Annotated in this window: 107 protein-coding genes (2 of these 107 only partly in view); 68 read left to right on the top strand and 39 right to left on the bottom strand. The window is 69.4% G+C overall.

Annotated features, from left to right (window positions below):
- A protein-coding gene (locus HEP75_RS07015; RefSeq protein WP_145701832.1) for an SET domain-containing protein-lysine N-methyltransferase crosses the window boundary here: on the bottom strand, positions 1 to 251 show its 5' portion. The gene continues 217 nt to the left of window position 1, outside the view; only the first 251 of its 468 coding nucleotides appear in the window; its start codon is at positions 249 to 251; the stop codon falls past the left edge of the window.
- Between the two features lie 202 nt (positions 252 to 453).
- Here HEP75_RS07015 and HEP75_RS07010 point away from each other — a divergent pair, with 202 nt between their 5' ends.
- The 20 genes from HEP75_RS07010 to HEP75_RS06920 all read left to right on the top strand — a co-directional run bounded on the left by HEP75_RS07010 (position 454) and on the right by HEP75_RS06920 (position 18,993).
- Positions 454 to 912, top strand: coding sequence for an SUF system Fe-S cluster assembly regulator (locus tag HEP75_RS07010; protein WP_185825926.1), 459 nt, complete (start codon positions 454 to 456; stop codon positions 910 to 912).
- 16 nt (positions 913 to 928) lie between these two features.
- The gene (gene sufB, locus HEP75_RS07005) at positions 929 to 2,371 is read left to right on the top strand and encodes a Fe-S cluster assembly protein SufB (RefSeq protein ID WP_185815763.1); all 1,443 of its coding nucleotides are present in this window, start codon (positions 929 to 931) and stop codon (positions 2,369 to 2,371) included.
- A 168-nt stretch (positions 2,372 to 2,539) separates the two neighbouring features.
- On the top strand, positions 2,540 to 3,307 hold the full coding sequence (gene sufC, locus HEP75_RS07000; RefSeq protein WP_185825925.1) for a Fe-S cluster assembly ATPase SufC: 768 nt from the start codon (positions 2,540 to 2,542) through the stop codon (positions 3,305 to 3,307).
- Complete coding sequence (sufD, locus tag HEP75_RS06995; protein WP_185825924.1) at positions 3,304 to 4,566, top strand: Fe-S cluster assembly protein SufD; 1,263 nt, start codon at positions 3,304 to 3,306, stop codon at positions 4,564 to 4,566. The genes sufC and sufD overlap by 4 nt, the downstream gene beginning before the upstream one ends.
- Entirely contained in the window at positions 4,563 to 5,816 is a 1,254-nt protein-coding gene (locus HEP75_RS06990; RefSeq protein ID WP_185825923.1) for a cysteine desulfurase, read from the top strand. Before sufD ends, HEP75_RS06990 begins: the two co-directional genes overlap by 4 nt.
- Positions 5,817 to 5,925: 109 nt before the next feature.
- Positions 5,926 to 6,462, top strand: a complete 537-nt coding sequence (locus HEP75_RS06985) for a GNAT family N-acetyltransferase (protein ID WP_185825922.1) — start codon at positions 5,926 to 5,928, stop codon at positions 6,460 to 6,462.
- Positions 6,459 to 6,791, top strand: a complete 333-nt coding sequence (locus HEP75_RS06980; RefSeq protein WP_185825921.1) for a non-heme iron oxygenase ferredoxin subunit — start codon at positions 6,459 to 6,461, stop codon at positions 6,789 to 6,791. Before HEP75_RS06985 ends, HEP75_RS06980 begins: the two co-directional genes overlap by 4 nt.
- Positions 6,792 to 7,090: 299 nt before the next feature.
- Positions 7,091 to 9,397: a catecholate siderophore receptor Fiu gene (locus HEP75_RS06975; protein WP_185825920.1), complete on the top strand. Its 2,307-nt coding sequence runs from the start codon at positions 7,091 to 7,093 to the stop codon at positions 9,395 to 9,397.
- A 67-nt stretch (positions 9,398 to 9,464) separates the two neighbouring features.
- Positions 9,465 to 10,157, top strand: a complete 693-nt coding sequence (locus HEP75_RS06970) for a Fe2+-dependent dioxygenase (protein WP_185825919.1) — start codon at positions 9,465 to 9,467, stop codon at positions 10,155 to 10,157.
- A gap of 150 nt (positions 10,158 to 10,307) precedes the next feature.
- Complete coding sequence (locus HEP75_RS06965; RefSeq protein WP_185825918.1) at positions 10,308 to 10,949, top strand: PepSY-associated TM helix domain-containing protein; 642 nt, start codon at positions 10,308 to 10,310, stop codon at positions 10,947 to 10,949.
- 34 nt (positions 10,950 to 10,983) lie between these two features.
- Positions 10,984 to 11,499 (top strand): DUF2271 domain-containing protein, encoded by a 516-nt coding sequence (locus HEP75_RS06960; protein WP_185825917.1) that lies wholly within the window; start codon positions 10,984 to 10,986, stop codon positions 11,497 to 11,499.
- Between the two features lie 29 nt (positions 11,500 to 11,528).
- Positions 11,529 to 12,335 carry a DUF4198 domain-containing protein gene (locus tag HEP75_RS06955; RefSeq protein WP_185825916.1) on the top strand — a complete coding sequence of 269 codons (807 nt, stop codon included), beginning with the start codon at positions 11,529 to 11,531 and terminating at the stop codon, positions 12,333 to 12,335.
- Positions 12,336 to 12,378: 43 nt separating this feature from the next.
- Positions 12,379 to 13,374 carry an FAD:protein FMN transferase gene (locus HEP75_RS06950; RefSeq protein ID WP_185825915.1) on the top strand — a complete coding sequence of 332 codons (996 nt, stop codon included), beginning with the start codon at positions 12,379 to 12,381 and terminating at the stop codon, positions 13,372 to 13,374.
- Positions 13,371 to 15,002, top strand: coding sequence for a sulfite reductase flavoprotein subunit alpha (locus HEP75_RS06945; protein WP_185825914.1), 1,632 nt, complete (start codon positions 13,371 to 13,373; stop codon positions 15,000 to 15,002). The genes HEP75_RS06950 and HEP75_RS06945 overlap by 4 nt, the downstream gene beginning before the upstream one ends.
- 154 nt (positions 15,003 to 15,156) lie before the next feature.
- Positions 15,157 to 15,606, top strand: coding sequence for a MarR family transcriptional regulator (locus tag HEP75_RS06940; protein WP_185825913.1), 450 nt, complete (start codon positions 15,157 to 15,159; stop codon positions 15,604 to 15,606).
- A gap of 113 nt (positions 15,607 to 15,719) precedes the next feature.
- Positions 15,720 to 16,280, top strand: a complete 561-nt coding sequence (locus tag HEP75_RS06935; protein ID WP_185825912.1) for an isochorismatase family cysteine hydrolase — start codon at positions 15,720 to 15,722, stop codon at positions 16,278 to 16,280.
- A 2-nt stretch (positions 16,281 to 16,282) separates the two neighbouring features.
- Positions 16,283 to 16,429 carry a hypothetical protein gene (locus tag HEP75_RS22160; RefSeq protein WP_221899311.1) on the top strand — a complete coding sequence of 49 codons (147 nt, stop codon included), beginning with the start codon at positions 16,283 to 16,285 and terminating at the stop codon, positions 16,427 to 16,429.
- Positions 16,426 to 16,608, top strand: a complete 183-nt coding sequence (locus tag HEP75_RS22155) for a hypothetical protein (RefSeq protein ID WP_221899310.1) — start codon at positions 16,426 to 16,428, stop codon at positions 16,606 to 16,608. The genes HEP75_RS22160 and HEP75_RS22155 overlap by 4 nt, the downstream gene beginning before the upstream one ends.
- Positions 16,609 to 16,615: 7 nt before the next feature.
- The gene (locus tag HEP75_RS06925; protein ID WP_185825911.1) at positions 16,616 to 17,863 is read left to right on the top strand and encodes an MFS transporter; all 1,248 of its coding nucleotides are present in this window, start codon (positions 16,616 to 16,618) and stop codon (positions 17,861 to 17,863) included.
- A gap of 128 nt (positions 17,864 to 17,991) precedes the next feature.
- Entirely contained in the window at positions 17,992 to 18,993 is a 1,002-nt protein-coding gene (locus HEP75_RS06920; protein WP_185825910.1) for an aminoglycoside phosphotransferase family protein, read from the top strand.
- A 422-nt stretch (positions 18,994 to 19,415) separates the two neighbouring features.
- On the opposite strand, the gene HEP75_RS06915 is transcribed toward HEP75_RS06920, so the two are convergent.
- The 5 genes from HEP75_RS06915 to HEP75_RS06895 all read right to left on the bottom strand — a co-directional run bounded on the left by HEP75_RS06915 (position 19,416) and on the right by HEP75_RS06895 (position 23,128).
- The gene (locus tag HEP75_RS06915) at positions 19,416 to 20,123 is read right to left on the bottom strand and encodes an EF-hand domain-containing protein (RefSeq protein ID WP_185825909.1); all 708 of its coding nucleotides are present in this window, start codon (positions 20,121 to 20,123) and stop codon (positions 19,416 to 19,418) included.
- Between the two features lie 104 nt (positions 20,124 to 20,227).
- Positions 20,228 to 20,470: a hypothetical protein gene (locus HEP75_RS06910; protein WP_185825908.1), complete on the bottom strand. Its 243-nt coding sequence runs from the start codon at positions 20,468 to 20,470 to the stop codon at positions 20,228 to 20,230.
- 23 nt (positions 20,471 to 20,493) lie between these two features.
- The gene (locus HEP75_RS06905; protein WP_185825907.1) at positions 20,494 to 21,228 is read right to left on the bottom strand and encodes a response regulator transcription factor; all 735 of its coding nucleotides are present in this window, start codon (positions 21,226 to 21,228) and stop codon (positions 20,494 to 20,496) included.
- 97 nt (positions 21,229 to 21,325) lie between these two features.
- On the bottom strand, positions 21,326 to 21,937 hold the full coding sequence (locus tag HEP75_RS06900) for a HutD family protein (RefSeq protein ID WP_255424024.1): 612 nt from the start codon (positions 21,935 to 21,937) through the stop codon (positions 21,326 to 21,328).
- Positions 21,938 to 22,720: 783 nt separating this feature from the next.
- Positions 22,721 to 23,128 (bottom strand): ComEA family DNA-binding protein, encoded by a 408-nt coding sequence (locus HEP75_RS06895; RefSeq protein WP_185815746.1) that lies wholly within the window; start codon positions 23,126 to 23,128, stop codon positions 22,721 to 22,723.
- A gap of 133 nt (positions 23,129 to 23,261) precedes the next feature.
- On the opposite strand from HEP75_RS06895, the gene HEP75_RS06890 reads away from it, so the two are divergent.
- From HEP75_RS06890 to murU, 4 genes are all read left to right on the top strand, one after another.
- A complete protein-coding gene (locus tag HEP75_RS06890; RefSeq protein WP_185825906.1) occupies positions 23,262 to 24,752 on the top strand; it encodes a M20 family metallopeptidase in 1,491 nt (496 codons plus the stop codon).
- A 191-nt stretch (positions 24,753 to 24,943) separates the two neighbouring features.
- Entirely contained in the window at positions 24,944 to 25,213 is a 270-nt protein-coding gene (locus tag HEP75_RS06885; RefSeq protein ID WP_039956005.1) for a GlsB/YeaQ/YmgE family stress response membrane protein, read from the top strand.
- Between the two features lie 83 nt (positions 25,214 to 25,296).
- Positions 25,297 to 26,325, top strand: a complete 1,029-nt coding sequence (locus HEP75_RS06880; RefSeq protein ID WP_185822644.1) for a phosphotransferase — start codon at positions 25,297 to 25,299, stop codon at positions 26,323 to 26,325.
- A complete protein-coding gene (murU, locus tag HEP75_RS06875) occupies positions 26,322 to 27,065 on the top strand; it encodes an N-acetylmuramate alpha-1-phosphate uridylyltransferase MurU (RefSeq protein ID WP_185825905.1) in 744 nt (247 codons plus the stop codon). The genes HEP75_RS06880 and murU overlap by 4 nt, the downstream gene beginning before the upstream one ends.
- Positions 27,066 to 27,155: 90 nt before the next feature.
- Here the strand turns inward: murU and hda are convergent, their stop codons facing one another.
- Genes hda through HEP75_RS06860 form a run of 3 tightly spaced genes read right to left on the bottom strand, consistent with a single transcriptional unit; the run spans position 27,156 to position 30,156 of the window.
- Complete coding sequence (hda, locus tag HEP75_RS06870) at positions 27,156 to 27,875, bottom strand: DnaA regulatory inactivator Hda (protein ID WP_185822642.1); 720 nt, start codon at positions 27,873 to 27,875, stop codon at positions 27,156 to 27,158.
- The gene (locus HEP75_RS06865) at positions 27,872 to 29,041 is read right to left on the bottom strand and encodes an AI-2E family transporter (RefSeq protein ID WP_185825904.1); all 1,170 of its coding nucleotides are present in this window, start codon (positions 29,039 to 29,041) and stop codon (positions 27,872 to 27,874) included. Before HEP75_RS06865 ends, hda begins: the two co-directional genes overlap by 4 nt.
- Complete coding sequence (locus HEP75_RS06860) at positions 29,038 to 30,156, bottom strand: DUF2066 domain-containing protein (RefSeq protein WP_185815740.1); 1,119 nt, start codon at positions 30,154 to 30,156, stop codon at positions 29,038 to 29,040. The genes HEP75_RS06865 and HEP75_RS06860 overlap by 4 nt, the downstream gene beginning before the upstream one ends.
- Positions 30,157 to 30,284: 128 nt before the next feature.
- Here HEP75_RS06860 and purM point away from each other — a divergent pair, with 128 nt between their 5' ends.
- The 6 genes from purM to HEP75_RS06830 all read left to right on the top strand — a co-directional run bounded on the left by purM (position 30,285) and on the right by HEP75_RS06830 (position 34,649).
- Positions 30,285 to 31,310 (top strand): phosphoribosylformylglycinamidine cyclo-ligase, encoded by a 1,026-nt coding sequence (purM, locus tag HEP75_RS06855; protein ID WP_185826525.1) that lies wholly within the window; start codon positions 30,285 to 30,287, stop codon positions 31,308 to 31,310.
- A 5-nt stretch (positions 31,311 to 31,315) separates the two neighbouring features.
- Positions 31,316 to 31,942, top strand: a complete 627-nt coding sequence (locus HEP75_RS06850; protein ID WP_185825903.1) for a DUF2238 domain-containing protein — start codon at positions 31,316 to 31,318, stop codon at positions 31,940 to 31,942.
- A gap of 10 nt (positions 31,943 to 31,952) precedes the next feature.
- Positions 31,953 to 32,399, top strand: coding sequence for a hypothetical protein (locus HEP75_RS06845; RefSeq protein ID WP_185815738.1), 447 nt, complete (start codon positions 31,953 to 31,955; stop codon positions 32,397 to 32,399).
- The gene (purN, locus tag HEP75_RS06840; protein WP_185825902.1) at positions 32,396 to 33,049 is read left to right on the top strand and encodes a phosphoribosylglycinamide formyltransferase; all 654 of its coding nucleotides are present in this window, start codon (positions 32,396 to 32,398) and stop codon (positions 33,047 to 33,049) included. The genes HEP75_RS06845 and purN overlap by 4 nt, the downstream gene beginning before the upstream one ends.
- A 257-nt stretch (positions 33,050 to 33,306) precedes the next feature.
- Positions 33,307 to 33,963, top strand: a complete 657-nt coding sequence (locus tag HEP75_RS06835; protein WP_255424086.1) for a DUF3108 domain-containing protein — start codon at positions 33,307 to 33,309, stop codon at positions 33,961 to 33,963.
- 2 nt (positions 33,964 to 33,965) lie between these two features.
- Positions 33,966 to 34,649: a DUF3108 domain-containing protein gene (locus HEP75_RS06830; protein ID WP_185815735.1), complete on the top strand. Its 684-nt coding sequence runs from the start codon at positions 33,966 to 33,968 to the stop codon at positions 34,647 to 34,649.
- Between the two features lie 233 nt (positions 34,650 to 34,882).
- Here the strand turns inward: HEP75_RS06830 and HEP75_RS06825 are convergent, their stop codons facing one another.
- The 3 genes from HEP75_RS06825 to HEP75_RS06815 form a co-directional block, all read right to left on the bottom strand.
- Complete coding sequence (locus tag HEP75_RS06825) at positions 34,883 to 35,239, bottom strand: EF-hand domain-containing protein (protein WP_185825900.1); 357 nt, start codon at positions 35,237 to 35,239, stop codon at positions 34,883 to 34,885.
- A complete protein-coding gene (gene murA / locus HEP75_RS06820) occupies positions 35,236 to 36,510 on the bottom strand; it encodes a UDP-N-acetylglucosamine 1-carboxyvinyltransferase (RefSeq protein ID WP_185815733.1) in 1,275 nt (424 codons plus the stop codon). The genes HEP75_RS06825 and murA overlap by 4 nt, the downstream gene beginning before the upstream one ends.
- A gap of 66 nt (positions 36,511 to 36,576) precedes the next feature.
- Positions 36,577 to 36,807: a BolA/IbaG family iron-sulfur metabolism protein gene (locus tag HEP75_RS06815; protein WP_053840276.1), complete on the bottom strand. Its 231-nt coding sequence runs from the start codon at positions 36,805 to 36,807 to the stop codon at positions 36,577 to 36,579.
- A 52-nt stretch (positions 36,808 to 36,859) separates the two neighbouring features.
- Between HEP75_RS06815 and HEP75_RS06810 the strand changes: the two genes are divergently transcribed.
- From HEP75_RS06810 to HEP75_RS06730, 17 genes are all read left to right on the top strand, one after another.
- Positions 36,860 to 37,861, top strand: a complete 1,002-nt coding sequence (locus HEP75_RS06810) for a KpsF/GutQ family sugar-phosphate isomerase (RefSeq protein ID WP_185822630.1) — start codon at positions 36,860 to 36,862, stop codon at positions 37,859 to 37,861.
- Between the two features lie 92 nt (positions 37,862 to 37,953).
- Positions 37,954 to 38,502 (top strand): HAD hydrolase family protein, encoded by a 549-nt coding sequence (locus HEP75_RS06805; protein ID WP_184410662.1) that lies wholly within the window; start codon positions 37,954 to 37,956, stop codon positions 38,500 to 38,502.
- On the top strand, positions 38,499 to 39,065 hold the full coding sequence (lptC, locus tag HEP75_RS06800) for an LPS export ABC transporter periplasmic protein LptC (protein WP_185825899.1): 567 nt from the start codon (positions 38,499 to 38,501) through the stop codon (positions 39,063 to 39,065). The genes HEP75_RS06805 and lptC overlap by 4 nt, the downstream gene beginning before the upstream one ends.
- The gene (gene lptA, locus HEP75_RS06795; protein WP_185825898.1) at positions 39,043 to 39,642 is read left to right on the top strand and encodes a lipopolysaccharide transport periplasmic protein LptA; all 600 of its coding nucleotides are present in this window, start codon (positions 39,043 to 39,045) and stop codon (positions 39,640 to 39,642) included. Before lptC ends, lptA begins: the two co-directional genes overlap by 23 nt.
- Complete coding sequence (lptB, locus tag HEP75_RS06790; RefSeq protein ID WP_185815728.1) at positions 39,642 to 40,361, top strand: LPS export ABC transporter ATP-binding protein; 720 nt, start codon at positions 39,642 to 39,644, stop codon at positions 40,359 to 40,361. Before lptA ends, lptB begins: the two co-directional genes overlap by 1 nt.
- A 43-nt stretch (positions 40,362 to 40,404) precedes the next feature.
- Positions 40,405 to 41,853, top strand: coding sequence for an RNA polymerase factor sigma-54 (locus HEP75_RS06785; RefSeq protein ID WP_185825897.1), 1,449 nt, complete (start codon positions 40,405 to 40,407; stop codon positions 41,851 to 41,853).
- Between the two features lie 58 nt (positions 41,854 to 41,911).
- On the top strand, positions 41,912 to 42,229 hold the full coding sequence (raiA, locus tag HEP75_RS06780; protein ID WP_003478125.1) for a ribosome-associated translation inhibitor RaiA: 318 nt from the start codon (positions 41,912 to 41,914) through the stop codon (positions 42,227 to 42,229).
- A 22-nt stretch (positions 42,230 to 42,251) separates the two neighbouring features.
- Positions 42,252 to 42,707, top strand: a complete 456-nt coding sequence (locus tag HEP75_RS06775) for a PTS sugar transporter subunit IIA (protein ID WP_185822626.1) — start codon at positions 42,252 to 42,254, stop codon at positions 42,705 to 42,707.
- A 2-nt stretch (positions 42,708 to 42,709) separates the two neighbouring features.
- Positions 42,710 to 43,660: an HPr(Ser) kinase/phosphatase gene (gene hprK / locus HEP75_RS06770; protein WP_185816533.1), complete on the top strand. Its 951-nt coding sequence runs from the start codon at positions 42,710 to 42,712 to the stop codon at positions 43,658 to 43,660.
- The gene (gene rapZ, locus HEP75_RS06765) at positions 43,657 to 44,535 is read left to right on the top strand and encodes an RNase adapter RapZ (protein WP_185825896.1); all 879 of its coding nucleotides are present in this window, start codon (positions 43,657 to 43,659) and stop codon (positions 44,533 to 44,535) included. The genes hprK and rapZ overlap by 4 nt, the downstream gene beginning before the upstream one ends.
- Positions 44,536 to 44,675: 140 nt before the next feature.
- Complete coding sequence (locus tag HEP75_RS06760; protein WP_179566242.1) at positions 44,676 to 45,068, top strand: PTS fructose IIA subunit family protein; 393 nt, start codon at positions 44,676 to 44,678, stop codon at positions 45,066 to 45,068.
- Positions 45,061 to 45,330: an HPr family phosphocarrier protein gene (locus HEP75_RS06755; protein WP_009591660.1), complete on the top strand. Its 270-nt coding sequence runs from the start codon at positions 45,061 to 45,063 to the stop codon at positions 45,328 to 45,330. The genes HEP75_RS06760 and HEP75_RS06755 overlap by 8 nt, the downstream gene beginning before the upstream one ends.
- A gap of 58 nt (positions 45,331 to 45,388) precedes the next feature.
- Positions 45,389 to 47,095 carry a phosphoenolpyruvate--protein phosphotransferase gene (gene ptsP, locus HEP75_RS06750; RefSeq protein WP_185825895.1) on the top strand — a complete coding sequence of 569 codons (1,707 nt, stop codon included), beginning with the start codon at positions 45,389 to 45,391 and terminating at the stop codon, positions 47,093 to 47,095.
- Between the two features lie 465 nt (positions 47,096 to 47,560).
- Positions 47,561 to 48,919, top strand: a complete 1,359-nt coding sequence (gene mgtE, locus HEP75_RS06745; RefSeq protein WP_179566246.1) for a magnesium transporter — start codon at positions 47,561 to 47,563, stop codon at positions 48,917 to 48,919.
- A 225-nt stretch (positions 48,920 to 49,144) separates the two neighbouring features.
- Complete coding sequence (locus HEP75_RS06740; RefSeq protein ID WP_185825894.1) at positions 49,145 to 49,978, top strand: prolyl oligopeptidase family serine peptidase; 834 nt, start codon at positions 49,145 to 49,147, stop codon at positions 49,976 to 49,978.
- Between the two features lie 449 nt (positions 49,979 to 50,427).
- Positions 50,428 to 50,877, top strand: a complete 450-nt coding sequence (locus tag HEP75_RS06735) for a hypothetical protein (RefSeq protein WP_185822622.1) — start codon at positions 50,428 to 50,430, stop codon at positions 50,875 to 50,877.
- 432 nt (positions 50,878 to 51,309) lie between these two features.
- A complete protein-coding gene (locus tag HEP75_RS06730; protein ID WP_185822621.1) occupies positions 51,310 to 52,578 on the top strand; it encodes an arsenic transporter in 1,269 nt (422 codons plus the stop codon).
- Positions 52,579 to 52,734: 156 nt separating this feature from the next.
- On the opposite strand, the gene HEP75_RS06725 is transcribed toward HEP75_RS06730, so the two are convergent.
- Positions 52,735 to 54,129 (bottom strand): amino acid permease, encoded by a 1,395-nt coding sequence (locus HEP75_RS06725; RefSeq protein ID WP_185825893.1) that lies wholly within the window; start codon positions 54,127 to 54,129, stop codon positions 52,735 to 52,737.
- Between the two features lie 697 nt (positions 54,130 to 54,826).
- Here HEP75_RS06725 and HEP75_RS06720 point away from each other — a divergent pair.
- The gene (locus HEP75_RS06720; RefSeq protein ID WP_185815720.1) at positions 54,827 to 55,309 is read left to right on the top strand and encodes a hypothetical protein; all 483 of its coding nucleotides are present in this window, start codon (positions 54,827 to 54,829) and stop codon (positions 55,307 to 55,309) included.
- 221 nt (positions 55,310 to 55,530) lie between these two features.
- Here HEP75_RS06720 and HEP75_RS06715 read toward each other — a convergent pair whose 3' ends face one another.
- From HEP75_RS06715 to HEP75_RS06675, 9 genes are all read right to left on the bottom strand, one after another.
- Positions 55,531 to 56,406 (bottom strand): hypothetical protein, encoded by an 876-nt coding sequence (locus tag HEP75_RS06715; RefSeq protein ID WP_185825892.1) that lies wholly within the window; start codon positions 56,404 to 56,406, stop codon positions 55,531 to 55,533.
- A gap of 2 nt (positions 56,407 to 56,408) precedes the next feature.
- Positions 56,409 to 56,882 carry a hypothetical protein gene (locus HEP75_RS06710; RefSeq protein WP_255424023.1) on the bottom strand — a complete coding sequence of 158 codons (474 nt, stop codon included), beginning with the start codon at positions 56,880 to 56,882 and terminating at the stop codon, positions 56,409 to 56,411.
- 261 nt (positions 56,883 to 57,143) lie between these two features.
- On the bottom strand, positions 57,144 to 59,384 hold the full coding sequence (locus HEP75_RS06705; RefSeq protein WP_185825891.1) for a methyl-accepting chemotaxis protein: 2,241 nt from the start codon (positions 59,382 to 59,384) through the stop codon (positions 57,144 to 57,146).
- 515 nt (positions 59,385 to 59,899) lie between these two features.
- The gene (locus tag HEP75_RS06700) at positions 59,900 to 60,964 is read right to left on the bottom strand and encodes a polysaccharide lyase family 1 protein (RefSeq protein ID WP_185815718.1); all 1,065 of its coding nucleotides are present in this window, start codon (positions 60,962 to 60,964) and stop codon (positions 59,900 to 59,902) included.
- Between the two features lie 462 nt (positions 60,965 to 61,426).
- Entirely contained in the window at positions 61,427 to 62,257 is an 831-nt protein-coding gene (locus HEP75_RS06695; RefSeq protein WP_185825890.1) for a hypothetical protein, read from the bottom strand.
- Positions 62,258 to 62,461: 204 nt separating this feature from the next.
- A complete protein-coding gene (locus tag HEP75_RS06690) occupies positions 62,462 to 64,465 on the bottom strand; it encodes a M1 family metallopeptidase (protein ID WP_185825889.1) in 2,004 nt (667 codons plus the stop codon).
- A 273-nt stretch (positions 64,466 to 64,738) separates the two neighbouring features.
- Positions 64,739 to 65,686: an aspartate carbamoyltransferase catalytic subunit gene (locus tag HEP75_RS06685; RefSeq protein WP_185825888.1), complete on the bottom strand. Its 948-nt coding sequence runs from the start codon at positions 65,684 to 65,686 to the stop codon at positions 64,739 to 64,741.
- A gap of 19 nt (positions 65,687 to 65,705) precedes the next feature.
- The gene (ruvX, locus tag HEP75_RS06680; RefSeq protein ID WP_185815714.1) at positions 65,706 to 66,203 is read right to left on the bottom strand and encodes a Holliday junction resolvase RuvX; all 498 of its coding nucleotides are present in this window, start codon (positions 66,201 to 66,203) and stop codon (positions 65,706 to 65,708) included.
- Positions 66,196 to 66,762 (bottom strand): YqgE/AlgH family protein, encoded by a 567-nt coding sequence (locus tag HEP75_RS06675; protein ID WP_145701939.1) that lies wholly within the window; start codon positions 66,760 to 66,762, stop codon positions 66,196 to 66,198. The genes ruvX and HEP75_RS06675 overlap by 8 nt, the downstream gene beginning before the upstream one ends.
- A gap of 106 nt (positions 66,763 to 66,868) precedes the next feature.
- On the opposite strand from HEP75_RS06675, the gene HEP75_RS06670 reads away from it, so the two are divergent.
- From HEP75_RS06670 to HEP75_RS06655, 4 genes are all read left to right on the top strand, one after another.
- Positions 66,869 to 68,677: a DUF4153 domain-containing protein gene (locus HEP75_RS06670; protein WP_185825887.1), complete on the top strand. Its 1,809-nt coding sequence runs from the start codon at positions 66,869 to 66,871 to the stop codon at positions 68,675 to 68,677.
- 15 nt (positions 68,678 to 68,692) lie between these two features.
- On the top strand, positions 68,693 to 69,232 hold the full coding sequence (locus tag HEP75_RS06665) for a DNA-3-methyladenine glycosylase I (RefSeq protein ID WP_185825886.1): 540 nt from the start codon (positions 68,693 to 68,695) through the stop codon (positions 69,230 to 69,232).
- Complete coding sequence (locus HEP75_RS06660) at positions 69,214 to 70,458, top strand: hypothetical protein (protein ID WP_185825885.1); 1,245 nt, start codon at positions 69,214 to 69,216, stop codon at positions 70,456 to 70,458. The genes HEP75_RS06665 and HEP75_RS06660 overlap by 19 nt, the downstream gene beginning before the upstream one ends.
- Before the next feature lie 101 nt (positions 70,459 to 70,559).
- Complete coding sequence (locus tag HEP75_RS06655) at positions 70,560 to 71,480, top strand: DUF72 domain-containing protein (RefSeq protein WP_185825884.1); 921 nt, start codon at positions 70,560 to 70,562, stop codon at positions 71,478 to 71,480.
- A gap of 7 nt (positions 71,481 to 71,487) precedes the next feature.
- On the opposite strand, the gene HEP75_RS06650 is transcribed toward HEP75_RS06655, so the two are convergent.
- The 9 genes from HEP75_RS06650 to HEP75_RS06610 form a co-directional block, all read right to left on the bottom strand.
- Positions 71,488 to 72,630 (bottom strand): FAD-dependent monooxygenase, encoded by a 1,143-nt coding sequence (locus HEP75_RS06650; protein ID WP_255424022.1) that lies wholly within the window; start codon positions 72,628 to 72,630, stop codon positions 71,488 to 71,490.
- An 8-nt stretch (positions 72,631 to 72,638) separates the two neighbouring features.
- Positions 72,639 to 74,690: a LodA/GoxA family CTQ-dependent oxidase gene (locus tag HEP75_RS06645; protein ID WP_185825883.1), complete on the bottom strand. Its 2,052-nt coding sequence runs from the start codon at positions 74,688 to 74,690 to the stop codon at positions 72,639 to 72,641.
- Between the two features lie 36 nt (positions 74,691 to 74,726).
- Positions 74,727 to 76,019 carry a hypothetical protein gene (locus HEP75_RS06640; RefSeq protein ID WP_255424021.1) on the bottom strand — a complete coding sequence of 431 codons (1,293 nt, stop codon included), beginning with the start codon at positions 76,017 to 76,019 and terminating at the stop codon, positions 74,727 to 74,729.
- Between the two features lie 636 nt (positions 76,020 to 76,655).
- Entirely contained in the window at positions 76,656 to 77,372 is a 717-nt protein-coding gene (locus HEP75_RS06635; RefSeq protein WP_185825882.1) for a YitT family protein, read from the bottom strand.
- 125 nt (positions 77,373 to 77,497) lie between these two features.
- Positions 77,498 to 78,040: an MFS transporter permease gene (locus HEP75_RS06630; protein WP_255424020.1), complete on the bottom strand. Its 543-nt coding sequence runs from the start codon at positions 78,038 to 78,040 to the stop codon at positions 77,498 to 77,500.
- A gap of 110 nt (positions 78,041 to 78,150) precedes the next feature.
- Positions 78,151 to 79,647, bottom strand: a complete 1,497-nt coding sequence (locus tag HEP75_RS06625; RefSeq protein ID WP_185826521.1) for a diguanylate cyclase — start codon at positions 79,645 to 79,647, stop codon at positions 78,151 to 78,153.
- Positions 79,644 to 80,903 carry a PQQ-binding-like beta-propeller repeat protein gene (locus HEP75_RS06620; protein ID WP_255424085.1) on the bottom strand — a complete coding sequence of 420 codons (1,260 nt, stop codon included), beginning with the start codon at positions 80,901 to 80,903 and terminating at the stop codon, positions 79,644 to 79,646. Before HEP75_RS06620 ends, HEP75_RS06625 begins: the two co-directional genes overlap by 4 nt.
- A 166-nt stretch (positions 80,904 to 81,069) precedes the next feature.
- Positions 81,070 to 82,200: a PilT/PilU family type 4a pilus ATPase gene (locus HEP75_RS06615; protein ID WP_185815706.1), complete on the bottom strand. Its 1,131-nt coding sequence runs from the start codon at positions 82,198 to 82,200 to the stop codon at positions 81,070 to 81,072.
- Between the two features lie 99 nt (positions 82,201 to 82,299).
- Positions 82,300 to 83,337, bottom strand: a complete 1,038-nt coding sequence (locus tag HEP75_RS06610; RefSeq protein ID WP_185815705.1) for a type IV pilus twitching motility protein PilT — start codon at positions 83,335 to 83,337, stop codon at positions 82,300 to 82,302.
- Positions 83,338 to 83,425: 88 nt separating this feature from the next.
- Here HEP75_RS06610 and HEP75_RS06605 point away from each other — a divergent pair, with 88 nt between their 5' ends.
- From HEP75_RS06605 to HEP75_RS06590, 4 genes are all read left to right on the top strand, one after another.
- The gene (locus tag HEP75_RS06605; protein WP_185825879.1) at positions 83,426 to 84,112 is read left to right on the top strand and encodes a YggS family pyridoxal phosphate-dependent enzyme; all 687 of its coding nucleotides are present in this window, start codon (positions 83,426 to 83,428) and stop codon (positions 84,110 to 84,112) included.
- A gap of 297 nt (positions 84,113 to 84,409) precedes the next feature.
- Positions 84,410 to 85,438: a hypothetical protein gene (locus HEP75_RS06600; protein ID WP_185826520.1), complete on the top strand. Its 1,029-nt coding sequence runs from the start codon at positions 84,410 to 84,412 to the stop codon at positions 85,436 to 85,438.
- A 145-nt stretch (positions 85,439 to 85,583) separates the two neighbouring features.
- Positions 85,584 to 86,432: a pyrroline-5-carboxylate reductase gene (proC, locus tag HEP75_RS06595; RefSeq protein ID WP_185826519.1), complete on the top strand. Its 849-nt coding sequence runs from the start codon at positions 85,584 to 85,586 to the stop codon at positions 86,430 to 86,432.
- 16 nt (positions 86,433 to 86,448) lie between these two features.
- Positions 86,449 to 86,904 (top strand): DUF4426 domain-containing protein, encoded by a 456-nt coding sequence (locus HEP75_RS06590; protein WP_185825878.1) that lies wholly within the window; start codon positions 86,449 to 86,451, stop codon positions 86,902 to 86,904.
- On the opposite strand, the gene HEP75_RS22150 is transcribed toward HEP75_RS06590, so the two are convergent.
- Together HEP75_RS22150 and soxR are read right to left on the bottom strand one after the other, a co-directional pair.
- On the bottom strand, positions 86,888 to 87,214 hold the full coding sequence (locus tag HEP75_RS22150; RefSeq protein ID WP_221899309.1) for a hypothetical protein: 327 nt from the start codon (positions 87,212 to 87,214) through the stop codon (positions 86,888 to 86,890). The two genes, HEP75_RS06590 and HEP75_RS22150, sit on opposite strands and share 17 nt — an antisense overlap.
- 57 nt (positions 87,215 to 87,271) lie before the next feature.
- Positions 87,272 to 87,709 (bottom strand): redox-sensitive transcriptional activator SoxR, encoded by a 438-nt coding sequence (soxR, locus tag HEP75_RS06580; RefSeq protein WP_185815702.1) that lies wholly within the window; start codon positions 87,707 to 87,709, stop codon positions 87,272 to 87,274.
- A gap of 99 nt (positions 87,710 to 87,808) precedes the next feature.
- Between soxR and HEP75_RS06575 the strand changes: the two genes are divergently transcribed.
- A complete protein-coding gene (locus HEP75_RS06575; protein ID WP_185825877.1) occupies positions 87,809 to 89,233 on the top strand; it encodes an MFS transporter in 1,425 nt (474 codons plus the stop codon).
- A gap of 15 nt (positions 89,234 to 89,248) precedes the next feature.
- Here the strand turns inward: HEP75_RS06575 and HEP75_RS06570 are convergent, their stop codons facing one another.
- From HEP75_RS06570 to pdxH, 3 genes are read right to left on the bottom strand one after another with little or no spacing between them, the layout of a single operon-like run.
- Positions 89,249 to 90,040 carry a cobalamin-binding protein gene (locus HEP75_RS06570; protein ID WP_185825876.1) on the bottom strand — a complete coding sequence of 264 codons (792 nt, stop codon included), beginning with the start codon at positions 90,038 to 90,040 and terminating at the stop codon, positions 89,249 to 89,251.
- Position 90,041: 1 nt separating this feature from the next.
- Positions 90,042 to 90,494, bottom strand: coding sequence for an aminoglycoside 6'-N-acetyltransferase (aac(6'), locus tag HEP75_RS06565; RefSeq protein WP_255424018.1), 453 nt, complete (start codon positions 90,492 to 90,494; stop codon positions 90,042 to 90,044).
- Positions 90,491 to 91,090, bottom strand: a complete 600-nt coding sequence (pdxH, locus tag HEP75_RS06560) for a pyridoxamine 5'-phosphate oxidase (protein WP_185825875.1) — start codon at positions 91,088 to 91,090, stop codon at positions 90,491 to 90,493. The genes aac(6') and pdxH overlap by 4 nt, the downstream gene beginning before the upstream one ends.
- Positions 91,091 to 91,459: 369 nt before the next feature.
- On the opposite strand from pdxH, the gene HEP75_RS06555 reads away from it, so the two are divergent.
- The 5 genes from HEP75_RS06555 (at position 91,460) to mdtD (ending at position 97,121) form a co-directional block, all read left to right on the top strand.
- Positions 91,460 to 92,002 carry a shikimate kinase gene (locus tag HEP75_RS06555; RefSeq protein WP_185825874.1) on the top strand — a complete coding sequence of 181 codons (543 nt, stop codon included), beginning with the start codon at positions 91,460 to 91,462 and terminating at the stop codon, positions 92,000 to 92,002.
- Positions 91,999 to 93,141 (top strand): 3-dehydroquinate synthase, encoded by a 1,143-nt coding sequence (gene aroB / locus HEP75_RS06550; RefSeq protein ID WP_185825873.1) that lies wholly within the window; start codon positions 91,999 to 92,001, stop codon positions 93,139 to 93,141. Before HEP75_RS06555 ends, aroB begins: the two co-directional genes overlap by 4 nt.
- Before the next feature lie 388 nt (positions 93,142 to 93,529).
- A complete protein-coding gene (locus tag HEP75_RS06545; protein ID WP_185815696.1) occupies positions 93,530 to 93,784 on the top strand; it encodes a WGR domain-containing protein in 255 nt (84 codons plus the stop codon).
- Between the two features lie 10 nt (positions 93,785 to 93,794).
- A complete protein-coding gene (gene hemE / locus HEP75_RS06540; RefSeq protein WP_185825872.1) occupies positions 93,795 to 94,865 on the top strand; it encodes a uroporphyrinogen decarboxylase in 1,071 nt (356 codons plus the stop codon).
- Positions 94,866 to 95,690: 825 nt separating this feature from the next.
- Complete coding sequence (gene mdtD / locus HEP75_RS06535) at positions 95,691 to 97,121, top strand: multidrug transporter subunit MdtD (protein ID WP_185825871.1); 1,431 nt, start codon at positions 95,691 to 95,693, stop codon at positions 97,119 to 97,121.
- A gap of 120 nt (positions 97,122 to 97,241) precedes the next feature.
- Here the strand turns inward: mdtD and HEP75_RS06530 are convergent, their stop codons facing one another.
- Positions 97,242 to 100,757, bottom strand: a complete 3,516-nt coding sequence (locus HEP75_RS06530) for an ATP-binding protein (RefSeq protein ID WP_185825870.1) — start codon at positions 100,755 to 100,757, stop codon at positions 97,242 to 97,244.
- Positions 100,758 to 100,941: 184 nt separating this feature from the next.
- Entirely contained in the window at positions 100,942 to 104,544 is a 3,603-nt protein-coding gene (locus HEP75_RS06525; RefSeq protein ID WP_185826518.1) for an ATP-binding protein, read from the bottom strand.
- A gap of 238 nt (positions 104,545 to 104,782) precedes the next feature.
- Between HEP75_RS06525 and HEP75_RS06520 the strand changes: the two genes are divergently transcribed.
- The 3 genes from HEP75_RS06520 to HEP75_RS06510 are packed head-to-tail and all read left to right on the top strand — an operon-like array spanning position 104,783 to position 106,592.
- Positions 104,783 to 105,451: a YceI family protein gene (locus tag HEP75_RS06520; RefSeq protein ID WP_185825869.1), complete on the top strand. Its 669-nt coding sequence runs from the start codon at positions 104,783 to 104,785 to the stop codon at positions 105,449 to 105,451.
- Positions 105,448 to 106,014: a cytochrome b gene (locus HEP75_RS06515; RefSeq protein ID WP_185815690.1), complete on the top strand. Its 567-nt coding sequence runs from the start codon at positions 105,448 to 105,450 to the stop codon at positions 106,012 to 106,014. The genes HEP75_RS06520 and HEP75_RS06515 overlap by 4 nt, the downstream gene beginning before the upstream one ends.
- A gap of 11 nt (positions 106,015 to 106,025) precedes the next feature.
- A complete protein-coding gene (locus HEP75_RS06510) occupies positions 106,026 to 106,592 on the top strand; it encodes a YceI family protein (protein ID WP_185822593.1) in 567 nt (188 codons plus the stop codon).
- Between the two features lie 420 nt (positions 106,593 to 107,012).
- On the opposite strand, the gene HEP75_RS06505 is transcribed toward HEP75_RS06510, so the two are convergent.
- Positions 107,013 to 107,243: a glutaredoxin family protein gene (locus HEP75_RS06505; RefSeq protein ID WP_185825868.1), complete on the bottom strand. Its 231-nt coding sequence runs from the start codon at positions 107,241 to 107,243 to the stop codon at positions 107,013 to 107,015.
- Between the two features lie 90 nt (positions 107,244 to 107,333).
- On the opposite strand from HEP75_RS06505, the gene HEP75_RS06500 reads away from it, so the two are divergent.
- The 3 genes from HEP75_RS06500 to HEP75_RS06490 form a co-directional block, all read left to right on the top strand.
- Positions 107,334 to 108,716, top strand: a complete 1,383-nt coding sequence (locus HEP75_RS06500) for an L-serine ammonia-lyase (protein WP_185815687.1) — start codon at positions 107,334 to 107,336, stop codon at positions 108,714 to 108,716.
- Between the two features lie 360 nt (positions 108,717 to 109,076).
- The gene (locus tag HEP75_RS06495) at positions 109,077 to 112,064 is read left to right on the top strand and encodes a ligand-binding sensor domain-containing diguanylate cyclase (protein WP_255424017.1); all 2,988 of its coding nucleotides are present in this window, start codon (positions 109,077 to 109,079) and stop codon (positions 112,062 to 112,064) included.
- Positions 112,065 to 112,133: 69 nt separating this feature from the next.
- Positions 112,134 to 112,338, top strand: the 5' portion of a protein-coding gene (locus HEP75_RS06490; protein ID WP_185825866.1) for an alpha/beta hydrolase. It continues 830 nt past the right edge of the window; only the first 205 of its 1,035 coding nucleotides appear in the window; it begins with the start codon at positions 112,134 to 112,136; its stop codon lies off the right edge, out of view.

The following is a 112,338-nucleotide window of genomic DNA, read 5'->3' as shown; positions in this document are numbered from 1 at the left end:
GGCGCGCAGCTGTGGTTGATCCAGCGCGCGTCGTTGCCCTCGTAGTTGGCGTCGATCACGTAGTCGTCGCTGAGGGTGAACAGGAAGGTGTGTCCGGTCTCGACATCGCCGGCCTCGTCGCGGTCCACCTCGGCATGGGTGCGGCGGCGGCCCTTGTACTCGATGACCCGCTCGCCTTTCTTGAGCGGCAGCACGGCGAACACGCCATTGCCATGGATGCGGGACTTGCGGGCGGCGATCTTGCGGGGCATGCGGCAATCCGGAACGGGAAAGCGCTGATTCTGGCGCACATCGGCGGCGATCCCAAGCCCCTTCGGATCGCGCCGGGCAGCGGCACCGCGACCGTAGGCGGCGGCGATCGCAGTGATAGCGAAAAACATGAACGCGCGGCTTGGACGCCAGCGCCGCAAAAGCGTACAATTTCGGTCCGCATTGAATTCCGGCCGTTGTCCCATGCTCCGCGTCACCAAGTTGACCGATTACGCCACCGTCGTGCTGACCGTGCTCGCCGCACGTCCCGGCGAGGTACTGAGCGCGACCGAACTGGCCGAACAGTCCGGGCTGGAGCCGCCCACCGTCAGCAAGCTGCTCAAGCCGCTGGCCCAGGCCCGGCTGGTCGAAGGCCTGCGCGGCGTGCACGGCGGCTACCGGCTGGCGCGCCCGGCCGACGCCATCACCCTGATCCAGATCGTCGAGGCGATGGAAGGCCCGCTGGCGATCACCGAATGCAGCCACCAGGAAAGCCAGTGCAGCATCGCGCAGAAATGCGGCGTGCGTTCCAACTGGCGGCTGATCAACGACGTGGTCGCCGATGCCCTGCGCGGCGTGACCCTGGCGCAGATGCTGCACCCGCTTCCCTCTTCCGGCGAAACCAGACGGCGCCCGATCGCCGTGCGTTTCGCGACCACCTGACCTGTAGGCAGCCCCCATGGCCACCGAAAACGCTGAAATCCTGGAACGGCTGGGACGTCGCTACGACGCCGGCTTCATCACCGACATCGAATCCGATTCGTTCCTGCCCGGCTTGAACGAAGACGTCGTGCGCGCCCTGTCCGTCAAGAAAGACGAGCCGGAGTGGATGACCGAGTGGCGCCTGGCCGCCTACCGGCACTGGCTGAAGATGCCGATGCCGCACTGGGCCAAGCTCAACATCGCGCCGATCGATTTCCAGGCGCTGAGCTACTACTCCGCGCCGAAGGGTCCCAAGTACGCCTCGCTGGACGACGTGCCCAAGGAACTGCTGGACACCTACGACAAGCTCGGCGTGCCGCTGCACGAGCGCGCCAAGCTGGCCGGCGTGGCGGTGGACGCGGTGTTCGATTCGGTCTCGGTCGGCACCACCTTCCGCAAGGAGCTGGCCGAGAAGGGCGTGATCTTCTGCTCGATGTCCGAGGCGATCAAGGAGCATCCGGAGATCGTCAAGCAGTACCTGGGCAGCGTGGTGCCGGTCGGCGACAACTACTTCGCCGCGCTCAATTCGGCCGTGTTCTCCGACGGCAGCTTCGTGTTCATCCCCAAGGGCGTGCGCTGCCCGATGGAGTTGAGCACCTATTTCCGCATCAACGCCGGCCACACCGGCCAGTTCGAGCGCACCTTGATCGTGTGCGAGGACAAGGCCTACGTGTCCTACCTGGAAGGCTGCACCGCGCCGATGCGCGACGAAAACCAGCTGCATGCGGCGGTGGTCGAGCTGGTGGTGCTGGAAGACGCGGAGATCAAGTATTCGACCGTGCAGAACTGGTACCCGGGCGACGAGAACGGCGTCGGCGGCATCTACAACTTCGTGACCAAGCGCGGCGAATGCCGCGGTGCGCGCAGCAAGATCACCTGGACCCAGGTCGAGACCGGCTCGGCGATCACCTGGAAGTATCCCTCCTGCGTGCTGCTCGGCGACGACTCGGTCGGCGAGTTCCACTCGGTGGCGCTGACCCACCACCGCCAGCAAGCCGATACCGGCACCAAGATGATCCACATCGGCAAGCGCACCAAGAGCAAGATCGTCAGCAAGGGCATCAGCGCCGGCCGCGGCCAGAACACCTACCGCGGCCTGGTCAAGGTGGAGCGCAGCGCCGAGGGCGCGCGCAACTACACCCAGTGCGATTCGCTGCTGATCGGCAAGCAGTGCGGTGCGCACACCTTCCCGTACATCGAGGTCAAGCACCCCACCGCCACGGTCGAGCACGAGGCCACCACCTCCAAGATCAGCGACGACCAGCTGTTCTACTGCCGCGCCCGCGGCATCGACCAGGAAAACGCGGTGTCGATGATCGTCGACGGCTTCTGCAAGCAGGTGTTCCGCGAACTGCCGATGGAATTCGCGGTGGAAGCCAAGAAGCTGCTGGAAGTGTCGCTGGAAGGCTCGGTCGGCTGACGACAGCACCCTTCTCCCATCGGGAGAAGGTGGCGCGAAGCGCCGGATGAGGGTACGCGCGAAGCCTCGCGCCCCGAACTCCACGAGACGCTTCGCGCCGTACCCTCACCCCAACCCCTCTCCCGGTGGGAGAGGGGCTACAACAGAATTCTGACGGACCCATTTCCAATGCTCAACATCGAAAACCTCCACGCTTCCGTCGCCGGCAAGGACATCCTCAAGGGCCTGTCGCTGCAGGTGCAGCCCGGCCAGGTGCACGCCATCATGGGTCCCAACGGCGCCGGCAAATCCACGCTGGGCAACATCCTCGCCGGCCGCGACGGCTACGAGGTGACCCAGGGCAGCGTGCGCTTCGAAGACCGCGACCTGCTCGAGCTGGAACCGGAAGAGCGCGCCGCCGCCGGCCTGTTCCTGGCCTTCCAGTACCCGGTGGAAATCCCCGGGGTCAACAACACCTACTTCCTGCGCGCCGCGCTCAACGCGCAGCGCAAGGCGCGCGGCGAGGCCGAACTGGATTCGATGCAGTTCCTGAAACTGGTGCGGCAGAAGCTGGCCGTGCTGCATCTGAAGGACGAGTTGCTGCACCGCGGCGTCAACGAAGGTTTCTCCGGCGGCGAGAAGAAGCGCAACGAGATCTTCCAGCTGGCGGTGCTGGAGCCGAAGCTGGCGATCCTCGACGAGACCGACAGCGGCCTGGACATCGATGCGCTGAAGACCGTGGCCGAGGGCGTCAACGCGCTGCGCTCGCCCGAGCGTGCGTTCCTGGTCATCACCCACTATCAGCGCCTGCTCGACTACATCAAGCCGGACGTGGTGCACGTGCTGGCCGACGGCCGCATCGTGCAGAGCGGCGGCCCGGAACTGGCGCTGGAACTGGAAGCGCACGGCTACGCATGGTTGAAGGACCGTGTGGCGCCGGAGGCGGCAGTCCGATGAGCGCCCTGCTCGACTCCCTGGCCGCCGCCTTCCACGGCGACGGCGCGCGCCGCGCGCCGCTGGAACAGGCGCTGCGCGACGGCCTGCCCGGCCCGCGCAGCGAGGCATGGAAGTACACCTCGCTGCGGGCGCTGGAGCGGCGCAGCTTCAGCCCGGCGCCGAGCGCGGCGCCGGCCGTGGATGCGGCCATCGTCGACGGCATTCCCGCGCCGCGGCTGGTGTTCGTCAACGGCCGCGCCAGCGATGCGCTGTCGGACCTGGCCGGCTTGCCGGCCGGCGTCGAGCTGCAGCGCCTGTCCACGATCCTGCGCAGCGGCGACGACGCGATGCGCTTCCTCGGCCGCCGCTTCGAGCGCAGCGACGAAGTGTTCGCCCAGCTCAACGCCGCGCTGGCCGACGAAGGCAGCGTGTTGCGCGTGGATGCCGGCGTGCAGGTCGCGGTGCCGCTGCACCTGGTGTTCGTGTCCACCGCCGGCGCCGGCGACCATGCCTGGCACCACCGCCACCTGATCGAATTGCGCCAGGACGCGGCGCTGTCGCTGGTCGAGCATCACCTGCACCTGGGCGAGGCCACGCACCTGAGCAACACCCTGGCCCACGTGCACCTGGCCGCCGGCGCGCAACTGACCCACGCGCGGGTGCAGGCGAACGCGTCCGGCGTCACCGCGCTGCTGCGCACCGACGCGGTGCTGGCGCGCGACGCGCACTACCGGCGCATCGACCTGGAGCTGGGCGGCGCGCTGTCGCGGCACGAGCTCAACGTGCGCCTGGAAGGCGACAACGCGCGGCTGGTCGCCAACGGCGTGCTGCTCGGCAATGGCCGCCGCCAGATCGACACCCGCCTGGGCATCGAACACATCGCCCGCGACACCGCCTGCGAACTGCTGTGGCGCGGCGTGGCCGCGGCGCGCAGCCGGGTGGTGTTCCATGGCGGCATCCACATCCGCCAGGGCGCCGACGGCAGCGATGCCAACCTGTCGAACAAGAACCTGCTGCTGTCCGCCGACGCCGAGATCGACACCCAGCCGGTGCTGGTGATCGACGCCGACGAGGTCAAGGCCGCGCACGGCGCCACCGTCGGCCAGCTCGACGCCAATGCGCTGTTCTACCTGCGTTCGCGCGGGTTGCCGCGCGAGCGCGCGCAACAACTGCTGACCGCCGCGTTCTGCCGCGAACCGCTGCGCGTGCTGGATGCGGGGTTGAGCGATTTCCTGGTCGCACGTCTGGACCAGGCGCTCGCCGCCGCGGGCATGGCATGAGCAGCGCGGCCCCGCACGCCACGGCGCCGCAGCAGGCGCCGGACTGGGACAAGGTCCGCAGCGATTTCCCGCTGCTGATGCGGCAGGTGCACGGCAAGCCGCTGATCTATTTCGACAACGCCAACACCGGGCAGAAGCCGCTGCAGGTGATCGCGGCGCTGGACGAGTTCTACCGCCGCTACAACGCCAACGTCAGCCGTGCGGTGCATGCGCTCGGCACCGAGGCCACCGACGCCTACGAGGGCGCGCGCACCAAGCTGGCGCGCTTCCTCAACGTGCGCGCCGACGAACTGGTGCTGTGCAGCGGCACCACCTTCGCGATCAACCTGGTGGCCTATTCGTGGGCGCTGCCGCGGCTCAAGGCCGGCGACAGCATCCTGGTGTCGCGGATGGAGCACCACGCCAACATCGTGCCGTGGCAACTGGTCGCGCAGCGCACCGGCGCCACCATAAAGGTCGCCGAGATCACCGCCGACGGCGCGCTGGACCTGGACGCGCTGCGCAAGGCGATGACCCCCGACGTGAAGCTGCTGGCGCTGACCCACGTCTCCAACGTGCTGGGCACGGTCAACCCGGTGCGCGAGATCTGCCGCGAGGCGCGCAAGCGCGGCATCGTCAGCGTCATCGACGGCTCGCAGGCCGCACCGCACTGCGCCCTGGACGTGGCCGCGATCGGCTGCGACTTCTACGCCATCACCGGGCACAAGATGTGCGGCCCGACCGGCACCGGCGCGCTGTGGGCGCGGCGCGAGCATCTGCAGGCGATGCCGCCGTTCATCGGCGGCGGCGAGATGATCAAGGAAGTCAGCTTCGACGGCACCGTGTTCAACGATCCGCCGCACAAGTTCGAGGCCGGCACCCCGAACATCGCCGGCTTCGTCGGCCTGGGCGCGGCGGTGGATTACCTCAGCGCACTGGGCCTGCAGCACGTGGAAGCGCGCGAGACCGAACTGCTGGCGCATTTCACCGAGGAACTGCAGAAGATCGACGGGCTGCGCATCTTCGGCACCGCGCCGGGCAAGGCCGCGGTGGTGTCGTTCCTGGTCGAGGGCGCACACGCCCACGACCTGGCCACGCTGCTGGACCTGGAAGGCGTGGCGATCCGCTCCGGCCAGCACTGCGCGCATCCGCTGCTGCAGTTCTTCGGCGTCGCCGCGACCTGCCGCGCCTCGCTGGCGTTCTACAACACCCACGCCGAGATCGAGCGCTTCGTGGCAGCGTTGGTGAAGGTGCGCAAGCTGTTGGGATGATGTGAGCGGGGATTGGACATTCGGGATTGGGGATTCGTAAAAGCTTTCGCCTTTGCGAATCCCCAATCCCCACTCCCGAATCCCGGCCGACAGGCTTAAAATTCCCCCCATGCACACCCTCACCTTCCGCACCGCCACCGTCGCCGACATCGACGCCATCTCAGCCCTGGTCACCTCGGCCTATCGCGGCGACAGCAGCCGCGTCGGCTGGACCACCGAGGCCGACCTGCTCGACGGCAACCGCATCGACCGCGAGGTGTTGCGCGCCGACATCCTGCGTCCGCGCAGCCTGGTGCTGCTGGCCGAGCGCGACGGCGAGCTGATCGCCTGCGCGCACATCGCCGACGACGACGGCGCCGGCTATTTCGGCATGTTCTCGGTGCAGCCGCAGGCGCAGGGCGGCGGCCTGGGCAAGACCGTGCTGGCCGAGGCCGAGCGCATCGCCTGGCAGGAATGGCAGCTGCCGGTGATGCAGATGACGGTGATCGACGCGCGCGAGGAACTGATCGCGTTCTACGAGCGCCGCGGCTACCGCCGCACCGGAATCAAGAAGCCCTTCCCCTACGGCGACGCACGCTTCGGCGCGCCCAAGCGCGACGACCTGCGTTTCGAGCTGCTGGAGAAGCCGCTGGGCGACGCCGCATGAGCGAGACCTGGACCTTCGTCTGCGCCGACGGCGCACTGCTGCCGGGCGAGACCGCGACGGTGTGGGACGAAGTCACCGCCACCCCGATCGTGGTGTTCAACCTCGACGGCGCCTTCTACGCGCTGGAGGACCGCTGCAGCCACGAGGACTACGAGCTGTCTCCCGGCACCTTCGATGCCGCCGCGGGCAGCATCGAATGCCTGCTGCACGGTGCCCGTTTCGACATCCGCGACGGCCGCCCGTTGTGCGCACCGGCCTACAGCCCGGTGCCCAAGTTCCCGGTGAAGTCCGAACATGGCGGACTCTGGACCCGCGACGACCGCGACTGAGCGCCCTGCTGCGCTCGCCCCGAAAAGCTTTATTTTTCAAATATCTACTACAAAACAAGATGCCGGCACGGCGATCCCGGGGAACGGCGCCACGGGCCGCCATGTAACGCGATGTAACGAAAGCTATTGCAAATAATTCGCATTTGCGCGGAAATAGATGTGATGTCCGCGTTAAGCGGCCAGCGGCAGCCGGTCCATCCGGCCACCCTCCGACCTTCGCACCCGCGCCCCTGTCCTTGCGGACACGGCGACGGCGTGCGCGGCGGACCGCCCTTCCATCCTGCATAGCCGAACCCTCCATGACCTCCCCGATCAAGAGCCGCAAGCACGCCGTTTCCCGCCAGGTCTCCGCGCAGACCCTCACCGCCGCCGCACTGCTGAGCGGCCTGAGCCTGCTGTCCTCTCCGGCGCTCGCCGCCGATGCAGCGGCCGCCGACCAGCCCACCACCCTGGGCAAGGTCGACGTGGAAGCGCAGCGCGCCAAGCGCTACCTGGTGGAAGTGCCGGACTCGCCCAAGTTCACCCAGCCGCTGATCGACACCCCGCAGACCATCAACGTGATCAGCAAGGACCTGTTCAACGAGCAGGGCGCCACCACGCTGACCGAAGCGCTGCGCAACAGCCCCGGCGTGGGTACCTTCTATGTCGGCGAGAACGGCAACACCACCACTGGCGATGCGATCTACATGCGCGGCTTCGACAGCTCCAGCAGCATCTTCGTCGACGGCGTGCGCGACCTGGGCTCGATCTCGCGCGATGTGTTCAACATCGAGCAGATCGAGGTCGAGAAGGGTCCGGCCGGCACCGACAACGGCCGCAGCGCGCCGACCGGCGCGATCAACCTGGTGACCAAGCAGGCGAACCTGACCGATGCGGTCAGCGGCACGCTGTCCGGCGGCAGCGACAACCAGCGCCGCGTCACCGCGGACTGGAACCAGACGCTGGGCGCCAGCAGCGCGCTGCGGCTGAACGTGATGGGCCAGGACAGCGATGCGATCGGCCGCGACCACGTCAACAACAAGCGCTGGGGCCTGGCCTCGTCGCTGGTATTCGGCCTCGGCAGCGACACCCGCTACTACCTCGACCTGCTGTACGTGAAGCAGGACAACGTGCCCGACGGCGGCGTGCCGACCTTCGGCCTGCCCGGCTACACCTCGCCCGATCCCGCGCGTCCGTGGCTGACCAACGCCCCGCGCGTGGACAGCGAGAACTTCTACGGCACCCGCTACGACCACGACGACGTGACCGCGAAGATGGCGACCTTCCGCTTCGAGCACGACTTCTCCGACACGGTCAAGCTGACCAACACCGCGCGCTGGGGCCGCAACGAACAGGACTACCTGCTGTTCGCGTTCATGCCCAACACCGCCAACCTGCGCACGCCGAACCCCGCCGACACCTCGACCTGGACGGTGGCGCGCAGCCTGCCCACGTTCAAGGACCAGGAGTACACCATCCTCACCGACCAGCTGAACCTGCGCGTGGACTTCGCCACCGGCGCGGTGCAGCACAACCTCAGCACCGGCGTGGAAGCCGCGCGCGAGGAACTGCAGAGCTGGGGCCACAACATCGTCAACCGCGCCGCCTGGCTGGCCGCCAACCCGGCCAACGTCTACGCCCCGGACTGGAACACCACGCCGCTGTTCACCGCGCGCAACGGCGCGCACAGCAAGGGCACCACCACCACGTTCTCGGCCTACGCCTTCGACACGCTGAAGTTCGGCGACAGCTTCCTGGTCACCGCCGGCGTGCGCGCCGACCGCTACAAGACCGACTTCAACAGCCTGACCTGCACCACCGCCACCTCCACCGCCGTGCCCTGCACCACCGCGGTCGGCGTGGACGACGACGTGTCCGATACGCTGTTCAGCTGGAAGCTCGGCGCGGTCTACAAGGCGGCCGATAACATCAGCCTGTACGCCAACTACGCGATCTCGCAGCAGCCTCCCGGCGGCAGCGCGCTGGAACTGAGCGCGTCGGCCAACAACGCCAACAATCCCAGCTTCGACCCGCAGAAGGCCAAGACCGCCGAAGTCGGCACGAAGTGGAACTTCCTGGACGACAACCTGTTCGTGACCATGGCGCTGTTCCGCACCGACGTCAGCAACGAGATCGCGCAGGGCAGCGATGGGCTGTACTACCAGACCGGCGAGAAGCAGGTGCAGGGCGTGGAGCTGTCGGCGGTCGGCAAGCTCAGCGACAACTGGTCGATCTCCACCGGCTACACCAAGCTCGACGCGCAGGTGAAGCAAGGCGCCAAGGTGTCGCAGGACGGCAGCATGGACCTGGCCTACACCCCGGACAGCGCGTTCACCGCCTGGACCACCTATACCCTGCCGTTCGGCCTGACCGTCGGCGGCGGCGCCCGCTACTCAGGCGAGATGAAGCGCGGCACCGACGGCGCGGTGGGCACGCCGGCCTTGGTGAAGTCGTATACGGTATGGGACGCGATCGTGAGCTACCCGATCAACGACCACTTCAACCTGCGCCTGAACGTGTACAACGTGTTCGACAAGGACTACGTCGCGGCCATCAACAAGAGCGGCTTCCGCTACACGCCCGGCGCGCCGCGCTCGGCGATGCTGAGCGCCGAAATCAAGTTCTGACCGCCGCTTCGTCCATCCACACGCAGCGGTCGCCTTCAGCCGAAGGCGGCCGCTGCCGGAGCGCCCCATGCTGCTGCACATCCCCAACATCCTCAGCGCCGACGAAGTCGCGCGCTTCCGCCAGGCGCTAGCCGGCGCCGACTGGACCGACGGCCGCGAGACGGTCGGCGCCCAGGGCGCGCAGGTCAAACGCAACCTGCAGTTGCCCGACGCCTCGCCGCTGAAGCACGAGCTCGGCCAGGCGGTGCTCAACGCGCTGGCGCGCAGCCCGCTGTATTTCGCCGCCGCGCTGCCGTTGCGCACGATCCCGCCGCGCTTCAACCGCTACGAGGGCGGCGGCGAGTACGGCTTCCATGTCGATGGCGCGGTGATGACCCAGGCCGCCAGCGCCACGCAGCCGGCGCTGACCCTGCGCACCGATCTGTCCTGCACCCTGTTCCTGAGCGAACCGGAGGAGTACGACGGCGGCGAACTGGTCATCAGCGACACCTACGGCGAGCACGAAGTGAAGCTGCCGGCCGGCGACCTGATCCTGTATCCGTCCAGCAGCCTGCATCGGGTGCTGCCGGTCACCCGCGGCGCGCGCGTGGCCTCATTCTTCTGGGTGCAGAGCCTGGTACGCGACGCCAGCCGGCGGCAGTTGCTGTTCGAACTGGATACGGCGATCCAGGCGCTGACCACCACCAAGGCCGACGCCGCGGCGCTGCTGCGGCTGAGCAACGTCTACCACAACCTGTTGCGCGACTGGTCCGAGACCTGATCCGGGCGGTCAACGCCGACGGCGCCGCCGCGTTGAAGGTTGGGCTACAAGGTTTTTCGGGTCGCGCATGCGGCGGCAACACCGCCGCAATTGCGACTAATTCTCATTTATGTAGAATGCATTCCGCCCTACTTCGATTCGACCGCCGCGTTGTCCGACTCCTCCTCCCCCGATCTGGCCACGGCGCAGCAGCGCCGCGGCTTCTGGCTGCGCACGCTGCACCAGTGGCACTGGATCAGCTCGGCGCTGTGCCTGATCGGCATGCTGGTGTTCGCCGCCACCGGGCTGACCCTCAACCATGCCGCGCGCATCGAGGCCAAGCCGCAGGTGCTCAATCGCACCGCGCAGCTGCCGGCCGCGTTGCTGCAGCGGCTCGGCGGCCATGCCGATGGCGACGCGCCGCTGCCGCGACCGGTGGCGGCCTGGCTGGAACGCGAACTGGCGCTGAGCCTGGGCCGGCAAGCGGCCGAGTGGTCGGCCGACGAGGTGTACCTGGCGCTGCCCGGACCCGGCAGCGATGCCTGGCTGAGCATCGACCGCGGCAGCGGCGCGGTCGAGTACGAGCGCACCGACCGCGGCTGGATCTCCTACTTCAACGACCTGCACAAGGGCCGCAATGCCGGTCCGGCGTGGGGCTGGTTCATCGACCTGTTCGCGGTGGCCTGCCTGGTGTTCTGCGTCACCGGCCTGTTCCTGCTGCAGCTGCATGCGCGGCAGCGGCGCATGACCTGGCCGCTGGTCGGGCTGGGCCTGCTGATTCCGCTGCTGATCGCACTGCTGCTGATCCACTGATCCGCCCCACCTCGTTCACCCCATGGAGCCTCGCATGCGCGTCACCCTGACCATCGCCCTGAGCGGCCTGCTGACGACGATGCCCGCGTATGCGGCCACGTTGGAACTGGACGTGGAGATTCCCAAGCTCAACGTCGCCGAATACCACCGCCCCTATGTCGCGATCTGGGTGGAAGGCGCCGACCAGCAGGTCGCGCGCAACCTGGCGATCTGGTATCAGTCCAAGGACACCGCCGAAGGCCACGGCACCAAGTGGCTGCCGGACCTGCGCCAGTGGTGGCGGCGCAGCGGGCGCACGCTGCAGATGCCGGTGGACGGCGTCAGCGGCCCGACCCGCCCGGCCGGCAAGCACGCGCTGGCGTTCACCGACGCGCAGCAGCTCAAGGGCCTGGCGCCGGGCCAGTACACGCTGGTGGTCGAAGCCGCGCGCGAAGTCGGCGGCCGCGAGCTGCTGAAGATCCCGTTCGCGTGGCCGGCCAAGGCCGGCGCAATCGGCAGCGCACAAGGCAGCAGCGAACTGGGCGCGGTACGCCTGAGCGCCAAGCCGTGATTCCCTCTTTCCTCGCAAGGAGCAAGTCCATGAAGCGTTCTTTCGTGCTGGCATTGGCCATCGCCGCAGTGCTGCCGTTCTCCGCCCTCGCCCACAAGGCCTGGCTGCAACCCTCGCAAACCGTGCTCGCCGGCGAGAAGCCGTGGATCACCGTCGATGCGGCGGTGTCCAACGACCTGTTCTACTTCAACCACGTGCCGCTGCGCCTGGACAACCTGGTCATCACCGCGCCCGACGGCAGCGCCGTGCAGCCGCAGAACCCGGCCACCGGCAAGTACCGCAGCGTGTTCGACGTGGAACTGGCGCAGACCGGCACCTACCGCCTGGCCCTGGTCAACGACGGCCTGTTCGCCAACTGGAACGAGAACGGCCAGCGCAAGCGCTGGCGCGGCAACGCCGCCAGCTTCGCCAGCGAAGTGCCCAAGGACGCGAAGGACCTGCAGGTGTCGCAGTCGCTGGGCCGGGTGGAAACCTTCGTCACCAACGGCGCACCCAACCAGACCGCGCTCAAGCCCAGTGGCCGCGGCCTGGAACTGGTGCCGGTGACCCATCCCAACGACCTGTTCGCCGGCGAGAAGGCCACCTTCAAGCTGCACATCGACGGCAAGCCGGCGCCCGGGCTGGACGTGGAGATCGTGCGCGGCGGCACCCGCTACCGCAACGCGCAGGACGAACTGAAGCTCACCACCGACGCGCAGGGCAGCTTCAGCGTGACCTGGCCGGAAGCGGGCATGTATTGGCTGGAAACCACCAGCGAGGACAGCAAGACCTCGCTGCCGCAGGCCAAGCAGCGCCGGCTCAGCTACGTGGCGACGCTGGAAGTGCTGCCGCAGTGACAGCGACAGCGCACACACCCTGCGCATGGCGGCACGTGGCGGCATGAACGCGCCGCTCACGCCCCAGGCCGATGTCGATGCCGAGACCGAGATCGCCACGCTCGGCGGTCGCAGCATGGGCACGACCTGGAGCGCGAAGCTGGTGCTGCGCCGCCATCGCGACCTGCATCCGCTGCACGCCGCGATCCAGGCGCAGCTGGACCAGGTGGTCGCGCAGATGAGCACCTGGGAAGCGGACTCGGACATCGGCCGCTACAACCGCGCCGCCGCCGGCAGCGTGCACGCGCTGCCCGCGGCGTTCGCCGAGGTGCTGCGCTGCGCGCTGGACATCGCGCGGCGCAGCGACGGCGCGTTCGATCCGACGATCGGCGCGGCACTGGGCCTGTGGGGTTTCGGCGCCGACGCCGGCAGCCAGCGCGTGCCCGATGCAGAAGCGTTGCGCCAGGCGCGCGCCGCCGGCGACTGGCGACAACTCGTGCTGGACGAGAACGGCACCACGTTGCGCCAGCCCGGCGGCCTGCGCCTGGATCTTTCGGCGATCGCCAAGGGCTACGGCGTGGATCTGGCGGTGCGCGCACTACAGGCGCAGGGCGTGGCCAGCGCACTGGTCGAGGTCGGCGGCGAACTCTATGGCTATGGCCGCAAGCCCGATGGGCAGCCGTGGCGGGTGCTGGTGGAATCGGCGCCGGACGAGGACGCGCAGGCGGCGAAGCCGCCACGGGTGCTGGCGCTGGACGGCCGCGCGGTCGCCACCTCCGGCGATCGCTGGCACCGCTTCGAACAGGACGGCCAGCGCTACAGCCATACCCTGGATCCGCGCAGCGGCACGCCGATCGCGGCATCGCTGGCGGCGGTCAGCGTGGTCGCCGCCGATGCGATGCGGGCCGATGCCTGGGCCACCGCGCTGAGCGTGCTCGGCGCCGACGCCGGCCTGGCCTGCGCCGAGCGCGAACGGCTGGCCGCGCGCTTCCTGCTGCGCGATGGCGAACGCGTACAGGAGCGGCTCAGCAGCGCCTTCGCCGCGCTGCTCGACGCATGACCCGGGCGCGGTCGCAACGTAACTGGAATGCCGTCGGGCACGTGACGGCGTTCGCGCTGCTGGGCGCGATCGGCTATGCCCTGCTGCGGCTGCATCCGCAGCCATGGTGGAACGGCGCGCCATCGCAGCAGCGCATCCTTTACGCAGCGCTGGCAACGGCCGCCTACGCGGCCGCCTGCCTATGGCTGTGGTGGCGCGGCCACCGCGGCGCGCGGCGCACCGGCAAGCAGGGCGATGCGCCGCTGCTGCTGGCCTGGGCCAGCCAGACCGGCTTCGCTCAGCAGCTCGCACTGCGCAGTGCCGCGGCATTGCGCGCAGCGGGCCAGGCGGTGCGCGTGCTGCCCTTGCAGAACGTCACCGCGGCCGACCTGGCCGGCGCGACGCAGGCGCTGTTCGTGGTCAGCACCAGCGGCGAAGGCGATCCGCCCGACCACGCGCTGCCGTTCCTGCGCAAGACGATGGCGCAGTCGCCGGCCTTGCCGCAGCTGGGCTACGCGCTGCTGGCGCTGGGCGATCGCCGCTACGACCACTTCTGCGCGTTCGGCCGCCAGCTCGATGCCTGGCTGCGCCAGCACGGCGCGCATCCGCTGTTCGACCGCATCGACGTGGACAACGCCGACGACGCCGCGCTGCGCCACTGGCAGCAATTGCTCGGCCAGCTCGCCGGTGGCAGCGAGCAACCCGACTGGAGTCCGCCGGCCTATGAGCGCTGGCAGTTGCAGCAGCGGCGCCTGTGCAATCCCGGCAGTGTCGGCGGCGCGGTGTTCGAACTGGCGCTGCTGCCCGCCGACGGCGCACTGACTGCGTGGCAGGCCGGCGACCTGGCCGAGATCGGTCCGTGCCATGGCGCCGCTGTGGTGCAGGCTTGGCTGCAGGCCAGCGGCCTGGACGGCACTGCGACGCTGCAGCGTCCCGGCCAAGCGCCGACGACGCTGGCCGCGCTGCTGGCGCGCAGTCACCTGCCGGCGCCGGACCAGGTCGCCGGCACTGCGCCCGCAGCCGTGGCCGCGCGCCTGCAGCCGTTGCCGCATCGCGAATACTCGATCGCCTCGATGCCCAGCGACGGCGCGCTGCGCCTGTTGCTGCGGCGCGCGCTGCATGCGGACGGCACGCCCGGCCTGGGCAGCGGCTGGCTATGCGACACCGCGCCGCTCGGCGCCGAGATCGCGCTGCGGCTGCGCCCGAATCCGAACTTCCATCCGCCGGCCGATCCGTCGCGGCCGCTGATCCTGATCGGCAACGGCACCGGCATCGCCGGCCTGCGCGCGCACCTGCGTGCACGCGTCGACGCCGGCGCGTCCCGCACCTGGCTGCTGTACGGCGAACGCCATGCCGCGCACGACGACCACTACGGCGAGGAACTGCGCACCTGGCTGGCGCACGGCGCGCTGCAGCGACTGGATGCGGTGTTCTCGCGCGATGCCGGCGCGCACCGCTACGTGCAGGATGCGCTGCGCGCGGCCGCAGCGGACCTGCGCGACTGGGTCGCGCAAGGCGCGGCGATCTACGTCTGCGGCAGCCTGCGCGGCATGGCCCCCGGCGTGGACGCGGTGCTGGAGGAGGTGCTGGGGCGGCTGGGCAAGGAAACCCTGCTGCTGGAAGGACGCTATCGGCGCGACGTGTACTGAGGCCACGGCGTGCGCCGGCACTGGGGTGCCATCCAGCGGTGCCGCGCGCGGCAGCGGCCCCCGCAACTGCCGGCGCGGCTTGCCGTTCAAAAAAGCGGCTCGCATATAGACAGGAAAACTTGCAAGTTTTCCTGATTATCTCTACAGTGCGCCCATGCGCCCCTCTTCCCAAAGCTCCAGCGCCATCGAAACCACCGTCGCCGAGCTGTCCCTGGCGATCGGGCAACTGTTGCGGCGGGTACGCGCAGCGGCGCATGCGGACGAGCTGACCTGGCCCCAGACCGTGGCGCTTGCGCAGTTGGAGAAGGCCGGTCCGATGACGACGGCCGACCTTGCCCGCGCGGCAGCGCTGAAGCCGCAGTCGATGGGCGCCACCCTCGCCGGACTGGAGCGGGACGGTCTGATCGAGCGTCGCCCGCACCCGACCGACGGTCGCCAGGTCCTGTTCGCGCTCACCGCCGATGGCGTGGAAGCGCGCCGTAAACGCAGCGCGGCGAAGCAGCAATGGCTTCTGGCGGCCGTGGCCAAGCTCGACCCCACCGAACAACAGACGCTGATGGCCGCAGCGGCCCTGATCAAGCGCCTGGGCGAAGCCGAGTCCTGACGTCCTCCTCGACGCGATCGAGAGAGCGCCCAGGCGACCCCCCTTGGCGCGCTGGACGCAAGCGGCGCAATGCGCGGCGTCCCCGCCGTCTCACCATCAGCAAGGAGAACAGCGTGACCGTCACCGTCCTCGATCCGATCTCGGCGCTCATCGTCGTCGATCTTCAGAAAGGCATCGTCTCACTGCCTACCGCGCATCCGATCGATATGCTGCTCAAGCGCGTCGCGACGCTGACCGACGCCTTCCGCGCATGCGGTCTTCCGATCGTATTGGTCAACGTCGCCGGCGCCGCACCGGGGCGCACCGAGCAAACGCGCGTGGCGCGCGAACTCGCGGCCGACTGGACCGATCTCGTTCCCGAGTTGAATCGGCAGCCGCAGGACCATGCGATCACCAAACGCACGCCTGGCGCGTTCACCGGCACCGATCTCGAAGCGTATTTGCGGGCGCGGGGCGTCACCCAGGTCGTGATCGTCGGCGTCGCCACCAGCAATGGCGTCGAGGTCACCGCACGCCAGGCGTATGAGCTCGGCTTCAACGTGACCCTCGCGATCGACGCCATGACCGACCCGCATGCCGATGCCCACGCCTACAGCGTCGCCCGGACCTTTCCGCGGATCGGCGAGACCGGCACCGCCCAGAACGTCGTCGATCTGCTGAAAAGGAGCGCCTGAGCATGCACTGGCTTGACGATCTCGCTTATCTGTTCGGTGGCGCCTTTTCCGCGAACGCCGTACCGCATGTCGTCAGCGGCATGATGGGGCAGCCTTTCCAGAGTCCGTTCGCCAAGCCGCCGGGCGAAGGCCTTCGTCCCCGTCCGTGAACGTGCTTTGGGGCTTCGCAAACCTGGTTGCCGCCTATCTGCTGCTCGCCCGCATCGGCCACTTCGATCTGCACGCCGCCGATCACGTCATCGCCGCTGGCGCCGGCGTGTTGCTGGCCAGTATGAGCGCCGCGCGCGGTTTCGGGCGGTTCCACGGCGGCAACGCGCCGATCGGCTAGCCATCGCATGGCCGCGCGCACCTTCCGCTCGTTGCGGGTCTTCAACTATCGCGTCTGGGCCATAGGCTCGCTTGTCTCCAATGTCGGAACATGGATGCAGCGCACCGCCCAGGACTGGTTGGTAATGACCGACCTCACCCAGCACCGCGCGACCGCTGTCGGCATCGTCATGGGCCTGCAGTTCGGGCCAATGCTGCTGCTGTTGCCCTTGAGCGGATATGCGGCCGATCGTTTCGACCGGCGCAGGCTACTGATCGCCACCCAGGCGATATCGGGCCTGTTGGCGCTGATCCTGGGTTTGCTCGCCGTCACCGGGCTCGTGCAGCTGTGGCATGTCTATGTCCTCGCCTTCCTCTCCGGCTGCGTCGGGGCCATCGACATGCCGGCGCGCCAGACCTTCGTCTCCGATCTGGTCGGCGACGAGGACCTGTCCAACGCGGTGGCGCTGAATTCCACCTCGATCAATCTTGCGCGGATGCTGGGCCCGGCCGTTGCCGGCGGCGTGATCGCAGCCGTCGGCAGCGGCTGGACGTTCTTGATCAACGCCGCCTCCTTCGCCGCCGTGCTCGCCTCGCTGGGGCTGTTGCGCGTGCATGAGCTGCATCACACCGCCCGTGCCGGCCGTGCCCGCGGCAACATCGCGGAAGGCTGGCGCTATGTCCGCTCGCGTCCGGACCTGAAGGCCATCCTGTGGATGCTGTTGCTGATCGGCACGTTCGGACTCAACTTCCCGATCTTCATCTCGACCATGTCGGTCAAGGCCTTCCACGGCGACGCCAACCAATACGGGCTGCTCATGTCGGTCATGGCAGTGGGCACGCTTGCCGGCTCGCTGCTCGCCGCAAGACGCGAGCAACCCCGGTTCGACCTCTTGCTCGTCGCGGCCACGGTCTTCGCCGCCGGCTTCGCATTGGCCGCGATCACGCCCAATCCCTGGCTGTTCGGCACCGCACTCGTGGTGATCGGCATAGCCACGCTGACCCTGACCAATTCGACCAGCAGCCTGATGCAACTCTCCATAGAACCTGCGATGCGCGGACGTGTCCTGGCGCTACGTCTCGCCGTCGGGGTGGGCACGACGCCGATCGGGGCGCCCATCGTCGGCTGGGTCGCCGACGCATTCGGTCCGCGTTGGGCACTGTGCATCGGGGCGGCCGCGGGCTTCGCCGCGGCAATGGTCGCGCTCGTCTACTTGGTAAAGCACCGCGATCTACGTGCACGTCTCGGCGGTTGGCGCCTGCGCTTCATCAAGTGAGTGCGGCGATTCGCCCTCCAACGGTCGATAGAAGTGAAGCAATCTCACAGGCAGCGTTCCTGCCCGATGCATGACATGTGCGAATGGCGCCAAAGCGCAGTTGGCGGTGGTGGCAAGCGTGCCGGCGTATGATTGCGTGCGCAACGTCAGCACCTTCCGAAATGAAAATCTCCATCGCGTGTTTGCCCGAACATCCCAGCATTGCGCAGTCCTGCGAGCTCATCGAGACCGCGCCATTGAGCTACTGGATGCCGGTATTGAATCGGCTTCGGCAGGCGTTTCGGTTGCCGGGCGATGAGTGGACGCGGATCCCGGAAGGCGCCAATGCCTTGTTCCAGCTTGGCGACGCGGTGATCGTCAAATTGGTGCCGCCCAACTGGCGCCAGCAAGGCGAAAAGGAACGCCTCGTCGCACCGTTGCTGGACGGCAAATTGTCGCTGCAGACGCCGCGTCTCATCGGCGGCGGCGTGGTCGACAACTGGGTGTTCGTGATCTGCAGCCGCCTGCCGGGCTGCTCGCTGGCCGATGTCTGGCCGGCGCTGGATGTCGGCCAGAAGCGTTCGATCATGCTGCAGGTGGGAACGCTGCTGCGCGAGCTGCGCAGCGTCGCGTTCGATGCCGACGTCGCGATCCGGGTGGAGTGGCGGCACTACATCGCCACGCTGATCTGCGACTGCCTCGCGCGGCATCGGCGCAATGCGATGCCCGCGCATCTGGCGGCGCAAGTCATGCCCTACATAGAAGCGGCGGGCGACTTTGCGCCGCCCGCGCAGCCGCGCTTCATCCACATGGACATCCATCCCTGGAATTTGATGGCGCACGACATCCAGGGAAAGTGGACCCTCAGTGGATTGCTCGATTTCGGCGATGCGATCGTCGGCCAGTGCGATCTGTTCGAGTTGCTGACACCGCTGATCTTCATGGCGCAAGGCGACCCGATCCTGGTGAAGGCGCTGCTCGATGCCTACGGCCTGCTCGACGGCTACGATGCGCCAACCCTGCGCCGCCGGCTCATGGCCACCGCCTTGATCAGGCCCGATTCGGACCTCGGCTTTTGCATGCAGCAGGTGCCGATCAGCGGACCGCGCGACACATGGGAACAGATCGCCTTGCAGATGTTCCCGTTGTGAGCCGTGGCAAGCGCTGAACTGCATGGAGCGCGGGGTCGGTCGATCGCCTGCGATGCACGTTGTCGGACACGGCGCCGGCGCAGCACGCCAGCGGCGTGCGCCGCGCGCTGAACGACGCACGAGCCGAACACGACCTATCGACGTAAGCGCGGGAGCGGCTGTACGCCATCAATCCACTGCGCTCCGACGTGCAGGAAGCACAGTCGCACTCGTCAGGTCGGCAGCGCCGGCGGATAACCGCGGATCTTCGTACGCAGGCCCTGCCGCGGCGACACGCAGGAGATCTGCATGCGCGCACCGCTCTCGTGCGGCATCTGCCTGGATGATCCTTGCGCTGCGTCGGCACGTAGCGGAACAAGTGCGCCGTGCGCCAGCCGCGCACGACGGGGCGGACAGCCCGCCCCCCGGGCGGACCGCCTCGATCAAGCGGCGACGGAGAACGAACTCGATGCGCTGGCACCGCTGGCGAAACTGCGGTATTGGTTCGACGCCAACTTGGCCAGCAAGGCATAGGCATCCTGCGCGCCGCTGTCGCTGCTGGCACTGGACCCCGAACTGGCGGTGGAACTGCCGGTACCGGCGCTGGCAGTGTCGCTATCCTGCGTACCCCGCGGCGGCGGCGATCCCATCGGGCGCGTGCCCTCCTTCAGTTCCTGCAGGTTGATCCCCCCATCCTGATCGCTGTCGAGCGTGGCGAACAGGTCGCTGCTGTCGCTGCCCTGGCTGGCCGCGCTCAACTCCTCGCTGCTGATGGTGCCGTCGCCGTTGGTATCCAGGCTGTTGAGGATCGACTCGGCATTCACCTTGTCGCCGCCTCCATGGCGCGGCGGCGCCAATGCCTGGCCGAACTCGCTTTCGCTGACGGTACCGCCGCCATCCTGGTCGAGCATGCTGAGCAAGCCGTCGATATCGATGCTCGAGCTGCTGTCGCCATCACTGTCGCTGGACTTCAGCGCCGCGCTCAGCTCGGAACTGCTGAGGCTGCCGTCTCTGTCGCTGTCGATGCTCTTGAACAATTGCTGCAGCGGATTCTGCTGCTCGGCCTGCGCTGTCTGCGCGAGCGCACTGCTGGCGGTACTGGTGCGGCCGACGGCGTAGGCCGAACCGCCACTGCTGATGCTGCTGATCATGCTGACCCCTGGTCATGAAGTGCAGTCGTGGAACGCAGCCATCGCTGCGGTCGTGGCTGCGCCGACGCGGCAACCCGACGCAGGCAGTGTCGATGCAAGGTTTGTCAGCAAGATATCGACTTTGTATCGACACTGAAACACGCGATAAAAATCACATTGCAGCCGCGACCGACGATACGACGCGGCGCGAGGCAGCCGCTGGTCGAACGCGTGCCGGGCGCGCGCGCCGGCAGTGTCATCGCGCCGGCCGCCGCGGCCACGCGGTGCACCGCGAGCGGCGCGGCGCCGGCAGCTGACACGCGAATCGGCGATGCCCGGCGTGCAGGCACAATTGAACCGATCTCCATGCCGCCTGCAACGCGGCACGGGATCAGCGCGCGGCAGGCATTCCCAGCCGATGCGGCTCGAACAGGTAGCCCTTGCCGCGCACGGTGCGGATCCATTGCGGCACCAGCGGGTCGTCGCCCAGCTTCTGCCGCAGCCGCGAGACCTGCAGATCGATGCCGCGACCGCCCTGGGGAACGCTGCCGTCGCTGTCGCCGATCGCCGCCCGCAGGTCCTCGCGGCTGAGCACGTTGCCGGGCTGCTCGAGGAACACCGCCATCAAGCGCAATTCGCTGGGCGACAACGGAATCGCGCGCCCATCCGGCGCCACCGCCTGGTGCCGGTAGGCATCGACCTGCCACGCGCCGTCCTGCGCCGGTGCTGGCGGCGGCGCCGCACGGGTACGCCGCAGCACCGCATTGAGCCGCGCCACCAGTTCGCGCAGGTCCAGTGGACGGCTCAAATAGTCGTCCGCGCCCAGATCCAGGCCGATCACCCGATCCACCGGCTCGGCCTGGTCGGCCATCATCACGATCGCGATGCCGCCGCGATCGCGCAGTTGCCGACACAGGTTCAGCCCTTCGCCGCCGCCGAGGCCGGCATTGAGCAGCACCGCGTCATAGCGATCGGCCGCCAGCTGCGCATACAGCTGCACGCCGCTTTCGGCATCGTGGGTCTGCAAGTTGAAACGGGCCAGATAATCGCGAATCCGGTCGCGCAAGGCCGCGTCGTCGTCCACTACCACTACTTTCGCCAACCACCTGCTGTTATCCGAGGCCACCTGTTCGTTCCGGTCCACGGCTCCGGGATAGCCGCGTTCGCGCATTGGACGCGGTCGGCGGCAACCCCGCAAGAGCCACGCGCGCGGCGCCGAAAGCTCAGTCGGCGGGCGTCGCTAGCGGTTCGATACGGATCGCCAGCAGCTCGCCGCCACCGCTCAAAGCGAAGCGCTGCCTGGTGTTGGCGGCCAACCAGGCGCTGTCGCCGGCCGCCAGCGGCGGCAATCCGCAGTCCACATCGAACTGCGCCTGCCCTGCCAGAAGATGAACGACCCAACAAATTTGCGGTTCGGCAAAGAACAGCATCGGCCCGACCAGCGGCCGATGCAGCAGTTGCGTGCGCAGGCGATCACGACGCCACATCAGGTTGAAGTCGTGGGTGGGGCCGTCGAGCAGTTCGCCGTGCAGCGGCCGCTCGCCGGCGAAGCGCAGCCGCGCGTACGGCGGTTCGAGCAGATGCACGGCGCCGTCGTCGAAGCGCAGGCGCAGGCCGGCGCCGCGCAGCAACACCAGCTCCCGATCGATGCCGGGGAAACTGGAAAAGGCCGCGTCCTGCTCGATCTCGGCGATCGACAGGCGCAGCAGCCAGTCGTCGCTGTCCGGTTGCGGCAGACGCAGGATCTCCCGCGTCCAACCCAGTCCGTTGCGCCAGCGCTCGCGGCGGTAGTCGTTGGCGGGGATCACCCGCGAAGGCATGTTGCACCAGTCCATCGGCGCATTCTGCACGATCCGGCGGCGCTGCCGGATGCAGCGACAGCGGCAGGCATCTGCCGTGATCCCTGCGCCTGTCCCGACCGTCAGCAAGTACGAACGGCGCCGGCGCACGCCAGCCAGCGACCTTGCGAGAATCGCGACGGCCATCGCCTGTTCGGCGACATCGGCGGGTCGCGCCGGCGCAAGGCACATCGGCGCGCCAGCGCGTACAAGCCGCAGCGCGGCGACATGCGTGGCACTGCGGGATCGTGGCTGTTGGGCAGGGAGGCTGCTTGTGTGCGGCGGCGCGAGGCCGGGCCCGTACCCTCATCCGACCCTGCGGGCCACCTTCCCCCCGAAAAGGGGGCCATGCATGGTCCCGACGGGAGAAGCAACAACCTAGCCCCTCTCCCACCGGGAGAGGGGTTGGGGTGAGGGTACGGCGCGCAGCGCCTCATGGATCCAGGAGCCGATCGGACGCGCGCGCGACCGCACCTTGCCCATGCGCCCGCCGCCACGGCAGCTGTCTGCAGCAGGACAGCCGCCGGCAGCAGGAGTACCGAAGCGCGACGAGCGGGCCGGCGCGAAGCGCCGGACAAAAACCTTCGCCCACAAAAAACGTCGCCCGGCTGCACTTCACTGTGCAACACCGGGCGACGATGTACGTCCTTGTCGGCTTCCTGCCTCCCCCGCTGAGCGTCCTGCTCAGCGAGGTCGCGACCGCGCGTCCTGCGCCAGCCGTATCCTCTGTCCTTTCAAATCCCTTGAATGCCTTTAAATCCGTTTAATCCTTAAATCCGTTTAACGCCTTTCCACCGGCTTGGCGGCTGCCGTCCTGGCTGCCGTCGGCGTGGTCGCCTTCGTGGCTCCCACTTCGATCCGGTCGTGGTTCCGTTCGACCGTCTTGAGTCCGATTCCCTTCACCTGCGTCAGGTCCTCGACGCTTTTGAAGGGGCCGTGCGCCTGTCTGTAGTCGACGATCGCCTGTGCCTTGGAGGCACCCACGTTCAACAACACCCGGTCGATTTCCGCTGCACTAGCGGAGTTGATGTTGACCTTGTCCGCGGCGAGCGCGGAACCGGTCAGCAGCAACGCCAGGACCAGAGACTTCAGGACCACGATAAAAGACTGCATGGCAACACTCCTTGTGACTTGGATGGGGACTTCACCGGCCTCTCCTGCCGGTGTCGAAAGCATCCCTCGCCACATGGGTACAGCCTATCGCCAACGCCCTTTCCAAACAGCAGGTAAACGGCGCGTCAACGTGTAGGAAAAACCCTACACGGGGGCCGCGGCGTAGAATGGCGGCCATCTCTTTTGCGACAAATCCCGGAGTTCCACGATGGACAATGCCAAGATCGACCGTTTCCTGAGCGCGAAGTGGGACGACGACATCGTCCCGCAGCTGGTCGATTACATCCGCATCCCCAACAAATCGCCGATGTTCGATGCCGATTGGGTCGCCCACGGCTATATGGACGATGCGGTGCGGCTGATGGAGCGCTGGGCGCGCGCGCAGGCCATCCCGGGCCTGGTGGTCGAGGTGGTGCAGCTGGAAGGGCGCACGCCGCTGATCTATCTGGAAGTGCCGGCCACCGGTGCGGAGACCGGCGCGGACACGGTGCTGCTGTACGGGCATCTGGACAAGCAGCCGGAAATGACCGGCTGGGACGACGACCTGGGTCCGTGGACGCCGGTGCTCAAGGGCGACCGCCTGTACGGCCGCGGCGGCGCCGACGACGGCTATGCGCTGTTCGGCTCGCTGGCGGCGATCCTGGCCCTGCAGGACCAGGGCATCCCGCACGCGCGCTGCGTGGTGCTGATCGAGGCGTGCGAGGAATCGGGCAGCTACGACCTGCCCGCCTACGTCGACCACCTGGCCGAGCGCATCGGCAAGCCGTCGCTGGTGGTGTGCCTGGATTCGGGTTGCGGCAACTACGAGCAGTTGTGGTGCACGACCTCGCTGCGCGGCCTGGCCGGCGGCAACTTCAGCGTCAAGGTACTCAGCGAAGGCGTGCATTCGGGCGATGCGTCCGGCGTGGTGCCGTCCAGCTTCCGCGTGCTGCGCGACCTGCTGTCGCGGCTGGAGGACGAAGCCACCGGCAAGATCAAGATCGAGGGCCTGTATTCGGAGATTCCGGAAGAACGCCTGGCGCAGGCCAGCAAGGTCGCCGAGGTGCTCGGCGACGAGGTCTACAGCAAGTTCCCGTTCCTGCCGGGGATGACCCCGATGAACGAGGACCTGACCGAACTGGTGCTCAACCGCACCTGGCGCCCGGCTTTGTCGGTGACCGGCGCCGACGGCCTGCCGCCGCTGGCCTCGGCCGGCAACGTGCTGCGCCCGGAGACTGCGGTGAAGCTGTCGCTGCGCCTGCCGCCGACGCTGGACGGCAAGCGCGCCGGCGAACTGCTGAAGGATGTGCTGCTGCGCGATCCGCCGTACGGCGCCGAGGTGTCGCTGGCGCTGGAGAAGTCGTCCTCGGGCTGGAACGCGCCGGCGCAGTCGCAGTGGCTGACCGACGCGATCGAGGCCGCCTCGCAGGCGGCGTTCGGCAAGCCGGCGATGTACATGGGCGAAGGCGGCTCGATCCCGTTCATGGGCATGCTCGGCGAGAAGTTCCCCGGCGCGCAGTTCATGATCACCGGCGTGCTCGGCCCGCATTCCAACGCGCACGGGCCGAACGAGTTCCTGCACATCCCCATGGGCAAGCGGGTCACCGCCTGCGTGTCGAAGGTGATCGCCGAGCACCATGCCGCCAGCGTGCGCGGCGAGACCACCGGCAGCGCCGCGGTGGCCGGCGGCGAGCAGCACGGCGGGCACGGCTGCTGCTGAGCCTGCGGCGGCCGTCGGCGACGACGGCCGCCAAGCTGCGAGCCCTGCCCGCGTTGGTGCGTCGCCACGGCGTGTGCGCGAGCCGCGCCTGCACGGCCGCTTAAAGGACATCGCCGGCCGCGCCTGCATCCACACCGCATGGCGGGCGAATCTGGCACGATCCGCTTCACTTCCACGTTCGGTACGCTCCCATGCACAACCTGTTCGGCAGCGACAGCTGGCTGTACGTCATCCTGGTCGGCTTCGTGGTCGGCCTGCTGGCGCGCTTCCTGGGTCCGAGCGGCGGCCGCTCCGGCTGCCTGTTCACCGTGCTGCTCGGCATCGCCGGCGCGCTGGTGGCGGGCTGGTTCGGCCACTACATGGGCTGGTACAGCCGCGGCGAACCGGCCGGCTTCCTCGGCGCGCTGCTCGGCGCCATCGCCCTGCTCGCACTGCTGCGGCTGTTCCTCGGCAAACGCTGAGGCCGCACCGCGGCACCGGCACGGCTCGCCATGCCGACGCCGCACGTTTACGCTGTGCGGCCAATGTCCGCCGCAGCGTCCCGATGAGTTCCAGCACCGATCTTCCCGACGCGCCGGACCTGCGCGCCGTACAACGCCAGCACTGGGCGCGCGCCGCATTGGGCGACGCGCAGGCGACGCTGCAGCGCGCGTCGATCGACGCCGGCTGGCGCAGCTACTGGCGCAGCCACGGTGCCGGCGCCAGCCGCGTGCTGATGGATTCGCCCCCGGGCCTGGAGGACGTGCGCCCGTGGTTGCGCATGCACGCGCTGCTGCAGCAAGGCGGCGTGCGCGTGCCGGCGATCCTGGCGCAGGACGCGCAGGCCGGCTTCCTGCTGCTGGAGGATCTTGGCGGACCGACCCTGGCGCAGACGCTGGACGCCGCCTCGGCCGATGCCCACTTCGATGCCGCGCTCGGACAACTGTTGCGGCTGCAGGCGATCGCGCCGCCGCCGGAGCTGGGCGTGTTCGGCGAGGCGCTGCTGCAGCGCGATGCCGGCTTGTTCGAAGAGTGGTTCCTGCGCCGGCACCTGGGCCTGGCATTGGACTGCGCCGAACTCGACGCGCTCGAACTGGTGCAGCGCCGCTTGATGGACAACGCGCTGGCGCAGCCGCGGGTGCTGGTGCACCGCGACTTCATGCCGCGCAACCTGATGCCGGTCGCCGACGGCCCGGCGGTGCTGGATTTCCAGGACTGCGTGCTCGGCCCGGTCGCCTACGACCCGATCAGCCTGTTCAAGGACACCACGGTGAGCTGGCCGCTGGCGCGGGTCGATGGCTGGCTGGCGCGCTACCACGCGCGTGCGCTGCAGGCCGGGATCGCGCTACCGCCGCTGGCGCAGTTCCTGCGCGATGCGGACTGGATGGGCGTGCAGCGGCACCTGAAGAACCTGGGCATCTTCGCGCGGCTGAACTATCGCGACGGCAAGGCCTGGTACCTGGACAACGTGCCGCGCTTCATCGGCTACCTCGACGAGGTGTTGCCGCGGCACCCGCAGCTGCAACCGCTGGCGCAGCTGCTGCAGACGCGGATCAAGCCGGCGCTGGCGCAACGCGCGGCGGCCGACGCATGAAGGCGCTGATCTTCGCCGCTGGCTTCGGCGAACGCATGCGCCCGCTGACCGAACGCACGCCCAAACCGTTGCTGGCGGTGGGCGGCACGCCGCTGATCGTGTGGCACCTGCGCAAGCTGGCGGCGCTGGGCGTGCGCGAGGTGGTGATCAACACCTCGTGGCTGGCCGAGCAGTTCCCGCAGGCGCTCGGCGACGGCAGCGCGTTCGGCCTGCGCATCGCCTATTCCTACGAAGGCGCCACGCCGTTGGAGACCGGCGGCGGCATGCTGCACGCGTTGCCGCTGCTCGGGCCGGCGCCGTTCCTGCTGGTCAACGGCGACATCTGGACCGATTTCGATTTCGCGCAGCTGGCGCCGGAACCGGCCGGACTGGCGCAACTGGCGCTGGTCGATCCGCCGGCCTACGCCGCGCACGGCGATTTCGCGCTGCATGCCGATGCCACGCTGCGCAGCGACGGCGCGCCGCTGCTGACCTACGCCGGCGTGGGCGTCTATCGGCCGGAGCTGCTGCGCGACTGGCAGGCGGCATTCGCCACGCCGATTGCCGACCACGCCACGCCACCGCGCTTCGCGCTGGCGCCGATCCTGCGTGCGCACATGGCCGCCGGCCGCATCCACGGCCTGCACCATCGCGGCCGCTGGACCGATGTGGGGACGCCGCAGCGACTGGCGGAGTTGGATGGAGAGCTGGGTCGCGCGCCGGGATTGGGGATTCGGGATTCGGGATTCGGCAAAAGCTGAGTTCCAGCGACTTCACGCCCAGCGCGCACGGCGATCGAATCCGGGTTTGGAAAGCCTGCCGCCAGCCGCTTCATGCGGACGCGGGCGTGCTCAGCTTTTCCCCATTCCCGATTCCCCACTCCCCATTCCCAGCCTGCGCAAAAACGGCACCGTGACCCGCCGCTGCGCCGCCAGCGATTCGCGGTCCAGGCGTTCCAGCAGCGCGACCAGGCCGGCCAGGTCGCGGCCGGCATGGGTCAGCAGCCAGTCGATCGCCGCATCTTCCAGCACCAGCCCGCGCCGTTGCGCGCGCTCGCGCAGCACCGCGGCACGGCCGGCATCGTCCAGCGGCGACAGCGCGATGCGCGTGCATTGCGCCAGCCGCGAGCGCAGGTCGGGCAAGGTCAGCGCCAGGCCGTCGGGCATCGCCTGCGCGGTGTACAGCAGGGTCACCCCGGCGCTGCGCGCACGGTTGTGGAAATCGAACAGCGCCACTTCGTCCTCGCGCTGCCCGGCGATCGCCTCCAGCCCGTCCAGCGCGACCAGGTCGCGGCCTTCCAGCGCTTCCAGCGCGTCGCGCAGGCGCCCGGATGCGGCCTGCAGCGGTAGGTAGGCGGCACTGCGCCCAGCCTGCTCGGCGGCCGCGCACAGCGCCAGCGCCAGATGGGTCTTGCCGGTGCCGGCGGGACCGGACAGGTAGATCCAGTCCACGTCGCTGCCGTCGGCGACGGCCTGCAATTGCGCCAGCAACCCGGCCGGGGCGCCGACATAGCGATCGAAGCGCTGCTCCGGCGGATAGCGCAACGCCAACGGCAGCTGCGGCACGCTCACGGCTGGTCGGGGCTACGCGGCGGCAGTTCGATCAGCGGCGCGCGCTCGGCGCTGCCATCGAGCAGGATCGCCGATTTGTCGCCCGCATACAGCTCGCTCTGCCGGTATTGCTCGTGCAGGTAGTGCAGCAGCACGTTGGCCACCGCCGCCACCGGCAACGCCAGCAGCATGCCGAGGAAGCCGAACAGCTGGCCGCCGGCCATCACCGCGAAGATCACCGCCACCGGGTGCAGGCCGATCTTGTCGCCGACGATGCGCGGGGTCAGCACGTAGCTTTCCAGCAACTGGCCGACGGTGAACACCACGCCGACCAGGATCATCAGTTGCAGGTCGAAGCCCTTGGACTGGACCAGCGCCGCCAGGATCGCCAGCAGGATGCCGGTGGTCGCGCCCAGGTACGGGATGAAGCTGATCAGGCCGGCGACGATGCCGATCAGCAGGCCCAGGTTGAGCCCGATCAGGCTCAGCCCGCCGGCGTAGATCACTCCCAGCGCCAGCATCACCAGGAACTGGCCGCGGATGAACGCGCCCAGCACGTCGTTGGACTGCCGCGCCAGGCGGCCGACGGTGGCGACGTGGTTGCGCGGGATGGTCGCGGCCACGCGCTCGACCAGGATGTCCCAGTCGCGCAGGAAGTAGAAGGTCAGGATCGGCAGCAGCACCAGGTTCACCACCCAGGTGACCATCGCGAAGCCCGAGCGCGACAGATAGCCGAAGAAGGTCGCGGCGACGCCGCCGGCCTGCTGCCAGTGGCCGCGGATCCATTCGATCAGCCGCTCCGGATCCAGCCAGGCCATCAGCTGCAGCCCGGTCTTCTGCTCGGCCCACGGGATCGCGGTGCCGGTGAACCAGTCGCGCGCCTGCGGCAGCACGTCGATGAAGGTGACGATCTGCCGCTCCAGCATCGGCACCAGGATCAGCAGCGCCAGCACCAGCAACAGCACCATCAGCACGAACACCAGGGTGACCGCCATGTTGCGCGAACGGCCGGCGCGCTCCAGGCGATCGACCAGCGGATCGCCGAGCCAGCCCAGCAGCAGCGCCAGCACGAACGGGGTCAGAATCGGCGCCAGCAGCGCGATCACCCACAGCACGCCCAGGATCACCGCGGCCCATTTCAGGCGGCGCAGGAACTGGGCGATTTCCGCCTCGGGGGACAGCATCATTTGAGCCGGTACTCCGTGCGCTCGGTGTTGAGGATGATCGGCCCGCCCTCGACCGGCACCGTCACCGGCTGCAGCGGGCTGTCGGCGCCGAGCATGCGGTTCAGGCCGGACACGCCGCTGAGCAGGTCAAGGTCCAGTTCCAGGCGGTCGCCGCTGGCCTGGATCGGCACGATGCGCCGCACCACCGAGGTGTTCTGCAGCGCCGCGGACACGCGCAGGTAGTCGTCGGCGCTGCGGATGCCGCTGATCACCACCCTGTACACGCCGGCCGGGCCGGTGCTGGACGCCTTGGCGTAGCGCTTGACCAGCGCGTCGGCGGCACCGTCGGCGCCGGCAGCGATCGCGCGGCGCGCGTCGGCGTCGCTGGCCGACCAGCTGGACAACGTCTTGCCGCTGTCGACGAACACCCAGTCGGCGGTCCAGCCGCCGGACTTGCCGCGGTACAGCTTGCCGATCAGCTGCATCGGCGGGCTGTAGCGCGACGAGGCGCTGGCCACCGCGGCGGTGTCCTGGCGCCAGATCGCGCCGACCAGCGCCTGCTCGGCGGCGCTGCCGGTGGGCAGGCCGAGCCGGTAGCCGCGCTCGATCGCGCGGTCCAGCGCGCTGCGCGCGGCATTGGACTGCTGCACGCCGACCAGGCGCGGGCCGCTGCCGTCATCGATCGCCAGCCACAGCACCGGCTTGGGCCGCGGCTGCGGCCACAGCGGCAGGCCCAGCGCCGCGGCCAGGCCGTCGACGTCGCTCTGCCGGAAGCGCGCGATCAGGGTGGTGCGGAAGGTCGGCGCGCCGCTCGGCGAGGTGCCCTGGTCCTGGCGGTAGTCGTAGCTGTCGACGAAGTTCTTGGCGTTGCGCAGCGCCTGGGTCACCCCCGGGCGCGACATCACCGCGCGGTCGCCGGAGATCTTGCCGAGCACCACGCCCAACGCGCGCGCCACCGCGCCATTGCGGTCGGCCTCGCTCTGGCTGTTGACCGGCACCTCGGCGTCGTAGGGGCTCTGCGCGCCGGCGACGTCACCTTCGGTGCGCAGACCGGCCTGGGCCAGGGCGGCCGCGGCGGGCAGGCACAGCGCGAAAGACAGGAGTAAGGCAAGGCTGCGGCGCATCGAAGGTTCCATTGCTCGGCGTATCCGGGGCGAATTGTTGCCCGAATGCGGGCGTAGCGCCAATGCGGCCTGTTAAAATCGCCGTCTTTCCGCCGACGCCACCGCCCGTGACCACTCCCAAGACCCCCGCCGCCGCCCCGTTGACCTACCGCGACGCCGGCGTCGACATCGATGCCGGCAATGCCGTCGTCGAACGCATCAAACCCTTGGTCAAGCGCAGTTTCCGCCCCGAGGTGATGGGCGGGCTGGGCGGTTTCGGCGCGCTGTTCGACCTGTCCGGCAAGTACCGCGAGCCGGTCCTGGTGTCCGGCACCGACGGCGTCGGCACCAAGCTGAAGCTGGCGCAACAGCTGGGCCGGCACGACAGCATCGGCATCGACCTGGTCGGCATGTGCGTCAACGACGTGCTGGTGCAGGGCGCCGAGCCGCTGTTCTTCCTGGACTACTTCGCCACCGGCAAGCTCGACGTGGAGACCACGGTGGCGGTGGTCGGCGGCATCGCCCGCGGCTGCGAACTGGCCGGTTGCGCGCTGATCGGCGGCGAGACCGCGGAAATGCCCGACATGTACCCGCCGGGCGAGTACGACCTGGCCGGCTTCACCGTCGGCGCGGTGGAGAAGTCGCAGCTGCTCGACGGCGCCAAGGTGCGCCAGGGCGACGTGCTGATCGGCATCGCCTCCTCCGGCCCGCACTCCAACGGCTATTCGCTGGTCCGCCGCATCTACGACCGCGCCGGGCGCCCGGCCGAACTGCAGCTCGGCGACACCACCCTGGCCGACGCGCTGATGGCGCCGACCGCGCTGTACGTCAAGCCGATCCTGTCGCTGCTGCGCGGCGCGCACGCCGACGGCATCCACGCGATGGCGCACATCACCGGCGGCGGCCTGACCGAGAACATCATCCGCGTGATCCCCGACGGCCTGGGCCTGGACATCCGTGCCAGCGCCTGGACCCTGCCGCCGGTGTTCGAGTGGCTGCAGCGCGAAGGCGCGGTCGCCGACAGCGAGATGTGGCGCACCTTCAACTGCGGCATCGGCTTCGTGCTGGTGGCCGCGCCCGACCAGGTCGCCGCGCTGGAACGCAGCCTGGACACGCTGGGCCTGGCGCATTGGCAGATCGGCGCGGTGGTGGCGGCCGGCGCCGGCGAACGCGTGCACATCGGCTGAGCCGCATGGCGGCGGGCAAGCGCGCCTGGCTGGCGCTGACCCTGGCGGTGTTCGCCGCCAGCTGGGTGCATCCGCTGTGGCCGGCGGAACAGGCGATGCATAGTTCGCTGGCGGTGCTGGGCATCGTCTGGCTGGTCTGGCACGACCGCCGCTGGCCGCTGCGCAGCGCGCACTTCGCCGCGATCTGCGTGTTCATCAGCGTGCACAACATCGCCGCGCACTGGCTGTATTCCAACGTGCCCTACGACCAGTGGCTGCGCACGCTGAGCGGCGGTTGGTCGCCGAATGCCGCGTTCGGCTGGCAGCGCAACCACACCGACCGGCTGATCCACCTGCTGTTCGGAGTGTGCTTCGCGCCGGCGCTGCGCGAGTACGCGCGGCAGCGCTGGCCGGCGCTTTCGCCGCGGCAGGCGTTCGTGCTGGCGACGATGGCGATCATGTGCGCCAGCCTGCTCTACGAGTGGCTGGAATGGCTGATCGCACTGCTGCTGTCGCCCGAGCAGGCCGAGTCCTACAACGGCCAGCAGGGCGATCCGTGGGACGCGCACATGGACATGCTGCTGGCCACCCTGGGCTGCGCCAGCGCCTGGCCGTGGCGGCGCGCCGGCCACCCCATCCCATTGACGCGCTAGAGACCGCACGATGTCGCTGCCCCCGCCCCTGCCCACCCCGGACCTGGATCGGATGGCGTCCCTGCGCGCCGAATCGGATGTCCGCACCCTGGCGACCCTGTACGCGGTGATGGCGTGGCTGCAAGGCCTGTCGGTCCTGTTCCTGGGCGGCTTCCTGGCCTTCGGCATCCACTACGAAGCGGCCAAGACCGCGGCCGGACAGAGCGCCCACGACGCGAGCAACGGCCAGGCGGTGATCGTCATGTTCTCGGTGATGCTGGCGCTGGGGCTGGTGATGCTGCTGGCGAACGTGGCCGCCGCGTTGGCGCTGCGCCGGCGCCGCCAGCTGACGCTGTGCAAGGCCGCCGCGACGCTGGGCTGTTTCGGTTTCCCGCTGGGCACCGCGCTGGGGGTGTGGACCCTGCTGGCGCTGCAGCGCCCGGCCTGCGCCGCGCTGTTTCGGGACCCGCGCCGATGACAATCCGCCTGGCGGTGCTGGTCTCCGGCCGCGGCTCCAACCTGCAGGCCCTGCTCGATGCGATCGCCGCCGGCGCGCTGGACGCGCAGGTGGTCGGGGTGTTCAGCGACCGCGCGCAGGCGCAGGCGCTGGCCAAGGTGGCGCCGGCGCAGCGCTGGTCGGCGGCGCCGAACGGCTTCCCCGACCGCGCCGCATTCGACCAGGCGCTGGGCGACGCGGTCGCCGCCGTGCAGCCGGACTGGATCGTCTGCGCCGGCTACATGCGCATCCTCGGCGCCGGCTTCGTGCAGCGCTTCGCCGGCCGCCTGCTCAACATCCACCCCTCGCTGCTGCCCAAGTACCGCGGCCTGCACACGCACGCGCTGGCGCTGGCGGCCGGCGACACCGAACACGGCGCCAGCGTGCACTTCGTGGTGCCGGAACTGGACGCCGGCGCGGTGATCGCGCAGGCGCGGGTGCCGGTGCAGGCCGGCGACCGCGCGGAGGACCTGGCGCAACGCCTGCTGCCGCGCGAGCACCAGTTGCTGTGCGCGGTGCTGCAATTGGCCGCGGCCGGACGCCTGGCTGAACGGGATGGCAGCGTCTGGCTCGACGGTCAGTGCCGGTTTAGTCCGCTGCGCCTAGATTGCCAGGGCATGCTGATTCCCTGAATACGCCGCAGCTTCTTCAATCCCGCTGCGGCGCATCCGCGCCCCAACCCCCTTCCCTTGCAGCCGATCCCATGAAGCCCCTTCCGCGTCAGTTCGCTGTTCTAGCCGTGACCTGCCTCGGCCTGCTGGCGCCGGCCGTCGGCGTGCTGGCGCAGGCGCCCCCGCCGCAGACGGCCGCGCCGACGCCTCCCGCGCAAGCGCCGACTGCGCCTGCCGCTCCCGCACCCGCCGCCGCCGGGCTGCAGGCCGCGCCGTGGATGGCGCCGCCGCTGCAACCCTTCGTGGCCACCTATCAGGCGCTGTACAAGGGCAAGCAGGCCGGCGATGCGCGCATGGAAGTCAGTCACGGCAATGGCGACAAATGGCGCGTGGACCTGGGCGTGCAGGGCCGCAGCGGCTTCGCCAGCATCCTCGGCCTGAACATCGAGCAGAGCACGGTGTTCCGCACCCAGGACGGGCGTTACGTGCCGCAGAGCCAGAGCACGGTGAAGAAGGCGATGTTCTTCGGCAAAAAGGTCACCGGCGTCTACGACTGGAGCAAGGGCGTGGCGCGCTGGGACGGCGACCTGAAGAAGGATCGGCAGCAGCCGATCCCGCTGCAGCCCGGCGACCAGAGCGCGCTGCTGATCAACCTGTCGATCATGCGCGACGCGCAGCCGGGCAAGACTATGACCTACCGCTTCGTCGATGTCGGCCGCGTCCGCGAACACATCTACCACGCCGCCGAGCAGACCGAGACGGTGCAGGTCGGCGACATCAGCTACGACGCGCTGCGCGTGTCGCGCACCAATGGCGGCAAGAATGAGACCATTCTGTGGATCGCCAACGGTGTGCCGACGCCGGTGCGCATCCTGCAGCGCGAAGACGGCGAAGACCGCATCGACCTGCGCCTGACCGAATACCAAGGAGTCTGACCATGACACGCATCGCCCGCCCGCTGTCCGCCGTCGCCGCCGCCCTGCTGGCGCTGGCCAGCCTGCCCGCCCTGGCGCTGGAGCCGTTCAAGGCGGACTACCAGGCCAGCTACATGGGCATGCAGGCCAACGGTTTGATGACCCTGGCCAGCGAAGGCAACAACCGCTGGCGCTACAGCCTGTCGATCAAGAACCAGGTCGCCGACCTGAGCCAGAGCACCGTGTTCGAGGAAAAGGGCGGACAACTGCGCCCGCTCAGCAGCGACGACCGCTCGCTGTTCCTGATCAAGAAGAAGGCAGTGACCGCCAATTACGACTGGAGCACCGCGCAGGCGACCTGGGCCGGCGACGTCAAGCCCGACCGCCGCGGCCCGGTGAAGCTGCAGCCCGGCGACATGGACGCGCTGCTGATCAACCTGGCGATCGCGCGCGACGTCAATGCCGGCAAGACCCCCAGCTACCGCATGGTCGACGAGGGCCGCGCCAAGCCGATGACCTACAAGGTGGCCGGCAAGGAAACCATCACCGTCAACGGCAAGAGCGAGCAGGCGACCAAGGTCAGCCGCAGCGACGGCTCCAAGGAAATCATCGCCTGGATCGTGCCGGACATGCCGGTGCCGGTGCGCATCCTGCAGCGCGAGAACGGGCAGGACGCGCTGGACCTGACCATCAAGACGCTGCACTGATCGTTCGGTAACGCACGCGGCGGCCGCATTTCGCGCAGACGCTGCCACAAAAAAGGGCGGACCGGTCGGTCTGCCCTTTTTTGTTGTCCGCTCGCCAGCGGCACGCTTCGCTGCAGCCATTGGCAGCGAAGCCCCTGCACGCCTCGCGCCACCAGGCACCGCGCGCAGCGGACGCCGACGGGCGCCTGCCTGCGCAGCTGGGCAGACGAGACGGCGCCTGCGCGCCCGCCGACTTACTTCTTCGCGTCGGCGGCTGGCTTCTTGGCGTCGGCGGCTGGCTTCTTGGCGTCGGCGGCCGGTGCGAACGTGGTGCGGCAGTCCACGCGGATCTGCGTGCCGCTGTTGCGCCAATAGAAGGTGCTGCATTGGCGCGGGCCGTCCTGGCTGCGGGTCACGCCGACCGCGTAGAACGCCTGCGCGATCTCGCTGCGGCTGACCTGGCCGTCGCCGTTCCAGTCCATGTCGCGCTGTTCGATGCCCTGGGTGATGGCGATGCCCGCATACCAGGCGTAGCCGACCCAGGCCAGCACCAGGATCACCACCGCCAGCAGCACCTTGCGCCGGCGGGTAAAGCGGCCTTTGAGGATCATGCGATGCGCCGGATGGACGCGCCCAGCGCCCCCAGCTTCTCCTCGATGTTCTCGTAGCCACGGTCCAGGTGGTAGATGCGGTCGATGGTGGTGTCGCCGTCGGCGACCAGCCCGGCCAGGATCAGCGAGGCCGAGGCGCGCAGGTCGGTGGCCATCACCGGCGCGCCGCTGAGCCGCTCGTTGCCGCGCACGATCGCGGTATGGCCTTCGACCTGGATGTCCGCGCCCAGGCGCAGCAGCTCGTTGACGTGCATGAAGCGGTTCTCGAAGATCGTCTCGTTGATCACGCCGACGCCGTCGGCCACGCAGTTGAGCGCCATGAATTGCGCCTGCATGTCGGTCGGGAACGCCGGGTACGGCGCGGTGGTCAGGCTGACCGCGCGCGGGCGCTTGCCGTGCATGTCCAGGCGGATCCAGTCCGGGCCGGTCTCGATGGTGGCGCCGGCCTCGCTCAGCTTGTCGAGCACCGCGTCGAGCGTGTCGGCGCGCGCGCGGCGCACGGTGACGCTGCCGCCGGTCATCGCCGCGGCGACCAGGAAGGTGCCGGTCTCGATGCGATCGGGCAGCACCGCGTGGCGGCCGCCGGACAGGCGTTCCACGCCATGCACCACGATGCGCGAGGTGCCGGCGCCTTCGATCTTCGCGCCGAGCGCGATCAGGCAGTCGGCCAGGTCGGTGACTTCCGGCTCCATCGCCGCGTTCTCCAGCACGGTGGTGCCGTCGGCCAGGGTCGCGGCCATCAGCACGTTCTCGGTGCCGGTGACGCTGACCATGTCGAACACGTAGCGGCCGCCCTTCAGCCGCCCATTGCTGGTGGCCTTGATGTAGCCGTTCTCGACGCTGATCTCCGCGCCCAGCGCCTGCAGGCCCTTGATGTGCTGGTCCACCGGCCGCGAGCCGATCGCGCAGCCGCCGGGCAGCGACACTTCGGCCGCGCCGAACTTGGCCAGCAGCGGACCCAGCACCAGGATCGAGGCGCGCATGGTGCGCACCAGCTCGTACGGCGCGACGTGCTGGTCGACCTTGCGCGGATCCACGGTGATCGCGCTGCCGCGCGCCAGGGTGCCTTCGTCGATGGTGACTTCGGCGCCCAGTTCGCCGAGCAGCTTCACCGTGGTGATCACGTCGTGCAGCTGCGGCACGTTGGTGATCTCCACCGGCGCATCGGCCAGCAAGGTCGCGCACAGGATCGGCAGCACCGCGTTCTTGGCACCGGAAATGTTCACTTCACCGTGCAGCGCATTGCCGCCGGTCACTACGATTTTGGCCATGGGTCTCGGGGGATTCGAAAATGAGGAAACGGAAAGGAACGCGTGGACGCTGCTCAGCCAGCCTGCTCAGCCGGCCTGCTCGGGGGTCAGCGTGGTCAGCGCCAGCGCATGGATCGCCCCGCCCATCAGCTCGCCCAGCGTCGCGTACACCATGCGGTGGCGGGCCAGCGGCAGCTTGCCGGCGAAAGCTTCGCTGACCACGGTGGCCTCGAAGTGCACGCCGTCGTCGCCCTGCACCTGCACGCGCGCGCCGGGCAGGCCGGCCTCGATCAGTTTACGGATGGTTTCGGCGTCCAACGGGCTTTCCTAATAAAATGATCGGCCATTCTACCCTCCGACCGGCATCCGCATGGCTGTATCGCCCCTGTCCCCCGACGCGATCGACGACGCCAGCCTGGTCGCCAGCGGCCGCCGCGTGGTCGAGATCGAGCAGGCCGCGCTGGGCGCGGTCGGCGCGCGCATCGGCGCCGAATTCGCCGCCGCGTGTCGGTTGATCCTGGCCTCGCGCGGGCGCGTGGTCGCCACCGGCATGGGCAAGTCCGGGCACGTGGCGCGCAAGATCGCCGCCACCCTCGCCTCCACCGGCACCCCGGCGTTCTACGTGCATCCGGGCGAGGCCGGGCACGGCGACCTGGGCATGATCACCGATGCTGACGTGGTCCTGGCCCTGTCCTATTCCGGCGAATCCGACGAGATCCTGATGCTGCTGCCGGTGCTCAAGCGCCAGGGCAATGCGGTGATCGCGATGACCGGCCGCGCCCAGTCCACGCTGGCGCGCGAGGCCGACCTGCACCTGGACGTCAGCGTGCCGGCCGAGGCCTGCCCGCTGGACCTGGCGCCGACCTCCAGCACCACCGCCTCGCTGGCGCTGGGCGATGCGCTGGCGGTGGCGCTGCTGGACGCGCGCGGCTTCACCGCCGACGACTTCGCCCGCTCGCACCCGGCCGGCAGCCTCGGCCGGCGCCTGCTGCTGCATATCACCGACGTGATGCACGGCGGCGACGAACTGCCGCGGGTGCGCGAAGACGCCAGCCTCAGCGAGGCGCTGGTGGAGATGAGCCGCAAGCGCCTGGGCATGACCGCGGTGGTCGATGGCGACGGGCGCCTGCTCGGCCTGTTCACCGACGGCGACCTGCGCCGCACCCTGGACAGCGCGCTGGACGTGCGCCAGACCCGCATCGCCGACGTGATGACCCGGCAGCCGCGCACGATCGGCGCCGACCAGCTCGCCGCCGAGGCCGCACGGCTGATGGAAACCCACAAGATCAACGGTTTGATCGTGGTCGACGGCGACGGCCGCGCAGTCGGCGCGCTCAACATTCACGACCTGTTGCGCGCCAGAGTGGTTTAACAGCCTGAACTTGTTCACCGCCTGCCGGCGCCCTGCGCCGCTGGCCCTGGCCTGCTGGAAAGCCGGCCTTCCCCGCCCCGATATAGCGAACCATGCCCTATTCCCCGCTGGCCGACCTTCCCGCCGACCTGATCGACCGCGCCGCGCGCATCCGCCTGGCGTGCTTCGACGTGGACGGCACGCTGACCGACGGCCGCCTGTATTACGACCGCGACGGCAACGAGAGCAAGGCGTTCAACGTGCTCGACGGCCAGGGCCTGGTGCAGCTGCGCCGGCACGGCATCGAGGTGGCGCTGATCACCGCGCGGCCCAGCCTGGCCGCGGAGAAGCGCGGCCAGGAACTGGGCCTGCTGGTGCAGATCGGGGTCAAGGACAAGCGCGCCGGGGTGCAGGCGCTGTGCGACGAGCGCGGGCTGAGCCTGGATCAGGTGTGCTTCATGGGCGACGACCTGCCGGATCTGGCGCCGCTGCGCGTGGTCGGCCTGGCGGTGGCCCCGGCCAATGCGCATCCGTGGACCGCCGAGCACGTGCATTGGCTGACCCGCGCCCGCGGCGGCGAAGGCGCAGCGCGCGAGCTGTGCGACGTGCTGCTGGCCGCGCAAGGCCATGTCCCCTCGCTGCTGCAGGAGCATGGCGCATGAACTGGCGCACCGTTCTCGGCGGCCTGTTGCTGGTCGCGGCCCTGGTCAGCGGCTGGTCGGCCTGGCAGCAGCGCAGCAAGCGGGTGCCGACGACCGACTCAGAGGCGCGCTCGGACTACATCGCGCACGATTTCCAGATCGTCGCGCTGGACAAGCAGGGCAAGGAGTCGATGACCCTGCGCGCGCCGCAGATGGAACGCAGCCGCGCCGACCAGACCATGGCGATCGAAACCCCGCTGTTCCTGCTGCCGGACGCCAATGGCCAGCACTGGGAAATGCGCAGCAAGACCGGCTGGGTCAGCGCCGACGGCAACGAACTGCGCCTGCGCGGCGACGTCGCCGGCGACAGCCCCAAGGTGCCCAGCATCCCGCCCACCACCTTCCGCACCCAGAGCCTGGACGTCTTCCCGCAGACCAGCACCGCGCGCACCGCCAAACCGGTCACCATGACCCGGCCCGGTATGATGCAGTCCGGCGTCGGCTTCGAGGTCGACTTGAAGTCCCGGCAGTACAAGCTCCTTTCACAGGTCAAGACCCGCTATGAACCGAACGCTGCCCGCTAAGCTCGCGCTGCTCGCCCTGCTGCTGCCCGCACTGGCGATGGCCAAGTCGACCGATCGCAATCAGCCGATGACGATCGAATCCAATGACCAGAGCGGCAACATGCTCGACGACAACGGCAAGATCCGTTACACGGGCAACGTCGTCATCGTCCAGGGCACACTGGAGATCCATGCCAGTACTGCCGACGTATTCCGCAAGGACGGCGACATCGACCGCGTCGTGCTGACCGGCAAGCAGGCCACGCTGAAGCAGGAACTGGACGACGGCTCGCCCATGGATGCCGTGGCCGACAACATCGACTACAAGGTCGGCACCGACACCGTGGTGTTGACCGGCAACTACCGCATGACCTCGCCCAAGGGCACCAATGCCGGCCAGCGCATGGTCTACAACACCAAGACCGGCGACATGCAGGGCGGCGGCGACGGCACCCGCGTGCACACGGTGATCCAGCCGAAGAACGCGGCGCCGGCCGGCGCCCCTGCCGCTGACGCCAAGCCAGCCGCCAAACCGGCCGCCAAGCCCGCCGCGACGCCGGCCAAGCCCACCACGCCGGCCAAGCAAGGAGGCCAGTGATGCTGCTCGCCGAAGGCCTGCGCAAGCGCTACAAGCAGCGCGAGGTCGTGCGCGAGTTCGCGCTGACCCTGGAGGCCGGCGAAGTGGTCGGCCTGCTCGGCCCCAACGGCGCCGGCAAGACCACCTGCTTCTACATGATCGTCGGCCTGGTCGAGGCCGATGCGGGGCGCATCGTGCTCGACGGCAACGACATCACCGCGCTGCCGATGTACAAGCGCGCCAAGCTCGGCGTCGGCTACCTGCCGCAGGAGCCGTCGGTGTTCCGCAAGCTCAGCGTGGCCGACAACATCCGCCTGGTGCTGGAACTGCGCGAAGACCTGGACGACGCCGGCCGCGAGCGCGAACTGTCCTCGCTGCTGGACGAACTGCAGATCGGCCACGTCGCCGAGCAGCTCGGCGCCAGCCTGTCCGGCGGCGAGCGCCGCCGCTGCGAGATCGCCCGCGCGCTGGCCGCCAAGCCGCGGATGATGCTGCTCGACGAACCCTTCGCCGGCGTCGATCCGATTTCGGTCGGCGAAATCCAGCGCATCGTCACCCACCTCAAGCAACGCGGCATCGGCGTGCTCATCACCGACCACAACGTGCGCGAAACCTTGGGAATCTGCGACCGGGCGTATATCCTCAACGAAGGCAGCGTGTTGGCGCAGGGGGTGCCTGAAGCGCTGCTGGCCAATAGCGAAGTCCGCCGCGTCTACCTCGGGGAAACCTTCAGGCTCTGACCGCGCGGGCGTTGCGCCACGCCCCTTCCCGTTCGGCACAGGCATGAAAGCACGGCTGCAGACATCGCTGGGACAGCATCTGGTCATGACGCCGCAGTTGCGGCAGGCGATCAAGCTGTTGCAGATGTCCAGCGCCGAACTGGAAGTGGAGATCGCCGAGGCGGTGGAGAGCAATCCGCTGCTGGAATGGACCGAAGACGCCGCACCCACGCTCGATGTGGCCGGTGCCGGCCGCGCCGAAGGCGAGGCCGAGGTCGCGCCGCCGGCCGGCGATACGCTGGACAACGTGCCGCAGCACGACGGCGACGACTGGTCAGATGCCGAGCCGGCCTGGAGCAGCGGCAGCGGCGGCTCCTTCGACGACGACGACGACATGGGCAGCGCCGCCGAGCGCGTGGCCGAACCCGATACGCTGATCGATCACCTGCTGTGGCAGTTGCACCTGTCGCACCTGTCGCCGCGCGACCGCAGCATCGGCGCGGCGCTGATCGACGCGCTGGACGACGACGGCTACCTGCGCGAACCGCTGGCCACGATCGCAGAAACCTTGCAGCCGGACATCGTCGCCGAGGAGGAGGAAATCCTCACCGTGCTGCACCAGATCCAGCGCTTCGACCCGGTCGGCATCGCCGCGCGCACGCTGGGCGAATGCCTGAACCTGCAGCTGGACGTACTGCCCGCGGACACGCCCGGGCTGGAGCTGGCGCGCACGATTGCCAATGGCCCGCTGGAGAAGCTGCCGCGCAGCGGCATCGCCGGCATCGCCCACGAACTCAAACGCCCGGCCTCGGCGGTGGAGACCGCGGTCACTCTGCTGCGCTCGCTGGACCCGCGCCCAGGCAAGCAGGTCGGCGAACTCAGCGCCGACACCTACGTGGTGCCGGACTGCGTGATCTGGCGCCAGCGCGGCGTCTGGCATGCGGCGCTGGCCGGGCACGCGCGGCCCAAGGTCACCATCCACCGCGGCTACGAACAACTGATCCGCCAGTGCGGCGAAAGCGACGCCGGCTACCTGCGCGGCCAGCTGCAGGAGGCGCGCTGGCTGCTGAAGAGCCTGGAGGCGCGCGGCGAGACCCTGCTCAAGGTGACCCGCTGCCTGCTGCGCCAGCAGGCCGGCTTCCTCGAATTCGGCGAACAGGCGCTGCGCCCGCTGACCCTGCGCGAGATCGCCGGCGAACTGGGCCTGCACGAGAGCACGATCTCCCGCGCCATCGCCCGCAAGTACGTGCGCACCCCGCGCGGCACCATCCCGCTGCGCGCCTTCTTCGCCTCGGGCATCGACACCGACAGCGGCGGCGAAGCCTCCAGCACCGCCATTCAGGCGATGATCCGGCGCCTGATCGAGGCCGAGAACCCGCGCAAGCCGCTTTCTGACGCCAAGCTGGCCGACCTGCTGAAAGCCGCCGGCGTGCCTGTAGCGCGGCGCACGGTTGCGAAGTATCGTGAGGCCATGAACATTTCCGCTTCCCACGAACGCGTCCGCATCGGTTGATGCATCGGCGGCAGGCGGCAATGGTTCATAAGGTGAATCCCGAACCAAGGAGTATCCGATGCGTATCGAGACCTACGGCCAGCAGATCGAAGTCACCCCCGCCTTGCGCGAGTACGTGGAGACCAAGCTGCAGCGGCTGAAGCGGCATTACGAGGAAACCATCGAGGTCCGCGCCCAGCTGGCGCTGCGCAAGCCCGACCACCACGTCGAGGCCACGGTCAACGTTCCCGGCCGCACCCTGCACGCCGATGCCAGCGCGCAGACCATGTACGCGGCGATCGACCTGCTCGCCGACAAGCTCGACCGGCTGATCATCAAGCACAAGGAAAAGAAACAGGACCACCACGCCGCCGAGGTGCGCGACAATATCGTGTGATCCCGCACACGTTGCTCCTGCCATGCCCTTGACCGATCTTATGGCGGCCGTCCGCACCCAGGTGCTGCCGGCCGCCGATCGCGACACCCTGCTGCGTACCGCTGCCAGCCTGCTGGCCTGTCCGCAAGCCGGCTTCGACGAACTCTTCGCCAGCCTGCGCGAGCGCGAACAGCTCGGCAGCACCGCCATCGGCCATGGCATCGCCATCCCGCATGGCCGCGCCCCGCATCTCGACGCACCACGTGGCGCCTTGTTGCGGCTGGACCAGCCAATCGACTTCGACGGCAACGGCACGCAGGTCGATCTGATCTTCGCGATGGCCGTGCCGGCGCACTACACCCACCAACACCTGATGCTGCTGTCGGAACTGGCCGAACAGTTCTCCGACGACGGCTTCCGCGAGGCCCTGCGCCGCGCCCCCGACGCTGCCGCGCTGCACGACCTGCTCGGCGGCGCGCCCCAGGCCAGCGCCGCATGAGCATGAACACCAGCATCACCGCCCGCGAACTGTTCGACCAGCAACGCGACCGGCTCAACCTGCGCTGGCTGGGCGGGCAGAAGGGCGAACACCGCGAGCTGGAAGCCGGCAACGCGGTGTCGCGGCGCCCGTCGCTGGCCGGCTATCTCAATACGATCTATCCGAACAAGGTGCAGATCCTCGGCACCGAGGAACTGGCCTGGCTGGATTCGCTGGATTCGCGCCAGCGCTGGGAAACCATCGAGAAGATCGTGCAGGTGCGGCCGCTGGCGCTGGTGATCACCAAGAACCAGTCGTGCCCGGAAGACCTGCGCGCGGCCGCCGACGAATCCGACACGCCGCTGTGGGGCTCGCCCAAGCGCGGCCACGAACTGCTCAACCACCTCTCCTATCACCTGGCGCGCACGCTGGCGCCGCGGGTGATCCTGCACGGGGTGTTCATGGAGATCTACTCGATCGGCGTGCTGATCACCGGCGAGGCCGGCTCCGGCAAGAGCGAGCTGGCGCTGGAACTGCTCAGCCGCGGCCATCGGCTGGTCGCCGACGACGCCCCCGAGTTCACCCAGATCGCCCCCGACGTGCTCGACGGCACCTGCCCGGAACTGCTGCAGGACCTGCTGGAAGTGCGCGGCCTGGGCGTGCTCAACGTGCGCGACATGTTCGGCGACACCGCTGTAAAGAAGAACAAGTATCTTCGCCTGATCGTGCACCTGACCCGGCCCATGACCGAACCGACCCCGCATGGCTACGAGCGCCTGACCGGCGATTCCGGCACCCGCCACGTGCTCGACCTGGACGTGCCGCTGATCACCCTGCCGGTGATGCCCGGGCGCAATCTGGCGGTGCTGACCGAGGCCGCCACGCGCCTGCACATCCTGCGCACCAAGGGTATCGACCCGGCGGCGATGTTCATCGCCCGCCACAGCAACCTGCTCGAACGGCGCACGCCATGAACGCGGTGGCGAACACCTCCACCCTGGTGATCGTCAGCGGCCTGTCCGGCTCCGGCAAATCGGTGGCGCTGAAGACCTTCGAGGACCTGGACTACTACTGCGTCGACAACCTGCCGGTGGAACTGCTGCCGGCCTTCGTCAAGAGCCTGGTGCGCGACGACGTCGGCCCCGGCAAGCTGGCGGTGGGCATCGACGTGCGCAGCCGCCACAGCGACCTGGCGCAGCTGTCGCGCTGGCGCGAGGCGGTGGCGCAGTTCGGCCTGGACGCGCGGCTGCTGTTCTTCGACGCCACCGACGAAGCGCTGATCAAGCGCTACGCCGACACCCGCCGCCGGCATCCGCTGTCGCACATGGGCCTGTCGCTGCCCGAGGCGATCGAGCGCGAACGCGCGCTCACCGAGCCGCTGCGCCGCGAGGCCGACGCGGTGATCGACACCAGCACGCTCAACGTGCACCAGCTGCGCCGGCGGGTCACCACCGAGTTCGCGCTGACCAACGAGAACAGCCTGTCGCTGCTGTTCGAGTCCTTCGCCTACAGGCGCGGGGTGCCGGCCGAAGCCGACTTCGTGTTCGACGCGCGGGTGCTGCCCAATCCGCACTGGGATCCGGAACTGCGGCCGCTGACCGGCCGCGACAGCGGCGTGCGCGACTACCTGGACGCGCAGCCGGACGTGCAGCAATACACCGCGCAGATCGTCGACCTGCTCGACACCTGGCTGCCGCGGCTGCGCAACGACACCCGCAGCTACGTCACCATCGCCTTCGGCTGCACCGGCGGCAAGCACCGCTCGGTGTACCTGGCCGAACGCCTGGCCCGCCACGCGCGCGAACAGGGCTGGCCGGAAGTGGCAACGTTCCATCGCGAGCAGGATTGAGGGGCCGGGATTGGGGATTGGGGATTAGGGATTGGCAAAAGCGCGAGCGGCTGCGGCTCTTGCGAATCCCCAATCCCGAATCCCCAATCCCGGCCTTCCAACCATTCCCTGCGCCCTGCCCGACCTGTTAACGTTCTCCCATGGCCTGTGGCATTCTCCTGATTACTCATCCCGGTGTGGGCGCGTCGCTGTTGAGCGTGGCCACCGGATTGTTGCGGCAGTTGCCGCTGAAGACCGAAGCGTTCGAAGTCCCGCTCGATGCCGATCTGGACGCACTGCTGCCGCAGGCGTCGGCGGCGTTGCGGCGGGTCGACGACGGCGACGGCGTGCTGGTCGTCACCGATCTGTATGGCGCCAGCCCGAGCAACCTGGCGACGAAACTCGCCCGCCTCGGCACGCCGGTGCGGCGCGTCTCGGCGCTGAGCCTGCCGATGCTGCTTCGGATCATGAATTACCCCGAACAGGGGCTGGACCAGTTGCCCGCGACCGCGGCCGCTGGCTCGCGCAATGGAGTGGTGATCGACGATGCTTGAACGCGAACTCATCGTATCCAACCGACTGGGCCTGCATGCGCGCGCGACCGCCAAGCTGGTGCAGACGCTGTCCTCGTTCCGTTGCAACGCCACGCTGGCGGCCAAGGGCCGCGAGGTCAACGCCAAGAGCATCATGGGCGTGATGCTGCTGGCCGCCGCGCAGGGCACGCCGGTGACGGTGCGGGTGGACGGCGCCGACGAAGCCGATGCGCTGGAGGCCGTGGTCGGCCTGTTCGAGCGGCGCTTCGACGAGGACAGCTGAGCATGCGGCGCCGGCCGCCGTTCGCGACCACGCCGCCGCGCCGACGCGGGTGCGCGCGGTGAGCCTGCGCATCGCCGGCCATGGCGCCTCGCGCGGCAACGCGCTGGGCCGCGCGCGCGTGCGCCTGCCGCATGCGCTGGACGTGGCCGAACAACGCATCGGCGCAGCGCAGGTGCCCGAGGAACTGGAACGCCTGCACCTGGCGGTCAACGCCGCGCGCGAGGAAATGCACGGCCTGCGCCAGCGCCTGCACGGCGCGCTGGCCAAGGAGGTCGGCGAGTTCCTCGACCTGCACGCGCTGCTGCTCGACGACCCGGAACTGCTGCATGGCCTGGACGAACTGATCCGCACCGGCCGCTACAGCGCCGACTACGCCTTGCGCCTGCAACGCGACCGCCTGGCGACCGTGTTCGACGCCATGGAAGACGCCTACCTGAAAAGCCGCATGGACGATCTGGACCATGTGATCGGGCGCATCCACGCGTTCCTGCAGAAACGCCAGCCCGACAGCGCCGGCCTGGCCGGCGAGATCCTGGTGTGCGAGAACGTGGCGCCGTCGGAACTGGCGCAACTGCAGGCGCAGGGCGTGGTCGGCATCGTCACCAGCGCCGGCAGCGCGCTGTCGCACAGCGCGATCCTGGCGCGCAGCCTGCACCTGCCGCTGGTGGTCGGGGTCGCCGATGCGCTGCAGAAGATCAACGACGGCGACGTGCTGATCGTCGACGGCGTGCAGGGCGCGGTGATCGTCGAGCCCACGCCCGACGACCTGCGCGACTACCGGACCCGCGTGCGCGACCAGGCCAAGCTGCAACGCGGCCTAGGCAAGCTGCGCTCCAAGCCCAGCCGCACCCTGGACGGGGTCGATATCGTGCTGCTGGCCAATGCCGAGTCGCGCGACGACGTGGCCCGCGCGCATGCGCTCGGCGCCGACGGCCTGGGCCTGTACCGCACCGAATTCCTGTTCCTGCAGCGCGACGCGCTGCCCGACGAGGAGGAACAGTTCCGCACCTACCGCGACGCGGTGCTCGGCATGAGCGGGCGGCCGGTGACCATCCGCACCCTGGACCTGGGCGCGGACAAGGCCGACCGCACCGGCCTGACCATGAGCAACGAGCAGAACCCGGCGCTGGGCCTGCGCGGCGTGCGCCTGTCGCTGGCCCGGCCGAAGGTATCGGACACGCAACTGCGCGCGATCCTGCGCGCTTCCGGCTACGGCCCTGTGCGCGTGCTGCTGCCGATGATCAGCGCGCGCGAGGAGATCATGGCGATGCGCCGGCATCTCAAGCGCATCGCCGCGCAACTGCGCCGCGAGGGCCACGCCATCGCCGAACAGGTGCAGATCGGCGCGATGATCGAGGTACCGGCCGCGGCGATCGCGCTGGACACCTTCATCGACGCCATCGACTTCCTGTCGATCGGCACCAACGACCTGGTGCAGTACCTGCTCGCCGCCGATCGCAACAACGAGGCGCTGGGCGAGCTGTATTCGCCGCTGCACCCGGCGGTGCTGCGCCTGATCGCGCAGGTCATCGCCACCGGCCAGGCCCACGCCAAGCCGGTGGCGGTGTGCGGCGAAATCGCCGGCGACCCGGCACTGACCCCGATCCTGCTGGCGCTGGGACTGCGCGAGTTCAGCCTGCACCCGGCGACAATGCTGGAAGTGCGCCGGGTGATCCGCGACACCGACCTGCAGGCGCTGCGCCTGCGCGGCGCCAAACTGCTGCAGGCGCGCGACCGCAAGGGCATCGAGCGCTGGCTGGGTTGAGAGCCGGGATTCGGGATTGGGGATTCGCAATAATCAAGAGCGTGCGCGGCCATCTGCGCAACCGCCGCGCCGGTGCTGGCACAGTGTCCCCTGCCCCAGCTCCCGCGCTTTCAGGCCCCATCATCTTTGGAACGCCGGAATTCCGGATCTGCAGCTGCGCCCTGTGTAGGAGGGGCTTCAGCCCCGACGCTCTACCGGTAAGGCGTCGGGGCTGAAGCCCCTCCTACAGTAAGGAAGCGCCGATTTTCGGGCATGGCGCTTTTTCGCCAGCCCGCCGGCCGCGATTTCGCCGGACGGCGCCGCGCCTTGCGAATCCCCGCTTTTCCACAGCCGAATGGCTGGTCATCCCCAATCCCCAATCCCCGCCCGCTGTGCTTCCCGCAACATGCAGGCGATAATGTTGCGATGAACATCTGACCGACCGCCCGCCTTCGGCGCGCGGCCTTCCACTTTCAGGAGCAGCGCATGGCCGATGCCGTCCGCCACGACAAGACCGCGCGGCAGCTGCGTTTGCTGTCCGATGCGCTGGACAGCGGGCGTCTGGGCCCGGTGCGGCGACTGGTCAATACGCTGGCGCCGGCCGAGATCGGCAACCTGCTCGAGTCGCTGCCGCCCGGCAAGCGCGTGGTGGTGTGGGGCCTGGTCGATCCGGAAGACGACGGCGAGGTGCTGCTGCACGTCGGCGAAGAGGTCCGCGAAAGCCTGCTCGCGGACATGGACCCGGACGAGATCATCGCCGCGGTCGAAGACCTCGACATCGACGATCTGGCCAACCTGGTCGAGGATCTGCCCGACACGGTCATCGACGAAGTGCTCAAGTCGATGGACCGCGAGAACCGCGAGCGCCTGGAACAGGTGCTGTCCTATCCCGAGGACAGCGCCGGGCGCCTGATGAACCCGGACGTGGTCACCGTGCGCGCCGACGTCAACGTCGACGTGGTGCTGCGCTACCTGCGCCTGCGCGGCGAACTGCCGGACCACACCGATCACCTGTTCGTGGTCAGCCGCCGCCACCAGTACCTGGGCCGGGTGTCGCTGGCCGCGCTGGTCACACACGAGGATTCCACCCCGATCAACCGGCTGATCGACGACGAACAGCCGGCCATCGACGTGGGCGAAGGCGCCGACGAGGTCGCGCGGCAGTTCTCCGACCACGACTGGATCTCCGCGCCAGTGGTGGACGACAACAACATCCTGCTCGGCCGCATCACCATCGACGACGTGGTCGACATCATCCGCGACCAGGCCGAGCACCAGGCGATGAGCGCCGCCGGCCTGGACGAGGACGAGGACATGTTCAGCCCGGTGCGGCGCGCGTTCCGGCGCCGCCTGCTGTGGCTGACCATCAACCTCGGCACCGCGTTCATCGCCTCCAGCGTGGTCAGCCAGTTCGAGGGCACCATCTCCAAGCTGGTGGCGTTGGCCGCGCTGATGCCGATCGTGGCCGGCATGGGCGGCAACGCCGGCACCCAGGTGCTGGCGCTGATGGTGCGCGGCCTGGCGCTGGGCCAGATCGGCGCGTCCAACGTCACCGTGCTGCTGCGCAAGGAACTGGCGGTGGCGCTGATCAACGGCCTGGCGCTGGGCATCGGCCTGGGCCTGATCGTGCTGGCGTGGTTCAAGCAGCCGCTGCTGTCGCTGGTGATCGGCTCGGCGCTGACCATCAACCTGCTCACCGCCGCGCTCGGCGGCGTGCTGGTGCCACTGACGCTCAAGCGCCTGGGCTTCGATCCGGCACTGGCCGGCGGCGTGATCCTGACCACCCTGACCGACGTGATGGGCTTCCTCAGCTTCCTCGGCCTGGCCACGCTGGTGCTGCTGTAGGCCAGCCTGCGCGGCATCCGCATTGCCGCGCACGCCGCCGCATCGCCAGCGCGCGCACATGTGTCGGCGTTCTCGCCGTCGCGTGCCGGACGCCCGCGACAGGCTGAACGCCGCGCGGGCGGCGCCTGACTGGCGCATGTCCGGCCCCGGCCCTGGCCGCACGCCGCGCTGTCCCCGAAGCGCCTGGACACCGATACTGGGGATCTCCACCGCCGAGGGCCGCCCATGTCCATGCGTTCGTTGCTGATGCTGCTGTGCCTGTCGATGGTCGGTTGCAGCAGCCTGCCCAGCGACCCGGCCACCGGCCATTTCGTGTCCCGCCAGCTGACCGTGGACGGTCGCCTGTACCGCTACCAGGTGTTCGTGCCGGCGCCGCCGCACCGCCAGGGACAGGTGCCGGTGGTGCTGTTCCTGCACGGATCCGGCGAGCGCGGCAGCGACGGCAAGCAGCAGGCCGATTCGGGCGTGGGTCCGTACCTGCGCCGCCATCTGAGCGACTTCCCGGCGCTGGTGGTGATGCCGCAGGTGCCGGACGAGCAGGAGTGGAACGGAGTCAACGCGACCATGGCGCTGCAGGCGCTGGACGCGGCTAGCGCCGAATTCAACGGCGACCCGCAGCGCACCTACCTGACCGGCATGTCGATGGGCGGCTACGGCACCTGGGAAATCGCGCTGCAGCAGCCGCAGCGTTTCGCCGCGCTGGTGCCGGTGTGCGGCGCGATCCTGTCCCCGCACGAGGACCGCGAATACCTGGTGGTGACCCCGGTGGCGGAACTGCCCGACCCCTACACCGCGCTGGCCGAACGCCTGCAGCGGATCCCGGTGTGGATGTTCCATGGCGCCGAGGACGACGTGGTGCTGCCGCACGACGACCGCAAGATCTACCGCGCGTTCAAGAACCTGGATGCCGACGTGCAGTACACCGAATATCCGGAAGGCAACCACAACGCCTGGGACGCCACCTACCGCGACCCGAAGATGTGGCAATGGCTGTTCGCACAGAAGCGTGGCGGCGACACCGCCGACGCGGCGCCGGAAGCCGCGACCGGCGGCAGCTGATCCGGCGCCGCAGACCGGTACGGTTTCCAGCTCCTACGCCGCTGTAGGAGCGGCTTCAGCCGCGACAAGCGAAGTCAGGCATTCGCAGAACTGCCGGCTGTCTGTCGGGGTTGAAACCCCTCCTACAGTGCACCCAGAAGGCTGCCCGCAAGACCCATGTAGGAGCGGCTTCAGCCGCGACCGAACCCGTCCGACAAGCGACAGCATCCACACCGGAAATGCGCCCGAAGCTGCCGGCACCGAGCCAGAACAAGGCAGGCCAGCCGCCGCAACCAGCCGACAGCGCCAAAGGCGCCTGAACCCCGCCGCGGCGTACTCGCCTGCCGCGAATGTGCGTGACGATACTGCGCGCCCGGCCGGCATGCGCACTGCGCACCCCTCAGCGGCGCAGCATCCACCCACGCGCGAAAACCGCGTACAGTCCGCGCTCGTTTCTTCCCGGGCCGCCCATGGCAACCGACACCGCCTTCGCACAGGCCGACTTCCTCGAACGGCTACAGCGCCTGGACGCGAGCGCCGCCGGCCTCGCCGATGCCGCGATCCCGCCGTTGCTGATCGCCACCTCCGATCCGGCCGCGCCCTGGCAGCTCAGCGAGACCGGGCAATGGCTGCTGCAGGTGCTGAAGGCCAGGCAGGCGCTGTCGCACGCCGCGCACGCCACCACCCTGTCCGCCGATGCGCTGCGCCGTGACCAGAAGTTCGCGCCGCCCGGGCGGCCGTCGCTGCACCTCGTGCAGCTGCGCCAGCAGCAGGCCGCGGCGCAACAGGCGACGCGGCGTGCGAAACAGGACTTCGCCCAGGCCGCGGCCGGCTTCGCGCGCAGCGCCGGTCTGGCGCCGCCGACCAAGCTGAGCCTGAGCGAGTTCCTGCAGCGTTGGATCGATAGGCACGTACGGTAGGGGAATCGGGAATCGGGAATCGGGAATCGGCAGAAGCGTGGCCTGGTCGCTCGCTGCCTGCAATGCGTGCTCGCAGCGCATCCGCAGCGCTTGCGCCTGCTTTCCAAGACCGGTAGGAACGTGCATGAGCGGTCGCCGCGTGCAACGCATAGACGCGGCGCAGCCATGGCGCTGCCGCCCGCTTGCCTGCGTTCGCGCTTCGCTGCCGCCTCGCCGCTGAACGCAAGCGCGCGCACGCTCCGCGAAGTGGTTTGAACGCAAGGCCGGTGGCGACCGGCTTGCTATCCTTGCCGGCCGTTCTTTCTCGCCGATCCGCGCGCCGACTGCCGCCATGTCCGTCCTTCCCCATGCATCCGCCGCAGTCCGCGCCACCGCCCTCGCCGACGGCCGCGCGCATGCGCCCTGCCCGGCCGCACCCGCCACGACGGCGGCATGAGCATGCTCAGCGGACACACGGCGAACCTCGCCACCTGGAGCATCTGCGCGCTGGCCACGGCCGGGGTGATCACGCGGCCGTTCAAACTGCCCGAGGCGCTGTGGGCAGTGGGCGGCGCGCTGCTGTTGATGGTCCTGGGCCTGATGCCCGGCGTCGAAGCCTGGCACGCGGTATTGAAGGGCTACGACGTCTACCTGTTCCTGATCGGGATGATGCTGCTGTCGGAGACCGCGCGCGCCGAAGGCCTGTTCGACTGGGTGGCGATGCATGCGGTAAACCTGGCCAAGGGCTCGCCGCGGCGCCTGTTCGCGCTGGTGTTCGGGGTCGGCATCGTGGTCACCGCGTTCCTGTCCAACGACGCCACCGCGGTGGTGCTGACCCCGGCGGTGTACGCGGCCGCGCGCAAGGCCGGGGCCAAGCCGCTGCCGCTGCTGTTCGCCTGCGCGCTGATCGCCAACGCCGCCAGCTTCGTGCTGCCGATCTCCAATCCCGCCAACCTGGTGCTGTACGGCGGCACCATGCCGACGCTGGGCGCGTGGATGGCCGCCTTCGCGCTGCCGTCGCTGCTGGCGATCGGGGTCACTTTCGGCATGCTGTACTGGGCCGAGCGCAAGGACTTGCGCGGACGCTGCGCCGAACGTGTGGACACGGTGCCGCTGAGCCGCGGCGGCGCCTTCGCGCTGGCCGGCATCCTCGCCACCGCGGCGCTGCTGGTTGGTGTCTCCGCGCTGGGCCTGGAGCTGGGCCTGCCCACCTGCCTGGCCGGCGTGGCCACGCTGGCGGCGGTGTGCCTGGGCGGACGACAGTCGCCGCTGCCGTTGGCCAAGGCGGTGTCGTGGGCGGTGCTGCCGCTGGTGGCCGGGCTGTTCGTGCTGGTCGAGGCCTTGTCGCGCACCGGGGTCATCGCCTGGCTCGCGCAGACGCTGTCCGCCTCCGCGGCGCAGTCGCCGGTGGCCACCGCCGGCGCGGCCGGCACGCTGCTGGCGTTCGCCTCCAATCTGATGAACAACCTGCCGGCCGGATTGATCGCCAGCACCACCATCGCCCAGGCGCATCCGCCGCAACTGGTGGTCGACGCGCTGCTGATCGGCGTGGACCTGGGCCCGAACCTGTCGATCACCGGCTCGCTGGCCACCATCCTGTGGCTGACCGCGATCCGCCGCGAAGGCGAGGACGTGGGCTTCTGGCGCTTCCTGAAAGTCGGCGCGCTGGTGATGCCGCCGGCGCTGCTGTGCGCGCTGGGCGCTCGCTTGCTGCTGGGCTGAGCCGCTACCGCTTTTGTGTAGGAGCGGCTTCAGCCGCGACGAACGTGAGCACCGCGCTTTCCGTTCCTCGCAAAAAACGCAACGCTCTCTTCAGTCTTCATCGCAGTACCTGGCATCAGGTCGCGGCTGAAGCCGCTCCTACAGAAGCGCGGTGCCCTACCCTGCCCGCTGCGCGCGCAGGCGTCGCGCCACGCCGCTGATCAGCGCGATCGCGGCGGTCAGCGCGGCCATCGACAGGAATTGCGCGCGGGTGTCGGGCGAGGCCACCAGCAGGCCGAAGATCAGCGCCAGGATCGCCAGCGCCAGCACGGTCAGCACCGGATAGCCGCGCATCCGGAACGGCAGCCGCGTGCCGGCGCGATCGGCGCGCGCACGCAGGATCAGCTGCGACAGCAGCGAGATCGTCCACACCAGCAGGCAGGTCGCGCCAACGATGTTCAGTAGCGTCGGCAGCACGCGATTCGGATACAGCAATTCCAGCACCGCGGCGACGAAACCGAACAGCACGCTGGCCAGCACCGCCAGCAGCGGCACCTGCTGGCCGTTGGTGAAGGCCAGCGCGCGCGGCGCCTCGCCGCGCTGCGCCAGCGAAAAGATCATCCGCGAGGCGCCGTACAGATTGGCGTTGAGCGCCGACAGCAGCGCGATCACCGCGATCAGGGTGATGCCGGTGGCCGCGCCGGGAATCTTGGCCGCTTGCAGCACCGCGGCGAACGGCGAACTCAGCGCCTCGCTCTGCCACGGCACCACCGCGATGATCACGCTCAGCGAGCCGATGTAGAACACCAGAATGCGCCAGGCCACGGTGCGGATCGCGCGCGCGATGCTGCGCTCCGGGTCGGCGGTCTCGGCCGCGGCCACCGCCACGATCTCGGTGCCGCCGAAGGCGAACACCACCACCAGCAGCGCCGCACCGATGCCGGCCAGCCCCTTGGGCGCGAAACCGCCGTTGCCGGTGACGTTGGACCAGCCCGGCGCGGGCACGTTCGGCAGCCAGCCGGCCAGCAGCGCCACGCCGACCAGGATGAAGCCGACGATCGCCACCACCTTGAGGATCGCGAACCAGAATTCGAACTCGCCGAAATTGCGCACGCCGAGCAGGTTGATCGCGGTGAAGGCGGCCATGAACACCACCGCGACCAGCGGCACCGGCAACGCCGGCCACACCGTCGCCAACAGGCCGGCCGCGCCCACCGCCTCGGCGGCGATCACGATCACCAGTTGCAGCCACCACAACCAGCCCACCGTCGCGCCTGCGGTGGCGCCCATCGCATCGGCGGCATACACCGAGAACGCGCCGCTGGCCGGCTTGGCCGCGGCCATCTCGCCCAGCGCGTTCATCACGATGATCACCAGCGCGCCGGCGACCAGATAGGAGATCAGCACCGCCGGCCCGGCCGCGTGCACGCCCACGCCCGAACCCAGGAACAGGCCGGCGCCGATCGCGCTGCCCAGCCCCATCATGATCAGTTGCCGCGGCTTCAACGCATGGCGCAATACAGGCGCGGCGAACGGGGCGGCGGGACCGGGAGGCATGGACGGATGCGGCATCGGGTTCGTCGATTGGCAGGAATCCCGACACGATACCGCGTCGCGATAGCGCCGTGCTCGCCGCCGCGCGTCAACCGATCCTGAGCGGCTCGCAGAAGGACTTCAGACCCGCGGCCGGCGCTGGACGAGCGCGGCCTCCGCTCAGCGGCACCGAGCGTGCGGCGCAGCGTCCTCACTGGCGAGCGGCGGCCGCCCCGCGCCACCGCGACGCGCTGGTGCGTCCAGCGGCCGCAGCGTCGCTGGCCACCGGACGCGTGCCCGCCGCCCTGCCCTTCGCTTCCCAGGTCCCTTCTCGACCAGCCTGCGCACGCGCAAACGGGGCGCGGCATGCACGGCCGTCAGACGACACCGCAAAGTTCGGGGATACAGAACTCCTGCCCGACAGATAGGCGATACGCAAAGTTCAGAGATACAAAACATTGATATTTCGCCAATTACATCGCATCTCGTTGATTTTAGATATTGACAGCGATACTAACGTCAGAAATACTGAACAAAGCGTCGCGTCGGAAGCGTGGCCCGGCGACCAACGTAGCGCCGCCCAAAGGCGCTACGCCGGTCGCCAGGTACGGTTCCGTCCACACGTGTGATGGCAGGCCAGGAGATGGCCTGCACCGAGCGGTTCGGCCGGAAAGGACCACGGCTGCCGCCCGGCCCAAGCGCAACGGTCCGCTGCATCAAGACAAGGAGAGACACCATGATCAAACCCCTGTTGACCCTGGCCGTTCTGGCCGTCGCATTCACCGCGGCGCAGACCCATGCCACCGGGCAGAAGCTGGAAGCCAACGATACGATCCAAGGCCTGGGCGAACGCGTCCCGGCCGGCAAGAAGAACGTCAGCCTGTCGCCGCTGTTCAAGGTCTACACGTTCGAGAAGTCCGGGCTGACCTTCGCCCAGGTCAACTCGTCGAAGGACGAGGTGATCACCGTGCTCGCGCTCACCCCGGGCGCCCAATCGCGCCTGCCGATCGGCTTGGCCGCCGAAGAGCAGCTGATCGTCGTCAACGACGAGAAGGACCGCCCGCTCGGCATGGTCACCGCCGCCGCGAGCTGCCCGTGCAGCGCCACCGTGGTGTACCAGGACGCCACCCAGATGATCGTCGTGGTCTACGGCTCCAACGGCGAGTACATCACCTCGTACGTGCTCCCGCGCACCAAGGCACCGAGCGCGCCGCAGTAATCGGCTTCACCTGCACCACAGCGCCGCGGCCGGCGACGGCCGCGGCGTTTTTGTTGCGGGAGCAAGCGCCCGAACGCAAAGAGGCCGTGCGCCGCCGTGGCATTCCCTCCCTGAAGGCGATGCCACGGCCACACCAGCCCATCGTCGCGCAAGCCGCTGCACGCTCCGTCGCACCGGTAAGACGTCATGGCCGAACCGCGCCACATGGCGCCCACGCCGCGCTACGGCCCAGCGGGCGAGGCCTGCTGCGTGGACTGTGCCTGGGCGCGGTTCTGCTCGTCGTAGGCGCGGACCAGATTGTGCTGATCGGTCTGGTACACGGTCTCGCGCATGTCCGGCGCTGGCGCGTTGGCGTCGATCTGGGCACGGAAGCCGGGGGTCTTGCCGCTGACGAAGATCTGCTCGTTGTGCAGCGTCGCCCCACTGAGCTGGTCGACACGCTCGATGCCTTCGGCCTTGGCCGCCAGCAGCGCCTGCGCAACCTTGGTGTCGGAGACCTGCAACGGCAGTTGCGCGCGCAAGGCATCGAAATAGGCGCGATCGGGATGGCCGGGCGGGAAGCGATCCTGGGCCTGGTCCTGCAACCGCGAGACATCGCGATTGATATGGTCCACATCGCTGCCGGTGACCAGCTCGCGTTGTGGGTCTCCCTGCGCCAGTTGCAGGCGCGGATCGTCGGGATAAAGCTGCCGCAGGCGCGGATCGGACAGGCCGGTTACCAGTTCGCCATTACGCAGCGCCGCGTAAGTGCGCCGCGCCAGGTCCGGCGTATCGACGGCGGCATCGCCGAGGCGGCGGCCGGCCTCGTTATTCCACAGGTCCATACGATGTTCGTACGGATCGTTGGGATGCGCCGCGCCGATCTCCGCGTCGTTGCCGAAATGGCGGGCGACCCATTGCATGCCGCCGGCGATCTGAGTGACGCGGCCGCTGGTGTAGGCATGGCGGAACGCATCGAGTTGGTCGTTGTGCCCCTGTGCGGCGAAGCTGCCGTCGGGCCGCCTGGCCAGCGGCGTGCCGCTCATTTGCTCGTAGTACCGATAAGCCTCCTGCTCGATCTCCCGCTTGGCGCCTTTCGGGTCGGTGATGTCCACCATGGCTAGCCTCCCTGGCCGCTCTTTTGGAATTCCACGGGACCGGCGTATCCGGGGTATTTCTTCTTGACCAGGATCCTGTCGCCCGGACCCAGGCATGCATCCTCCAGCGAATCTTTCACATGGCCCTCGTCGACGAAGAACTCCTCGTAGGGCAGCGCCAGCACGCGTTCGTGGCCATCCACGGTGAATTTCAGCAACAGCGCGTCGTCGCGCTCGAAACAAAGTCGCTGCCACGGAAAAGCGGTAAGTGCCGAAGCCGGCACCTCCACCGCATCGCGGTCACCCAGCAGCGCATCGACCTGCCGCGCGAATTGTTCTTTGGAAAGCGAAGAATCGGCCATCGTGCATCCTGCAGTCGAGACGAGAGAGAAAATCAGCAAGGCGAGACGAGGGAGTACCGGTACCCGCATAGGCGCGCAGGCAGCGCCAACGGCATGGTACGGCGCGGGCAGCGCCGCGGTGGTGGCGTCGAACATGGGACGTGGCTCCTTCCGCCGTCGATGCCGCATTCTGGGGCATACCGGCACACGGCTCAACATCACGCCGCCACAATAAAGACAGCGAACCCAATGGCGCGAGGCGCGTCGAGCAACCGAGATAGCGTTGCGGGCAGCGGCGCGGCATCGGTTGCTGGATGCTGCGGCAACTGGCCCGTACTTCGTGCGCGATACGCGATGCATGTGTCGCGACAGCAAGCCGCCCTCCGGCTGGAGCGCGGCGAACAGCGCAGGCGCCGATCAGAACTCCTGCCAATCCTTGTCGGTGGCCACCGCGGCGGCGGACTGCAGGCGACGCGCTGCGGTCGGCGCCGGCGCCGGACGGGCGTAGCTCCTCGGCTTCGGCGCCATCGCCAGGACCGGCTGGCGCAGCGGCGCGGCGTTCTCTTCCAGTTTGAACAAGGCCACCGCCTGCGCCAGTTCGGTCGCCTGCTGCTCCATCGACCGCGCCGCGGCGCTGGCCTCTTCCACCAGGGCCGCATTCTGCTGCGTGCTCTCGTCCATCTGGGTCACGGTCTGGTTGACCTGCTCGATGCCGGCGTACTGTTCCTGCGAGGCCGCGGAGATCTCGCTCATGATGTCGGTGACGCGCTGCACCGAGGACACGATCTCCTGCATGGTCTTGCCGGCCTGGCCGACCAGCGCCGAGCCTTCGGCGACACGGCTCACCGAGTCGTCGATCAGTTCCTTGATCTCCTTGGCCGCGCTCGCCGAACGCTGCGCCAGGGTGCGCACTTCCGAGGCGACCACGGCGAAGCCGCGGCCCTGTTCGCCGGCGCGCGCCGCTTCCACCGCGGCGTTGAGCGCCAGGATGTTGGTCTGGAAGGCGATGCCGTCGATGACCGAGATGATGTCGGCGATCTTCTTCGAGGACGCCTCGATCCCGCTCATCGTGCTGACCACCTGGCCGACCACCTCACCGCCTTCCGACGCCACCGTCGCGGCACCGGCCGCGAGCTGGTTGGCCTGGCGCGCGTGATCTGCGTTCTGCTTCACGGTGGAGGTCAATTCCTCCATCGAGGCGGCGGTTTCCTCCAGGCTGGCCGCCTGCTGTTCGGTGCGGCGCGACAGGTCGTCGTTGCCGGTCGCGATCTCGCTGGCCGCGGCATTGATCGACACCGCCGAATGCTTGATCCGGCTGACGATTTCGGACAGCTGCTCGGCGGTGGCGTTGGCGTCGTCGCGCATCTGTGCGAACACGCCGCGGAACTCGCCGTGCATGCGCGCGGTCAGGTCGCCGGCGGCGATGGATTGCAGCAAGGCCGACAGGGACTGCAGGTTGCCGTCGGCAGTGGTCATCAACTGATTGAGGCTCTCGACCATGACCCGGAAGTCGAACTGGAAACTGCCCGCATCGCCGCGGGCGCTGAAGTCGCCGTCGGCGGCGGACTGCGCCAGCTGCTTGATCTGGCCGTTCATCGCCGACAGGTTGGCCTTCACCTCGTCCATGGTCTGGGTCAGCACCGCCTTTTCGCCGGGCAGACGGTCCATGTCCTGGCTGAGGTCGCCGATCGCGTAGCGGCCCATGATCTGCGCCAGCTTCAGCTTGACCTCGATATGCGAGCCGACCACGGCATTGGTTTCCGCCGCCATGCGCCCGTAGTCGCCCGGGAACGCCGAGGCGTCCATGCGGAAACTGATCTGGCCGGCGTCGTGGCGCTTGGCCATGTCCAGCTGCGCGGCGATCAGGCTGCGCAGTTGCTGCTGCATGCCATGCATCGCGCCCAGCAGGCGCCCGGTCTCGTCGTTGGCCAGGGTCTGCACGTCGTTGTCCAGATCGCCGCGCGCGATCGCCTCGGCGGCGCGCGTGGCGCGGCTCAGCGGCACGGTGAGGCTGCGAGTGATCAGCCAGGCCAGCAGCACGCTGACCAGCACCACCGCGACGCCACCGCCGATCAGCATGGCGCGGCCATGGTCCATTGCCGCATTGGCGTCGTCAAAAGCCTTCGCGCCGCGCTGGCGCTGGCGCTCCGAATACGCGTTGATCGCGTCCTGCCACTGCTGGGTGGCCGGCGCGGCCTGCTTCATCAGCACCTGCAGCGCCTCGTCGGACTTGTCGTTCATGCCCAGATCCAGCACTTGCTGGTTGGCGGCGCGCGAGCGTTCGTAACCGAGATCGATCTGCCTGCGCATCTCCGCGCCGGTGGCATCGGTCACCGGAACCGCGTAGAGCTTGTCGTGGACCTCGCTGTATTTCTGCCGCTGCTCGTCGATGCGCTGGGCGAACTGGATGTTCTCTTCTTGCGTGGTCGGCAGGACGATATTGCGCAGATTGACCGCGATGACCGAACTGGCCTCGCGCATCGCGCTGGTGTATTCGAGGAAGGTCATGTTGCGCTTGACGATGCTGTCCATGCGTTCGCGCGCCTGCGCCAGGGTCATCAACCCGGCGACGACGAGCGCGCAGGAAAGCAGGATGAGTACGCCGAAGGCCGCGGAGAGTCGCGTACCGACGTTGTAGCGCTGGAGGAATCCGATCATGGAGGTACCTACTGGGGGAATGGAATGGAAAAGCGCCATGCCTGACAGGTGCGGAACCGGGCACGAAATCGAAAGGCGGAAAAGCCTCGGCGCAGCGCGAGCGCCAAGCCTGATATTTCAATTTCGAGACAGTTTTACGCAACGCAAGCGTCGGTGCTTGGGCCAAGTAACGGCGGCCCCCGCGGATTCTTGATGCGCAATTGTGCATATTTTATTGAACGCCCTCATACAGGTGAGCGGCGTGTGTAGGCAGGCCGCCGCAGCGGCCGCGACGCGACCGGATCGATGAAATCCGCGTGAAAAATGCGCCTGGCCGGCGCCCGGCGAGGGGTCGCGGTACGCAGTGGCGGGTCGTTGCGACCCGCATGCCCTTCGGGATCTAGCTCAGGCCCAGCGGCCGACGCGGTGCGGATCGGTGCACACGCCGCTTGCGTCGCATGCCCGGTGCGCACGCGGATGGACGGCCGGCGTCCGCTCCGGACCACGCCGGGGCGGACGCACGGCAGTCGGATGGCCTACTCGGCCAGGTTGGTGCCCGCGCCGGCCGTGGCGATGACCTTGGCCTTGACCTGCGCCGCCGGAATCGCGGTATAGACGTAGCCGATCGGCTGCGGGAACGTCGTCGACGAGATCCAGGTCGTGGCGTTGGCGTAGGGCTTGCTGGTGCTGTCCGGCACGCTCCAGGTGATGCCGCCGCCGACGTAGTTGTTGATCAGGTCCCAGTAGCCGATCTCGCTGCTGTCGCGCGAGGTCACCGGGTTCTTCGCGTTCTCGAAGTAGTTGGCCTCGATCAGCGCGATCCCGCCCATGCGCACGTTGATGCCGGAGGTGAGCACATTGTTGAAGTAGTTGTTGTAGATGTGGCTCAGCCCGCGGCGTTGCAGCGGCAGCCGCGACTCCACGTTCTCGAAGCGGTTGTGGTGATAGGTGGTGCGTGCGGCGGCGTTCTTGGTGTCGTTGTCGCTGTAGCCGTTGAGCGCGACCTTCTGGTAGTCGTGCACGTAGTTGTACGACACGGTGACGTGGTGGGCACCCTTCTTCATGTCGATGCCACCGTCGAAGGAGGCGTCGCCGGCGCCGGAGCACTTGGTCAGCGAGGCGAACACGGTGTTGTGGTCGATCCAGATATTGGACGGCTCGCCGCTGGAATTGCCTTCCAGCGAGATCGAGTCGGCGTCCTCGCCGCCGGGCAGCAGGCCGATGGTCATGTTGCGGATGATGATGTTGTGCGCATTGCCGCCCACCCACAGGCCGAAGTTCGCCGAGGAACCGTTGGCGCCCTTGATGGTGATGTTGCTCTTGTTCTTGATCTGCACGGTCTTGGCCGGCAACTGCCACTGCGCGCAGACGTTGCCGATGCTGGCGAAGTTGAACTGGCCGGTGTAGTTCAGCACCAGGCCGCCGCTGCCGGAATAATTATTGATCGCGGCCTGCATCGCCTCCATCGTGGCGACGTTGATCGGGATCGCGTTGCCGCCGCCGGTGGTGGCGGCGCCGTAGCCGACCGGGCCGGCGACGGCCGGCGATACGCAGAAAACCAGGGCAAGCGCGAGCGCGCCCTTGAGCGGCTGGATGTTCATCAGACTCTCCCATCTTGCAGCGATAGATGCCTGACGCCCTCGCGGACGCGATGGGCGATGGCACGGGGCGTGGGGGCCGGGCGCAGTCTTCGCCTGGCGCAGGGGCCGGCGCAATCGGCCAAAGCGGGAAGCTAGATCCGCACCTACGATCGCGCCGCAAGACATGCGGAACAGACACGAACGGACAGAGGGAGACAGACAACGACAGGCGAAGACAGGCGCCCGCAACGCACTCGCGCGCGACGTTGCAGGCGTGCCGAAGACGACGAAGAACCGCGATGCAGCGTCATCGGCACGACGCTCGGCGCCGCCCGCCAAACGCGCTCGCTTCGCGGCGGAGACATTCGCGCGTCATTGGCGCATCTGCCGCACATGCAGCCGATGTTGCGCGTGCAGCATGCATCGGCGCAGGCGACACCGGCCGAGCGCCGGCGCCAACGATCGTGCGGACGATCGGAAACGCTACGGGCCGACCGGTGCCGGCGTGATCCTGCCGTGCTCGCGCGCCGCCCACGACACGCGCTTCTGTGCGGACCCGAGCAGCGCGGTGGCGCGGCTGTTGTGCGGCCGCGCGGTATAGAGGATCCACTTGGGCAAGCCAGGCAGGCGCGCGTCGGCGTATGCGACGCGCCCGTGGTCGAAACGCAACAGGCGATAGACCCAGAACAGGTGCGGCTTGCGGTCGCGGGTCAACGATGCATCGGCCCAGACCGGCACCAGTTGCAGCAGTCCGCAGCCGGCACGCTGCGGCAGCGTCCGGTAATCGTCGGCACTGGGTTCGTGGGTCTCCACGTCGATCAAGCGGTAGCCCTCGCCGTCGGACAGCAGCACCCGGCGCCAGGCGTTGCCGCCGGCCAGGCCGACCCCGCCGCTGCCGAGGGTGACGATGAAATCCGGCCGCCGGTCGTGGTTGAGATCCGCCGTTTCCACGCCGTGGAATCCCATCGGCGAGCCGCCCAAGGCGACCGGCGCGACCAGGGCGCGATCCTGCGCATCGAACAGTTGCAACATCGGCATGTCGGTGAAGTCGAGCTGCAGGCGGAGACCGGCATGGCGATAGGTCGTGATCCCGTCCCAGCGCATCTTGCCGCCATCGGCCGGCTCCAACGCCTGGACCTTGCATGCCGCGCTCGGCGGCGTGCCGGCCCAGGGCGGGTATTGCGGATGCCAGGCGCTGGCCAGCGGCGCGGCCGCCAGCAGGCACAGCAGCGCGGCCAGACGCGACGCGGCGCCGTGCCATCGCTGCAACAGGCGTGCGCGTGGCGGCGCCGTCGTCGCGTGGATCCGGCGCATGCGCATGGCCAGCGCAACGTGCGCCATTCTGCTCGGCGCTACGGCACTACATGCAGCGATCGCGACGGCGGCGCCGATACGGGTTGGCACGATCCTTCTCCCTGCGTGCGAATGCACGCGGGCGCGTGCGGCGCGGCACTATCGCCGCGCCGGCGATATCGCGCAAGCGGCGCGCAGCCGCCACGCGCCGCGCAGCCCGCGAACTCAGCTCACCGCGTCGATCTGGTTGTCGGCGCGATCGGCGTCGGGCAGTTTGTGCTCGGGATCCAGGGTCACGTGCAGCACCTTCTGCGTGCTCGGCACGCGGACCTGCGGCTGGGTCTGCTGGATCCAGGTCTCCACCGGCACGCGCTGGTCGAGGTGGCTGCCGTCGGCGAAGTCGATGCGCAGCGTCGCCGGCATCACCAGCTTCTGCCGGCTCTGCAAGGTCACCAGCAGGCCCTTGGCCGGATCGTGTTCGACATAGCTGGCCGCGCGCACGCCCATGTCCAGCTGCCAGTTGTTGAGATACCAGCCGCGCCACCACCACGACAGGTCCTCGCCGGATTCGCTTTCCATCAGCCGGAAGAAATCCGACGGCGTGGGATGCTTGTACGCCCAGGTGGCGATGTACTTGCGGAACGCCGGGTCGAAGCGCGCCGGGCCGAGGATCTGTTCGCGCAGCAGCACCAGGCCCAGCGCGCCCTTGAAGTAGGTCAGCGAATGCCGGTAGGTCTCGCTGGTGGCGTCGGCGCGGTCGAGCAGGTTCGGCGCCTGCGCATCGGCCAGCAGCGGCAGGATCTCGTCGACCGGGTTGCCGCCCTTGGGCGCGTACTCGCTGTCGCGCTTGGGCGCGAATTCACCATGGTTGATCGCATCGGAGGCGTAGACGTCGATGAAGGTGTTGAAGCCCTCGTCCATGAACGCGTAGCGGCGCTCGTTGGAGCCGACGATCATCGGGAACCAGCCGTGGCCCAGTTCGTGCGCGGTGATCCAGAACAGGTCCTTGCCGCCGTCGTGCATGTCGTCGAAGACGATGCCCGGATACTCCATGCCGGCGCCGTGGCCGCCGAGGTTCACCGCCGCCGGCCACGGGTACGGATACCACTGCGAGAAATGCTCGATCGATGCCTTGACGAACTCGGTGGAGCGGTCCCACTTGTCGGCACCGACGCCTTCGCGCGGATACACCGACATCGCCAGCGCATGCTTGCCGTCGGGCAGATTGATGCGCGCGGCGTCCCAGACGAACGCCGGCGAGGCGGCGAAGGCCACGTCGCGGGTATGCGCCATGTGGAAGCGCCAGGTCTGGGTGCCGCTGGCGGTGGGCCGGCTGGCCGCGTCGCCGATTTCGGCGGCGCTGCGGATCGCCACGGTGCGGTCGCTGGCCGCGGCCTGGGCCAGGCGCTGGCGCTGCGTGGCGGTCAGCACCTGCGCCGGGTTCACCAGCTCGCCGGAGCCGGCGACCAGGTAGTTCCAGGGCACCGTCACCGCGTAGTCGAAGTCGCCGTATTCCAGGTAGAACTCCGCGCCCAGGTAGGGCTGCGTGTCCCAGCCGCGTTGGTCGTCGTACACCGCCATGCGCGGATACCACTGCGCGATCTCGTAGATGTCGCCGTCGCCGGTCGGGGTGACCGCGGTGCGCCCGCCCCAGGTGCCGGGCACCGTGTAGGCGTAGTCGATATGCAGCTTCAGCGCCTTGCCGGCGCCGGCCAGCGGTTGCGGCAGGTCCACGCGCATGCGCGTGTCGTCGATCAGGAAGTTGGCCGGCACGCGCTTGCCGCCCTGCTCCACTTCCACCTTGGCGATGCGGTAGCCGTCGCTGGACGGCGCCGGCGGGCGCTCCGCCCGCGCCGGGCGCACGCCGCGAGCGCGCGCGTCGGCGCGGTAGATGTTCTGGTCCAGCTGCAGCCACAGCACGTCCAGCGTGTCCGGGCTGCGGTTGCTGTAGGTGATGGTTTCCTGGCCGCTGAGCGAGCGGGTGGCCGGATCGATGCTGGCGTGCAGGTCGTAGTCGGCGCGGTTCTGCCAGTACAGCGGCCCGGGCACGCCGCCGCCGCTGCGATAGGCGTTGGCCGGCTGCGGCAGTTGCAGCGGCGCGAACAGGGCCAGCGGATCGTAGCCGCCGGCGGGCGCGGCAGCGGCCGGCGCGGCGGCGCTGGCCTGGGCGAAGGCGACGAGGGAAGCGCAAGCCGCGGCGAAGCCGGCGCGGCGCAGGGCATGGATCATGTGGGGCGTCCGTGGGGAGGATCGCCCCCGATGGTAGGCCGAAACGGGGTGGTGTGGATGTGCCGGTCGGCGTGGTCGTCGGTGTGGACATTCAGCGCAGGCGGGTGGTCCGTCGCTTGCGTTTGTCGCGGCTGAAGCCGCTCCTACACGAACCTGCAGGGAACCGGCTGGGCTCACTGTAGGAGCGGCTTCAGCCGCGACGAGCGGAGCGATACCTCATCGGCGCAAGCAAGGCATCCGAGCCGGAGTGACGGCCACCGCACACACCACGCCTCACCCCAACAACGTCTCCAGCACCGCCATGCGCACCGCCACGCCGTTGGCGACCTGGCGCAGCACGCACGACTGCGGGCCGTCGGCGACGTCGTCGGTGATCTCCACGCCGCGGTTGATCGGGCCCGGATGCAGCACCACCGCGCCCGGCGCGGCGCGGCGCAGGCGCTCGGCGGTGAGGCCGTACTGCGCGTGGTAGCCCTCCAGCGAGGACACCAGGCCTTCCTCCATGCGCTCGCGCTGCAGGCGCAGCATCATCACCGCGTCCACGCCGTCGAGCATGGCGTCGAAGTCGTCGCCGACCACGCAGCCGTCCAGGGTGCCGTCGTCGGGCAGCAGCGCCTGCGGGCCGCACACGCGCACTTCGCCGGCGCCGAGCGTGCGCAGCGCGTGCAGGTCCGAACGCGCCACGCGCGAGTGCTTGACGTCGCCGACGATGACCAGCTTGAGCTTGGAGAAATCGCCGCCCTTGGCGTGACGCAGGGTCAGCATGTCGAGCAGGCCCTGGGTGGGATGCGCGCTGCGGCCGTCGCCGGCGTTGATCAGCGCGGTGCCCTCGCCGGCCGCCTCGGCCAGACGCTCGACCGCGCCGTCTTCGGGATGGCGCACGACGAAGCCGCGCACGCCCATCGCTTCCAGGTTCTTCAGCGTATCGCGCGCGGTCTCGCCCTTGCGCGTGGACGAGGTCGAGGCGTCGAAGTTCAGCACGTCGGCGCCGAGCCGCTGCGCGGCCAGTTGGAACGAGCTGCGGGTGCGCGTGGACGGTTCGAAGAACAGCGTGCACACCGCGGTGCCGGCCAGCACGTTGCGCTTACCGACCCGGCCCACCGCCGCGTCGCGGATCTGCCCGGCGCGGTCCAGCAATTGCAGCAAGGTCGCGCGCGGCAGACCTTCCAGGGTCAGCAGATGGCGCAGGCGCCCGTTCGAATCGAGTTGCGGGTCAGTCATGGCGGGTCCGGGCAGGGGATCAGGAAATGGGAGTGGCGTCGTCGGGCGCGGCCAGCCAGCGCTCGATGATCACCGCGGCGGCGACCGCATCCAGCGCGGCGGCGTCGCGGCGGCGCTTGCGGCCGGCGGCGCGGTCCACGGCGAAGCGCTTGGCCGCCTCGACCGAACTGGAGCGCTCGTCGACCAGCACCACCGGCACCTTATAACGGGCGCCGAGTTCGCGGGCGAAGGCATGCGCGCGCTTGCGATTGGGTTGGTCGGCGCCTTCCAGGGTCAGCGGATCGCCGACCACCAGGCCGTGCGGGCGCCATTCGGCGTACAGGCGGTCCAGCGCCGGCCAGTCCGGCCCCTGCGCGTGCACATCGACCACGGCCAGGGCGCGCGCGCCGCTACCGAAGCTGCTGCCCACGGCCACGCCGATGCGGCGGTTGCCGACGTCGAAACCGAGCACGGTGCCGTCGCGGCGAATCGTGCCGGCAGCAGCGCTGTCCGCAGCGGGCGCACCCGGCTCAGGCATGCCCGCTGTAGTCGGTGAGACGGAACAGGTCCACGCCGATGCGGCCGGCGGCGGTCTGCCAGCGCCGCTCCAGCGGCAGCTCGAACAGCAGTTCGGCATCGGCCGGCGCGGTCAGCCAGCTGTTCTCGCCCAGTTCGTATTCGAGCTGGCCGGCGCCCCAGCCGGCGCAGCCCAGCGCGACCACCGCGTTGCGCGGACCGTCGCCGCGCGCCATCGCTTCGAGCACGTCGCGCGAGGTGGTCAGGAACAGGCCGTCGCCGAACGCCAGGCTCGAATCCCAGGCGCGTTCGCCGTCGTGGATCACGAAGCCGCGTTCCGGATGCACCGGACCGCCGCTGAGCACCACCTGCTCGCGCAGCGCGTCGTCGATGGTGTCGATGCCCATCTGCGCCAGCACTTCGCCCAGCGTGTATTCGGAGGCGCGGTTGACCAGCACGCCCATCGCGCCGTTGGCGTCGTGCTGGCAGATCAGGGCCACGCCGCGCGCGAAATTGGGATCGGACAGCGCCGGCAGCGCGATCAGCAGTTGGTTGGCCAGGGGGGTAGGCAAAGCGGACATGGCCCCATTCTATCGTCCCTCCCGCGCCGGCGCTGCGCCGGGCCGGAGCGGACTGCCATAATCGCCCCGATCGCGCACCGTCGCGCCGCCAAGGATGCTGTCTCGCATGGAAACCGCCCCCGATCTGCCGCGCCAGACCCGCGCCTTCATCGTCCTGGTGGCGCTGCTGCAGGGCGCGCTGCTGTACCTGGCCCAGCGTGGCGCCGATGCCGGGTGGTGGCCGTTCGCGGCGCTGGGCGGCCGGGTGTGCTGGTACACCCTGGTGCTGACCGTGCCGACGCTGACCCTGCTGTCGGTGCGACGCCTGGGCGAATTGCGCCTGTGGCAGCACGCGATCGCCGTGGCGCTGCTGGTGGCGGCGCTGTCGGCCTGGGCCGCGTGGAGCGCCACCGGCGCGCCCGGGCTGCGCAGCGAAGAAGTGCTGGTGCCGTTCGGCATGGCCATCGCGCTGGGCATGTTCGTGCTGCTGCCATGGCTGCAGTGCCGGCTGCAGCATGGCCACTGGCAGGCGCCGTACCGCGAATTGTTCGAACATGCCTGGCAGAACGCGCTGACCCTGGCCCTGGCCTGGCTGTTCGTCGGCATCTGCTGGCTGGTGCTGTGGCTGTGGGGCGCGCTGTTCGCGCTGGTGAAGCTGGAGTTCTTCCGCGAGCTGTTCCGCCAGAGCGCGTTCGCCTACCTCGCCACCGGCATCATGTTCGGCCTGGGCCTGCTGATCGGCCGCACCCAGCAGCGCGCGGTGCAGGTGATGCGGCAGATCCTGTTCGCGATCTGCACCGGGCTGCTGCCGTTGCTGGCGTTCGTGGCGGTGCTGTTCGCGCTGAGCCTGCCGTTCACCGGGCTGCAGCCGCTGTGGGAAACCCGCGCCGCGGCGAAGATCCTGATCGCGCTGGTGGCGGCCCTGGTGGTGTTCGTCAATGCGGTCTACCAGGACGGCACCGCCACCGCGCCCTATCCGCAATGGCTGCAGCGGCTGATCGACGCCGGCCTGCTGAGCCTGTCGCTGTACGCGCTGCTGGCGTTGTACGCGCTGTGGCTGCGCATCGACCAGTACGGCTGGAGCGCGGAGCGCTTCAACGGCGTGCTGGTGGCGGTGGTCGCGTGCGGCTACGCGTTCGGCTATGCGTGGGCGGTGCTGCGCCCGGACGGGCGCTGGCTGCGGCCGCTGGCGCCGGTCAACCGGGTCATGTCCTGGGTGGTGATCGCGCTGGCGCTGGTCACCAGTTCGCCGCTGCTGGACCCGTACCGCATTGTGGTCGGTAGCCAGTTGCAGCGCTTCGCCGACGGCCGCACCGCGGCCGCGGACGTGGATCTGTACTACCTGCGCTTCGACAGCGGCCGCCGCGGCTACCAGGCGGCGCAGTCGCTGCGCGACGCGCCGGGCTTCGCCGAGGACCCGGCGCAGCACGAACGGCTGCAACGCATCCTGCAACGCACGCAGCGCTGGGGCGACGACGACGGCGACGCCAGCGGCGGGAAGCGCACGCAAGAGCGCATCGCCGCGCCGGCCGAACTGCGCCAGCACATCCCGCTCGCCGCCGGCAGCGCCGATCCCGGCGATGGCTGGTGGCAGGCGCTGCTCGCCGGCACTCTGCAAGACGGCGGCTGCCGCCAGCGCGAGGACCGCTGCGTGCTGCTGGTGCGCGACCTCGACGGCGACGGCAGCAGCGAAGCGCTGCTGTGCAACGACAGCGACAACTTCGGCATGGAATGCCGGATCCATGCGCACCGCCAGGACCGCTGGCAGGACGTGGCGCACGTGCATTTCTCGCCCAGCGACGTCAATCGCCCGGGCGCGGCGTTCGACGCATTGCGCGCCGGCAAGCTGGAACTGGCGCCGCGGCGCTGGCCGGACCTGACCTTGCCCGATGCGCAGCGCGCCGAAGTTTCCCCCGAACACGACCAGGACGACTGACGGAATCCGCCCGACATGACCAGCTATTGCGACATCGCCCCCGGCCACGCGCTGCACGGCCCCTACCACGACGACGAATACGGCGTTCCGCAGCGCGCCGAATCCGACCTGTTCGAGCGGCTGGTGCTGGAGATCAACCAGGCCGGGCTGAGCTGGGAGCTGATGCTGAAGAAGCGCGCCGGCTTCCGTGCCGCCTACGCCGGATTCGACGTGGACACGGTCGCCGGCTACGGCGAGGCGGACGTGCTGCGCCTGCTCGCCGACCCCGGCATCGTCCGCAACCGGCTCAAGGTGCACGCGGCGATCCACAACGCGCAGGTGATCCAGGGCCTGCGCGCCTCGCATGGCGGTTTCGCCGCCTGGCTGGACGCGCACCATCCGCGCGACAAGGCCGAATGGATCAAGCTGTTCAAGCGCACCTTCCGCTTCACCGGCGGCGAGATCACCGGCGAGTTCCTGATGAGCCTGGGCTATCTGCGCGGCGCGCACCGCGAGGACTGTCCGGCCTTCGCGCGCGTCGCGCGGCTGGATCCGGCATGGATGCGCAGCGCGTGAACCGTTCTGCGGCGCATGCGCATGCGTGTGTCGCAGACGCCGCATCGCAGTGGACGCCACGGACACGGCCGACACCGTGGGCGGCGGCAACGCTGCTTGCGCTGGCCCCCTTCAGCGCGGCGCAGGCGCGTGCGGCCGATACCGCGACGACGACGCTGCCGCAGGTGCTGGAACAACTGCGCCGCGAGATCGAGGCCGAACCGACCACCGATCCCACCCCGATCGACACGGTGCTGCAGCGCCACGCGGACAGCACCGGCCTGAGCTTCGACATCGCCACGGCGGGTGCGGACGGCGCCGCGGCGCCGCCGCCCATGCAACCAGCCGGCGTCACCGCCGCCGAATGGCAGGCATTGCGCACGTACCTGGGTGCGGCGAGCACCATGCAGGACGACGTCTCCGAAAGCGGCAACCACCACTACACCCTGCTCGACCTGGACGAAGACGGGCAACGCGAGCTGCTCGACACGGCCTATGTCGGCGGCACCGGCCTGTTCACCGAGATCGCGGTGCTGCGCCGCGATGCCGCGCGCGGCTTCCTCGCTCCGCCCCACCCAGCAGCCGACGCGGAACCGGCAACGGCCGCGTTCAGCATCAACGGCCGCGGCAGCGACCAGTCCCTGTACTGGCTGCGCATCGACGGCCGCAGCTATGCGGCCTATCGCGACGGCGACTATTTCCAGGACACGCTGACCCTGTCGCGCCCGCTGTCGCCGCTGCCCGGCGAGCGCAGCAGCCCGCGCGTGCTGCAGGTGCGCTACCGCTACCGGCATACGCTGGCGCCGTCGCCAGATCCGGCGCAGGCCACGCCCGAGGACCAGGACGCGGCGCGCTGGCTGGCGCAACACCCGCAACTGCGCGCAGTCGCGGAGCGGGAATTGCAGCGCCTCGGCTTCGATGCGCAGGGCCGGCAACGCAGTCCGGATCCGAACGCGCGCTGCCCGTTGCCGGCCGGGATCGAAGATCCCGAGGAACGCGCGCAATGGCCATGGCGCGATGCCGGCCACTACACCTTCGACTACGTCGCCGACCTGCGCCTGCGGCACGGATCGGACTGCTACAGCGCCAGCATCGTCGCCTTCCGCAGCAGCTACCTGACCTCCTACGCCGCCTGCTGCGCGCTGTGGCTGTACGCCGCGCCCGGCCAGCAGGCGGTGGCCGTGCCGTTGCTGTCCGTGCGCGAGCGCGCCGGCGTCGCGGTGATCGCGGCTACGCCGGCTCAATGAGCGCCGCCGGCTGAGCGTCTTGCGCCGCGCGCCGGCACGGTCGACGCGGTCTTGCCATGGCATGCACGGCGCTTGCACGCCGCCGCCGGCATGGTCGGCGCATGAGCCTGCGCATCGGCATCTCCGGCTGGCGCTACCCGCGGTGGCGCGGCGTGTTCTATCCGCCCGACCTGGTGCAGCGGCGGGAACTCGAATACGCCTCGCGCTGTTTCCGCTCGGTCGAACTCAACGGCTCGTTCTACTCGCTGCAGACGCCGAAGAGCTATGCCGCCTGGCACGACGCAACGCCGCCCGGCTTCGTGTTCGCGGTCAAAGGTCCGCGTTTCGTCACCCACCTGAAACGGCTGCGCGATTGCGAGCAACCGCTGGCCAACTTCTTCGCCTCAGGCCTGCTCGGCCTGGGGCCAAAACTGGGACCGCTGCTGTGGCAGCTGCCGCCGTCGCTGGCCTTCGACCACGCGCTGCTGGACGATTTCCTGTCGCTGCTGCCGCGCACCAGCGAGGCCGCGCTGGCGCTGGCCGGCAAGCGCGACGCCGCGCGCATGCGCGAGCGCAGCCTGCTGCATATCGACCGCAACCGGCGCCTGCGCCATGCGCTGGAGGTGCGCCACCCCAGCTTCGCCACGCCCGCGGCGATCGCGCTGCTGCGCAAGCACCGCGTCGCCCTGGTGCAGGCAGACACCGCCGGCAAGTGGCCGTACCTGGAGGACGTGACCGCCGATTTCCTGTACCTGCGCCTGCACGGCGACGCGCAGCTGTATGCCAGCGGCTACAGCGACAAGGCGCTGGACGCCTGGGCCGAACGGATCGACGCCTGGCATCGCGGCGGCGAGCCTGCCGCGGCGCAACGCGCAGGCCCGGCCGCCGCGCGGCGCGCGCGCCGCGACGTGTATTGCTACTTCGACAACGACATGAAGGTGCATGCGCCGTTCGATGCGCGGCGTCTGGCGCAACGGCTGGGCGTGCCGACGCCGTGTCCGGATCGCGAGTCGCCAACGGACACGGCTGAAGAACGCGACTGAGACACCATCACCGCGACAGGCGCGCCTGCCAGAACGGCGACTGCGGCCAGCGCCGTTCGCGCGCATACAGCGAGCGGCGCACGCGCAGGTGCTCGGTGAAGCGCGCGAATACGCGATCCTGGTAGCTCGCCAGCGCCGCCGGCCCCGCGCCGTGCAGATGCTGCGCAAGCGCGTGCCCCGCCGCCTCGCCGTCCTGCAAGGCCTTGACGATGCCCTGCGCGGCGAGCGGATCGTAGGCGCTGGCCGCGTCGCCCACCGCCAGCCAGCGCTCACCCACCACGCGGCTCAGGATCGCCGCCGGCGCCAATGCCGCCAGCAGACCGCCGTTCTCCGGCAGCGTCGCTGCGCCCTGCTGCAACCAGCGCGCGACATGCTGCGTGGCGCTGGCCGTGGCCGACCACACCGCGGCGTCGCGGTAATGGCGTTGCCGCGCGGGCTCCACCGCCAGCGCCACCACCATGCGCTTGCCCGGCAACTTGGCCGCATACCACCAGCCGTCGTGGCAGGCCTCCAACAAGGCCTGCGACGGGATTGCCTCGGGGCGCTGCAGCGCGACCACGGCCGCGACGAATCCCAGGCAATCGACTTCGTTGCGGGCCACGCCCAGGCGCCGCACCGCGGCCGCGGCGATGCCGCTGGCATCGACCAGGAATCCGGCCGCCAACTGGCGACGGCGTCCGTCCTCGCCGCGCAGTTCCAGCAGGTAGCCGCCGTCCTCACAGCGGCCGATGCCGCACAAGCGCAGGCCGCGCAGCGACGTGCCGCCACGCGCGGGCACCGCAGCGGCCAGCATCGCGTCGAAGGCGCCGCGGTCCACATGCCAGCCCTTGCCTTGGCCGGCGACGATGAAATCGTTGTAGCCCAGCTCGGGCTTGCCCCAGCTCGCGCAGCTGCCGGCCGAGGGCAAGGGCGCCTGCGCCAGGAACGCGTCCCACACGCCCAGGCGCTGCAGCACCGCCCCGCTGGTCGGCGGCATCGCCTCGCCCAGCCGCCAGCCGGGCGCGCGGCCGAGATCGATGACCACCGCATCCTCAATCCCATGCGCGGCCAGCGCGAGCGCGGTGGCGCAGCCGGCGGCGCCGCCGCCGACGATCGCCACGGCGTGGCGGTCGCTCGCCGCGCAGCCGCTCGCCAGCCTGCGTGCTGCCATGCCTGCGATCAGGTCTTGGGCGGCGTGTACTTGGGAATGTCCGCCATCGGCCACGGCGCCACGTAGTCGCTGCCGATGTCGAACAGGCTCTGCACTTCCAGGAAGATATTCGCGGGATAGGCGGGCTTGCCGTCGGCGGCAGGAATATGCGCGCCACTGATGACGAAGCCGACCTTGGCCCAGTTGTCGACGAAATCGTGGTACTGCTGGAAGCGCCCCACTTGCGCTGGGTAGTCGCTGTCGGTGCCGATGCCGCGGACCGAATACACCTGCTGGCCCACGGTCCAGGTCAGGTCCTCCTGATCGAAGGTGCACAGCGAGACCGGATACACCGCAAACGGCCGTTCGGCCGGCCATGACCAAAACAACGTGTTGTTCACGTCCGGATTGGGATCGGGCAGATGGGTGGCGCATGAGTTGTAGTCGGTGTGCCAGGGCACCGACATGAACTTGGAGATGTCGCCTGGCTCCACCGGCTGGGTCTGCAGCGGCACGTAGCCGAAGCTCAGGAACGGTGCGCCGGGCGTCGCCTTGCTGTAGTCCAGCGGTGCCTGGCGCACCCGGAACGGCCCGCAATCCTGTGCCTGCCAGTCCTGCACATAGAGGTTGACGTCGCGGATCGGGAACGACACCTCGATGCCCGGGCTGTAGCGGCCGCCCAGGCAGTTCTCCAGGGTAATGCGATCCAGCGTCTCGCCCGGTCCCAGCGCCGGCCCGGCGCCTTGCGCGTAGGTCTTGTTGTGCCACTGGCCGAGCAGGAAGTACTGGGTCGGGCTGACGGTCAAAAAACTCTTGGCCGCATCGCCGAGCGACAGCGGCATCATCGGCGAGCCGGTCTTGATGTCGGCCGCCGAGTCCGGGTCGCGAATCAGCGTCTTCAGGTTGGGGATCTTGACGGTGGGATCGTCGCTGGGCGTGATCGCGCCGATCATGTCGTGGCCGCGGATCGCAGCGGACGGCAGGTTGGTGTTCCAGCGCTGCAACATCGCCGCATGGAAGATCGGCTGGATGTCGTCGCTGAAGGACGGCTGGTAGCTGGCGACGAAGCCGTTGCCTGCGTAGAGCGAGGGCACCAGCCCGAGCTGGCGCACCCACACGTCGTAGACGTCGTCCCAGGTCGAGACCACGTTGCGAGTCTGCGGCGCATAGCCGGGATCGCCAGTGACGTACCAGGCGCCCTGCACGCTCGCGCTGGAGCCGTCGTCGAACAGCAGCACCGCGTTGACCGGGCCGTCGGCGGCGTCGTCGAACCACAGGCCGTTTTCGGTCGCGTCGTTCAACGGCGGCCATTGTCCGTTCTGCACCACCGCCACCGTCCTGGCGAAACCGCCGGCGACGATCAGCCCGCCGCCCTGCTCCACGTGCAGCTCGCCCAGCGAGTCGATCGGACCGAGCGGTTGGTGCAGCTGATGGAAATCGTCAGGAAAGCTCTTCGGATAATCCACCGTCTGGATGCTGCCGGACGCATCGGCGTAGCTGGCCGCTGTGGACTTGTCGAAGTCGACGAGCTTGCCGGTCCCACTGGCGGCGCTGATCGCACGCGGGCCGGGATCGATGACCAACTGGCGCAGGCGGGTCGGATCGTGGGGATCGCTGGTGCCCGCATAATCCGGATTGCGCAGCTGCAGCGGGCTCTGCGACGAAGGCGGATACGCCTCGATGCCGATGAACAGATTGCCCTTGCTCACCGTCGAATAGTTATTGAGTTTCTTGTTGGCCAGATGCACGGTCCAGACGATGTCCTTGACCGTCTTGCCGTCGATCGTGCTGCCCACATCCACGCGCGTGCCGCCACCGTTGGGATACGTGCCGGAACTGCCGCTGGGATAGGCGTAGATGTGGAAACGCGCGGCCTGGCGCTTGACGTTGCCGTCGGCATCGCGGAACTGGTCGGCGGTGATCGGCGTGGACTCGGTGCCGGGCTGCACCGGCAACCCGCCCATCAGACCATCGGCGCCGCGCGCGCCGGCCGCGGTCACCGGCGCCAGATAGAACTCCTGGCTATCGCCGACGCGGCCGATGCCGATCGCCGGATGCACTCGAAACACGTTGCTGGACATGATGATTTGCTCCTGATCCGAATGGAATGGCGCGCATCAGCGCTGCGCGGCCGGCCGCGGCGCCGGCGGCGCCTTCTGCGGCAGCTGCGCCTGGAAGTAGTCGTTGATCACCACATGGCTGATGTTGACGTTCAGCCCCGGCAACGACTGCGCGCGCGGATCGGGCGAAATCACCTGGGTGGTGTTGTGGCAGGCGAAGCAGTTGTTCTGCGTGCTCTGCACCTGGGTGAAGGTCTCGATGGTGGAATTGGACAGGCGCATCGAGCCGGTGAGCAGCGGCGATTTATCCGGTGGCACGCACTCCAGGGACGAGCCGGGCTGGAAGGTGCAGTTGGGCTGCAGCGCGTCCAGCTGGTTGAACCAGATCGCGCCGACCTCGAAGTAGTTCTTCCACACATCGTTCAACTGGCTCTGCGCCGAGGCGTTCATCGACATGATGTTGGGGATATTGCAGTCCGTCGCCCCGGGCGGACACGGCTTCTCCCCGCCGTACGGCACCATGCGGCACACCTGGGTGACCGGGCTCAGCGTCTGCGTCTGCGCATTCAAGGTCAGCGCACCGGAACCGGCTGCGTTGAGATTGCACTGCTTGAACGGCGTGCCGGCCTGATAGAACGTCCAGTCCTTGCCGGAGACGATGTCGTTCGGCTGCATCTTCTCCATCGGCTGCGGCAGGTCCGGCGCATTGGCCTGGTGTTCGAAGGTGGCCCAGATCATTTCCGGATGGCCGTTGACCGTGCCGCCGATGTGGAAGCCGACCAGCGCCACGGTCTGGGTTTCGGTGTCGGCGGTGGCGACGATCTTGCCCTTGCGCATGGCCAGCTTCGCGATCTGCGCTTGGCGCGTATAGAACGTCGACACGTCCTCGCCCGGCTGCACCACCTTCCACGCCGCCTTCAGGGTCATGCTGTCCACCGGGAAGGCCTTTTGCGGATCGAATCCACGCAGCGCCTGCGGATCTTCCAGGTTGTTGCTGGCGATGAACTGGCCGAAGACGTCGTTGGAGTGGATCGAGTAATAGATCGCGCGTCCCTTGCGATCTACCAGCACACCGTCCGGCCCCGCCTGATCGATCAGCTCCACGGTGCGCGCCTGCTGCGAGCGGCCGATCAGCGGATCCAGCACGCCGTCGGCGACACCGCCGATGCCGTCGGTGGGCATGGTCAGGAAACGCGGCTGCCCGCCCACATCCTGGGTCAGCCACAGGAACGCGTTCCACGACCACTGATGGAACTCGCAGTTGCTGCTGGATGCGAATCCGGCCGAATCCGGTGGCGGCGTGTTCGCGTGCGGAAACCAGTCGGCTTGTGGCAGGCATGCGGGCGGCATGGGTCGGGTCGCCGTCGCCGTCGCCGTCGCCGACGGACGCGCCACAGGCGCAGGCCCCTGGTCTGGACCGGTGGGAGAATGGTTCACGGCCGAACACGCCATGACCAGGATGCAGGCAACCGCCGCGAACCCTATCGCACGCTTCATCGCATTCTCCTTCGGTGCTCGAAAGACAGCTGAAAACGCCACTTCCATGACGGCGCGCGGCCATGCGGCAGCTCGCGATGCCGAACCGGCAAGCGCTTAAATATCTAGATCGGTTTCCCCATCGCAGGCACGATGACTCCCGTGAATCGCGTCATGTCATTGCGCGTATTTCCCTCGCCTGCGCAGCCAGCATGCGCCGCCGTCGCGCGTGCCCACAAGGCCATTTCGTAGACACACGGGATATCCCGTAGACAGTTGCATCCACGGCCGCATGGCGGCAGTCGCTGGATCGGGGCGTGTTCGTGCGGCATGCAGTGCGTATCGATGGAATGCGTCTGACGCGCGCTTTTTGCGAAACAGCTGCGGCATGCAGGGAATCGGAGCATCGTTGCGAAGCGCCGAGCAGCGTGGCATCCGCCCTTGCCGTTCGACGCGGCACCATACGCATCGCGCCAAGCACACCAAGCAGCAGGCGCAGCGGCCTGCCACTCACACGCCCATGTAGCGCCCGGAGCGGTGGTTGAACATCAACACCAGGCTCAGCACCACCGCACCGATCGCCGAATACAGCACCTGCTGCGGCGACAGCACGAAGAACGCAGCGAGCATCAGCGCGCCATCGAAACTCATCTGCACCTTGCCCGCGCTCCAGCCGCGGCTGCGCTGCAGATAGACCGCCAGGATCCCGACGCCGCCGAGGCTGGCGCGGTGGCGGATGAAGAACAGGATCGCCAGCCCGACCAGCGCGCCGCCGACCAGCGCCGAATACAAAGACGTCATCGCCGAATACTGCGCCCAGCGCGGCAGCAGATCGGTCAGCACCCCGCAGGCGGCGACCGCGACGAAGGTCTTCAAGGTGAATTCCCAGCCCATGCGCCGCACCGACAGCCAGTAGAACGGCAGGTTCACCAGCACGAACATCAGGCCGAAGTTCCAGCCCAGCGCGTAGTGCAGCAGGAACGCCACCCCGGCCATGCCGCCGATCATCAGCCCGCCCTTGGCGAACACTGCCAGGCCCAGCGAGGCCACCAGCGTCGCCAGCAGCATGCCCTGGATGTCTTCGGCCACGCTGTGCCGCAGCGCCTGCGCATCGAGCGCGGTGCCGGCCGAATCCGCCGGCGGCGTCAACGGCCCGGAGGTGACGACGGTGCCGTCGTCGGGCAAAGGATCCAGGTCCGGACGTAGATCGGAATCGGGGAGGCTCACGGGAATAGGCACGACGCGGGGTGCGGTATTAGACACCAAGCCGGGTGGTGGTTGCAGGTGAAACTTCGTCCGCGGATCGCGAGCGCATGCCTGACCGGCGCTGCGTCGCCACCCCGGGATGCCGCTCAGCGCGGTGCCGGCAAGTTCACATGAATCGGTTGCTGCAGCAGAACGTTGAACACCAGCACGAAGATCGCCAACGCAAGGAATGGGGCAGCGATCGCCAGCCATCCCCACGTCCACGCGGTGAACCGCTCCTGCGGACGTTCGGGCAAGCCGCGCGCCCGCTTGAAGCGGACCAGGCGATGGTTGATCGCGAGCAGCGGCGTCCACGACAACAGTGCCAGGAACGACAACCGCGACGGCCATGCCGACAGCAGGCTCAACCCGACGTAGACCAAGGCCGGCCCCCACCAACCCAGCGCCGCGCGACGATGCGCGCCAATCAAGCGGTCGAGCGCGCGGAAGCAGGCGAAGATCCAGATCAGCGAGAACACCGAGCGCCACACCGGCGAGATTCGCCGGCGGCCGGAGATCAGGCGGATCGCCTGCCAGTTGCGGTAGAACCAGTACAGCGCGTACCAGCCGAAGGTGGTGGCGCACAGCAGCGCCAGCTTGGCCGCCGACGGCGCGAACAGCGTGGACAGGGGATCAGTGGCAGGGGCCATCGCGGGCGCGGCATCAGGCAGCGCGGCGGCGGGGACGGCGTAGGGGTTGTCTATTTGCATGCGTGGCACTCGGCCGATGCGTTTGTCGAATCGCGCCGCGTAGACCGCGGTCAGCGAGCGAAGGCGCGGCGCTGCCGCTTGTCCGCGTACATCTCCGCATCGGCGCGTTCGAGAAGTTCCTCCAGCGCCTCCGCGTCCAGATCCCGCCGGTTGCACAGGGCCAGGCCGAAGCTGGCCGACAGCCCGGTCGCGAACCCGTCGTCCTCGCCGGGCTTGGCAAGCGCCCCGCGCAGCGCATCGGTGAGCCCGCGCGCCTTCTCCGGCGTGGTCAGCGGCAGGTACAGCGCGAACTCGTCGCCCCCGCGGCGCCCAAGCAACTGGCCCGGCCGCAGACAGCTCCGGCACCGCTTGACGAAAGCACGCAAGGCCGCATCGCCGGCGGCGTGTCCGAACTGGTCGTTGATCGCCTTGAGGTTGTCCATGTCGGCGACGATCACCGCCAACGGACGTGGCTCCTGCGCGGCCAGTTGCAGATCGTTGAGCACCTGCTCCAGGAATCCCGTCCGCGACAGCGCCCCGGTCACGGGATCGCGCACCAGCGCATGGCGCAGTCGCGTGTTGTCGGCGTAGAGCCCGGGGACGGCCAAACCGAAGTAGCTGTTCGCCGCCAGGCTGATCATGGCGAACTGCAGCGCGAGCGCCTGCACCTCGAGCCGCAGCAGCGGCGTGGCCAGTGCGATCAGCAGGCTGAAGGCGGCGATCGCCACCAGCGCCTGCAGCATTCCGTGGGTATGCACGATCCACAACTGGATCACCACCACCACGAACAACGCGAAAACCACCTCCGGCTGCCGCGGCAACGCGGCCGCGAGCCACATCACCGCCAGGGTGACGCCGAGCAGGAGCCCTAGCTTGACCAGATAGCCCGAGGCGCTTCCGCTCGGCGCGATCATCCCCGACAAGCGCGGGATGCCAGGCCGCGGCGCGATCTGCAGGGACTCGGCCAGACGCAGCAGCGCGAGGATCGCCAGCGGGCCGAGCGCCAGCAGACCGGCGTAGTCGCCGATCGCCCACGGGATCGACTGGGCGAACATGGCCGGCAGGTCGATGGCGCCGGTGACGACCAGACCCGCGCCGCCCAGGCAGGCAGACAGCAGCGAGGCCACTCCGCCGCCCAGGATGAAGTAGGTGACCGCGCGCGGCAGGCTGGTCGAGGACATCCCCTGGCCGACCCGGCGCAGCAGCCAGGCCAGGCCGCCCCAGATGCAGAACTGTTGCGCGGTGAACAGCAGCGCGTACTGCAGGACCGCCCGATCGGGGACGACCGTGTGGCCGGTCGTGCGATAGAAGCTGAGCAGCGTGGCCAGCACGCACGCGATGGCGATCGCCGGCGCACCGCGCCAGCCAAGCACCATGAAGGCGGCCAACGTCACCGCCACCGGCGGGAACCACAGGCTCGCATGCGTCTGATAGCCCAGCACCCGCGCCAACTCGAAGCCCGCCAACCACGCCGCCACCAGCGCCACCGACAACACCAGCAGCGCGCCGGGACGGCGCGGCGCCGCGGCGCGCGTGCGGAACGGCGCCTCGGCGTCCCCGCCTGTCATCCATCCGCCTCCGGCCGGCTCCGGGCGGTGGCCGAACCGGGGCCGACGAACGCGGTGACCGAACTGTCGTCGCTGCCGCCCACCACCACCGACGCATCGCCGCTCACACGGATCGGCCAGCTCATGTTGCCCGCGGCCCAGTTCCATTGCAGCGCGCCATCGCTCGCATCCCACAGGGTAAACCCGCCAGGCGTGCCGTCGGGGTGGCCATCGGCCAGCCCCAACCAGCGCCCGCTAGGGTCGAATGCCAGGCAGTTAGGCGAGTACTGGCTGGACGCCGTCCACTGCGGCTGGGCCGCGCTGCCGGTATCGGCGAACACGGCGACGATGCCGCCCTGCGTGAGGTTGCCGGCGATCGCGACCTTGTCTCCGGCTGCATCGCAGGCCAGCCCGTAGATGGTCTTCACGCCCCCCGGTGCCGCCACGCTCCAGGCCGGCGCGGGCGTGCGCTGGAACGCGGCCACGTCGAACGCGTACAGCGTGCCGTCGCCGGCGCCGGCATAGGCCCTGCGCCCATCGCCTGACAGCGCCGCGACATGGGTGTAGGCGCCATTGGGCAACTGCCAACGCGCCAGCGCCGTCGGTTGTCCGGACGCGATCGAGAACAGGATGATCTCGCCGTGGTAGCTGGCCACCAGCCCGGTGCTGCCGTCGATGGAGAGGCCCGTGGCGACGACGGTGTCGCCGGCAGCGCTCAGCGTGATGTACACAGGCGCGGGGAAGTTTGCGGCGGCGCCGGTGCGGCAGAACAGATAGCCCTGATCGGCACCGGCCAGCAAGGTCAGCCCGCGCCCATCCAGCGACACCATGTTGCCGCGGCCCCCAGTCAGCGGATACGACAGCAGCTCTTCGCCGCCGGGCACCGACCAGGCACCGATGAAGCCCGCGTACGGATTCTGGCTCCTCCAGCCGCAACTGGCGACGGTACTGCCGTTCGCCGCGACATCGACCCAATACACGCCCTGCCAGCCGTCGAATTCCTTCGCCAGCAGCGGCTGGCCGGTACGATCCCAGGCGTAGGTGCCGAAGGTCCCGTCCTGGTTGCCGCGCACATCGCTGCGCGTGGCGGCAGGGTCGATGCGTTCGAAAATCTTGCGCTGGGCGACGGGCACGGCGTCCAGCCCGGCACTCTGCGACCCGCCGCCATAGTCGTGGAAGAAGGTGCCGGCGGCGATGACATTGCCATCGCCGGACACCGCCACCGAATTGATGTAGTAGCCGGCATGCGGCTGTATCGACCAGAGCACTTCAGGCACGTCGTTCAAGCGGATCCCTCCCTTGGGTTGAAGAGTCCTCAACGGACTCCTGCGAGCATTTGGCTGAAAACACGATACCGGTGGACGACCTGCATATAACCGGTGTCGTGTCGATTCCCTGTCATCTTGCCCTGCGCCTGCCCTCCCGATCGCCGGCCGGACCGGCTCAGCGCACCTCCGCGATCTCCACCCCGTCCATGCCCTGCGCCAGGGTCTTGGCGTCGCCGCCCTGGGCGAGCTTGATGCGCAGGCGCACTTCGTTCTGCGAGTCGGCGTGGCGCAGCGCGTCTTCGTAGCTGATCTCGCCGGCCTGGTACAGCTCGAACAGGCTCTGGTCGAAGGTCTTCATGCCCAGGTTGGTGGATTCCTTCATCACGTCCTTGAGCTTGTGGATCTCGCCCTCGCGGATGTAGTCCTGCACCAGCGGCGTGCCGAGCATGATCTCCATCGCCACGCGCCGGCCCTTGCCGTCCGGGGTCGGGATCAGTTGCTGGGCGACCACGCCGCGCATGTTCAGCGACAGGTCCATCAGCAGCTGGCTGCGGCGGTCTTCGGGGAAGAAGTTGATGATGCGGTCCATCGCCTGGTTGGCGTTGTTGGCGTGCAGGGTGCACAGCACCAGGTGGCCGGTTTCGGCGAAGGAGATCGCGTGGTCCATGCCTTCGCGGGTGCGCACCTCGCCGATCATGATCACGTCCGGCGCCTGGCGCAGGGTGTTCTTCAGCGCGTTCTCCCAGCTGTCGGTGTCGATGCCGACTTCGCGCTGGGTGATGATGCAGCCCTCGTGCTTGTGCACGAACTCGATCGGGTCTTCGATGGTGATGATGTGGCCGGTGGAATTCTGGTTGCGGTAGCCGATCATCGCCGCCAACGAGGTCGACTTGCCGGTGCCGGTGGCGCCGACGAAGATGATGATGCCGCGCTTGGTCATCGCCAGGGTCTTGATCACCGGCGGCAGGTTCAGCTCGTCGACGGTGGGGATGCGCGTCTCGATCCTGCGCAGCACCATGCCGACCTGGTTACGCTGGTAGAAGCAGCTGACGCGGAAGCGCCCGACCCCGGCCACGCCGATGGCGAAGTTGCACTCGTGGGTCTTCTCGAACTCCTCGCGCTGCGCCGGAGTCATCACGTTCAGCACCAGGTCGCGGCTCTGCTGCGAGGTCAGCGGCGTCTGCGTGATCGGGGTGATCTTGCCGTGCACCTTGATCGCCGGCGGCATGCCCGAGGTGATGAACAGATCCGACGCCTTCTGGTGCGCCATCAGTTTCAGGAACGAGGTGAAGTCGATGGTGCTCATGGCTTGAACTCCGGGATTGGGGATTGGGGATTCGGGATTCGCAAGAACCGGGCTGGCGAGTTGCCCTGCCAATCCCCAATCCCGAATCCCCAATCCCGGCTACTCGAACACACGCTTGTCCTTGGCGTACTCGCGCGCCTGGTTGCGGGTGATCAGGCTGCGCTTGACCAGGTCCTGCAGGTGCTGGTCCAGGGTCTGCATGCCGGTCTGCTGGCCGGTCTGGATCGCCGAGTACATCTGCGCCACCTTGTCCTCGCGGATCAGGTTGCGGATCGCCGGGGTGCCGACCATGATCTCCCAGGCCGCGGTGCGGCCGCCGCCGACCTTCTTCAGCAGCGCCTGCGAGATCACCGCGCGCAGCGATTCGGAGAGCATCGAGCGCACCATCGGCTTTTCGCCGGCCGGAAACACGTCGATGATGCGGTCGATGGTCTTGGCCGCCGAACTGGTGTGCAGGGTGCCGAACACCAGGTGCCCGGTTTCCGCGGCGGTCAGCGCCAGGCGGATGGTTTCCAGGTCGCGCAACTCGCCGACCAGAATGATGTCCGGATCTTCGCGCAGCGCCGAACGCAATGCCTCGTTGAAGCCGTGCGTGTCGCGGTGCACTTCGCGCTGGTTGATCAGGCACTTCTGCGAGGTGTGCACGAATTCGATCGGATCCTCGACGGTGAGGATATGGCCGTATTCGTTCTTGTTGATGTAGTCGATCATGCCGGCGAGCGTGGTCGACTTGCCCGAGCCGGTCGGGCCGGTGACCAGGATCAGGCCCTGCGGCTGGTCGATCAGCTGGCGGAAGATCGGCGGACAGCCCAGGTCTTCCAGGGTCAGCACTTCCGAGGGAATGGTGCGGAACACCGCGCCGGCGCCGCGGTTCTGGTTGAACGCGTTGACGCGGAAGCGCGCCAGGCTGGGAATCTCGAAGGAGAAGTCGACTTCGAGGAACTCTTCGTAGTCGCGGCGCTGCTTGTCCGACATGATGTCGTACACCAGCGCATGCACCTGCTTGTGGTCCAGCGCCGGGATATTGATGCGGCGCACGTCGCCATCGACCCGGATCATCGGCGGCAGGCCGGCGGACAGGTGCAGGTCGGATGCCTTGTTCTTGACCGAGAACGCCAATAGTTCAGCGATATCCATACGCTGCTTTTCCCCTTGGGCTGCGACTGGAAGGATGATTCCCCGGGCGGCAGTATAGCGCCCTTCCCCGTTGCCAGAAGCGCCGCCCGTGCCCCTCTCTCCCCTGCAGCAGATCCGCCTGGACATGGACCGCGCCGCGGCCGCCGCACAGCGCCCGCCGGCGCACCTGCTGGCCGTGTCCAAGACCCAACCGGCCGCGGCGATCGCGACCCTGGCCGCGCAGGGGCAACGCGCGTTCGGCGAAAACTACGTGCAGGAGGCGGCCGGCAAGATCGCCGAACTGGCGCCACTGCAGTTGCAATGGCACCTGATCGGCCACCTGCAGTCGAACAAGGCCGAACAGGCCGCCGCGTTGTTCGACTGGGTGCAGAGCGTGGACCGGATCAAGCTGGTCGCCGCCCTGGGCCGCTACCGTCCGGCGCAGCGGCCGCCGCTGAACGTGCTGATCCAGGTCAACATCGACGACGAGACCAGCAAGCACGGCTGCGCCCCCGACGCGGTGGACGCGCTGGCCGCGGCCGTCGCCGCACAGCCGACGCTGCGCCTGCGCGGGCTGATGGCGATCCCGGCGCCGTTTCCCGAAGAGGCGCGGCGGCGCGCGGCGTTCCAACGCATGCGCGCCCTGCTCGACGGCCTGCAAGCGCGGCACCCTGACGCCGATACGCTGTCGATGGGCATGAGCGGCGACTTCGCCGCGGCGATCGCCGACGGCGCGACCATGGTCCGCATCGGCACCGCGCTGTTTGGCAGCCGCGCGCCGCACGCCGCGCCCTGACAACGCCGCGCAACCGGGCAAGAGGTGGCAGCGGCAGGCGCAGCCCAATGCTTGTCTACGAAATGTTCAAACGCGATTAAGCGACATCGGAAATATGTCGTAGCTCAAACGCTTGAAAACCATAGTTTTTCCGCTTGAAGCAAGCCTCATGCATAGATGGCATGTGCAACCGTTAAGTCGGTCAAGGTTCTGACTCGGAAAACTCCGCTCCCATGGCGGCGACAGCGGGCTCTCCGCCGTCCATCGCCGAATGCGATCGGCACGTACGAGGTCAACCAAATGGATGCATCGACCAGATTGCTGCTTGCTGCTTGTGTTGCCGGTTTTCTGCAGGTCCCGGCCGCGATGGCGGCGCCGTTGGCGACAGGCGCGTGGAGTGCGGACGATCCGCTGATGACGCCTGCCGAAGCCAGTGCGCGCACCACGTGGCGCGACACCATGGCGCACCTGCCGACCCCCGCGGAAGGCTGTTTCCACGCCACCTACCCCAACACGAACTGGCAAGCGGACACCTGCAAGACCTTGACCCGGCACATCCACCCGATCCCGCACCGCATCCACTGGGGCGCCTCGCAAACCACCGGGAACGGTTACGACTACGCCCTGCAGTCCAGCAGCCTGATCAGCAAGACCGTCGGCAGCTTCCCCCAGGTCAGCGGCGTCACCTCCGAAAAGGGCGTCGGCGTGGCCGCCTTCGGCGGCGGCGGCATTCTCGGGCCCAACGAGTATTCGCTGCAGATCAATTCCAACTACGACGGCACCACCAGCGTCTGCAACGGGCATTCCGGCTGCACCGTCTGGCAGCAGTTCGTGTACGCGACCGACTACGAGACCCAGGGCGAAGCGGCGGTGTTCATGCAGTACTGGCTGATCGGCTACGGGTCCAGCTGCCCGAGCGGCTGGCTCAGCGATGGCGGCACGGACTGCTACCGCAACAGCAATGCGGTGAGCGCCCCCGACGTGCCCGCGACGCAATTGGCCAACCTGAAGCTGACCGGCTCGGCGACGGCCAACGGCAACGACACCATCACCTTCGCCAACGGCAACACCGCCTACAGCATCAGTGCCAGGGACAGCGTGGTCAAACTGGCGACGGTGTGGAAGCTGTCCGAGTTCAATGTGGTCGGCAATGCCGGCGGTTCGAGCGCGAATTTCAACACCGGCTCGTCGATCACGGTCAAGGTCGCCGCAACCAACGGTTCCACCGCCGCACCGACCTGCGCCGCCAATGCCGGCACCACCGGCGAAACCAACAACTTGAACCTGGGCAGCTGTTCCGCCGCCGGCGGCGCCACGCCGTCGATCACCTTCACCGAGGCCAACTGAGCCAGCCGCGCTGGCGATGCGGCCTGTCGCCAGCGCGGACCTCTCGGCCAGGCATCGCGCGCACGCCCGCTCGCTGGCCGGCGGCGGCCGCACTGCCGCCGCGCGACGCAGCCGCTACCATAGGGGCTCCTCGCGTTCTCGGTGCCTGTCCATGCCCTCTGCCAGCTCCGGCTCCCCCAGCACCGACATCGCCTTCATCGGTGGCGGCAACATGGCCCGCAGCCTGATCGCCGGGCTGGTCCGCCAGGGCATCGCAGCGGACACGATCCGCGTCGCCGAGCCGGTACCGGCACTGCGCGAAGCGCTGGCGGCGGACTACGGCGTGCACGCCGTGGCCGCGGCGGCCGAGGCCGCCGACGGCGCGCCGCTGTGGGTATTCGCGGTCAAGCCGCAGGTGCTGCGCAGCGTGTGCAACGAACTGAGCGCGCTGGCCACGGCGCAGCGGCCACTCTTGCTGTCCATCGCCGCCGGCATCACCGCGTTGCAGCTGGACCGCTGGCTGGGCGGCGCGCACGCGGTGGTGCGGGCCATGCCGAACACGCCGGCGCTGCTCGGCGCCGGGGTCACCGGCCTGTTCGCCAACGCGCAAACCAGCGCCGAACAGAAGCTTCAGGCCGAACGCTTGCTGGCCGCCGCCGGCGTCACCGTCTGGGTCGAGGACGAGGCGTTGATCGATGCGGTCACCGCGGTCTCCGGCAGCGGCCCGGCCTACGTGTTCCTGCTCGCCGAAGCGATGGAAGCGGCCGGCATCGCCCAGGGCCTGCCGGCCGCCGCGGTGCGCACGCTGGTGCTGCAGACGGTGCTCGGCGCGGCGCGCATGCTCACCGAATCCGGCGAGGCGCCGAGCGAGCTGCGGCGACGGGTGACCTCGCCCAACGGCACCACCCAGGCTGCGATCGAGACCTTCCAGGCCGGCGGCTTCGAAGCGCTGACCGCCACCGCCATCGCTGCCGCCGCCGCACGCGGCCGCGCCCTGTCCGCCGCCAACGACTGACCCGGAGCCGCCGATGATGCGCCGCCTGCCTGCCATCGTGCTGTCATGCCTGGCCCTGGCCGCCTGTTCGGCGCAGGACGCGCCGCGCCCCGCCACGCTGGTCGCGGCCACGCCCGCGCAGGCCGATCTGGGTGCGCTGCGGGTGCACTACAACGCACTGCCGACGCTGGCGATGAGCGACAGCGTGGCGCGCCGCTACGGCATCGTGCGCGCCGCCGATACCGCCCTGGTGATGATCGCGCTGCGCCGCGTGCACGATGGCGAAGAACTGCCGGCCACCGGCGAGGTGCATGCCGTGGCCGCCGACCTGAGCGGCCGCCGGCAACCCATCGCCCTGCGCGAAGCGGTCACCGACGCCTATACCGACTATGTCGGCACGGTGCGCACCAGCGAGCACGACCAGCTGAATTTCGTGGTGGACGTGCGCAGCGCCGACGGCGCGGGCACGGTGCGCTTCAGCCGCAACTTCTAGCGCGGTGTCGCTTCAACCGCCGCCGTCTGCGGCGCCGGGCGGGAGCGGCAACGGAATCGGGTTCGGCACCGACGCGCCGCGTGCGAAGGCGCCGATGTTGTCCAGCCGCCATGATCTGGCCGATCGCCTCTTCGGTGAATAACGCTGGTGGCCGGTGACGATGACGTTCGGAAACGACATCAGGCGCCGGCGGCACCGTCGCTACGCTCAGCGCATCCTGCAGGCACACCAGCTCATGGCCATGCGCGGCATTTGCCTGCGCCAGCAACTTCATGTCGTAGCGTCGCGCGCTGTACACCGCCACCTTCATCGCATCGCTCCCGCCATGACGTGACGTGACGTGACGTGACGCCCAGCATCGGCGTGCTCAGGGCGATGTCCAGCGTTGCGGCCCTTCGCCCTGCGCGCCCAATGCATCGGCCGGATTGCTCAAGCGGCAGCGGCGCAGCGACAGGCAGCCGCAGCCGATGCAATCGGTGAGTTGGTGGCGCAACTGAGTCAACTGCAGGATGCGTGCGTCCAGCTCCTGGCGCCAGGCCGCCGACATCCGCGCCCACTCCGCGCGCGTGGGCGTGCGCGCATCGGGCAACTGCGCGAACGCGGCCTTGATGCTGTCCAGCGGCACGCCGACGCGCTGCGCGACGCGGATCACCGCCAGCCGGCGCAGCACGTCGCGCGCATAGCGGCGCTGGTTGCCGGCGGTGCGTAGGCTGTGGATCAGGCCCTTCTTCTCGTAGAAATGCAGCGCGGACACCGCCACGCCGCTGCGCTCGGCCACCTGCCCCACGCTCAGTTCCTCGTGCATCGCTTGACCTCGAGTCCGGTTGAGGTTGCATGCTGCGCGTCCGCTTCCCGCCGCGCAAGCGTGCGCTGGTAGCCTGCTTGCACCGCACGAGGCTTTTCGATGAATCACGCCACACCTTCCAGCAACGAGCCCCATGGCGCCGCACCGGCGTTGCCGGATGCCGCGGCAACCGCAGCGTCCGGCGCCGATTCGGTACTGGCACCGCGCTATCGCGCGACCACGCTGGGCATGGTCGCGCTGGTCTCGCTGATCGCCTTCGAAGCGCTGGCGGTGGCCACCGCGATGCCGACCGTGGCGCGCGAGCTGGACGGCTTGCGGCTGTACGCGCTGGCGTTCGGCGGCACCCTGGCCACCAGTGCGATCGGCATGACCGTGGCCGGGCGCTGGAGCGATCTGCGCGGTCCTGCGGCGCCGCTGTGGGCCGGCCTACTGTGCTTCGTGTGCGGCCTGCTGCTGGCCGGCTTCGCGCTGTCGATGCCGATGCTGCTGGCCGGGCGGCTGGTGCAGGGCCTGGGTGCCGGCGCGATCTCGGTGGCGCTGTATGTGCTGGTTGCGCGGCTGTATCCGCAGGCGCTGCGGCCGCGCATCTTCGCCGCGTTCTCCGCCGGCTGGGTGGTGCCGTCGCTGATCGGGCCGAGCATCAGCGGGCTGATCGTCGAACACGTCGGCTGGCGCTGGGTGTTCCTGGCGGTGCCGCTGCTGGCGCTGCCGTCGGCGGCGCTGCTGCAGCCGGCATTGCGCAGCCTGCCGCGCGTGGCGGCAGCGGCGCGTTCCAGTGCGGCGCCGTTGCTGTGGTCGATCGGTGCCGCGGCCGGGATCTGCCTGCTGTACCTGGGCGGCCAACAGCGCGGCGCCTGGGCGGCGGCCACGGTGCTGCCGGCGCTGGCGCTGCTGCTGGCCTGCGCATGGCGGCTGTTGCCGCGCGGCACCTTGCGCGCGGCACGCGGGCTGCCCAGCGTGATCGCGCTGCGCGGCATCGCCGGCTCGGCATTCTTCGGCTGCGAGGCGTTCCTGCCGCTGCTGCTGTCGCGCGAACGCGGGCTGTCGCCGACCTGGGCCGGGGTGGCGTTGAGCGTGGGCGCGCTGGGCTGGTTCGCCGGTTCCTGGTACCAGGGCCACTATGGCCGCGACGGCACCCGCCTGCGGCGGCTGCGCGTGGGCTGTGCCCTGATGACGCTGGGCGTGGCGATCACCGCGCTGGCGCTGTGGCCGGCGCTGCCCGCGGCGATCGCGATCGGTGGCTGGACCGCCACCGGCCTGGGCATGGGCCTGATCTATCCGACCCTGTCGGTGCTGACCCTGACCCTGTCGCCGCCGGCCGAACAGGGCGCGAACAGTTCGGCGCTGCAGCTGAGCGAGGCGATCGCGGTGGCGACCACACTGGCGGTGGGCGGCTCGCTGTTCGCGGCGTTGCTGACCCAGTCGGTGGTTGCCGCGTACCTGTCCACTTTCGCGGTGGCGGCGCTGCTGGCGCTGCTCGGCCTGGGCATCGCCGGCCGTACCCAGCCAGCGGCGCCGCGCTGAACTGCGCGGGCGCGGCTACTGGCGCTGCGCCCAGGCCTGCACGATGGCGGCGATCGCATGCACTCCGTCGGTCAAGGCCGCCGGACCGGGCTGCAGGATCAGCGGCGACTTGATCTCGAACAGCTGGCCGTCGCGCACCGCCGGGATCGCCGCCCAGCCCGGCCGTGCGGCCACGCGCTCGGGGCGGAAGCGCTTGCCGCACCACGAGCCGAGGATGATGTCGGGCGCGCGCCGCACCACTTCGTCGCCGTTGGCCAGGATCCGCGCCTTGGCCAGCGGTTCCACCGACAGCTCCGGAAACACGTCGTCGCCGCCGGCGATGCGCACCAGTTCGGCGACCCAGCGGATGCCGGTGATGATCGGCTCGTCCCATTCCTCGAAATACACTTTCGGCCGCCGCGGCAGCGCCGCCGCCTGCGCCGCGAGCGTGTCCAGCCCGCGCTGCAGTTCGTCGGCATAGGCCTCGGCACGCGCGCCGACGCCGACCAGCGCGCCGAGCCGGCGGACGTAGTCGAGGATGCCGTCGACGCTGCGGTGGTTGGCGATCCACACTTCCACGCCGTTGCGCACCAGCTCGGCGGCGATCTCGGCCTGGATGTCGGAAAAGCCGATCGCCAGATCCGGCTGCAGCTTGAGGATCTCGCCGATCTTGGCGCTGGTGAAGGCGCTGACCTTGGGCTTGTCGCGGCGCGCCTGCGGCGGGCGCACGGTGAAGCCGCTGATGCCGACGATGCGCGCCTGCTCGCCGAGCGCGTACAGCGTCTCGGTGGGCTCCTCGGTCAGGCAGACGATGCGCTGCGGGCCCATGTCAGTCCTCGACCGGCATGCGGAAATACACCACGCGCTCGGTTTCCTCGAATCCGCACGCATGGTGCGCGGCCTGCGCCGCGGCATCGTCGATCAGCGCATCGGAAGCCAGCTCGCTGCAGCCCTGCGCGCGGGTCCATTCGCGCACCTCGCGCAGCAGCGCACGGCCGATGCCGTGGCCGCGCCACTCCGGCGCCACGTACCAACCTTCCAGAAACCCCACCGGTGAACTGTCGGTGCCGTTGACGTAGTCCTGGCGCAGGGTGACGTCGGCGAAGCCGATCGCCTGGCCGTCGCCGGCGAAGGCCAGGAAATTGGCCGCGTCCTCGCGCTGCAGCGCTTCGGCCACGCCGCCGAAGGCATCGCGCTCGTCCGGCCACAGCGCCATCCGCAGCGCCGCCCAGGCGCGCAGGTCGGCGGCGGCGGCGGCACGTATCGAGAACTCCTTGGTCACGGAAACAGCATCCGCTTGGACCAGTGGCCAGCGGCGTCGGCGGCGTAGTGCCAGCGCTCGTGCAGGCGGTACTTGCCGCCGTACCAGAACTCGAAGCTGCGCGGCACCACGCGGAACCCGCCCCAGCCGTCCGGACGCGGCACCTCGCGGCCTTCGAAGCTGGCCTCGGCCTTGGCCACGCGCTCTTCGAATTCTTCGCGCGACTGCAAGGTGCGCGACTGCGCCGACGCCCATGCGCCGATCTGGCTCATGCGCGGGCGCGAGGCGAAATACGCATCGGCCTCGGCCGCGGCGACCAATTGCACCTCGCCGTCGATACGCACCTGCACCCCGTCCTCGCGCATGCGCCGCCACAGGAACAGCAGCGAGGCCTGCGGATTGGCCTGCAGCTCGCGGCCCTTCTGGCTGTCCAGGTGGGTGTAGAACACGAAGCCGCGCGCGTCGTAGGACTTCAGCAGCACCACCCGCGAGGACGGGCGCGCCTCCAGCGTGGCCGAGGCCACGACCATGGCGTTGTATTCGGCCTCGTCGCTGCTCCGCGCCTCCGCGAACAGGTCGGCGAACGTGGACAGGGCTTCGGCGTAGAGATCGGGCATGGCGGCAAGCACTCGGCAGACGATGCCCCATTGTCGCGCCATGCACGGCGCGACGCACGCGGCAGCGCGGGGCTGCCGTGGCGCCGGTCCTTGCTGGTCTGGACATGGCGCGAGCGGTGTGGTGCACGCCAGCCGCTGCCGCGGCCCGCAGCCCCGCGCGGCACATGCCGTGCGTAGGCTGCGCGGGCGCGCGGGCCGCGACCGTCACGCGTGCGTCCCAGCTGACTGCCTGCCAACGCCGCGCTAGGCGGAGACGCGCCGGCCAGCATCGAGGCGCGCTTGCGCCGCAAGCGCAACGGCACGCGCTACGCAACGCATGCAAGCAGCGCAACTGGCCTGCGCACGCGGCACGTCTGCTAGCATCGGCGGATGAATCCCGCCCCCAATCTCGTGCTGGTCGGCCCGATGGGAGCCGGCAAGAGCGTCATCGGCCGCCGCCTGGCCGAGCGCTTCAGCCTTGTCTTCGTCGATAGCGACCAGGCCATCGTCGAACGCACCGGCGCGAGCATCGCCTCGCTGTTCGAGCATGCCGGCGAAGCCGGCTTCCGCGAGCACGAGCGCAGCGTCCTGGAAAGCGTGCTCAGCACCCCCGGCCACCTCATTTCCACCGGCGGCGGCGCCGTGCTCGACGCCGACAGCCGCCGCGAGATGCGCGAACACGGCTTCGTGGTCTACCTGCGGGTCAGCGTGGCCTCGCAGCTGCAGCGCCTGCAACGCGACCGCAGCCGCCCGCTGCTGCAGCGTGGCGACCGCGAACGGGTGCTGCACGAGCTGCACGCGGTGCGCGAGCCGCTGTACCGGGAAGTCGCCGACCTGATCCTGGACACCGACCACCTCAATCCCGCCGAAGCCACCGCGCAGATGGTCGTGCGCCTGGCCGCGTCGTGGAAACTTCCGGACCCCATTGCATGACCGCTCCCCAACGCAGCACTGTTCCCCAACGCAGCGTCGCGGTCGAAGGCGACCCGGCCTACACCATCCGCATCGGCCCCGGCCTGCTCGACGACGGCGCGCGCCTGGCCGAGCACGTGCGCGGCCGCCATGTGCTGCTGCTCAGCGACAGCAACGTCGCCCCGCTGTACGCCGCCCAGGTGCGTCAGGCGCTGCTGGCGGCGCGCCCGGAGTTGCGGATCGGCGCCTTCACCATCCCCGCCGGCGAGGCCTCCAAGACCCTGGACAATTTCGCCGCGGCGATCGCCGCGCTGGCCGAACTCGGCGCCACCCGCGACGCCTGCGTGCTGGCGCTGGGCGGCGGCGTGGTCGGCGACTTGGCCGGCTTCGCCGCCGCGTGCTGGATGCGCGGGGTGGACTGCGTGCAGCTGCCGACCACGCTGCTGGCGATGGTCGATTCCTCGGTCGGCGGCAAGACCGCGGTGGACATCGCCCAGGGCAAGAACCTGGTCGGCGCGTTCCATCCGCCGCGCGCGGTGCTGGCCGACACCGCCACCCTGCGCAGCCTGCCGCCGCGCGAATTGCGCGCTGGCCTGGCCGAGGTGATCAAGTACGGCGCGATCCGCGACCCGCTGTTCTTCGAATGGCTGCATGCCGAGCGCCACGCACTGCTGGACGCCGAACCGGCCGCGCTGGCGCAGGCGATCGCGCGCAGCTGCGAGCACAAGGCCGAGATCGTGACCCGCGACCCGCTGGAGAAGGGCGAGCGCGCCCTGCTCAACCTCGGCCACACCTTCGGCCACGCGATCGAGACCGAACAGGGCTACGGCGCGCCCGGCAACGCCAACCTCAACCACGGCGAAGCAGTGGCGGTGGGCATGGTGCTGGCCGCCGAACTGTCGGCGCAGTTGGGCATGTCCACGGCGCAGGACAGCGAACGGCTGCGCGCGCTGCTGGCCGACTACGGCCTGCCCACCGCGCTGCCGGCCGGGCTGGCGCCGCACGCGCTGCTGGCGCGGATGCGGCTGGACAAGAAGAACATCGCCGGGCGCCTGCGGCTGGTGCTGTGGCGCGGCATCGGCCGCGCCGAGGTGGTGCCTGACGTGGACGAGGCGGCGGTGCTGGCGGTGCTGGACGCCGCGGTGCGGGCCGCGGCCTAACGCAGCCCGCCGCGCCGAGGCATTCAATCCGCCCTCGGCGGCCGGCGCGCCGCAAGTCCCTGTGGGAGCGACTTCAATCGCGACGACGACGTGGTGGGCATCACGCCGTCGGACAGCGCCGGGACCGAATCCCTTCCCACTCCACCCACCCAGCCAGCATGCGCAAGTGCCCTGCACGGCGCCCGGGGCGCCGGCCTGCGCCAAGACATGCTCGCCCCAGGATGTCGCGCGCCGCCCATGCGTCAGGCCCCGGCACGTGCACGCGTCCCGCCTGCGGCCGCGGCCGCCCGCCGACCGCGGCCCAAACACCCACCCCGCTTCCCAACCCGTCCCATAACGCACGACCGGCGCCGACGCCGCGGCGACCCGCGATGGGTACAATCGGCCCATGCGCGTCTTCCTACAGCAACGCCCCGGCGGCAACGAGCCGCCCCGCTACATCCAGCTGACCCTGCAACCGGACCTGTTCGGCAGTTGGGAGCTGCTGCGCGAGAGCGGCCAGATCGGCGGCCGCGCGCAGCTCAAGCGCGAGCAGTACCTGCTGCAGGACGAGGCCCACGCCGCCTTCGAGAAAGCCCGCGATGCGCAAATCAAGCGCGGCTTCCAGGTCATGTTCATTCGCGGCGCCGACGCCCCGCGCTAAGGAAACCCCCATGCTCAAGAACGACCGTCTGCTGCGCGCCCTGCGCCGCGAGCCCGTGGACCAGACCCCCGTATGGCTGATGCGCCAGGCCGGGCGCTACCTGCCCGAGTACCGCGCCACCCGCGCCCGCGCCGGCAGCTTCCTGGCGATGGCCAAGACTCCGGACCTGGCCTGCGAAGTGACCCTGCAGCCGCTGGCGCGGTTCCCGCTGGACGCGGCGATCCTGTTCTCCGACATCCTCACCATCCCCGATGCGATGGGCCTGGAGTTGTATTTCGTCGAAGGCGAAGGCCCGAAGTTCAAGCACCCGGTGCGCGACGCGGCGGCGATCGCCCGGCTCGGCGTGCCGGACATGGAGACCGAGCTGCGCTACGTGATGGACGCGGTGCGGGTGATCCGCCGCGAACTGGACGGCAGCGTGCCGCTGATCGGCTTCTCCGGCAGCCCGTGGACCTTGGCCTGCTACATGGTCGAGGGCGGCGGCAGCGACAACTACGCGCGGATCAAGGCGCTGGCCTTGAACGAGCCGGCGGCGCTGCACCAGTTGCTGTCGGTCAACACCGACGCGGTGATCGCCTATCTGGCGGCGCAGCGCGCGGCCGGCGCGCAGGCGCTGCAGGTATTCGATACCTGGGGCGGCGTGCTCAGCCCGGCGATGTACCGCGAGTTCTCGCTGCCCTACCTGCAGCGCATCGCCCGCGAACTGCCGCGCGGCGACGGCGCCGAGCGCACCCCGCTGATCCTGTTCGGCAAGGGCAATGCGCCGTATCTGGAAGAACTGGCCGCCTCCGGCGCCGAAGGCCTGGGCGTGGACTGGACCATCGACCTGGCCGATGCCGCGCGCCGCACCGGCGGCCGCGTCGCGTTGCAGGGCAACCTGGATCCGGCGACGCTGTACGGCTCGCCGGCGGCGATCGAACGCGAGGTGCAGCGCGTGCTGCACAGCTATGCCGACGGCAACGGCTCGGCGGACGGCCATGTGTTCAACCTCGGCCATGGGCTGTCGCCGGACATGCAGCCCGAGCACGTCGGCGCCCTGGTCGCCGCGGTGCAGCGGCACAGCCGCCGCGAGCAGGCATAGCGCCGCGCACCGAGCCGCCGCATCCGCTGGGCGCCTCGCGTCCTGCGGATGCGCGGCGTGGCGCAACACCCGCCTCGGCCATCTTGCAGTCGGGGCTGAAGCCCCTCCCACAGTGCACCCAGCCAACTCGCCGCAAGCTCCCTGTAGGAGCGGCTTCAGCCGCGACGAACGAAGTGGTGGACCCGACGACTGCGGGCATCGGTCGGGGCTGAACCCCTCCTACAGTGCACCCAGCCCGTTCGCCGCAAGCTCCCTGTAGGAGCGGCTTCAGCCGCGACGAACGAAGCGGCGGACCTGACGGCTGCAGGCATCGGTCGGGGCCGAAGCCCCTCCTACAGTGCACCCAGCCAACTCGCCGCAAGTCCTCTGTAGGAGCGGCTTCAGCCGCGACGAACGAAGTGGCGGACCCAACGGCTGCAGGCATCGGTCGGCGCCGAAGTCCCTCCCACAGTGCATCCAGCCGGCTTGCCGCAAGCTCCCTGTAGGAGCGGCTTCAGCCGCGACGAACGAAGTGGTGGACCCGACGACTGCAGGCATCGGTCGGGGCTGAAGCCCCTCTTACAGTGCACCCAGCCAACTCGTCGCAAGCTCCCTGTAGGAGCGGCTTCAGCCGCGACGAACGAAGCAGTGGACCCGACTGGCTCGGACAACTTTGGTACTGAAGTCCCCCGGCAGAACCGAAGACAGCACCCCGCGCGACACGCCTCGATCCGCCATCGCAGCAGGACTGCCGTGTTCGCCACACACCACAACCGCCCGATGCTGCACGACGCCGCCACGCGATCTGCGCGATCCTATGCACCCCTCGCGTTGCCGTGCGTGCCGATGTCCGCGCCCTCCCCCGATCCGATCTCCGTTCCGAACTACCGCAGTTTCCGGCCGCTGCTGTGGCTGGTGTCGCTGGCCATCTTCATGCAGATGCTGGACGCGACCATCGTCAACACCGCGCTGCCGGCGATGGCGCGCAGCCTGGGCGAGAGCCCGCTGCAGATGCAGTCGGTGGTGTTCAGCTATGCGCTGGCGGTGGCGATGTTCATCCCCGCCTCGGGCTGGATCGCCGACCGCTACGGCACGCGCCGCACCTTCCTGGCCGCGATCGTGCTGTTCACCCTCGGCTCGCTGCTGTGCGCCGCGGCGCCGCGCCTGCCCTACCTGGTCGCCGCGCGCGTGCTGCAAGGCATCGGCGGGGCGATGCTGCTGCCGGTCGGGCGCCTGGCGGTGATGCGCTCGGTATCGCGCGAGCAGTTCCTGAGCGCGATGAGCTTCATCGCGATCCCGGCGCTGATCGGGCCGCTGGTCGGGCCGACCCTCGGCGGCTGGCTGGTGCAGGTGGCGTCGTGGCACTGGGTGTTCCTGATCAACCTGCCGATCGGCGCGATCGGCTTCGCCGCGGCGCTGAAGGTGATGCCCGATTTCCACGGCGAGCAGCGCACCCGCTTCGACCTGATCGGCTATGCGATGCTGGCGTTCGGCATGATCGCGCTGTCGCTGGCGCTGGACGGGATTTCCGAGCTGGGCCTGCGCCATGCGTTCGTGATGCTGCTGGCCATCGCCGGCCTGGCCGCGCTGATCGGCTATTGGCTGCACGCGGCCAACGCGCCGGCAGCGCTGTTCCCGCTGCACCTTTTCAAGGTGATCAGCTTCCGCATCGGCATCCTCGGCAACCTGTTCGCGCGCGTGGGCAGCGGCAGCATGCCGTTCCTGATCCCGCTGTTGCTGCAGGTCGGCCTGGGCATGAGTCCGATGCGCGCGGGCCTGATGATGATCCCGGTGGCGCTGGCCGGCATGGCCGCCAAGCGCGCAGCGGTGAAACTGGTGGAGCACTACGGCTATCGCCGGGTGCTGATGACCAACACCGTGCTGGTCGGCGTGGCGATGGCCAGCTTCATGCTGTTCGACGCCGGCCAGCCGCTGGGCTGGCGACTGCTGCAGCTGGCGCTGTTCGGCGCGGTCAACTCGCTGCAGTTCACGGTCATGAACACAGTGACCCTGCGCGACCTGGACCGCGACCAGGCCAGCGCCGGCAACAGCCTGCTGTCGATGGTGATGATGCTGGCCACCGGCTTCGGTGCCGCCGCCGCGGGCAGCCTGCTGGCGGCCTTCAACGACCACCTCGGCGACAGCCACGGCGCCACCGCCGCGCTGCACGCGACCTTCGTCTGCGTCGGCGCGATCACCCTGACCTCGACCCTGATCTTCTGGCAACTGCCGGATACGCGGCCGCATCCGAACAAGGTGGAGGAAGTGGCTGAATAGCTGTGAGGCTGGGAATGGAGAAACGGGAATGGGGAATCGAAAAACAAAAGCTGCCTCCCTCGCCTCTGACACTACACGCTCGCGGCGCCCTGCTTTTCCCTATTCCCGTTTCTCCATTCCCTATTCCCGGCCCCCAAGCACTGCCTCGATCGCCTCGGCCAGCATGTCTCCCGTCACCGGCTTGCGCAGGAAGCCGTCGAAGCCGGCGGCGCGGGCCTGCGGTTCGGCGTCGGCGTCGGCGCGGGCGGTGACCGCGATCAGCGGCATCTCGTAGCCGAACACGCGCAGCTGCCGCGCCAGCGCCAGGCCGTCCAGGCCGGGCAGGTCCAGGTCGAGCAGCGCCACGTCGAAGCGGTTGCCGGCCGCTTCGGTCAGCGCCGCCAGCGCATGCGCGGCATGGGTGATGTGGTGCCCGCGCGCGCTGAGCAGGCCACTGACGACTTCGGCAACAGTGGGGTCGTCCTCGACCAGCAGGATATGCAGCGGCTGCGTCGCCGCCAGGGCCTCGCGCTCGCTGCGTGCAGCCGGATGCAGCGCTTGCGGGGTCCACGGCAGCGGCAGGTCGACGATGAAACGGGTGCCGACGCCGAGCTTGCTGTGCAGTTCCACGCGGCCGCCCATCGCCACCGCCAGTTCCTGGCAGATCGCCAGGCCCAGGCCGCTGCCGCCGTAGCGGGCGGCGGTGCGCGGGCCGTCGGCCTGTTCGAAGCGCTGGAACAGCCGCGCCTGCTGCTCGGCGTTGATGCCCGGTCCGGTATCGGCGACCTCGAAACGCACGCCGTGGCTGTCGTGCAGCGGCGCCACGCGCAGGGTCACCCCGCCGTGGTCGGTGAACTTGATCGCGTTGTTGAGCAGGTTCAGCAGGATCTGCCGCACCCGGGTCGCATCGCCGCTGGCGGTCACCGCCGCGGGCATCGCGTTGTCCAGGGCGAAGGCCAGGCCGCGGCTGTGCGCCATCGGCGCCATCATCGCCTCCAGCTCGCCGATCAGCTGGATCAGGTCGAACGGCTGCTGGTCCAGTTCCAGGCGCCCGGCCTCGATCCGCGCCAGGTCCAGCGCATCGTTGACCAGGCGCAGCAGGTGCGCGCCGGCGCGGCGGATCGAGTCGGTATAGCCGCGCTGTTTGGGGTCCAGCGGCGTGGCCAGCAACAGTTCGCTCATGCCCAGCACGCCGGTCATCGGCGTGCGCACTTCGTGGCCCAGCGTGGCTAGGAAGCGGGTCTTGGCCAGCGAGGCCTGCTCGGCCAGCTCCTGCTTGTGCAGCGCCAGTTGCCAGGCATTGCGACGGCGCAGGCGCCGCCGGTACAGATAGGACGCCAGCCACAATGCCAACAGCGCCAGCAAGGCCAGCCCGGCCATGCCCCAGGGGCTGCGCCACCATGGCGGCAACACGCGAAAGCGCAGCGTGGTCACCTTCGACCACACCTTGTCGGCGGTGCGCGCCTGCATTTCCAGGGTGTAGTGGCCCGACGGCAGGCGCGAGAACAGGCGCTCGCCGCTGGCACCAACGTCCACCCAGTCCGGGTCGTAGCCGCTGAGCCGGAACCGGTAGGTGTTGGCGTCGGTGTCGGAGAACGACAGCAGGCGCGCGACCACGTGCAGGTCGCGGTCGCCTTCCTGCAGGGCGATGCTGCCGGCATGCAGCAGATCCAGCGCGCGCTCGCCGCGGCGCACGCCGATGCGTTCGATCACCAGCGGCGGCTGCCGCCGCGACGGCACCACCTGCGACGGCTCGAACAGCACCACCCCGTCCGGGGTGCCGCCGAGGATCTGCCCGCTGCGCGCCTGGATCAGGGTCTGGGCGCGGAATTCCTGGTTGGGCAGGCCGTCGCGCACGCCGTAGGAGCGGATCGCCTTGCTCGCCGGATCGACCCGGATCAGGCCGCGCACGCTGCTCAACCAGGCCACGCCGCTGGCATCGACCACGATGCCGTTCGGCGCCAGCGACGGGAACTCCTGCTCGGCGTCGATGCGGTCGAGCAGGCTCAGCCGCTCGCCGTCCCACAGATAGCGTTCCAGGCGGCCGAGGCTGGCCAGCCACACCACGTTGCCATCGGTGATGGTGAAGGCGCTCAGCGGCCGCGTCGGCGCGCCCGGCACCGGCGCGAAACGCTCGCTGGTCGGGTCCCAGGCCAGCACGCCGTATTGGCCGAGCACCCAGGGCTGGCCCAGCGGGCCGGGCCGGGCATCGTCCACGGTCAGCTCCGACGGCAGCCCGTCGGCGCCCGGGGCGATGTTGCGCAGCACGTGCCCGTCCAGGTCGCGGACCTGGGCGCCGCCGAACTCGCCGAACAACCACAGGCGGCCGTCGCCGCTGAGCACCAGCCGGTCGATTTCACCGGGTATCGGCGCATCGGCGCCATCCTGCTTGCCCCAGCGCCGCACCTCGCCGCTGACCGGGTCGTAACGCAACACCGCCGCCGCGGCCGCCGCCCACACCCGGCCCTGCGCATCCTCGCCCAGCACGCGCGACCATTCGCGGCCGAACAGCGCGGTGATGTGGTGGCGCACCGCACCGGTGCCGGGATCCAGCTTGTCCAGCATGCCGCGCGTGCCCGTCAGCCAGACCCCGCCATCGCGCGATGCTGCGGTCGCCATCACGTAGGGATTGCCCATCGAGTCCGGATCGTCGACCCGGTACGACAGCACCGAGAACTGCCGCCAGTTGGCCGGCAGATACCACAGGCCGGCATTGAAGCTGGCGAACCACAGATCGCCTTCGCGATCCTCGAACGCCAGCGACCAATTGGGCTTGACCAAGCCGTGCGCGGAATTGCTGTACAGCGGCACGTTGCGGATCTGCCCGACATCGCCCTCGCGGCCCAGGCCGTCCATGGTGTCGAACCAGCGATTGCCGTGGCGGTCGTGGACCAGCATCCCCAGCACGCTCTCGCTCGGCATGTTGCGCCAGTACGGCGCCACCGCGCTGCCGTCGGTGCGCAGCAGGCGCACACCGCCCTGGCTGGCCACCCACAGCGAGCCGTCGCGCTCGGGGGTCAGGCCCTGTACCTCCGGCCGCGGCAGCGCCGAGGCCGGCAGTCGTTCGAAATCGTGCCCGGTCCAGCGCGCCACGCCGCCGCGCGTCCCCACCCACAGCGTGCCGTCGGGCGTAGTCGCCAGCGAGGTCACCACCGGCGATGGCAGGCTGCGCTCGTCGCCCGGCATCGGCATGTAGCGGCTCAGTTTGCCGTCCGCCTGCAGCCGGTCCAGGCCGCCGTTGGCGGTGCCGAACCAGAGGCTGCCGTCGGGAGTGGACGCGATCGCCCAGACCGTGGCGCCGCCGATCTGCGGGTAGTTGCTGCGGTCGTAATAGCGGAACGTGCGCCGGTCGGCCGAGAGCATGCCCAGGCCAGCGTTCTGGGTGCCGAACCAGACCCGGTTCTGCGCATCCACGTGCACGGTCCAGATCTTGTTGTCGCGCAGCCCGTCCTCGATCCGCCAGATGCGGTAGCCGCGCCCGTCGAAGCGCGCCAAGCCGTCGCTGCTGGCCAGCCACAGGTAGCCGAGTTGGTCTTCGGCGAAGCCGTTGATGCTGTTGGACGGCAACCCGTCGGCCACGGTCAACTGGCGCGGCTGCGGGGTCGGCGGCACCGCCGCCACGAGCGCCGTCGACCACAGCAGCAGTAGCCATCCCAAGATCCGTCTCGACCGCATCCTCGTCCCCTTGTGCATGGGCGCCGTGTCCCCCGATGCCCGCCGCCATCGTCGGCGATAAGCGCCGCCGCTGGCAACAGACGGATGGTGGGCTCGGGACTCGGGACTCGGGACTCGAAGCGTCGCACGCGTTGCCTGCGAATCCACTGCGCCGTCCGGCGAGACCTTACGCTTCCCGCGTCCCCGGTCCCGCGTCCCGAGTCCCGGCTTCAACATCCATCACTGCTCCGATCGCCTCGGCCAACATGTCGCCGGTGACTGGCTTACGCACGAAACAGGCGAAACCGGCCGCCTTGGCGGCGGCCTCGGCCTCGCCGTCGGAACGCGCAGTCACCGCGATCAGCGGAAAGTCGTAGCCGAGCGCGCGCAATTGCCGCGCCAGCGCCAGGCCGTCCAGCGCCGGCAGGTCCAGGTCCAGCAGGCCTAAATCGAACGTGCCCTGGCTTACTTCGGTCAACGCTTCCAGGCCATGCGCCGCGCAGGCCACATGATGGCCGCGGCTGCGCAGCAGTTCGGCCATCACCTGGGCCACGGTCGGTTCGTCCTCGACCAGCAGGATCCGCAGCGGCGCCTGGGCCCGCGCCGGCAACGGCACCACCGTCGCCGCCTCGGCAGGCCGCGCCTGCCAGCGCAGCGGCAGCGTCACCCGGAAGCGCGCGCCGTGCCCGAGCCGGCTGTCGACCTGGATGCGCCCGCCCATCGCCATCGCCAATTCCTGGCTGATCGCCAGACCCAGACCGCTGCCGCCGTAGCGGGCGGCGGTGCGCGGGCCTTCGCCCTGCTCGAAACGCTGGAACAGCCGCGCCTGCTGCTCGGCGCTGATGCCCGGGCCGGTGTCGGCAACCTCCACGCACAGCCCGTGTCCGCTGTGCAGCGGCGACACGTGCAAGGTCACCGAGCCGCTGGCGGTGAACTTGATCGCATTGCCGATCAGATTGAGCAGGATCTGCCGCACCCGCACCGCGTCGCCGTTGACGGTCACCGCGCCCGGCAAGGTGTCGTGGCATTCGAAGCGCAGGCCGCGCGCCTGCGCCAGCGGCGCCATCAGGTTCACCACGTCGGCGATCAGCGCCTGCAACGCGAACGGCTGCAGGTCCAGTTGCAGGCGCCCGGCCTCGATCCGCGCCAGGTCCAGCGCATCGTTGACCAGGTGCAGCAGGTGCGTGCCGGCGCGGCGGATCGATTCGGTATAGCCGCGCTGCTTGGGATCCAGCGGCGTGGCCAGCAGCAGTTCGCTCATGCCCAGCACGCCGGTCATCGGCGTGCGCACCTCGTGCCCCAGCGTGGCCAGGAAACGGGTCTTGGCCAGCGACGCCTGCTCGGCCACTTCCTGCTTGTGCAGCGCCAGTTGCCAGGAATGCTGGCGGCGCAGGCGGCGGCGGTAGGCGCGCAGTGAGGCCAGCACCAGCAGCGCGGCGGCGGCGAGCAGCCCGGCGATGCCCCAGACGCTGCGCCACCACGGCGGATACACCCGGAACGGCAGCCGCAGCGTCGGCGACCAGGCGCCGTTGCGGGTGCGCGCCTGTACTTCGAGCACCTGCGCGCCGGCCGGCAACTGCGGCAGCGTGCGCTCGCCGGTGGCGCCGACCGCGACCCAGTCGCGGTCGTAGCCGGGCAGGCGGAAACGGTAGACGATGCCTTCCGGATCGACGAACGACAGCAGCCGCGCCACCACGCGCAGATCGCGATCGTCCGGCTGCAGGGCGAAACCGCCGCTCACCGGCAGCGCCAGCAGCCGCTCGCCGCGGCGCACCTGCACGCTCTCCACGCTCAGCGTCAGCGGCACCTGCGGCGGGTCCGGCAGCCGCGTATCCAGCAGTGCCACGCTGCCATCGGCGGCGGCCGCCACCAGCACCCCGTCGGCCGCCATCAACAGCCCGCGCTTGACCACTTCCTGGCTGCTCAATCCGTTGCGGGTACCGAACGCGCGCACCGCGGGCGTGTGCCGCGGATCGATCCGGAACAGGCCGCGGCGCGTACCCAGCCAGGCGCGTCCCTGCTGATCGACGACCAGGCCCTGCGACTCGGTCGGCGGCACGCCCTCGGCCGCCGCATAGCGATGCGCCTGCTGCCAGTGCCCGCCCTCGCGGCGCCACAGCTCGAGCCCGGACAGGCGATGCAGCCACAGGGTCTGCGCATCGGCGAAGGCGAACGACTGCACCCGTTCGCCGGCGAATTCCGGCGGAGCGCGGAACTGCCCGGCGGCGGTATCCCAATAGTGCAAGCGCTCGGCGGCCAGCCACGGCGTGCCGTCCGGCGCCAGGTCGAACGCGGCGATATCGGCGGCGGCGGCCAGCCCGCGTTGCGGACCATGGATGTTGTCCAGCACGTGGCCGTCGGCGAGCGCGCGCACCTGCACGCCGAACCCGGGCGCGGCCACCCACAAGGTGCCGTCGGCGCGCTGGCGCAACCAGCTGTTGACGCCGATGTCGGGGGTCGCGTCGGCCGCCGACGCACGCCCCCAGCTTTTCAGCGCGCCGCCGTAGGCAGGGCCGCGCAGCAACTGGGCGCTGCTGCCCAGCCACAGGTCGCCGGCCGTGTCTTCCAGTACCGACAGCACGCGCACGCCGGGCAGGCTGGGCGTCCACTGCGGCTTGCTCAATTCGCCGCTGGCCGGCTGCAGCCGGTACACATTGCCGCCGGTCCCGGCCAGCCACACGCCGCCGTCGCGGGCCGGTGCCAGGCCGGCATACAGGTCCGGCGCCAGGCCGTGCGCCGGCCCCAGCACCGCCAGCCGCCGCCAGCCCGGGCGCAGGTAGCCCAGGCCGCGGGTCGGCAACGACACCCACAGTCCGCCCTCCTTGTCGCGCAGCATGCTCACAACCACGTTGGCGCCGGCCACCGCCGCCTCGCCCTCGGCGATGCGCCGCAACGCGCCGTCGGCCGGCTTGTGCCACAGCCCCTGGCCGTTGCCGAGCCAATAGCCGCCGTTGCCGTCCTCGGCCATGCACAGCACCCCGCGCTGCAACGCGCCGGTCCAGTCGGCACGCTGCCAGCGGCCATCGTGGCCAAGCCGGTACAGCTCGCTGTTGGTGCTGACCCACAGGCCGTCGGACAGCGCGATCACCGCCGCGACCTTCTGCGGCGCATCCGTGGGACCGGGCAGGCGGTAGGCGCTGGCGCGCTTGCCGTCGTAGCGCACCATGCCCTTGAAGGTGCCGATCCACAGCACCCCGGCCGCATCGAAGCCCAGGCCGACGATCGCGCCGTCGAGCATCGCATCGACCTCGCTGTCGCCGGCCTGGATGCGCTGCACGCGTCCGTCCGCTGGCACCCGGTACAGGCCGCCGGCGTAGGTGCCGAACACCACCTCGTCGCCGCGGCTGGCGATCGCGAACACCTCGTCGCTGCGCATCGCCGGTTGCGTGGCCATGTTGAAATGGCGGAATCCGCGGCGCGCGGTATCGAGCATGCTCAGACCGCCGCCTTCGCAGGCCACCCAGACCCGGTTGCGCGCATCGATGTGCAGTTCCTGCACGTAGTTGCAGCGCAGCGACTGCGGATCGTCCGGGTCGTGGCGCCAGATGCGGAATTCGCGCCCGTCGTAGCGGGCCAGGCCGTCGCCGCTGGCGATCCACAGGTAGCCGTCGCGGTCCAGCGCCAGCCGAGAGATTTCGCTGGACGGCAGCCCATGCTCGGCGCCCAGCACGCGGAACCGCGGCAGCTCCGGCACCGCCGCCAGCGCACTGGCGCAGCAACCGGCCAGCAACAGCAGCAGCCAGGCGAGCGTCCAGCCGCGGCGCAGGCGTCGAGGACATGGAATTTGCATCGACATCGGCTCCGGCGGCAGTGAACGATCGGCGGCGGATGAACACCGGCGCACTGCCGGGGCCGGCCGCAGACAGCGCGACCGCTCCGTGCCGCCTTGATGCGGCAGCGTTCTTATACCGCGGGGGGCCGCAAAATCCCACCCGCCGCGTCACGCAACGAACCATTGCGCCGCGCGCTGGCGCAAGCGCCGCGGACTGCGCCTAGAATCCCGGCTACTCCTTCTGCCTGGCCCACCCATGCTCCAGCGCTGCCTGATCGCCCTGCTGCTGACCCTGCCGACCGCCGCACTGGCCGCCCCGGCGCAGTACGCGCTGGACCCGGTGCACACCCGCGTGCTGTTCGCGATCGAGCACGCCGGCTTCTCCAAGGCGCTGGGCGCCGTGTCCGGCAGCACCGGCACGCTGGCGTTCGACCCGGACGACTGGCGCAGCGCGCGGCTGGACGCGCGGGTGCCGCTGCAGCGCCTGGACCTGGGCGACGACAAATGGAACCGCGCCGCGCTGGCGCACAACCTGGTCGACGGCGAGCGTTTCCCCGAGGCGCGCTTCGTTTCCACCCGGATCGAACCGATCGACGCCACCCACGCCAAGGTGTTCGGCACGCTGACCCTGCACGGGGTCAGCCGCGAGATCGCGCTGGACGTGACCCTCAACGCGCTGAAGCGGCATCCGCTGCCGCCGTTCCGCCGCACCGTGGGCTTTTCCGCCACCACCACGCTGCAGCGCGCCGACTTCGGCATCGCCGCCTGGCCGTCGGTGATCGGCGCCACGGTCGAACTGCGCATCGAGGCCGAGGCCACCCGCGACGGCCGCGCCGACGCCGACCCGCCGCCGGCGGACGCGCCCGCCGCCGACACCCCCACTCCGCCGCCCAGCCCCAGCGCCAACCAGGAATCCACGCCATGACCGCCAAGAACACCGCCGAGCGTTGGGGCGGCGTCAGCCAGACCCTGCATTGGCTGATCGCCGCCTTGATCCTGCTGCTGGGCGTGGTCGGCCTGACCATGGGCGAGCTGCCGAAGACGCCCAAGTACTTCTGGGTCTACACCGCGCACAAGTCGCTCGGCCTGACCGTGCTGGCGCTGGTGATCGCACGCCTGGGCTGGCGCCTGTATGCCGGCGCGCCCAAGCCGGTGCCGGGCACGCCGAGCTGGCAGGAACGCATCGCCAGCGCCACCCACGTGCTGCTGTACGTGCTGATCTTCGCCATGCCGCTGTCCGGCTGGCTGTACGACTCGACCAGCGGCCTGCGTCCGTTCCGCTGGTTCGGCCTGGTCGCCGTGCCCAAGCTCAGCGCGCCCGACGCGCACCTGCGCGATCTGTCGCATGCGCTGCACGAATGGGGCTTCTGGATCCTGATCGCGGTGGTGCTGGCGCATGCCGGCGCCGCCTTCTACCACCACCTGTTCCAACGCGATGCCACCCTGGCGCGGATGTTGCCGCGCGGCTGGCTGACCCCCAAATCCTGAGGAGTTCCATCATGTCGTCCCGTTTCGCCTCCCCCGCCGCCGTTGCCGCCAGCCTGGTGGCGATGCTCGCCGCCGCCCCCGCGTTCGCCGCCGATTACGTGCAGGCGCCGGGCTCGAGCCTGGTGTTCGCCAGCAAGTACGACGGCGAAGTGTTCACCGGCCAGTTCCCCGGCTTCGACACCAAGCTCAGCTTCGACCCGGCCAACCTGGCCGGCGCCAAGCTCGACGTGGCGATTCCGCTGGCCGGCGCCAAGAGCGGCAATGGCGACCGCGACTCCACATTGCAGGGGCCGGACTTTTTCAACGTGGCCAAGTTCGCCACCGCCCACTACCGCGCCGACAAGTTCCGTTCGCTGGGCAACAACCAGTACGCCGCCGACGGCACCCTGGAACTGCGCGGCGTGTCCAAGCCGGTGACCCTGACCTTCACCTGGACCCCGGGCGCGCAGCCGGTGCTGGCCGGCAAGGCCACCGTCAAGCGCCTGGACTTCGGCGTCGGCGGCGGCGACTGGGCCGACACCAAGACCATTCCCAACGAAACCGCGATCAGCACCAAGGTCGTGTTCAAGGCGAAGTGATTCGCCACCGGCCGCAGCGGCACGCGGCCACTGGGCGGCGGATTCCCTCGTCGGGTCCGCCGCTTTTTTTGTGCCTGGACCGGCGCGGCGCGCGGCGAGGCGCATGCCTTGCTGGCCTATGCGCGGCAGGAACTGGGCCTGCAGCACGCGATCGCACGGCGTCTCCGCAGAACCTGGCCTACCTGCGCGTATTGCGCAAGGCCGGCATGCATCCGGCCCCCACCCGCAGCGACGGCACGATGATCTGCTGTTTCGCATGGCATGCAGACGCGGCGCCGGCAAGCGAGGATCTGCACCGCGGCGCGCCTGCCGTCTGGCAACAGGCCGCTCGCAAGGCGTAGCTTCGCCGCAACGCGGAATCGCTCGACTGCGGATCATCGCGGCAGCGCGTCGCGTGCGCGCGGCTTGAAGCAGAGCCGCTCAGTCCTGCAGCGTCAGCCAGTCCGCCACCCGACGCAGATCGAACGGCCACCCCAGCTCGCGACCACCGGCGTCGCGCAGCACCGGCACCCGCTCGCCGTAGCGCGCCTCCAATGCCGGGTCGCCGTCGATGAAAACGCTTTCCAGGTCGGCCACGCGCGCCTGCGCCAGGACCAGCAGGGCCTGGTCGCACAGGTGGCAGTCGTCGCGCTGGTACAGGGTCAGGGACATGGCCGCGGCTCCGATGCTGCGTTGCGGGCGTGCGCAGTGCGCCGGGGGCATAGAATAGATGGTCTTTGGCCTTCCACCTCTCCGGCACGTATGGCTGTCAGCACCTTCGACCTGTTCAAGATCGGCATCGGGCCGAGTTCCTCGCACACCGTGGGGCCGATGCGTGCGGCCGAGCGCTTCGTGCACCGCTGGCTGCTGGATCCGGGCCGGCTCGGCGAGGTGGTGCGGATCCGCGCCGAGGTGTTCGGCTCGCTGGCGCTGACCGGGCGCGGCCACGGCACCGACAAGGCGGTGCTGCTGGGCCTGGAAGGCCAGCGCCCGAACCTGATCGACCCGGACATCATTCCGAGCACGCTGGAGCGCATCCGCGGCAGCAAGCGCATCAACCTGATGGGCCAGCACAGCATCGCCTTCGACGAGAAGCGCGACCTGGCGCTGAACAAGCGCCAGAAGCTGCCGTACCACACCAACGGCATGCGCTTCACCGCCTATGCCGCCGACGACGAAGTGATCGCCACGCGCGACTACTACTCGGTCGGCGGCGGCTTCGTGGTCAACCAGGACGACGCCGCCGACGACCGCATCGTCGCCGACGAAACGCCGCTGCCGTACCCGTTCAAGAGCGGCGACGAATTGCTGGCGCAAGCCGCGCGCAGCGGCCTGAGCATCGCCGCGCTGATGTTCGAGAACGAGAAGTGCTGGCGCAGCGAGGACGAGATCCGCGACGGCCTGCGCGAACTGTGGAATGCGATGCAGGCCTGCGTGGCGCGCGGCATCCGCGAGGAAGGCACGCTGCCCGGCGGCCTGCACGTGTCGCGCCGCGCGCCGGCGCTGTACCGCGAGCTGTCGTCCAAGCCGGAAGCGGCGATGCGCGATCCGCTGACCACGCTGGACTGGGTCAACCTGTACGCGCTGGCGGTCAACGAAGAGAACGCCGCCGGCGGGCGCGTGGTCACCGCACCGACCAACGGCGCGGCGGGGATCATTCCGTCGGTGCTGCACTACTTCGACCGTTTCTGCCCGGGCAGCGACGAACAACGCATCTTCGATTTCCTGCTGACTGCCGCGGCGATCGGCATCCTGTACAAGGAAAACGCCTCCATCTCCGGCGCCGAAGTCGGTTGCCAGGGCGAAGTCGGCGTGGCCTGCTCGATGGCCGCCGGCGGCCTGGTCGCCGCGCTCGGCGGCAAGCCGGGGCAGATCGAGAACGCCGCAGAGATCGGCATGGAACACAACCTCGGCCTGACCTGCGACCCGATCGGCGGGCTGGTGCAGATCCCGTGCATCGAGCGCAATGCGATGGGCGCGGTGAAAGCGATCAACGCCAGCCGCATGGCCATGCGCGGCGACGGCAAGCACAAGGTATCGCTGGACAAGGTGATCCGGACCATGCGCGACACCGGCCGCGACATGCAGGACAAGTACAAGGAAACCAGCCGCGGCGGGCTCGCAGTGAACGTGATCGAGTGCTGAGATGATGCTGCCGGCGTGCCGTCCATGTCCGAGCGGATCGCACCGCTGCGGCGCATGCCTGGGCCACGTCGGCGCGCGCAGTCGGACCGAGCGCAACGCCGGCACGGCGACGCGGCATGGGCTGCGCGCCACCGCGCCCCGCGGGTCGGACCTGCCTGGATGACAGGCCTTGCGGCCGTCGCGATCGACGACGCCGCGCAGGCTTTTGTTGCGGTACGGATAAAGATCGGCGCGCCTGCGCCGATAGCGACACTGACGATCCGCCGAGCCGGCACTGGAATGCCCTTGCAGTCCCACCCCGCTTCCTGGTGCACCTGTGCGCTAAAGCTGGCCATGCTCTTCGGAGCGTGGATCTCGCTCGTGCCGACGGCGGCCGCCTTGCAGCCGGACAAGCAGTTCAACCACTACGAACGCCAAGGCTGGGGCCTGGAACAAGGGCTGCCGCAGCTGAGCGTGCAGGCTTTCGCGCAGGATCGGCAGGGCTATCTGTGGATCGGCACGATGGGCGGGCTGGCGCGCTTCGACGGCGTGCGCATGACCACCTTCGGCGAGAAAGCCCCGGCCAACCTGCCCGGCCCGTGGATCAAGGCCCTGCAGGTGGACCCGCGCGGCGACCTGTGGATCGGCACCTACCGCGGCCTGGCGCGCTATCGCGACGGCCGCTTCAGCAACCTGCTGCCGCAGGATCCGCAAGCCGCGCTGCTGAATATCGAAGCGATCGCGGTCGACGCGCAAGGCACGGTGCTGGTCGCCGCGCAGGACGGCGTCTACGCCGTGGTCGGCGACAGCCTGCGCCTGCGTCATCGCATCGCCGACGGCGCCTATGCGCTGCTGCCGCGCGGCGGCGAGCTGTGGGTCGGCACGCGCGGCGCCGTGCTGCGCTTCGCCGAAGGCGACGAGGAACCGCTGCCGCTGCCGGCCGACGCGCACGCCGCGCCAGTGCGGCAACTGCTGGACGCGCAGGGACGGCTGTGGGCCGGCAGTCGCGACGGCCTGCTGTTCCGCCGCGACGGCCGCTGGCAGCGGCTGCCTGGCGACCCGGCGGTGACCCGGCGCGCGGTGGAAGCGCTGTTCCAGGACAGCGACGGCAACCTGTGGGTGGGCCTGCCCGGCTATCTGCTGCGCGTACGCGACGGCGACATCGTCGAGCGATACACGGAAAGCGACCAGGACGCCGGCGCCAGCGCGATCTTCGAGGACCGCGAGCGCAACCTGTGGCTGGGCAGCCGCTGGAAGGGCGCGACCCGGCTGTGGAACGGCTGGACCCGCCGCTACAGCAGCTACGAAGGCCTGAGCGACCCGCTGGTGTGGACGCTGGCGCGCGATCCCGACGGCTCGCTGTGGGTCGGCACCGGCAACGGCCTGGAGCGGCTGCGCGCCGGCCGCTATCAGCAGGTGCTGCGCCGCGAGCAACTGCCCGCCGATGTTCCCTACACCCTGCTCGCCGAACCCGGCCAGCTGTGGATCGGCACCCGCCGCGGCGCGCTGCTGTACCGCGACGGGCGCGCCAGCGAGCCGCCGCTGCTGGCGCCGCTGCACGAACTGCAGGTCAACGGCATCGTTCGCGACCGCGCGCAACGGCTGTGGTTCGCCACCAGCGACGGCCTGTTCCGCAGCGACGGCGCGCACCTGCAGCGCTACGGCAACGACGAGGGCCTGCGCGATCCGCGTGTGCGCCTGATCCACGAAACCCGGGCCGGCCGCCTGCTGATCGGCTCCCAGGCCGGCCTGTACGAACTGCGCGGCGAGCGCCTGCTGCCGCTCGCCGAGGCCGGCTCGGCGCTGGCCGACGCCGACGTCACCGCGATCCACGAACTGCCCGGCGGGCAGTGGGTGATCGGCACCCTGTCCGACCAGCTGTGGGTGTTCGACGGCAAGCGCTGGACCATGTTCGACGAACACGACGGGCTGCCGGCCAACGCCGCGTTCTTCATCGCCGACGACGGCCATGGCAGCCTGTGGGTGGCCGGCCTGCGCGGCGTGTACCGGATGCCGCTGGCGAGCCTGCTCAAGCGCATCGAGGTGCCGAGCACGCCACTGCAGGCCGAACTGCTGCTCAACGAGCGCGGCCAGCGCCACGGCGGCGTGCAGGGCCTGTGCTGCAACGGCGCCGGCAACGGCAAGGGCTTCATCGACAACGGCACGCTGTGGCTGCCCAGCCGCGACGGCGTGGTGACCATGGACACCGCCGGCATCGTCAAGAATCCGGTCGCGCCGCAGCCGGTGGTGGAACGGATCCGCGCGCAGGGCCGCTGGATGGCGCCGCAGGCGCTGCGCGACACGCCGCTGCCGGCGCAGGCGCGCGACCTGGATTTCGAGTTCACCGCGGCCTCGTTCCAGGCCCCGGAGAACGTGGAACTGCGCTACCGCCTGGTCGGCTACGACACCCAGTGGCGCAGCCTGGACGACATCCGCCAGCGCGTGGCCAGCTATACCAACCTGCCCGGCGGCGACTACGTGTTCGAGGTCAGCGGCAGCAACAACGCCGGGGTCTGGGCGCAGGCGCCGGCGCGATTGCCGCTGCGGATCCGGCTGCGCTTCCAGGAGACGCTGTTCTACAAGCTGCTGCTGGCGCTGGGCGTGCTGGCGCTGGCGCTGGCGCTGCTTGGCATCGCGCGCGTGGTCAACCAGCGCCAGCGCGCGACGCTGGAACGGCAGGTGCGCCAGCGCACCGAGGCGCTGCAGGCGGCCAACCAGCGCCTGCAGGAAGCCAGCTTCACCGACGACCTGACCCAACTGCGCAATCGCCGCTACCTGTCGCTGCACATCCCCAGCGACATCGCGCTGTACCGGCGCATGGCCGCCAACGACCAGGACATGCTGTCCTCGGGCATGCTGTTCGCGCTGATCGACATCGACCATTTCAAGGCGATCAACGACAGCGGTGGCCATCACACCGGCGACGCGGTGCTGCAGCAGATGGCGCAGCTGCTGGTCAAGCTGACCCGCGAAAGCGACTACGTGGTGCGCTGGGGCGGCGAGGAATTCCTGCTGGTGCTGCGCTCGGCGCCGCGCGAGAACCTGACCGTGGCCGCCGAGCGCCTGTGCCGCTCGATCGCCGCGCACAGCTTCGCGCTCGAGCACGGCCGCCACAGCCAGGTCACCTGCTCGATCGGCCTGGCCGAATTCCCGTTCGTGCACGATCCCGACAGCCGCCTGGGCTGGGAGCAGTTGCTGATCCTCGCCGACCGCGCGCTGTACCAGGCCAAGGCCAAGGGCCGCAACGGCTGGGCTGCGTACCGGCCGGTACTGGGCACGCAGGCCGAGCAGGTGTTGGCAGCGCTGCAGGAGCCGGCCGAGCGCATGCAGCACCACGCCTGCCTGAACCTGGTGCACTCGCGCTGCTGAAGCGCGTTGACGCGGCCCGTGCATGACCCGGGCTAGAGTCGCGGCATCCCCGCACTCGCTCCAGCCCGCATGCGCCGACACTCGCTCCTCGCCGCGCTCGCCGCCGCGCTTCTGCTGCCGCCCTGCCACGCCGCCACGCCCACGCCGCGCTACGGCGCGCAGTTGGAAGGCTTCGATTATCCGTATCCGGTCGCGCGCTACGACTTCGCCTCGCAACGCCAGCCGTTGCAGATTGCCTACCTGGACGTGGCCCCAACCGGCGCGCCGAACGGCC

This window comes from Xanthomonas sp. SI, from assembly GCF_014236855.1.
In the GTDB taxonomy this organism is placed as follows: Bacteria; Pseudomonadota; Gammaproteobacteria; order Xanthomonadales; family Xanthomonadaceae; genus Xanthomonas_A.
The sequence above is the reverse complement of the archived record's forward strand: the minus strand, read 5'-3'. Positions and strand labels throughout refer to the sequence as shown.

Excerpts from the sequence above, each read along its gene's own strand:
- HEP75_RS06945 (WP_185825914.1), top strand. The coding sequence starts at position 13,371 with ATGACCCGGGCGCGGTCGCAACGTAACTGGAATGCCGTCGGGCACGTG.
- HEP75_RS06665 (WP_185825886.1), top strand. The coding sequence starts at position 68,693 with ATGACCAGCTATTGCGACATCGCCCCCGGCCACGCGCTGCACGGCCCC.
- ruvX (WP_185815714.1), bottom strand. The coding sequence starts at position 66,203 with ATGCCTGAGCCGGGTGCGCCCGCTGCGGACAGCGCTGCTGCCGGCACG.
- HEP75_RS06515 (WP_185815690.1), top strand. The coding sequence starts at position 105,448 with ATGACCGCCAAGAACACCGCCGAGCGTTGGGGCGGCGTCAGCCAGACC.
- murA (WP_185815733.1), bottom strand. The coding sequence starts at position 36,510 with ATGGCCAAAATCGTAGTGACCGGCGGCAATGCGCTGCACGGTGAAGTG.
- HEP75_RS06805 (WP_184410662.1), top strand. The coding sequence starts at position 37,954 with ATGCCCTATTCCCCGCTGGCCGACCTTCCCGCCGACCTGATCGACCGC.
- rapZ (WP_185825896.1), top strand. The coding sequence starts at position 43,657 with ATGAACGCGGTGGCGAACACCTCCACCCTGGTGATCGTCAGCGGCCTG.
- hprK (WP_185816533.1), top strand. The coding sequence starts at position 42,710 with ATGAACACCAGCATCACCGCCCGCGAACTGTTCGACCAGCAACGCGAC.
- HEP75_RS06975 (WP_185825920.1), top strand. The coding sequence starts at position 7,091 with ATGACCTCCCCGATCAAGAGCCGCAAGCACGCCGTTTCCCGCCAGGTC.
- HEP75_RS06810 (WP_185822630.1), top strand. The coding sequence starts at position 36,860 with ATGGCTGTATCGCCCCTGTCCCCCGACGCGATCGACGACGCCAGCCTG.
- lptA (WP_185825898.1), top strand. The coding sequence starts at position 39,043 with ATGAACCGAACGCTGCCCGCTAAGCTCGCGCTGCTCGCCCTGCTGCTG.
- HEP75_RS06695 (WP_185825890.1), bottom strand. The coding sequence starts at position 62,257 with ATGCGCCGGATCCACGCGACGACGGCGCCGCCACGCGCACGCCTGTTG.
- sufB (WP_185815763.1), top strand. The coding sequence starts at position 929 with ATGGCCACCGAAAACGCTGAAATCCTGGAACGGCTGGGACGTCGCTAC.
- HEP75_RS06990 (WP_185825923.1), top strand. The coding sequence starts at position 4,563 with ATGAGCAGCGCGGCCCCGCACGCCACGGCGCCGCAGCAGGCGCCGGAC.
- HEP75_RS06690 (WP_185825889.1), bottom strand. The coding sequence starts at position 64,465 with ATGATCCATGCCCTGCGCCGCGCCGGCTTCGCCGCGGCTTGCGCTTCC.
- HEP75_RS06890 (WP_185825906.1), top strand. The coding sequence starts at position 23,262 with ATGGACAATGCCAAGATCGACCGTTTCCTGAGCGCGAAGTGGGACGAC.
- sufC (WP_185825925.1), top strand. The coding sequence starts at position 2,540 with ATGCTCAACATCGAAAACCTCCACGCTTCCGTCGCCGGCAAGGACATC.
- HEP75_RS06705 (WP_185825891.1), bottom strand. The coding sequence starts at position 59,384 with ATGATCGGATTCCTCCAGCGCTACAACGTCGGTACGCGACTCTCCGCG.
- HEP75_RS06895 (WP_185815746.1), bottom strand. The coding sequence starts at position 23,128 with ATGTGGCGAGGGATGCTTTCGACACCGGCAGGAGAGGCCGGTGAAGTC.
- HEP75_RS06730 (WP_185822621.1), top strand. The coding sequence starts at position 51,310 with ATGAGCATGCTCAGCGGACACACGGCGAACCTCGCCACCTGGAGCATC.
- pdxH (WP_185825875.1), bottom strand. The coding sequence starts at position 91,090 with ATGCCCGATCTCTACGCCGAAGCCCTGTCCACGTTCGCCGACCTGTTC.
- HEP75_RS06645 (WP_185825883.1), bottom strand. The coding sequence starts at position 74,690 with ATGTCCAGCAACGTGTTTCGAGTGCATCCGGCGATCGGCATCGGCCGC.
- HEP75_RS22160 (WP_221899311.1), top strand. The coding sequence starts at position 16,283 with ATGCACTGGCTTGACGATCTCGCTTATCTGTTCGGTGGCGCCTTTTCC.
- HEP75_RS06910 (WP_185825908.1), bottom strand. The coding sequence starts at position 20,470 with ATGGAGATCGGTTCAATTGTGCCTGCACGCCGGGCATCGCCGATTCGC.
- HEP75_RS06500 (WP_185815687.1), top strand. The coding sequence starts at position 107,334 with ATGGCTGTCAGCACCTTCGACCTGTTCAAGATCGGCATCGGGCCGAGT.
- HEP75_RS06640 (WP_255424021.1), bottom strand. The coding sequence starts at position 76,019 with ATGCCGCCCGCATGCCTGCCACAAGCCGACTGGTTTCCGCACGCGAAC.
- HEP75_RS06625 (WP_185826521.1), bottom strand. The coding sequence starts at position 79,647 with ATGACAGGCGGGGACGCCGAGGCGCCGTTCCGCACGCGCGCCGCGGCG.
- HEP75_RS06525 (WP_185826518.1), bottom strand. The coding sequence starts at position 104,544 with ATGCAAATTCCATGTCCTCGACGCCTGCGCCGCGGCTGGACGCTCGCC.
- HEP75_RS06670 (WP_185825887.1), top strand. The coding sequence starts at position 66,869 with ATGGAAACCGCCCCCGATCTGCCGCGCCAGACCCGCGCCTTCATCGTC.
- HEP75_RS06660 (WP_185825885.1), top strand. The coding sequence starts at position 69,214 with ATGGATGCGCAGCGCGTGAACCGTTCTGCGGCGCATGCGCATGCGTGT.
- purN (WP_185825902.1), top strand. The coding sequence starts at position 32,396 with ATGACAATCCGCCTGGCGGTGCTGGTCTCCGGCCGCGGCTCCAACCTG.
- HEP75_RS06655 (WP_185825884.1), top strand. The coding sequence starts at position 70,560 with ATGAGCCTGCGCATCGGCATCTCCGGCTGGCGCTACCCGCGGTGGCGC.
- HEP75_RS06610 (WP_185815705.1), bottom strand. The coding sequence starts at position 83,337 with ATGGATATCGCTGAACTATTGGCGTTCTCGGTCAAGAACAAGGCATCC.
- HEP75_RS06520 (WP_185825869.1), top strand. The coding sequence starts at position 104,783 with ATGCTCCAGCGCTGCCTGATCGCCCTGCTGCTGACCCTGCCGACCGCC.
- HEP75_RS06740 (WP_185825894.1), top strand. The coding sequence starts at position 49,145 with ATGTCCATGCGTTCGTTGCTGATGCTGCTGTGCCTGTCGATGGTCGGT.
- HEP75_RS06885 (WP_039956005.1), top strand. The coding sequence starts at position 24,944 with ATGCACAACCTGTTCGGCAGCGACAGCTGGCTGTACGTCATCCTGGTC.
- HEP75_RS06860 (WP_185815740.1), bottom strand. The coding sequence starts at position 30,156 with ATGGAACCTTCGATGCGCCGCAGCCTTGCCTTACTCCTGTCTTTCGCG.
- sufD (WP_185825924.1), top strand. The coding sequence starts at position 3,304 with ATGAGCGCCCTGCTCGACTCCCTGGCCGCCGCCTTCCACGGCGACGGC.
- HEP75_RS06575 (WP_185825877.1), top strand. The coding sequence starts at position 87,809 with ATGAATCACGCCACACCTTCCAGCAACGAGCCCCATGGCGCCGCACCG.
- HEP75_RS06835 (WP_255424086.1), top strand. The coding sequence starts at position 33,307 with ATGGCGCCGCCGCTGCAACCCTTCGTGGCCACCTATCAGGCGCTGTAC.
- HEP75_RS06900 (WP_255424024.1), bottom strand. The coding sequence starts at position 21,937 with ATGGACTGGTGCAACATGCCTTCGCGGGTGATCCCCGCCAACGACTAC.
- HEP75_RS06950 (WP_185825915.1), top strand. The coding sequence starts at position 12,379 with ATGAACGCGCCGCTCACGCCCCAGGCCGATGTCGATGCCGAGACCGAG.
- HEP75_RS06735 (WP_185822622.1), top strand. The coding sequence starts at position 50,428 with ATGGCAACCGACACCGCCTTCGCACAGGCCGACTTCCTCGAACGGCTA.
- murU (WP_185825905.1), top strand. The coding sequence starts at position 26,322 with ATGAAGGCGCTGATCTTCGCCGCTGGCTTCGGCGAACGCATGCGCCCG.
- HEP75_RS06630 (WP_255424020.1), bottom strand. The coding sequence starts at position 78,040 with ATGGCCCCTGCCACTGATCCCCTGTCCACGCTGTTCGCGCCGTCGGCG.
- HEP75_RS06850 (WP_185825903.1), top strand. The coding sequence starts at position 31,316 with ATGGCGGCGGGCAAGCGCGCCTGGCTGGCGCTGACCCTGGCGGTGTTC.
- hemE (WP_185825872.1), top strand. The coding sequence starts at position 93,795 with ATGCTCAAGAACGACCGTCTGCTGCGCGCCCTGCGCCGCGAGCCCGTG.
- HEP75_RS06715 (WP_185825892.1), bottom strand. The coding sequence starts at position 56,406 with ATGGTGGACATCACCGACCCGAAAGGCGCCAAGCGGGAGATCGAGCAG.
- HEP75_RS06955 (WP_185825916.1), top strand. The coding sequence starts at position 11,529 with ATGAAGCGTTCTTTCGTGCTGGCATTGGCCATCGCCGCAGTGCTGCCG.
- HEP75_RS06845 (WP_185815738.1), top strand. The coding sequence starts at position 31,953 with ATGTCGCTGCCCCCGCCCCTGCCCACCCCGGACCTGGATCGGATGGCG.
- HEP75_RS06725 (WP_185825893.1), bottom strand. The coding sequence starts at position 54,129 with ATGCCGCATCCGTCCATGCCTCCCGGTCCCGCCGCCCCGTTCGCCGCG.
- HEP75_RS06700 (WP_185815718.1), bottom strand. The coding sequence starts at position 60,964 with ATGAACATCCAGCCGCTCAAGGGCGCGCTCGCGCTTGCCCTGGTTTTC.
- mgtE (WP_179566246.1), top strand. The coding sequence starts at position 47,561 with ATGGCCGATGCCGTCCGCCACGACAAGACCGCGCGGCAGCTGCGTTTG.
- soxR (WP_185815702.1), bottom strand. The coding sequence starts at position 87,709 with ATGCACGAGGAACTGAGCGTGGGGCAGGTGGCCGAGCGCAGCGGCGTG.
- HEP75_RS06570 (WP_185825876.1), bottom strand. The coding sequence starts at position 90,040 with ATGGGCCCGCAGCGCATCGTCTGCCTGACCGAGGAGCCCACCGAGACG.
- HEP75_RS06830 (WP_185815735.1), top strand. The coding sequence starts at position 33,966 with ATGACACGCATCGCCCGCCCGCTGTCCGCCGTCGCCGCCGCCCTGCTG.
- HEP75_RS06825 (WP_185825900.1), bottom strand. The coding sequence starts at position 35,239 with ATGATCCTCAAAGGCCGCTTTACCCGCCGGCGCAAGGTGCTGCTGGCG.
- HEP75_RS06960 (WP_185825917.1), top strand. The coding sequence starts at position 10,984 with ATGCGCGTCACCCTGACCATCGCCCTGAGCGGCCTGCTGACGACGATG.
- HEP75_RS06920 (WP_185825910.1), top strand. The coding sequence starts at position 17,992 with ATGATTGCGTGCGCAACGTCAGCACCTTCCGAAATGAAAATCTCCATC.
- raiA (WP_003478125.1), top strand. The coding sequence starts at position 41,912 with ATGCGTATCGAGACCTACGGCCAGCAGATCGAAGTCACCCCCGCCTTG.
- HEP75_RS06650 (WP_255424022.1), bottom strand. The coding sequence starts at position 72,630 with ATGGCAGCACGCAGGCTGGCGAGCGGCTGCGCGGCGAGCGACCGCCAC.
- HEP75_RS06755 (WP_009591660.1), top strand. The coding sequence starts at position 45,061 with ATGCTTGAACGCGAACTCATCGTATCCAACCGACTGGGCCTGCATGCG.
- HEP75_RS06980 (WP_185825921.1), top strand. The coding sequence starts at position 6,459 with ATGAGCGAGACCTGGACCTTCGTCTGCGCCGACGGCGCACTGCTGCCG.
- HEP75_RS06555 (WP_185825874.1), top strand. The coding sequence starts at position 91,460 with ATGAATCCCGCCCCCAATCTCGTGCTGGTCGGCCCGATGGGAGCCGGC.
- HEP75_RS06615 (WP_185815706.1), bottom strand. The coding sequence starts at position 82,200 with ATGAGCACCATCGACTTCACCTCGTTCCTGAAACTGATGGCGCACCAG.
- HEP75_RS06940 (WP_185825913.1), top strand. The coding sequence starts at position 15,157 with ATGCGCCCCTCTTCCCAAAGCTCCAGCGCCATCGAAACCACCGTCGCC.
- HEP75_RS06545 (WP_185815696.1), top strand. The coding sequence starts at position 93,530 with ATGCGCGTCTTCCTACAGCAACGCCCCGGCGGCAACGAGCCGCCCCGC.
- HEP75_RS06510 (WP_185822593.1), top strand. The coding sequence starts at position 106,026 with ATGTCGTCCCGTTTCGCCTCCCCCGCCGCCGTTGCCGCCAGCCTGGTG.
- aroB (WP_185825873.1), top strand. The coding sequence starts at position 91,999 with ATGACCGCTCCCCAACGCAGCACTGTTCCCCAACGCAGCGTCGCGGTC.
- HEP75_RS06865 (WP_185825904.1), bottom strand. The coding sequence starts at position 29,041 with ATGATGCTGTCCCCCGAGGCGGAAATCGCCCAGTTCCTGCGCCGCCTG.
- lptC (WP_185825899.1), top strand. The coding sequence starts at position 38,499 with ATGAACTGGCGCACCGTTCTCGGCGGCCTGTTGCTGGTCGCGGCCCTG.
- HEP75_RS06760 (WP_179566242.1), top strand. The coding sequence starts at position 44,676 with ATGGCCTGTGGCATTCTCCTGATTACTCATCCCGGTGTGGGCGCGTCG.
- HEP75_RS06505 (WP_185825868.1), bottom strand. The coding sequence starts at position 107,243 with ATGTCCCTGACCCTGTACCAGCGCGACGACTGCCACCTGTGCGACCAG.
- mdtD (WP_185825871.1), top strand. The coding sequence starts at position 95,691 with ATGTCCGCGCCCTCCCCCGATCCGATCTCCGTTCCGAACTACCGCAGT.
- HEP75_RS06590 (WP_185825878.1), top strand. The coding sequence starts at position 86,449 with ATGCGCCGCCTGCCTGCCATCGTGCTGTCATGCCTGGCCCTGGCCGCC.
- HEP75_RS06985 (WP_185825922.1), top strand. The coding sequence starts at position 5,926 with ATGCACACCCTCACCTTCCGCACCGCCACCGTCGCCGACATCGACGCC.
- HEP75_RS06915 (WP_185825909.1), bottom strand. The coding sequence starts at position 20,123 with ATGATCAGCAGCATCAGCAGTGGCGGTTCGGCCTACGCCGTCGGCCGC.
- lptB (WP_185815728.1), top strand. The coding sequence starts at position 39,642 with ATGCTGCTCGCCGAAGGCCTGCGCAAGCGCTACAAGCAGCGCGAGGTC.
- HEP75_RS06775 (WP_185822626.1), top strand. The coding sequence starts at position 42,252 with ATGCCCTTGACCGATCTTATGGCGGCCGTCCGCACCCAGGTGCTGCCG.
- HEP75_RS06720 (WP_185815720.1), top strand. The coding sequence starts at position 54,827 with ATGATCAAACCCCTGTTGACCCTGGCCGTTCTGGCCGTCGCATTCACC.
- HEP75_RS06925 (WP_185825911.1), top strand. The coding sequence starts at position 16,616 with ATGGCCGCGCGCACCTTCCGCTCGTTGCGGGTCTTCAACTATCGCGTC.
- HEP75_RS22150 (WP_221899309.1), bottom strand. The coding sequence starts at position 87,214 with ATGAAGGTGGCGGTGTACAGCGCGCGACGCTACGACATGAAGTTGCTG.
- HEP75_RS07010 (WP_185825926.1), top strand. The coding sequence starts at position 454 with ATGCTCCGCGTCACCAAGTTGACCGATTACGCCACCGTCGTGCTGACC.
- HEP75_RS06970 (WP_185825919.1), top strand. The coding sequence starts at position 9,465 with ATGCTGCTGCACATCCCCAACATCCTCAGCGCCGACGAAGTCGCGCGC.
- HEP75_RS06785 (WP_185825897.1), top strand. The coding sequence starts at position 40,405 with ATGAAAGCACGGCTGCAGACATCGCTGGGACAGCATCTGGTCATGACG.
- HEP75_RS06675 (WP_145701939.1), bottom strand. The coding sequence starts at position 66,762 with ATGTCCGCTTTGCCTACCCCCCTGGCCAACCAACTGCTGATCGCGCTG.
- HEP75_RS06880 (WP_185822644.1), top strand. The coding sequence starts at position 25,297 with ATGAGTTCCAGCACCGATCTTCCCGACGCGCCGGACCTGCGCGCCGTA.
- HEP75_RS06710 (WP_255424023.1), bottom strand. The coding sequence starts at position 56,882 with ATGTTCGACGCCACCACCGCGGCGCTGCCCGCGCCGTACCATGCCGTT.
- HEP75_RS06685 (WP_185825888.1), bottom strand. The coding sequence starts at position 65,686 with ATGACTGACCCGCAACTCGATTCGAACGGGCGCCTGCGCCATCTGCTG.